Annotated in this window: 94 protein-coding genes, 1 tRNA gene and 1 pseudogene; 47 read left to right on the plus strand and 49 right to left on the minus strand. The window is 59.1% G+C overall.

Features of this window, described 5'->3' with window-relative positions; all coding sequences use genetic code 11:
• Positions 1-185: 185 nt before the first annotated feature.
• The 3 genes from Q0601_RS17480 to Q0601_RS17490 form a co-directional block, all read right to left on the minus strand.
• Positions 186-1,046 (minus strand): asparaginase domain-containing protein, encoded by an 861-nt coding sequence (locus Q0601_RS17480; protein ID WP_305291171.1) that lies wholly within the window; start codon positions 1,044-1,046, stop codon positions 186-188.
• Positions 1,047-1,252: 206 nt separating this feature from the next.
• Positions 1,253-1,600, minus strand: coding sequence for a RidA family protein (locus Q0601_RS17485; protein WP_119751984.1), 348 nt, complete (start codon positions 1,598-1,600; stop codon positions 1,253-1,255).
• Positions 1,601-1,602: 2 nt separating this feature from the next.
• Positions 1,603-2,358 (minus strand): sulfite exporter TauE/SafE family protein, encoded by a 756-nt coding sequence (locus Q0601_RS17490; protein ID WP_305291172.1) that lies wholly within the window; start codon positions 2,356-2,358, stop codon positions 1,603-1,605.
• 251 nt (positions 2,359-2,609) lie between these two features.
• Between Q0601_RS17490 and tig the strand changes: the two genes are divergently transcribed.
• The 5 genes from tig (at position 2,610) to Q0601_RS17515 (ending at position 7,189) form a co-directional block, all read left to right on the plus strand.
• Complete coding sequence (gene tig, locus Q0601_RS17495; RefSeq protein ID WP_305291173.1) at positions 2,610-3,944, plus strand: trigger factor; 1,335 nt, start codon at positions 2,610-2,612, stop codon at positions 3,942-3,944.
• A 215-nt stretch (positions 3,945-4,159) separates the two neighbouring features.
• Positions 4,160-4,582, plus strand: coding sequence for a DUF1489 family protein (locus Q0601_RS17500; protein WP_305291174.1), 423 nt, complete (start codon positions 4,160-4,162; stop codon positions 4,580-4,582).
• A 46-nt stretch (positions 4,583-4,628) separates the two neighbouring features.
• Positions 4,629-4,702, plus strand: a tRNA-Gly gene (locus tag Q0601_RS17505).
• A 225-nt stretch (positions 4,703-4,927) separates the two neighbouring features.
• On the plus strand, positions 4,928-5,119 hold the full coding sequence (locus tag Q0601_RS17510; RefSeq protein WP_305291175.1) for a hypothetical protein: 192 nt from the start codon (positions 4,928-4,930) through the stop codon (positions 5,117-5,119).
• A 276-nt stretch (positions 5,120-5,395) separates the two neighbouring features.
• Positions 5,396-7,189, plus strand: coding sequence for a DUF262 domain-containing protein (locus Q0601_RS17515; protein WP_305291176.1), 1,794 nt, complete (start codon positions 5,396-5,398; stop codon positions 7,187-7,189).
• A 162-nt stretch (positions 7,190-7,351) separates the two neighbouring features.
• On the opposite strand, the gene Q0601_RS17520 is transcribed toward Q0601_RS17515, so the two are convergent.
• The 5 genes from Q0601_RS17520 to Q0601_RS17540 form a co-directional block, all read right to left on the minus strand.
• Entirely contained in the window at positions 7,352-7,654 is a 303-nt protein-coding gene (locus tag Q0601_RS17520; protein WP_305291177.1) for a hypothetical protein, read from the minus strand.
• A 10-nt stretch (positions 7,655-7,664) separates the two neighbouring features.
• A complete protein-coding gene (locus tag Q0601_RS17525) occupies positions 7,665-8,282 on the minus strand; it encodes an SOS response-associated peptidase (RefSeq protein ID WP_305291178.1) in 618 nt (205 codons plus the stop codon).
• A gap of 3 nt (positions 8,283-8,285) precedes the next feature.
• Complete coding sequence (locus Q0601_RS17530; RefSeq protein WP_305291180.1) at positions 8,286-8,534, minus strand: hypothetical protein; 249 nt, start codon at positions 8,532-8,534, stop codon at positions 8,286-8,288.
• A gap of 65 nt (positions 8,535-8,599) precedes the next feature.
• Positions 8,600-8,902, minus strand: coding sequence for a hypothetical protein (locus Q0601_RS17535; RefSeq protein WP_305291181.1), 303 nt, complete (start codon positions 8,900-8,902; stop codon positions 8,600-8,602).
• Entirely contained in the window at positions 8,899-9,240 is a 342-nt protein-coding gene (locus Q0601_RS17540) for a hypothetical protein (protein WP_305291182.1), read from the minus strand. The genes Q0601_RS17535 and Q0601_RS17540 overlap by 4 nt, the downstream gene beginning before the upstream one ends.
• A 560-nt stretch (positions 9,241-9,800) precedes the next feature.
• Between Q0601_RS17540 and Q0601_RS17545 the strand changes: the two genes are divergently transcribed.
• Entirely contained in the window at positions 9,801-10,037 is a 237-nt protein-coding gene (locus Q0601_RS17545) for a hypothetical protein (RefSeq protein WP_305291184.1), read from the plus strand.
• Positions 10,038-10,054: 17 nt separating this feature from the next.
• Here the strand turns inward: Q0601_RS17545 and Q0601_RS17550 are convergent, their stop codons facing one another.
• The 3 genes from Q0601_RS17550 to Q0601_RS17560 form a co-directional block, all read right to left on the minus strand.
• Positions 10,055-10,615, minus strand: a complete 561-nt coding sequence (locus Q0601_RS17550) for a response regulator (RefSeq protein WP_305291186.1) — start codon at positions 10,613-10,615, stop codon at positions 10,055-10,057.
• Between the two features lie 75 nt (positions 10,616-10,690).
• Entirely contained in the window at positions 10,691-11,107 is a 417-nt protein-coding gene (locus Q0601_RS17555; RefSeq protein WP_305291187.1) for a hypothetical protein, read from the minus strand.
• Between the two features lie 3 nt (positions 11,108-11,110).
• Entirely contained in the window at positions 11,111-11,647 is a 537-nt protein-coding gene (locus tag Q0601_RS17560; RefSeq protein ID WP_305291188.1) for a lysozyme, read from the minus strand.
• Positions 11,648-11,861: 214 nt separating this feature from the next.
• Here Q0601_RS17560 and Q0601_RS17565 point away from each other — a divergent pair, with 214 nt between their 5' ends.
• Positions 11,862-12,062, plus strand: a complete 201-nt coding sequence (locus tag Q0601_RS17565) for a CsbD family protein (protein WP_119749777.1) — start codon at positions 11,862-11,864, stop codon at positions 12,060-12,062.
• A 109-nt stretch (positions 12,063-12,171) separates the two neighbouring features.
• Here the strand turns inward: Q0601_RS17565 and Q0601_RS17570 are convergent, their stop codons facing one another.
• Both Q0601_RS17570 and Q0601_RS17575 read right to left on the minus strand, forming a co-directional pair.
• Positions 12,172-12,453, minus strand: coding sequence for a hypothetical protein (locus tag Q0601_RS17570; protein WP_305291189.1), 282 nt, complete (start codon positions 12,451-12,453; stop codon positions 12,172-12,174).
• Positions 12,437-12,721 carry a hypothetical protein gene (locus Q0601_RS17575; RefSeq protein WP_119749773.1) on the minus strand — a complete coding sequence of 95 codons (285 nt, stop codon included), beginning with the start codon at positions 12,719-12,721 and terminating at the stop codon, positions 12,437-12,439. Before Q0601_RS17575 ends, Q0601_RS17570 begins: the two co-directional genes overlap by 17 nt.
• 182 nt (positions 12,722-12,903) lie before the next feature.
• Here Q0601_RS17575 and Q0601_RS17580 point away from each other — a divergent pair, with 182 nt between their 5' ends.
• Entirely contained in the window at positions 12,904-13,542 is a 639-nt protein-coding gene (locus Q0601_RS17580) for a type VI secretion system-associated protein TagO (protein ID WP_305291190.1), read from the plus strand.
• 45 nt (positions 13,543-13,587) lie between these two features.
• Entirely contained in the window at positions 13,588-14,076 is a 489-nt protein-coding gene (locus tag Q0601_RS17585) for a hypothetical protein (protein WP_305291191.1), read from the plus strand.
• Positions 14,077-14,231: 155 nt separating this feature from the next.
• Here the strand turns inward: Q0601_RS17585 and Q0601_RS17590 are convergent, their stop codons facing one another.
• From Q0601_RS17590 to Q0601_RS17675, 18 genes are all read right to left on the minus strand, one after another.
• On the minus strand, positions 14,232-16,970 hold the full coding sequence (locus Q0601_RS17590; protein ID WP_305291192.1) for an SGNH/GDSL hydrolase family protein: 2,739 nt from the start codon (positions 16,968-16,970) through the stop codon (positions 14,232-14,234).
• A gap of 61 nt (positions 16,971-17,031) precedes the next feature.
• Positions 17,032-19,053 carry a phage tail protein gene (locus tag Q0601_RS17595; protein ID WP_305291193.1) on the minus strand — a complete coding sequence of 674 codons (2,022 nt, stop codon included), beginning with the start codon at positions 19,051-19,053 and terminating at the stop codon, positions 17,032-17,034.
• A complete protein-coding gene (locus Q0601_RS17600; RefSeq protein ID WP_305291194.1) occupies positions 19,053-19,385 on the minus strand; it encodes a hypothetical protein in 333 nt (110 codons plus the stop codon). The genes Q0601_RS17595 and Q0601_RS17600 overlap by 1 nt, the downstream gene beginning before the upstream one ends.
• A 50-nt stretch (positions 19,386-19,435) precedes the next feature.
• Positions 19,436-20,041 (minus strand): hypothetical protein, encoded by a 606-nt coding sequence (locus Q0601_RS17605; protein WP_305291195.1) that lies wholly within the window; start codon positions 20,039-20,041, stop codon positions 19,436-19,438.
• Positions 20,041-20,712 (minus strand): hypothetical protein, encoded by a 672-nt coding sequence (locus Q0601_RS17610; RefSeq protein WP_305291196.1) that lies wholly within the window; start codon positions 20,710-20,712, stop codon positions 20,041-20,043. Before Q0601_RS17610 ends, Q0601_RS17605 begins: the two co-directional genes overlap by 1 nt.
• Positions 20,712-22,865: a phage tail tape measure protein gene (locus Q0601_RS17615; protein ID WP_305291197.1), complete on the minus strand. Its 2,154-nt coding sequence runs from the start codon at positions 22,863-22,865 to the stop codon at positions 20,712-20,714. Before Q0601_RS17615 ends, Q0601_RS17610 begins: the two co-directional genes overlap by 1 nt.
• Positions 22,865-23,131 (minus strand): hypothetical protein, encoded by a 267-nt coding sequence (locus Q0601_RS17620; RefSeq protein ID WP_305291198.1) that lies wholly within the window; start codon positions 23,129-23,131, stop codon positions 22,865-22,867. Before Q0601_RS17620 ends, Q0601_RS17615 begins: the two co-directional genes overlap by 1 nt.
• A 26-nt stretch (positions 23,132-23,157) precedes the next feature.
• Positions 23,158-23,505, minus strand: a complete 348-nt coding sequence (locus Q0601_RS17625) for a GTA-gp10 family protein (RefSeq protein WP_305291199.1) — start codon at positions 23,503-23,505, stop codon at positions 23,158-23,160.
• A gap of 2 nt (positions 23,506-23,507) precedes the next feature.
• Positions 23,508-23,990: a phage tail tube protein gene (locus tag Q0601_RS17630; RefSeq protein ID WP_305291200.1), complete on the minus strand. Its 483-nt coding sequence runs from the start codon at positions 23,988-23,990 to the stop codon at positions 23,508-23,510.
• A gap of 61 nt (positions 23,991-24,051) precedes the next feature.
• A complete protein-coding gene (locus Q0601_RS17635; RefSeq protein WP_305291201.1) occupies positions 24,052-24,483 on the minus strand; it encodes a hypothetical protein in 432 nt (143 codons plus the stop codon).
• Position 24,484: 1 nt separating this feature from the next.
• Positions 24,485-24,814, minus strand: coding sequence for a head-tail joining protein (locus Q0601_RS17640; RefSeq protein WP_305291203.1), 330 nt, complete (start codon positions 24,812-24,814; stop codon positions 24,485-24,487).
• The gene (locus Q0601_RS17645) at positions 24,814-25,161 is read right to left on the minus strand and encodes a DUF2190 family protein (RefSeq protein WP_305291204.1); all 348 of its coding nucleotides are present in this window, start codon (positions 25,159-25,161) and stop codon (positions 24,814-24,816) included. Before Q0601_RS17645 ends, Q0601_RS17640 begins: the two co-directional genes overlap by 1 nt.
• Positions 25,162-25,241: 80 nt before the next feature.
• Positions 25,242-27,356: a head maturation protease, ClpP-related gene (locus Q0601_RS17650; RefSeq protein WP_305291205.1), complete on the minus strand. Its 2,115-nt coding sequence runs from the start codon at positions 27,354-27,356 to the stop codon at positions 25,242-25,244.
• The gene (locus Q0601_RS17655) at positions 27,353-28,903 is read right to left on the minus strand and encodes a phage portal protein (protein WP_305291206.1); all 1,551 of its coding nucleotides are present in this window, start codon (positions 28,901-28,903) and stop codon (positions 27,353-27,355) included. The genes Q0601_RS17650 and Q0601_RS17655 overlap by 4 nt, the downstream gene beginning before the upstream one ends.
• Positions 28,904-28,907: 4 nt before the next feature.
• Positions 28,908-29,108, minus strand: a complete 201-nt coding sequence (locus tag Q0601_RS17660; protein ID WP_305291207.1) for a phage head-tail joining protein — start codon at positions 29,106-29,108, stop codon at positions 28,908-28,910.
• Positions 29,105-31,042: a phage terminase large subunit family protein gene (locus Q0601_RS17665; protein ID WP_305291208.1), complete on the minus strand. Its 1,938-nt coding sequence runs from the start codon at positions 31,040-31,042 to the stop codon at positions 29,105-29,107. Before Q0601_RS17665 ends, Q0601_RS17660 begins: the two co-directional genes overlap by 4 nt.
• A 106-nt stretch (positions 31,043-31,148) precedes the next feature.
• Positions 31,149-31,766, minus strand: coding sequence for a hypothetical protein (locus Q0601_RS17670; RefSeq protein ID WP_305291209.1), 618 nt, complete (start codon positions 31,764-31,766; stop codon positions 31,149-31,151).
• 119 nt (positions 31,767-31,885) lie between these two features.
• Positions 31,886-32,608: a hypothetical protein gene (locus Q0601_RS17675; RefSeq protein ID WP_305291210.1), complete on the minus strand. Its 723-nt coding sequence runs from the start codon at positions 32,606-32,608 to the stop codon at positions 31,886-31,888.
• 130 nt (positions 32,609-32,738) lie between these two features.
• Here Q0601_RS17675 and Q0601_RS17680 point away from each other — a divergent pair, with 130 nt between their 5' ends.
• Complete coding sequence (locus tag Q0601_RS17680) at positions 32,739-32,909, plus strand: hypothetical protein (RefSeq protein ID WP_305291211.1); 171 nt, start codon at positions 32,739-32,741, stop codon at positions 32,907-32,909.
• 173 nt (positions 32,910-33,082) lie between these two features.
• Entirely contained in the window at positions 33,083-33,574 is a 492-nt protein-coding gene (locus Q0601_RS17685) for a YciE/YciF ferroxidase family protein (protein ID WP_305291212.1), read from the plus strand.
• A 308-nt stretch (positions 33,575-33,882) separates the two neighbouring features.
• On the opposite strand, the gene Q0601_RS17690 is transcribed toward Q0601_RS17685, so the two are convergent.
• From Q0601_RS17690 to Q0601_RS17730, 9 genes are all read right to left on the minus strand, one after another.
• The gene (locus tag Q0601_RS17690; protein ID WP_305291213.1) at positions 33,883-34,632 is read right to left on the minus strand and encodes a hypothetical protein; all 750 of its coding nucleotides are present in this window, start codon (positions 34,630-34,632) and stop codon (positions 33,883-33,885) included.
• A 620-nt stretch (positions 34,633-35,252) separates the two neighbouring features.
• The gene (locus Q0601_RS17695; RefSeq protein ID WP_305291214.1) at positions 35,253-35,495 is read right to left on the minus strand and encodes a hypothetical protein; all 243 of its coding nucleotides are present in this window, start codon (positions 35,493-35,495) and stop codon (positions 35,253-35,255) included.
• Positions 35,488-37,266 (minus strand): DNA primase family protein, encoded by a 1,779-nt coding sequence (locus Q0601_RS17700; protein ID WP_305291215.1) that lies wholly within the window; start codon positions 37,264-37,266, stop codon positions 35,488-35,490. Before Q0601_RS17700 ends, Q0601_RS17695 begins: the two co-directional genes overlap by 8 nt.
• 37 nt (positions 37,267-37,303) lie before the next feature.
• Positions 37,304-37,486 (minus strand): hypothetical protein, encoded by a 183-nt coding sequence (locus Q0601_RS17705; RefSeq protein WP_305291216.1) that lies wholly within the window; start codon positions 37,484-37,486, stop codon positions 37,304-37,306.
• Complete coding sequence (locus Q0601_RS17710) at positions 37,479-38,600, minus strand: DUF7146 domain-containing protein (RefSeq protein WP_305291217.1); 1,122 nt, start codon at positions 38,598-38,600, stop codon at positions 37,479-37,481. Before Q0601_RS17710 ends, Q0601_RS17705 begins: the two co-directional genes overlap by 8 nt.
• A gap of 31 nt (positions 38,601-38,631) precedes the next feature.
• Positions 38,632-39,636: an SANT/Myb-like DNA-binding domain-containing protein gene (locus tag Q0601_RS17715; RefSeq protein ID WP_305291218.1), complete on the minus strand. Its 1,005-nt coding sequence runs from the start codon at positions 39,634-39,636 to the stop codon at positions 38,632-38,634.
• Positions 39,633-39,923 carry a hypothetical protein gene (locus tag Q0601_RS17720; RefSeq protein WP_305291219.1) on the minus strand — a complete coding sequence of 97 codons (291 nt, stop codon included), beginning with the start codon at positions 39,921-39,923 and terminating at the stop codon, positions 39,633-39,635. The genes Q0601_RS17715 and Q0601_RS17720 overlap by 4 nt, the downstream gene beginning before the upstream one ends.
• A gap of 2 nt (positions 39,924-39,925) precedes the next feature.
• Positions 39,926-40,216: a hypothetical protein gene (locus Q0601_RS17725; RefSeq protein WP_305291221.1), complete on the minus strand. Its 291-nt coding sequence runs from the start codon at positions 40,214-40,216 to the stop codon at positions 39,926-39,928.
• Positions 40,217-40,553: 337 nt separating this feature from the next.
• The gene (locus Q0601_RS17730) at positions 40,554-40,880 is read right to left on the minus strand and encodes a hypothetical protein (protein WP_305291222.1); all 327 of its coding nucleotides are present in this window, start codon (positions 40,878-40,880) and stop codon (positions 40,554-40,556) included.
• Between the two features lie 215 nt (positions 40,881-41,095).
• Here Q0601_RS17730 and Q0601_RS17735 point away from each other — a divergent pair, with 215 nt between their 5' ends.
• The 11 genes from Q0601_RS17735 to Q0601_RS17780 all read left to right on the plus strand — a co-directional run bounded on the left by Q0601_RS17735 (position 41,096) and on the right by Q0601_RS17780 (position 46,575).
• Positions 41,096-41,611: a helix-turn-helix domain-containing protein gene (locus tag Q0601_RS17735; RefSeq protein WP_305291223.1), complete on the plus strand. Its 516-nt coding sequence runs from the start codon at positions 41,096-41,098 to the stop codon at positions 41,609-41,611.
• 662 nt (positions 41,612-42,273) lie between these two features.
• Entirely contained in the window at positions 42,274-42,471 is a 198-nt protein-coding gene (locus Q0601_RS17740; RefSeq protein WP_119745975.1) for a hypothetical protein, read from the plus strand.
• On the plus strand, positions 42,471-42,785 hold the full coding sequence (locus Q0601_RS17745; RefSeq protein WP_305291224.1) for a hypothetical protein: 315 nt from the start codon (positions 42,471-42,473) through the stop codon (positions 42,783-42,785). Before Q0601_RS17740 ends, Q0601_RS17745 begins: the two co-directional genes overlap by 1 nt.
• Complete coding sequence (locus tag Q0601_RS17750) at positions 42,782-43,084, plus strand: hypothetical protein (protein WP_305291225.1); 303 nt, start codon at positions 42,782-42,784, stop codon at positions 43,082-43,084. Before Q0601_RS17745 ends, Q0601_RS17750 begins: the two co-directional genes overlap by 4 nt.
• Positions 43,084-43,545 (plus strand): hypothetical protein, encoded by a 462-nt coding sequence (locus Q0601_RS17755; protein ID WP_305291226.1) that lies wholly within the window; start codon positions 43,084-43,086, stop codon positions 43,543-43,545. The genes Q0601_RS17750 and Q0601_RS17755 overlap by 1 nt, the downstream gene beginning before the upstream one ends.
• Complete coding sequence (locus Q0601_RS17760; protein ID WP_305291228.1) at positions 43,542-43,733, plus strand: hypothetical protein; 192 nt, start codon at positions 43,542-43,544, stop codon at positions 43,731-43,733. Before Q0601_RS17755 ends, Q0601_RS17760 begins: the two co-directional genes overlap by 4 nt.
• Positions 43,730-43,951: a hypothetical protein gene (locus Q0601_RS17765; RefSeq protein WP_305291229.1), complete on the plus strand. Its 222-nt coding sequence runs from the start codon at positions 43,730-43,732 to the stop codon at positions 43,949-43,951. The genes Q0601_RS17760 and Q0601_RS17765 overlap by 4 nt, the downstream gene beginning before the upstream one ends.
• A complete protein-coding gene (locus Q0601_RS17770; RefSeq protein WP_305291231.1) occupies positions 43,948-44,628 on the plus strand; it encodes a hypothetical protein in 681 nt (226 codons plus the stop codon). Before Q0601_RS17765 ends, Q0601_RS17770 begins: the two co-directional genes overlap by 4 nt.
• Positions 44,625-45,338, plus strand: a complete 714-nt coding sequence (locus Q0601_RS17775; protein ID WP_305291232.1) for a hypothetical protein — start codon at positions 44,625-44,627, stop codon at positions 45,336-45,338. The genes Q0601_RS17770 and Q0601_RS17775 overlap by 4 nt, the downstream gene beginning before the upstream one ends.
• A complete protein-coding gene (locus tag Q0601_RS24730; protein ID WP_370656149.1) occupies positions 45,338-45,619 on the plus strand; it encodes a helix-turn-helix domain-containing protein in 282 nt (93 codons plus the stop codon). Before Q0601_RS17775 ends, Q0601_RS24730 begins: the two co-directional genes overlap by 1 nt.
• Positions 45,508-46,575 (plus strand): tyrosine-type recombinase/integrase, encoded by a 1,068-nt coding sequence (locus tag Q0601_RS17780; RefSeq protein ID WP_305291233.1) that lies wholly within the window; start codon positions 45,508-45,510, stop codon positions 46,573-46,575. Before Q0601_RS24730 ends, Q0601_RS17780 begins: the two co-directional genes overlap by 112 nt.
• A gap of 516 nt (positions 46,576-47,091) precedes the next feature.
• Here the strand turns inward: Q0601_RS17780 and Q0601_RS17785 are convergent.
• Positions 47,092-47,331, minus strand: a complete 240-nt coding sequence (locus Q0601_RS17785; protein WP_305291234.1) for a hypothetical protein — start codon at positions 47,329-47,331, stop codon at positions 47,092-47,094.
• Positions 47,332-47,572: 241 nt separating this feature from the next.
• Between Q0601_RS17785 and Q0601_RS17790 the strand changes: the two are divergent.
• From Q0601_RS17790 to speB, 6 genes and pseudogenes are all read left to right on the plus strand, one after another.
• A pseudogene (locus tag Q0601_RS17790) lies at positions 47,573-47,753 on the plus strand (transposase); the annotation flags it as partial.
• Between the two features lie 383 nt (positions 47,754-48,136).
• Positions 48,137-48,526, plus strand: a complete 390-nt coding sequence (locus Q0601_RS17795) for a hypothetical protein (RefSeq protein WP_305291235.1) — start codon at positions 48,137-48,139, stop codon at positions 48,524-48,526.
• A 766-nt stretch (positions 48,527-49,292) separates the two neighbouring features.
• The gene (locus Q0601_RS17800) at positions 49,293-49,883 is read left to right on the plus strand and encodes a GNAT family N-acetyltransferase (protein WP_305291236.1); all 591 of its coding nucleotides are present in this window, start codon (positions 49,293-49,295) and stop codon (positions 49,881-49,883) included.
• A 461-nt stretch (positions 49,884-50,344) separates the two neighbouring features.
• Positions 50,345-51,283, plus strand: coding sequence for an ectoine hydroxylase (gene thpD / locus Q0601_RS17805; RefSeq protein WP_305291237.1), 939 nt, complete (start codon positions 50,345-50,347; stop codon positions 51,281-51,283).
• 365 nt (positions 51,284-51,648) lie between these two features.
• Positions 51,649-52,959 carry an NAD(P)/FAD-dependent oxidoreductase gene (locus tag Q0601_RS17810; protein WP_305291238.1) on the plus strand — a complete coding sequence of 437 codons (1,311 nt, stop codon included), beginning with the start codon at positions 51,649-51,651 and terminating at the stop codon, positions 52,957-52,959.
• A gap of 59 nt (positions 52,960-53,018) precedes the next feature.
• The gene (speB, locus tag Q0601_RS17815) at positions 53,019-53,990 is read left to right on the plus strand and encodes an agmatinase (RefSeq protein WP_305291239.1); all 972 of its coding nucleotides are present in this window, start codon (positions 53,019-53,021) and stop codon (positions 53,988-53,990) included.
• Between the two features lie 235 nt (positions 53,991-54,225).
• Here the strand turns inward: speB and Q0601_RS17820 are convergent, their stop codons facing one another.
• Positions 54,226-55,659 (minus strand): NAD-dependent succinate-semialdehyde dehydrogenase, encoded by a 1,434-nt coding sequence (locus tag Q0601_RS17820; protein ID WP_305291240.1) that lies wholly within the window; start codon positions 55,657-55,659, stop codon positions 54,226-54,228.
• A gap of 249 nt (positions 55,660-55,908) precedes the next feature.
• Here Q0601_RS17820 and Q0601_RS17825 point away from each other — a divergent pair, with 249 nt between their 5' ends.
• The 8 genes from Q0601_RS17825 (at position 55,909) to cobO (ending at position 67,531) form a co-directional block, all read left to right on the plus strand.
• Positions 55,909-56,562, plus strand: coding sequence for a glutathione S-transferase family protein (locus Q0601_RS17825; protein WP_305291241.1), 654 nt, complete (start codon positions 55,909-55,911; stop codon positions 56,560-56,562).
• 123 nt (positions 56,563-56,685) lie between these two features.
• The gene (dnaE, locus tag Q0601_RS17830) at positions 56,686-60,171 is read left to right on the plus strand and encodes a DNA polymerase III subunit alpha (RefSeq protein WP_305291242.1); all 3,486 of its coding nucleotides are present in this window, start codon (positions 56,686-56,688) and stop codon (positions 60,169-60,171) included.
• 238 nt (positions 60,172-60,409) lie between these two features.
• On the plus strand, positions 60,410-62,077 hold the full coding sequence (locus Q0601_RS17835) for a formate--tetrahydrofolate ligase (RefSeq protein WP_305291243.1): 1,668 nt from the start codon (positions 60,410-60,412) through the stop codon (positions 62,075-62,077).
• A 172-nt stretch (positions 62,078-62,249) separates the two neighbouring features.
• Positions 62,250-63,767 (plus strand): 2,3-bisphosphoglycerate-independent phosphoglycerate mutase, encoded by a 1,518-nt coding sequence (gpmI, locus tag Q0601_RS17840; protein WP_305291244.1) that lies wholly within the window; start codon positions 62,250-62,252, stop codon positions 63,765-63,767.
• Positions 63,764-64,942 carry a murein hydrolase activator EnvC family protein gene (locus tag Q0601_RS17845; RefSeq protein WP_305291245.1) on the plus strand — a complete coding sequence of 393 codons (1,179 nt, stop codon included), beginning with the start codon at positions 63,764-63,766 and terminating at the stop codon, positions 64,940-64,942. Before gpmI ends, Q0601_RS17845 begins: the two co-directional genes overlap by 4 nt.
• Positions 64,943-64,958: 16 nt before the next feature.
• On the plus strand, positions 64,959-66,377 hold the full coding sequence (locus tag Q0601_RS17850) for a S41 family peptidase (protein ID WP_305291246.1): 1,419 nt from the start codon (positions 64,959-64,961) through the stop codon (positions 66,375-66,377).
• Positions 66,374-66,874 carry an RNA pyrophosphohydrolase gene (locus Q0601_RS17855; protein ID WP_305291247.1) on the plus strand — a complete coding sequence of 167 codons (501 nt, stop codon included), beginning with the start codon at positions 66,374-66,376 and terminating at the stop codon, positions 66,872-66,874. Before Q0601_RS17850 ends, Q0601_RS17855 begins: the two co-directional genes overlap by 4 nt.
• 27 nt (positions 66,875-66,901) lie before the next feature.
• Complete coding sequence (gene cobO, locus Q0601_RS17860) at positions 66,902-67,531, plus strand: cob(I)yrinic acid a,c-diamide adenosyltransferase (RefSeq protein ID WP_305291248.1); 630 nt, start codon at positions 66,902-66,904, stop codon at positions 67,529-67,531.
• A gap of 247 nt (positions 67,532-67,778) precedes the next feature.
• Here cobO and Q0601_RS17865 read toward each other — a convergent pair whose 3' ends face one another.
• Positions 67,779-69,161, minus strand: coding sequence for an L-serine ammonia-lyase (locus tag Q0601_RS17865; protein ID WP_305291249.1), 1,383 nt, complete (start codon positions 69,159-69,161; stop codon positions 67,779-67,781).
• Between the two features lie 242 nt (positions 69,162-69,403).
• On the opposite strand from Q0601_RS17865, the gene dusB reads away from it, so the two are divergent.
• From dusB to ntrX, 5 genes are all read left to right on the plus strand, one after another.
• Positions 69,404-70,420 (plus strand): tRNA dihydrouridine synthase DusB, encoded by a 1,017-nt coding sequence (gene dusB / locus Q0601_RS17870; protein ID WP_305291250.1) that lies wholly within the window; start codon positions 69,404-69,406, stop codon positions 70,418-70,420.
• A complete protein-coding gene (locus Q0601_RS17875) occupies positions 70,417-71,535 on the plus strand; it encodes a two-component system sensor histidine kinase NtrB (protein WP_305291251.1) in 1,119 nt (372 codons plus the stop codon). Before dusB ends, Q0601_RS17875 begins: the two co-directional genes overlap by 4 nt.
• Before the next feature lie 12 nt (positions 71,536-71,547).
• On the plus strand, positions 71,548-72,960 hold the full coding sequence (locus Q0601_RS17880) for a response regulator (protein WP_305291252.1): 1,413 nt from the start codon (positions 71,548-71,550) through the stop codon (positions 72,958-72,960).
• 84 nt (positions 72,961-73,044) lie between these two features.
• Positions 73,045-75,297, plus strand: a complete 2,253-nt coding sequence (locus Q0601_RS17885; protein ID WP_305291253.1) for a sensor histidine kinase NtrY-like — start codon at positions 73,045-73,047, stop codon at positions 75,295-75,297.
• A complete protein-coding gene (gene ntrX, locus Q0601_RS17890) occupies positions 75,294-76,685 on the plus strand; it encodes a nitrogen assimilation response regulator NtrX (protein WP_305291255.1) in 1,392 nt (463 codons plus the stop codon). The genes Q0601_RS17885 and ntrX overlap by 4 nt, the downstream gene beginning before the upstream one ends.
• Positions 76,686-76,725: 40 nt before the next feature.
• Here the strand turns inward: ntrX and hisH are convergent, their stop codons facing one another.
• From hisH to Q0601_RS17910, 4 genes are read right to left on the minus strand one after another with little or no spacing between them, the layout of a single operon-like run.
• On the minus strand, positions 76,726-77,355 hold the full coding sequence (hisH, locus tag Q0601_RS17895) for an imidazole glycerol phosphate synthase subunit HisH (RefSeq protein WP_305291256.1): 630 nt from the start codon (positions 77,353-77,355) through the stop codon (positions 76,726-76,728).
• Positions 77,355-77,942: an imidazoleglycerol-phosphate dehydratase HisB gene (hisB, locus tag Q0601_RS17900; RefSeq protein ID WP_305291257.1), complete on the minus strand. Its 588-nt coding sequence runs from the start codon at positions 77,940-77,942 to the stop codon at positions 77,355-77,357. The genes hisH and hisB overlap by 1 nt, the downstream gene beginning before the upstream one ends.
• A 45-nt stretch (positions 77,943-77,987) precedes the next feature.
• Positions 77,988-79,334, minus strand: a complete 1,347-nt coding sequence (locus Q0601_RS17905) for a TrkH family potassium uptake protein (RefSeq protein ID WP_370656150.1) — start codon at positions 79,332-79,334, stop codon at positions 77,988-77,990.
• Positions 79,331-79,987 carry a potassium channel family protein gene (locus Q0601_RS17910; protein WP_305291258.1) on the minus strand — a complete coding sequence of 219 codons (657 nt, stop codon included), beginning with the start codon at positions 79,985-79,987 and terminating at the stop codon, positions 79,331-79,333. The genes Q0601_RS17905 and Q0601_RS17910 overlap by 4 nt, the downstream gene beginning before the upstream one ends.
• A gap of 351 nt (positions 79,988-80,338) precedes the next feature.
• On the opposite strand from Q0601_RS17910, the gene Q0601_RS17915 reads away from it, so the two are divergent.
• From Q0601_RS17915 to zapA, 3 genes are all read left to right on the plus strand, one after another.
• Positions 80,339-82,015, plus strand: a complete 1,677-nt coding sequence (locus Q0601_RS17915) for a BCCT family transporter (protein WP_305291259.1) — start codon at positions 80,339-80,341, stop codon at positions 82,013-82,015.
• 106 nt (positions 82,016-82,121) lie between these two features.
• Entirely contained in the window at positions 82,122-82,745 is a 624-nt protein-coding gene (locus Q0601_RS17920; RefSeq protein ID WP_305291260.1) for a hypothetical protein, read from the plus strand.
• A complete protein-coding gene (gene zapA / locus Q0601_RS17925) occupies positions 82,746-83,108 on the plus strand; it encodes a cell division protein ZapA (RefSeq protein ID WP_305291262.1) in 363 nt (120 codons plus the stop codon). It begins immediately after the preceding gene.
• A 64-nt stretch (positions 83,109-83,172) separates the two neighbouring features.
• Here zapA and Q0601_RS17930 read toward each other — a convergent pair whose 3' ends face one another.
• Entirely contained in the window at positions 83,173-83,946 is a 774-nt protein-coding gene (locus Q0601_RS17930; RefSeq protein ID WP_305291263.1) for an alpha/beta fold hydrolase, read from the minus strand.
• Between the two features lie 55 nt (positions 83,947-84,001).
• Between Q0601_RS17930 and Q0601_RS17935 the strand changes: the two genes are divergently transcribed.
• Both Q0601_RS17935 and Q0601_RS17940 read left to right on the plus strand, forming a co-directional pair.
• On the plus strand, positions 84,002-84,400 hold the full coding sequence (locus tag Q0601_RS17935; protein WP_305291264.1) for a hypothetical protein: 399 nt from the start codon (positions 84,002-84,004) through the stop codon (positions 84,398-84,400).
• Positions 84,401-84,493: 93 nt separating this feature from the next.
• Positions 84,494-85,678 carry an MFS transporter gene (locus Q0601_RS17940; RefSeq protein WP_305291265.1) on the plus strand — a complete coding sequence of 395 codons (1,185 nt, stop codon included), beginning with the start codon at positions 84,494-84,496 and terminating at the stop codon, positions 85,676-85,678.
• Here Q0601_RS17940 and Q0601_RS17945 read toward each other — a convergent pair.
• Positions 85,599-86,360, minus strand: coding sequence for a DUF599 domain-containing protein (locus tag Q0601_RS17945; protein ID WP_305291266.1), 762 nt, complete (start codon positions 86,358-86,360; stop codon positions 85,599-85,601). The two genes, Q0601_RS17940 and Q0601_RS17945, sit on opposite strands and share 80 nt — an antisense overlap.
• Positions 86,361-86,938: 578 nt before the next feature.
• Here Q0601_RS17945 and Q0601_RS17950 point away from each other — a divergent pair.
• A complete protein-coding gene (locus Q0601_RS17950) occupies positions 86,939-87,391 on the plus strand; it encodes an Hsp20 family protein (RefSeq protein WP_119747557.1) in 453 nt (150 codons plus the stop codon).
• Positions 87,392-87,516 lie beyond the last annotated feature (125 nt).

The following is an 87,516-nucleotide window of genomic DNA, read 5'->3' on the forward strand; positions in this document are numbered from 1 at the left end:
GCGGGGGGGGGGGGGGGAACCCGGGTTCTGCGCTGCATTCGGAAATGGGAATGGCGCTCTTATGGGGCACCGGGGGTTAGGGCGCCCCGCGCCGGGGGGGGGCGCGGCCCCGGCACCCCCGAGGTATTTGGACAAAGAAGAATGGAGAGGAGGACAGGAAGCGAATCCGGGCGGGCGCGCATGTTCTAGCCGGACATCTCGAACCAAAGCCGGGCAAGCGCGGCCTCGGCGGTTTCGGTGCCGCCATTCTCGACCCCCGTCCGCCAAAGCGATGCCCCTGCCGCGTAGGCGCCCGGTTCCAGCCCGCCATTTTCGCATTGACTGACAGCGCGGATGCGACAGCCCCGTCCGATTGCCTTTGCCAGTACCCTTTGCAATTCGGGATCGGATGAGATGGTTCCAGCGCCGAAGACTCGCAGCACGGCTCCGTCAAGCTGCTCCAGTATCGCGGCCAGAGCTGCGGGGGGAAGCTCGGGGGAGAGGGTCAGAATAGCCAGCCGAAGATCAGCGAAGCGGTGCGGGCGGAATGGGCCGGGCAGGCTGGGCTGATCCGTCGAACGAAAAGCATCCGCGGCATGTGAATCCTGTTTCACCAGACCGGCGGCGGGCAAAAGCTTGCCTGCGAATGCAAGCCAGACCCCTGCCGCTTTCCGCTGCGCCGCCTCAAGCGCGAGTGCGAGATTGGCCTCTGCATCGCCGCCGTGATTCAGGGGCTGCATCGAGCCGCAAAGCACGATGGGCATCCCAATTCCCGCCAGCGCCCGAGAAAGGGCGGCCCCGGTGAATGCCATCGTGTCTGTTCCATGGGTAATCACGACACCGCTGCCGTGAAACCTGGCGATGGCCTCGATCATCCGGTTCCAATGGTCCGGCCCGATTTCAGCACTGTCCACAAGGGGGCGAAAGGCGTGGACGACCGCGTGGGTCGTGTCGGGCAGCAGCTTCTGAACCGCGGTTTCGACCACCCCATCCACCGGAGCCAGACCGGCGGGGCCGGGGACCATGCCGATCGTTCCTCCGGTATGCAGAACCAGTATCTCTGTCATCTCATCCTACCTGCATGTCCCCGACATGATCGCATCTGCCCGAATTCCATCACCGATTGTTCGACGCATATAGCGACCGTCGGACTTTGCGCGGCGGGTCTTCGATGATCTTGATTGCGCATGCCGGAAGAACCAGACATTTCTGAAGCGCAGTGATTATGCGCTTCAGAGGTCATCAGACCCGCCATTCGGTCAGGGCAGGTTCCTCACAGAACCGCAGTGACGATGATTTCGACCCGATAATCCGGCGTCGCCAGCTTTGCTTCGCCCGCTGCCCGTGCGGGAGTATGGCCCTGCGGCACCCAGGCATCCCAGACTGCGTTCATCTCGTTGAAATCGGCCATGTCGGCCAGCCAGATCTGCGCATAGGTGATCCGCGTCTTGTCGGCCCCCGCCTTCTTCAGCAGCGTGTCGATCTGCGCCAGAATCCCCTGGGTCTGCTCGGTCACGGATTTGCCGGGCTGGGATACCTGACCGGCCAGCCATATCGTGCCGTTGGCGACCACTGCCTGTGACATCCGTTGACCGCCTTCGATGCGCTTGATTTCACTCATTTTTATACTCCTTTGATAAGGCGCCAGAAAAATATGGCACTCATGCCGAAACCTACAACAGCGATCAGCAAGCGCAATAGCGGCAAGGGCATGCGTCTTGCGATGGCCGGGCCGGTAAACCCGCCGATGACCGTACCGGCCGCCATGATTGCGGCAGATACCCATAGGATCTTGCCGGCGACAGCAAAAATCGCGAATGCGATGATTGACAGCGCGAAACTGAGCCAGCTTTTCAACCCGTTCATCTGATGCAGATCGGTCATGCCCCACATCGTGAACAGTGCCAGCAGGACGATGCCCAGTCCTCCGTTGAAATAGCCGCCATAGATGGCCACGGGCACCAGGGTTCCCAGACTGAAGGGAGCGACTGCCTGCCGCCAGCGCGAGGCGAACCGCCGCACCGGTCCCGACCAGTAGAATGCCATCGTCGCAAGCAGCAGCAGAAACGGCACCAGCAGCGAGAATGCCTGATTCGAACTGATCAGCAGAAGTCCCGAGCCAGCGGCGCCGCCGGCCACCGTCCAGATCGTGAGTTTGATGAACGGCAGATCGGTCGCCGCGGCGATGTCGCGCCGGAAGCCGATTGCGGCGGTCAGATAACCGGGCAGGGCGGCCACGGTCGAAGTGGCATTGGCGATCACCGGCGGCACACCGGTAAAGACAAGGGCGGGGAACGAGACGAAGGTGCCTCCGCCAGCGACCGCATTCATGATCCCGGCGATGATTCCTGCGATGAACAGCAGGGCGAAATCCAGCATTCGACAATTCCCACGCAGAGCGACGGCGTGAGGAGTCCGTATGGATTCTGTGCCGGGCCGTGATCGTTATCCGGCTGCTCTTGCGCGGAAGTGCCTTGGGATGCAATGGTAAACCGGTCCGGGGTGACGTGGGTAACGTGCGTTGCCTCCCGGACCGCATTTCCCTTGCACAGCCCGGCCACGACGACTAGAAGGGCGGAAATTTTCAGGCCGCCGTCGCGTCGGTGGCCCTTCTTTCTATGAGGATGATGATGCAGGTCAAGGAAACCCTTAACGACGGTCTGAAGCGCGGCTATCAGTTCACGCTGCCCGCAGCAGAGCTGGCAACCACGGTTGACGCGAAGCTGAAAGAGGCGCAGCCCGAGGTCGAGATGAAGGGCTTTCGCAAGGGCAAGGTTCCGCTGGCCATGCTAAAGAAGCAATTTGGTCCCCGCGTCATGGGCGATGCCATGCAGGAAGCGATCGATGGCGCACTGCGCGAGCATCTGGAAAAATCGGGCGATCGTCCCGCTGCGCAGCCGAAAGTCGAAATGGACAATGGCGAGGGCTGGAAAGAGGGTGATGACGTCGTCGTCAACGTCTCGTATGAAGCGCTTCCGGAAATTCCCGAGGTTGATCTGGGCAAGCTGTCGCTTGAGCGCCTGACCGTTCCTGCCGAGGAAGCCGCGATCAACGAAGCGCTGGAAAATCTTGCGAAATCCGCCCAGGATTTCAGCGACCGGGGCAAACGCCGCAAAGCCAAGGACGGCGATCAGGTCGTGATCGACTTCAAGGGCTTTGTCGATGGCGAGGCTTTCGAAGGCGGTGAAGCAGAGGATTACCCGCTGGTTCTGGGCTCGAACAGCTTCATCCCCGGTTTCGAGGATCAGCTTGTCGGTGTGAAAGCCGATGATGAGATCAAGGTCGAGGTCAAATTCCCGGAAGAATACGGTGCCGAACATCTTGCCGGCAAAGACGCTGTCTTTGAATGCAAGGTAAAGGCCGTGAAAGTGCCGCAACCCGCCGAGGTGGATGACGAACTGGCGAAGAAATTCGGCTCTGACGATCTGGAAGCGTTGAAAAAGCAGATCAGTGAGCGTCTGGAACAGGAATATGCCGGTGCTGCCCGGGCTGTTTTGAAGCGGTCTCTGTTGGATCAGCTGGACGAACAGGTGAAGTTTGAATTGCCCGAATCATTGGTCGAAGCCGAGACGGATCAGATTGCGCATCAGTTGTGGCATGAAGAGCATCCCGACGAGCATGGCCACGACCACGGCAAGATCGAAGCTACCGATGAACACAAGAAACTGGCCGAGCGCCGGGTGCGCCTGGGGCTGCTTCTGGCCGAGATCGGACAGAAGGCCGAGGTGACCGTGACCGATCAGGAAATGACGCAGGCCGTGATGCAGGCCGCGCGCCAGTATCCGGGGCAGGAGCGTGCCTTCTTCGAGTTCATTCAGCAAAATCAGGCCGCGCAACAACAATTGCGCGCTCCGATTTTCGAGGACAAGGTGGTCGATCACATCGCCGAGAACGCCAAGGTGACCGAGAAGAAGATCTCGAAGGAAGAGCTGGAAAAAGCAGTCGAGGCGCTGGACCAGCTGTAGTCGGTCGGGCGATAGCCTATTGCGAAAGCCGTGATCCATGCGATCACGGCTTTTTTCGTGAATTTTAACCGGTTGTCGCCAAGCTGCCTGCCCGTTGTTGCCGCATAAGGACTGTATTCGGGATATTGGGGTTGCTTGAGCAGGCAAATTGCTTCGATCGGTAAACCCGTGCTTCGCCGCTTGCCGTCAGGCCATGCGGTAATTATTCTTTAACAATGATCGCGACCATTCACCTGATGAAACTTTGCGTTGGCTCGGAGGGGCCGGATGCCCTGACCCAGTGGCAGCAGATGCGCTATGGCGACGAACCCGCCGTTCATGTTACCCGAATGTGGCCCACGAAAGAACGCGAGCTGCTTGACGGTGGATCGCTTTACTGGGTGTTCAAGGGCGTCATGCTGGCGCGGCAGCGGTTGCTGCGCTTTGAAGAGCGTTTTGGTGAAGACGGTATCCGCCGATGCGCATTGATTCTGGATCGCGATATTGTCCGGGTCAGTGCCGTGCCGCGACGGCCGTTTCAGGGATGGCGTTATCTCAAGGCGGAAGATGCACCGCCCGATCTTCCTGAAGGGCGGCAGTCGGATGACGCTCTGCCTCCGGAAATGGCGGCGGCGCTGGTCCAGATGGGGCTGGTCTGATCCTGTAGCTTGACGTGGCTGCGCACTGCGGATAATCGGACATTATGCGGGTGTAGCTCAATGGTAGAGCAGAAGCTTCCCAAGCTTACGACGAGGGTTCGATTCCCTTCACCCGCTCCAATCGTTTTTTACATAACATTCTGATATCGAACGTATTTTAGATGCTTCCAGCCTGCGGAGGCAGTTTGATTAAGTTGGAACATTTGGCCAACTTTGGACACTTCGGGACTGATAATCCCAGCGAGTCCCGAAGAATCTCCCGAAGGATGTTCCCGATTTCGTCCCGTTTTCTGCTGTGTCATTCGAGTCGTTGCCAATCCGATCGGGGCGGGCCATTACCGCCTCATGAAAGCGACTCACGACGATAAGACATTCACCCTGACCGGACGGTACTGGTCAGGAACATTCCCGATCGATGAGCTGCCCGCGCAACTGGCGTTTTACCGCAGCCAGCGAGAGAAGTTCCCGAAGGCGAAGGGGGCCTATGACGCGACGATCGCGGCGCTGGAGGGATTGGCTAAAGAAATCAGGGCGTGAATGAGCAGTATGCGGACCTTCCGGCCGTTCGCTGCGGGTGTAGCTCGGATCGAGCCGAACGACGCCAATGCGCAGATAGTGACCGTTGCAAAATTCGGGTGACAGCGTCGGGTCAACCGACCATGGCAGTCCAAACCGGACGCTCGTGCCACGCGCAGCGAATGTCCGTAGAGTGTTTATCAAAGCGGGGACGCATAAAACCCGACAAACGAGTTGAAACCAATTCCGTTCCTCGTATGGTTGGTTCGTAACAGGCAGAGTAGGGCGGCGGGGAAATTGGCAGGGGCACAACAGGAACTCATCGTCCGCGGCGAACAGGTAGAGCGGGTATTTATCAACTATCGAGACGACAAGTATGTTGTGAACCGGAGGTATCAGCGAAAGCTGATCTGGACGATTGAGGAGAAGCAGAGCTTCATCGACTCCATTATACGTGGGTTTCCAGTTCCGATCATCTTGCTAGCCGAGCCGCTTGGACGGCAGGACGGCACCCTCGAAATCATCGACGGGATGCAGCGAATGAACGCCATAACCTCCTTCATTGGGAACGACTATGCGGTCTCCGGCGGATATTTTGATCTCAACACTTTCGCGACGACGAAAGACCTTCTTGATCGGGGGGTGATAGAGCAGAAAACCCCTATCCTTGATCGTGAGCGGTGCCTCGCTATTGCGTCCTATCCGGTTCCGCTTTCGATTTACGAGGCCGCCACGGGGGAAGCGGTGGAAGAGGTTTTCCGACGTATCAATTCCGGTGGCCGCCAGCTTTCCCGGCAAGAACTTCGGGCGGCAGGCGCCACGGACGCGTTCGCCGACTGCGTCCGCCAGATCTCGGCTCGCGTCCGCGGAGATACCTCGAACTCGGACCTGCTGTTACTCAGCGAGATGCGCAAGATCAGCATAACCAATCGCGAACTCGAATACGGTATTAGCGCCGACGGAGTGTTTTGGGTAGCGCATGGCGTCCTGACGAAGGACCAGCTTCGGCAAAGTCGCGATGAGGAGATGGTGGCTGACTTGGTCGCGTACATGGTTTCGGACGAACCCGTGCCCTCGCGGACGGAACTATTCGACGATTATTATGGGGCAACTTTCCCAATGACCGCGACGAGCAAAACCCGTTTCGACTCCGTTGATCACGCAATTAGGAAGCGCAGCATAGAACTGGTCGATCTTGACTATCAGCGTGTGCATGACGCTCTTATTCTGCTACTCGGCCAATCTAAAACCACGTTCACAGGGTTGGTTTTCCCGAATGGGAACGGCGGCAATCCGGTGCCACGCTACTTCCAAGCTGTTTTCCTCGCCCTTCACGATCTGATCGTTAGGCGCGGCATGGTCGTGTCCGACAGTGCAGGACTTATCAAGTGCCTCAATGATTGCGGCAAGAACATCGAAATCCAGGACGGTGGCAGATGGGGCGCGGAAAACCGCGGCAAGACGGTCAACTCCGTGATCGGCTGGATCCAAGGCTTTTTCGAGGACGATAAGAACCCTGATCCAGCTAAGGTTCACTGGGTTACAAAGTTTCAGAACCTCCTGACAAACTCGAAGACCGAGCAGGCTGCGTACGACTTTAAGCAGGGTTTCTACACGCTCAGCCCCACCCCCACGTTCGACGAGGGCTCGTTTGACAAGATCATCGAAACCTGTGCCGCCATCGCAAACATCGGCAAAGGACATAAGGGCTACGTTCTCATTGGTGTTGCCGAGAACGCCGCAACGGCGAATAGAGTGCAGGAAGTGTTCGGCGTTAAGCCGCTTAACCATGGCGGCTTCTACGTGACCGGCGTGGAGCACGAAGCTCAGCGGTCCGGGAAGAACCTAGACCAGATGTTCCAAGATATCACTGACCGGATCAGTCGGTCTAAGCTGTCTGAGCCTCTGCGCTCTTACATCAACTCCCATGTGAAGTGCGTCCAGTATTTCGACAAGACGATCTTCGTTTTCGAGGTTCTCGGCCAAGAAAGCCCGTCACACGTTGCCGCGAGATGGCTGGAACGCCAAGGCGCACAAGTTAAGGAAGTAGCCCCCGAACAGATGGGCGCTCTCTTTGACCGTTTTAAGTAACTCGCCAGAAAGCGGTCCGGATCGAATGCCCCTCCCAACTGAACAGTAGCCAAGGGCCGAAATGGGCTCAAAGCGTCAAAATCGGCGATATCGGAGATCGACCGCTACAGGCGATGCACCATGGACAGAAAGGCGGCGTTCCCTCGACCCAAGATACTTCGTCTAGTCTGGCGCCGACCGATCATCAGATTCATGGAACGGGCTCCATTCGTCTTCCACCCATGCCTCGGCGTCATATCCGGCCCCTTCATGCACCACGATCCTTACTGGATCCTTGATCATGCGGGCTCGAGCCTTGGCGTGTTCGATCGCTTCGCCGCGGCTCTCAAAGATCAGGGCATCTGTATCGGCATCTTCATCTGTCGTCGATTCGTCCGCCGCCCAGGACACCATCCAATGGACTGTTTCGCCGCCACCAGGAGAAACTTCCAAGACGAAATAGTTGCTACTTTCTTCATCAGACATTTCAACTTCCTCAAACAGGTTGTTCGATCAGCTTCAGGGTGCCGTCAGGTAGCGGCCTCTGAAGTTCGGCGGCCGATCTGCCGCCCATCCAACTGTCCCATTCTTCTTGTTCGGTCAGGATGACCGGCATTGCCTTTGGGTGAACCGCCTTCACCTCGGCATTCGGTTCGCAGGTCAGAAAGGCATATAGATCGTCGGTGGTCTCGCCTTCCTTTACCTTGCGGACACTGGTCCAGTCCCGGACCTCGATGCCGGCGAAGAACATTGGCTTGTCATCAGAATGGGCAAACCACTGATTGCCTTTCCCCTTGCCGCGCGGCTCCGCGAAACTGGTCAGCGGCACCAGGCAGCGGTGTTCTTTGCCGAGCCAGCGCCGCCAATGGCCGGATGATAGGTTGCGGACATTGGTGACGCCCGGGTCACGTTCGGTTTTCAGGGCGAATTTCGGTGACGGCATTCCCCATCGTGCCTTCACAAGCTCGAAGCCGTCGCCATCGTGCCGGATGATTGCCCCAAGCTGATCCGGATAGACCTCGCCGGGCTGAACGTTTCCGGCGCGATCAGAGATCCGATCGAATACTTTCCGGGCCAGTTCCTGCGAGGTCGTATTGCTATAGAGATTGCACATGCGTCACGCCCTCTCGTTGCGCCAGATCCATTTCTCGATCTTCTTGACTGGGCGGCGCACAGTCAATCCGCTCGCCAGTTCGGCCGCAGAGGGCACATGCCAGGTCATGGCGAGATATTCCCGGCTTCGGCAGCGGGAACAGGGCCACGGTGGATCGTGCGCTTCGTGGAACTGGTCGAGAACCTTCACCAGGTCGGACGCCCAGTAGTGCACGCGGCGGCGGCAACCGCCGCAATACACGGTCATCAGCATCCTGTCCGCCGCACAGTGATAGACCATGCGATTTCGGAATTTATTGGAGGACCGGACGGCGGGCATTAGCTTCGGTGTGGCGAAGTATAGCTTGGAAATATGGTGCCGTCCGCCAGTTTTAGTTCGGGGAACGCGGCAAGAAAATCAACCGCCGGGGCAGGATCACGGAAATAAAAGGCCTCGCGGTCGTTGAATATGGTGTGCCCGCCGGCGGAATGCCAAGCGTAGTTGCCTCTGCCGATATTCTGGTCCAGCCATTGATACATTTCATCGAGCGGCCGGTGCTTCCCGATTTCAGGGAGCGCCACGATAACGCGGACGGGGAACGCGCGATCGTCGATTTTCTTCTGTGGCGTAGATCGTCTCATGCCGCTGCCTCCGCCCGGCGAAGGTAAGGCCCTCGCTGAAATTGCGTGTCCGGCACGATGACATAAGTAGACGGCAAGACGACTCGGCCATTCGCGATCCGTCTGAATATTTCGCCCCGGGCTGCATCGTCATCTGGGTTTTTTGACGACAAGGCATCGCCGACTGCTGCCGCCTCCGGGAATATCTCCATGTGCATGACGCCGCAGTTATCTCGACTACACCACCAGTTGCAGCCGGAGAGCTGCATCAGACGGCCAACCGCGCCGAGCAAGGTCAGGCCGCCAAGAACATCTTCGCCCGGGCAGGAGGCGATGTTGAAAACCGTATATGTGACCATGTTCACACCTCTTGACGAATCAAGACCCAATGAGAACATAAGAGGAACATTTGAGTCAATATTGCGTCCGTGAGTGGTGTCGCGAGGCGCAACGAGCGAGGCGGCATGAAATGGATTGAGGTGAAATGCGAGACTTGCAACCGGCACGGACGATATCGCCGGGACCGATTCTATAAAATTGCCGGGACGGATCATTCGCCCAGCGCACTAACCATGTTTGCGGCGAAAATGGGGTGTGAGAAAGCGATTGAGCAGTGGCGGCAGTTCGATCGTTACAAGAACCTGATCATGCATGATCGATGCGGGATCCAGTATTTCAGGCGAAATGTGTAAGGGCAGGCAGCCGCCGTACCCGGCGCCACCAGAATGGCAGACGCCTCAGTCAATCAATCTCTGGCCGTGGTCCCGCTCGGCCACGCCTCCGGCTTCCCCCCGACAATCGTGCAAGCTTCGCCTAAAGATCGTCCAAGCGTGCGGGTGACCCTGGATATCTTCAAGTGTTTAAGCTTTGCTTCGGAACATCTGCTGGTCATTCCGGTTTCACAATCGGAGGTGCAGCCATGACCAGAGAAAGACCGAAACAGCACAACCCAGCAACTGATCCTGATCGGGAGAACGCCCAGGGCGAGCATGAAGGAGTGCCTCATAACCCCGAAGAGTTCGATACCCAGAACCCGAAAAAGCAAAAAGATATCCAGAAGGCAAAGCCCGTCATTCCGGGTGGTCGCAAGCCCGATACAGCGATGTGTGAACATAAGGACCGACCCGGCGTAGTCGATAAATCCGAAGATTGCTGATCTTCGGGTGTGCCACTTTATTGTAGGTGCCGCCCCTTGGTGGTTGCGATTTCCCCTTTCAGAACGCCCATCAGCATTGCTCGCAAATCCGACTCGGCATTGCCCTGTTCGACCTGTTCAATCGCCGCTATCATCGCCACTTCTACCAGCCGTTCCGCCGATTCTTTATCCTGCATTTTCAGTCTGGCGTATGCCAACATATCCAGGACAATCTCATTGAGACTGACCGACTGTGACGGCGGTCCAGCGTACCTCGAATGCAGATCCCGCAACAATGGCCGCGCCGGACTTGGTTTCGAGAAAACGCACCGTCGATCAAAACGCCGCGGAATTACCCGACGATCATGGCCTGTCAGAAACAAGAACGGACGTTTTTTCCGGCTCATTATGTCGGCGACGGCGAAACTGGTGCCGTCGCTAACCAATACGTCCAGAATGGCTGCGTCAGCAGAGTCAACATGACGCAGTGCTTCTTGTGCATCCGAAAACGGTCCGATGACGTTGTCGCCAAAGCTTGCAATCTCGTCGGATAAGCATTCCGCGAGCAGCGAATTATCTTCTAAAAGTAAAATATCCATAGCTCACCCCCAGACTAAAGGATGAACCTAGTGGTGGAAAAAAGATAGGGAATGACACTGAGGCCGTGAAATTGGCTAAGTTCCGCCGATATGGCCCGTTGCATGTGCCAACGCCTCAGATAGCCGATCTCGCCCTGTTATGGCATCCAGCCGCTCCTGCAGTTTCGCCCGTGCCATCTGTTCCAGCTGCTCCTGCGACGGGCCGAGCTTGCGTATCGCACCTGGAACTGACCGGCGGACATAATCCACAATCTCGCCGGCCGCTCTGTCCGGCACGGCGATCGACGGATGACGCTGCAAGTTATCGATGACCAGGCCGACACCGGTATACAGCGCCCAGTGCAGTGCTTCGCGATGCTTAGCCTCGATGTCGATCCGCCAGCGCTCGGGCAAGCGACGGAAAAACCACGCCAGCACCGCCAGAATCAGCCAAACGGCATAATCCACGATGATTGGTTGCAGAATGTTCTGCATGCTGTCGATGATGCTCATGACTCAACCTCCAATGGCTGCAAGACAGATGCGCTGTTCCGCAGCGCGGCGGTTCACGAGACCCTGCACGGTTTTTCCGCCAGCCTTGTTCCAGCGTGGCAGCTCGTTACAGGCATCGCGCCATCGACCGGCATTGGCGCGCTTCGCCAGCGTCGAGCTGCAAGCCGCACCGGTGCCAACATTGTAGGACCAGGAGATCAGGGCGACCTGCACATCAAGAGGCTGATCGGGCAGGGCGGGGATGCACCGGTTCAGCGGTTCGCGAAACGATGCCAGAGCATCCATCAGCATCTTGCCGCATTCTGCTGAGGTGTAGCGGTCGCCCTGCTTGACGCCTCGCGTCTCGCCATAGCAGACAGTCCAGACCGGCGGGCTGGCAACGCGATCGAGATAGGCTTCCGTGCGCTCGCCCTCCCACGGGCCGACGAATGCGGCAACGGCAGCGAGAACGGCAGCAGCGCCGGTCGTGGTCGCCGCTTTGCGTTCGGACGAAAACAGCGAGGCAATCCACGCCCAGAGCGCGGACAGGAATTGAGGCATGTTGTTCTCCATGATAAAGCCGCCCAGAACCGAAATTCTCGGGCAAGAATTGAATTTTAAAGACAAGGGTTTAGCCGTGTTGTGCCAAGTTTCGCGCGATTTCTTAGGGGAACCTGAACGCGCATGCGGCGTTGATCTTCTGCAATTGCGCACATGTAGAGAGTGGACGCGCGTCCTGTTTGATCAACCGCATTACTGAAAGGAGTAACGCGAGATGAACTGGGACATAATTCAAGGTAAGTGGCAGCAGTTTAAGGGCTCTGTGAAGCAGCAGTGGGGCGATCTCACCGACGATGAGATCGACCAGATTGCAGGAGATCGGGATAAGTTGACCGGGAAACTGCAAGAAAAGTATGGCTGGGCGAAAGAAGACGCCGATCGCCATATCGACGATTTTTTCCGCGACAAGTCATAACAAGCTAATTTACTGGGGCGTTAACGCGCCCCAGTTCAGCTTTCTCCGGCAAACATGGGCTAGGTCCGCGTGTTAAGCGCACTATCTATCCAGCATGACTATTCTTCGATTATACAAACGCCTGCGCGATATGCGTGACGAAGCGATCCGGCGTCCGGCCTACCGGGTTGTCTACACGCACGCCTTGACCGTCGCGCATATGGAGGGCCGGCTGATTGCCGACGACCATCCGTCTTGGGAACGAATCCACATTGCAATCAAAGCTGCGCGTGCCGGCGATCCCGAAGGATTGGATGCGATCGAACGTGAGCTCCTGCGGCTGCAGGAATAGAAACAGGGCGATCTTCGAGACGATTGAACGTCGCGCGAATGGCTCACTGTCCTCGATCAAGCCGAGCCTCGATCTTTCGCAACGCATCGAGGATCAACACCAGTCGCTCATCCTGCCGAGCCGACATCTGCTCGACCGTGCGGATTCTGGTTTCATGCGACTGAGCGGTAGACTGGAGGCGCAGCAACTCTGTATCGAAGTTACTGGCCCGCTCGCTCAAACGGCCACCCCATACGAATAGAGCGGAAGCCATTCCGATCGCAGTAAGGATCGTGCCGACAAGCGATATGATGTTACCGAATGAGATTGTGGCGTCGATTCTCGGCATTGCCGGTTCCTTTCAGGCATGAAAAATCCCGCGCGAGGCGGGAGCGTTGGATTTTCGGAATGAGTCTCAATGAATAACCCGACCAATTGCACTGCTTCTTCGCGATGGAAAACGATTGACCTATAGACATACCGGCGGTTTTTCGCCTACGATTTAGATCGTTATCCGCTGGAGAGTTGAAAGTGCGCCGAATTCTTGCAGTTCCTTTCCTGCTTTTACCCGCCCAGGCGATTTCCCAAGACGTCTCGAAATGCCTCGAAATCCACGATAATTTTGAGCGCTGGTCTTGCTATGATGACACTGCCGGCTACGTGGCACCGGAAAAAGAAACTGCTGAACTTGAAGGCCGAAGCACGCTCGACAACGTAAATGAAAATAATTGGCGGACTCAAACCGAGAAGTCAGAATTCGAGGATACGCAGGATATATACCTATCTGTGCAGTCTGAAGGCACACTCATGTGCAATGATTTCGGACCAAGCCAGAAGGCCAGTCTATGGATCAGATGCTTGGAGAACACCACCGCAATATTTATCGATACGAGTTGCCATCTCGCATCAGGGTTTCATGGGTACGGAAAAGTCGACATTCGTATAGATGAAGAGGATGCCTTTAGCAGAGATTTCAATGCTAGCACCGATAATAGGGCTCTCGGCTTATGGAGTGGCGGTCAATCTATCCCCATTGTGAAGCGATTATTTGGCAAAGATACCCTCCGAATGCGTTTCACCCCGTTCAATAAGTCCCCAGTTTCTGCCGAGTTCAAGATATCCGGCCTAGAGGAAAAGATTGTCTCGCTACGAGAAAGTTGCGGCTGGTGAAAACCCCACTGTTCTCATCCTTCAAGTACATGAAAGAAGAATCCCATGTCAGGAATTTTCGCAATTTTACGAATCATAATCGGGGGCATATTCGGTTTTCTAAGTGCATTCGCCCTATCACCAGCTATAGCCGCATTCACCAACGGCCAGAGTGACGGTTCACCGGCATACGCGATCCTGATAATCGTAGCAATCGGAGTTGCCCTTGGATTTTTCGCCCCGACCATCCGACGATCGTTTGGCAGAGGATTCCTTATTCTCGGGGTTTGCCTATTTGCTCTCCCGGTCTCAACCTTCCTTCTGTCTGGTAGAGTAGCCAATGAAATGATCACAAACGCAAGTGCCGAAGAGCAAGCATTTGCGGCCGCTGGGGCCGGTCTTGCCGGTGTTGCCATCACAGGCGCTGCCGCATTCGTTGGATTCTTCCTCGGTGTCATCGCCATTGTGATTGGCCTTGTTCTGTCGTTAGGGGGCAGGCGCGAGGTAATCATTATTGAGAATCGAAGTGTGCCGCCTCCCATCCGCCGCGATTAATCTCCGAAATTGCGGCGCATGGTTTATCCCAGAACTATTGCGTTTCCTGCGAGGAGGCGGACGATTATGCAATCGACCTCCAATTAGGTGCCCATCGATAGTGCGTTCATCTGGCACCAATTACAGATGGCACTGAAAGCGTAGTGCGCACGAGGCTAAATCGCCGCCGGGTTCGAAACGGACCATGGTCCGGGCCCGTCTGAGAATACAGCTCGCACCATTCCGATATGGCGTCCTGTCTGCGGCGCGGAAAACCTGTGCTGCGTAGCTGACACCGCTTCGGCAGCCGGAATGACCAGGCTGTCAAACTCAACAATTGCCACTTCATACGACACGGCACCTGCTACGGGCGCCCATGACAGAAGCATGTCGCTGCCCGAGGCGCTCCACCCTGTGATCACTGGACCTGATCGCTGATTAAGAACGGTCGTTTCCTGCAAAATTCCGGTCGCGATCACCTCGTGCCCCAGATTGGTCGGATGGATGTTGTCGTCTGATATGACGCCCTGACCCACAGTTATGTTCGAAAACTGAACCTGACCATCAGTATTTGCACCGTCAACCGTGAGCATAAGGTCATAGAACTCCGCTCCTTCCGGAGACGTCCCTTCATTGGTGAATATTTGAACAGACGTGTCCGAAAGCGTGATGTAATCGCCGCTGGTCGTGGAAATTACGGTGTCGGGATTCTCTGAGCTTAGCCAGCGGATTTGAATTCGAGCGCGGCCCGTGGTTCCGCCGAGACGGCGAATATCTGCTGAAATCCACAATTCGCCCTCCGGAACGGGGGATATATTGCCCCCCTGATTGTTAGAAACGGTTGTGAGCGTCCCAACATAGGTTGCTGAACCATCCCCTATATCCCAGACGGCATTGTCTGAAAATGTGGACATGTCGTAGGGAGACCCGTTATCGCGCATGTAATCTCGCATGTGCGCATAGCTGTCGAAATAAAGGGTGCCGAACTCCTCCGCCACCTCACGCGCAGTGGTCACATATTCCTCGAAGCCCGCTCGGGTCTGGCCAGTGAAGCCCTCCGATCCGGTTTTCAAACCAATATCGGTTATATAATGCGGCCCCACGATGAGGATCTGATCGCGCCGGTATCCGTCGCAAAGCAGGCCGACCAGAATCTCTCGGTAATCGTTCTTATAAGCTGCGGCATTGAAAGTGCTCGGAGCCGCGGTGTAGCGGGCATCATTGAAGCCATAGGCAATCAACGCGAAGTCTTTCTTGCTGCCGCCCGTGAAGAGACCGCGAAAACGATCCCGGCCGTTGTTGTTCAGCGGCGCGCCACCTGAGCCATTGCTGTTTTGCAGGACCGTGCCGCCAATGCCATAATTCGTGACTGTCGCTCCCAGCGCAGCAGCAACGCGGTTCAGAAACCGATTTGCAGCGGTCGTGGCATTCGCGCCGACTGTAATGCTGTCACCGATACCGGGCAGGTTTGCCAGCTTGGACGGCAATGCCGATCCGCTCAACAGTGCATTAACGGCCGCTTGCAGGCGCATTTTTTCTACACCGGCAGCATGTTCCATGGTGGAAATCACGCTTTCTGCAAACGCCTCCGGCGAAGTCGAACCGGAGGGGATATAGGTCAGCCCATATGTCCCGGTGTTGATCGTGGCTGCCCGTAAATAGGACACTCCGGCGGGGATGGTAACGGAGGCGGATAGGCTCTGGATCGGCCCGGACCCGGCGGGATCAGCGACCAGACCGTCTGCAACGTAACCCTGATTGGAATCGTAATAGGCGATGGCTGCGCCCTGATCGCGGTTGATGCCGCCGACATATTCGACAACCTGACCCGCTCTGACCGGGATGAAATCGGTATAGGTCCAGCTAGCCGAGGCACTGGCAATCTGCCCGTTCCCGATCGTCAGAAAGCCTTCCGTGTTGGCATTCTCGAAACCGTCGACGGGTGCGCCGACCAGAGATATGGAACTGCGCAGGCCTGCAATCGTGGCTGTTCCGACCGCGCCGGACTGAATGATCCAGTGCCCCGCCTGCTGGCGGACAAGAAGCGCCGCCCCCAGCTCAACATCATCGGCGGTCGCCTGTGCGGTGTTTTTCTCAAGGTAGATCGGCAGGGGGGTATACCCGTTGACCTGTAACGACAGAGCGCCTTCGGCATTATTTGGAACGACAACCAGTGCCTTGGTTCCAGCACCTACCGTCAGTTTCGCGCTCAGCGAAGCGCCTGCCATGTCGGCAGTGATCAGCGTATTCCCATCCGTCACCGTGGCAGCCTGATTGATCAGATGGATAATCCCGGCCTGCGAAAGCGCCGGCCTCTGTTCCGTTCCAACTGCCCCCGAAACGATGCACCAGTTTCCCCCACGACGATCGAGCAGGATGGTCGATCCGGCGGTGACATCATCGGCGGTCAGCTGGCGATCGTTCTGCTCGGTCCTCAAGGGGCGTTCGTCATCACCCACGGTTTGAAGGCTCAAAGCGCCAGATAAGGTGCCCGGCAGAAAAATACGGACAGTTGCACCACCGCCTATCGAAACGCCCTTGGTCGCCAAACTCTCGGGGATTTCAGCAGTAATCTTCGTGGAGCTTTCATCAGGTGCAACAACCGCGGCGATGTTCGACAAAGGAATGACGCCCAGTTGATTATCAACGTCCTGACGGGAAGAAATTTCCGCATTGAGCAGATTCAAATCTGCCTTACCGCCCAACTGGTTGAGGATGTCCTGAAGCGCGTCGGGATCGCCCATGGCCTGGAGGATGGCGATCAGCAGTTCACGCAGGCGAAACTTGGCCGGGTTGTGGATGCCGCTGCGGGGATCGCCGATCGGCAGCGGATGGCCAACGGGCGCATTCGGCTTTCCGTCACCGCTATAGCGCTCAAAATCTCGCAGAACTTCATTGATCAGTGCAACGGACATGTGGCCTCACAGCAAAAAGCCCGCGCAAAGGCGGGCGATTGTCGGGTTGTTTTTCGAGATGTCAGACGGTGACGGTTTCCGGACCGGCTGGCGCTGAGGTTACGGATGACGGATTCAGGGTCACGGCCCAGTAATGATACGTGCCAGACGCGAGCGCCTGATCGGTATAGTTCGCGGGCTGGCCTTCAAGCCCGTCGACCACCGCGATCAGGTCCGCCGTCCCGAAATCATTCACCGTATTTCGGTAGATGCGCGTCCGGTAGAAATCGGCGGCCGGGTTGATCCAGTCCAGATACACATCGCTGCCGGTAATCATGGCCCCGAACTCTGAAGGTGGGGCAGGGGGCGTCGGATTGGCGACGACGGTAACGGTGCCAGCCGAAATCCAGCTTCCCCGACCTTTCCAGCGAAGGCGCACGGTATATTGCTGGCCATCATTCAGAATGCTGGTTTCGGCGCGATATCCGGCGACAAGCATTTCCGACCATCCGGCGGAATTGTCGGACGGCAGCGGGGTTCCCTCGGCCACCTGTGCCCGTAATTCCAGATCGTCCCGATCTGGGTCATTGAGGCGGGCCGCGAGCTTGACCCCTGTCACTCCGGATGAAAGCTGTGTCAGTTCCTGGGTGAGCGTGATGCCCTCCAGCGGCGGCGGCGTGTGGATCGGCTTGCTCATCTCGCTCACACTCGGAGGGATGGACCTCTCCATTGCCGTGGTCCAGGGATAGGGATTCTCGATGCTGGCGATGCCGATTTCGCAGAAACCGTCCGGAATCGAGAAGCTGTGCGAGGTGACTTCGAAGACGCCATCGAGATCGAATTCCGGGGCCTGCACCCGGATGGTGTGAATTCCGTCACCTTTCGGGAATCGGGCCTTCAGGCCAACCAGGTTCGTCCGAATTTTCCCGACCTGGTCACGGCGATCCTTGGCGAACTTGATTGCCATCAGGCGTTGCAGTTGTGATCCGGACGGGCACATTTCCAGATCCAGCTGATCTGCTCGCCGCTCCTGGGTGAGCAGCGCAACCAGATCCTCGATATCGTTCACTGGCGTTGGTTGATATGCATGATCCGGGCTGACGAAAGATCCACCCAATGTGTTGTAGTCGGTAAACGGATCAAAGCCGTCCTGCATCTCGACCGACAGGATGTCTTCGGCGGTGATGGTGACGTCTGGTTCCGACCATGCGCCGCCGAGGATACCGATCTCGCCTTCTGCCGTCTCGTATATTTGCCCGTCGCATGTCGCGAGCATCCGGGCTGTGACATCCTTCAGCGGATCGTCAAGGCTGTAATAGCCGGAGAGCCGATACCGTGGCTCATTGCCGCCCGCCGCCAGAGGAACATCCTGATCGCAGAGCGCCACGAATGCCGCCCAGCTGGCCGAAGACAACCGTGCGGGAAGAATATTCCAGCCATCCGGGTGGGTCAGAAGATCGCGAATGCAGAGGCCAGCATTTTCGCAATAGGTTAGCGGGCCGGCGAGGCTCGGGACCAGTGATCCCTCAATCTCTACCTGAACATTGGTGTGCGGACCCTTCGGGAAGAATTCCTGAAAATCCTCGTCAGCAGGATCACCGAACACGGCATAGAATGTCGCCTGACCCTGCAAACGATGATCATCCGTCCAGAGTGTGGGGAAGGTGTCGATCACCCGCTGATAATCGCCGCCAGCCCCACTTCCGTCTCGAAAGAACAGCTCGGTATAGCGGTTCACCTTGTCCCCGGCATCCAGCGTCACCGGCTCACCATCGACCCAGAAGCCGATCAGGTCATTGACCCGGCCATGATGCGCAACGACGATCTGGTGCAACTGCCCGTTATTGGCCTCGAAGAACGCGCGCTGCCCGCCGAGAAGATTGCGGCCATAAGCCCGCAAACGCGCGGCATCGGTCTGGCTGATCGTGGCCTGCACCTGTTGGCGCGGAATGCTCGGACTGTTCAGGGCGGCTCCAGCCAATGACCAGAGCGCGCCGCGCCCGATAGTGAAGATTGCACTGGTCACCGCAGGCGACAGACCGAAGAGCGAGAACGCGCCTGCGCCGGGAAGAACGAATGCAGTGATCAGCGTGAATACCGCCATTATTTTACCCAGGCCCTTTCCGCCAGGCGATAGCCGAGCCGTGACAAGTCGATCCCTTCCGCACCGGTTGACATCTGGATCAATCGCGCACCCTTATCCGTCGCCCATTTTTCGAAGGTTTTCAGCAGGCGGAGGCCCGAACCATCGGATGCATACCAGCCGAGTTCCGTTGCGATTGGCTCCGGGCTGATGACCGTGCAACGGATGACGCCAGCGATAAATCCGCCCTCCGATACCCATACAGCGCCATCAGGGCTGCTGATGAGTGCTGCGACAGTCTCGGCGGTATGCGCCCGGTTGACGGCCACAGGACCGTTCACGGCGACGGTCAACGCCTCAATCATATCCACCACGCGCAATATGTCGGTGGCGCCCGCCGGCCTTATCCTCGCCATCGGGTCTCGTAATCATTCGCGTAGATCGGCAAGCGTTCCAGCCCCCTGTCACCCGGATAGCGGGATTTCTGATCGGCATCGCTCCAACGACCGCGTGGTGCCGCGTTGCGGCGGAAGAACAATCCTTCGGCTTCAAGGCGGATTGTCCGTTCACTGGGGCCGTTCGCAGACCATGGCATGCGTTGCATCGTGCCACTGAACATTGAAAATGGCGAACCGATTGGCTGACCACGCTGAATCTCCGAGGAATCAATCGAAACATCTTCCATCGCGAAGAGCTGGTCATAAACGGTCACTGCGCGATCCCGAACGCGGGATTTGGCCGCAAGGGTCAGAGCCAGAATTTCAGGTGTCGCGGCGAGCTCGAATGTCACCTGCTCTGCCGAAATAGAATATGACGTCCTGATCGGACTGATACTGATCAGATCGCCAAGCCCTTGCCAGATAAACCCGCCCGCCGGGAGATCGCCATAACCAGACCACCAACGCTTCGGTGCATCGAGGAAATCCATGAAGACAAGGGCAGCCTGGCCGACCCGACCACTGCGCAGGAATTCATCCGGAATGGCAAGAAGATCGTCACGCGCGGCCATCAGATCGCTTCCTCGAAATTACATGTGACGATGGCTCCGATCTCTTTGCTTTCCGGAAACTGACCTTCCGTTTCGGAAACGAACCGCATCCGGCAGACCGGCTTCTCGATCTCAACCCGTGCGCCCGCCGTGACGGTGTCACGCAGCGCCGGCGTAAACATGAGACGATGTGTATTCGCGTCGGGCTGCCAATGTGCCTGTACCCGGTAGAGACGTTCCCCGATGCTGAAATCCTGCCCTGGGCGAATGCCTGTCGTATTGCCAAGGGTGACATCGATCTGCATGGCTCGCAGCGGCGCATTCGCGGCCACAGTCATTCGCTCAACATTCCCGTTCTCGAAGCCGAAATGCTCCCAGCTCTGCGCATGGGCAATGCCGGCTGCGTCACCGAAACCCAGATCATGACCATCACGGTCTTTCGGGCGGAACATTGAAAGCGCAGGAACCAGCGTTGTTCCGACCCGGCCTTCCATCTGGGCGAGAAATGCGCGCCATTCCAGCGAGTCCGCCTCGCCAATAAGCTGAAATGTCGCTGCCGCAACCCAACGGCCGCGCATTGTCGGCACAATGGTTTCTGCGCCACTGATGGAGCGTTGCGGATCGAGAGACATGCCCACGGGATAAAACTGCACCTCTTTGAAGAGTTGCTGATGAGGGAAGGTAACCTGCATTATGGCCGCCACCGCTTGTCGTGGTTGTTCATAACCTCAGGCACCTGCGCCAGAATTGAAGGCGCGGCCTCAGCGATAATCTTTCCCGCCTCGTTTCTGACGATGGCGCCAAGCGCGCCCGTCGAAGGATCCATGGTGATCGCGACATTCAGGCTATCCTGTGCCGCTTTCTCGGCCATCCGCATCGATACGTCATGAGGAATGACCCGCGTGCCTTTCGGCAGATCGACGATTTCACCGCCGCGCTCGTTTATTTCCGCCAGCCCGCCGCTGAAATTTCTCACGCCATTGGCAAAGCCCGGGATCAGGCCGGAGAGAATTCCGCCCGTGGGATTCAACCCGGCACCGCGTAGCGCTCGGGTGAGACCATCGCCGCCAAGGAAATTCGTGAACAGGCTTCCGAGACCAGAAGCGAGCAGGTCCCGCCCGAGTTGCTTCAAAACATCTCCGATGTTTCTGGACTTGGTGATGATGTCTGCCGCGGTATCGCCGAATCTCTTACCGAGCGTTTCGGCATTCTTCGACGCGTCATCAAGTGATTTGCCAAGCTTGTCGACACCGGAGGCCGCATTGCCTGAAGACCGGCCAGCGCCGCCTGCCGCATCTGCAGCACCGTTTAACGCGCCAATATAGGTCTGCGCTGCCCCGGCAGCTGCTGCTGTCCCCTCGGCAACCTTGTTCAACTCGCCGAGCTTCGCGATTGCAGGTCCGAATGCATCTTTGACGACAGCTCCGGCCTCGGCCAGTTTTGCTGCAGCATTGCCCGCAGCAGTAGCGGAGGCATCCAATGCATCATTTCCGGCTTTCGTCGCGGACGCAATCGGTCCGGTTGCGAGTGCATTGGCGGTTTCAACGGCACCGATCGCCTCAAGACCAACCTTGAAGAATGTCAGGAAATCCGCCCAGGCATAGGACAGGTCGGAAATGAAACGTTGGAATTCGGATTTCACCTTCAACCAGACAGCCGAAAGCGCCGGTGGAATGGCTTGCGCGCTGTCCTGGATGCCTTTCCAGACGAGGCCGGCGACTTCACCCAGAAGGGTCATGGCATTGCCGAATCCGCCAGCGGCACCGGCCAGCTCGATGAACTTTCCGACCAGGTAACCGGCTGCAACCACGGCCGCCCCGATCCCGGTCGAGATAAGGGCCGTGCGCAAGCCCTGTAAGGCGACAGACAAAAGCTTTACCGCCGCGCCGGCGCGGGCAGCCGCAAGTGACTGCGCGCCCAGTGCCATGTTCAGGGCAACCATGGACTGCCAGGCAGAAATCATGGATTTGACTGCTGTGACGCCCAGTGCAACCGCATAGCGCGTGGCGAACATGGCCGCGACCACGGCAGCGGTTCCGGCGATGGTACGCATCACGTCTGCAATCGTGTCGGCATGCTGATGAAAGAACATCGCCACTCCGGCGACAGCCGCCGCCATGGCCTTGATCGCCGGAACGGCCTGCGCACCGATGGTGTTCCTCATCCCGTCAACTGCCATGCGCATTTCCGAAACAGCGATCTTGCCTTCGTTCAGCTTGCCGATCATCTCGTTGCTCATGATCGCGCCCATCTTCTCGGCGCGATCGGCATATTCGGCCATGGCCTTGCCGCCGTTTTTCAACAACGGGATCAGCAGGGTGCTGTCGGATGCCATCGCCTCCATATAGAAGGTGAAATCCTGCTGGTTCACATTGGCCTTTTGCAGGCTGGACACGTAGAGCTGCAAGGCATCCGCACCGGACAGGTCCCGGAACATATCGGCGGTGACGCCGACCTTCGGGGCGATCTTCTCGAAGAAATCCGCCATCGGGCCGCCACCGGTCTGGACGAAATCGCCGACCCGATCATTCACATCCTTCAGGATATCGGCCAGTTTCTCCTGCTCGATGCCGACGGTTTTTGCGCCTGCCACCCAACCTTGAAATTGCGCAGGCGTGGTTCCTGCCACCTGCGACAGCCGCTCGACTTCCGCAGCGGCATTCATCGCTGATGCCCCCATGGCCACAGCGGCGCTGCCGAATGATGCAGCCAACCCTGCCGCGATCTTCCCCGCCATCGCGGCGAAGCGCGACAACCGGCTATTGGCCGAACCCATCCCACGCTGGAACTGGGCATCGTTAAGGCCGAGATTGACACGCAGCGCGCCGATGACCGAAGATGCCATTATCTCTTCTTCCTTTCTGCGTAGGCTTGCCAGGCGGACAATTGCGCCTGCCATGTCGTGGCTTTGGACGCGGCCTTTTTCTCCGCCGGGATGAGTTGATTAAGCCGGGGTATCTTTTGGGCGCGCGTCAGTACCGCGGTGAGCCAGGCCACCCAGGCCATTTCTTTCGCTTCGCGATCGAGCCGCTTGTGGGCGCCCCGCATATGGATCTGATAGAGGCGCGGTGTCAGCTGCCAGAAGCGGTCGGGATCGAAACCCGCCGCCACATAATTTTCCAGCAGACCGAGTATTGTTACGCCCGAGCCTTCATCGGGCGCTTGCGGTTTCCCGGTTTCGTCTCCGACTTGTCGGCCTCAGCCGCAATGACGGCAGTCGCACGCTGGATCGCATCGGCATTCTCGCTCAGAATACTGCCTGCCAACTGCAGTGTCATGTCAGGATGCCGCTGGCGCAGCCCGGCCCACATCAGGGCGCGGGTATCCGACGCCGACATATCGCCCTGTTCCATACCCTCAAGTTCGGTCAGGGCGTTCTTACCGGTCTCGCCCTCGAAATCGCACAATGCGTTGAAATCGAGAACCATGGTGAAGGACTGCCCCTGATAGGTCAGCCTGATCTCGCCTTTGAAACCATTCGCCATGATCATCCCTCCTCGCCGGTCGTCACAGGGTCGGTTACCGGGCCCGCCGCCTTGGCGACCTCCGGACCCGGAGTGATCGTCACCGCGCCGGTAACCTGGAATTCAACGGTGGCGGTCATGCGATCATCGACGGGGACACCTTTCGAATAGCCTGAGACCGAGCAGTTGAACGCCACAACCGTGCCATTGGGGTATTCGATCTCTGCACCAACCACGCTGCCTGAGGTGATCAGGGCCTCGATCAGCAGATCGGTGGCTGATCCCGGCACGAAGTTCATCTCACAGGACGCCGTGCCGTTGTCGCTAAGCGCCGGGATGTATTCTCGTTTGCGACCGGGTGATTTGAAGCTTGTCACCTCGACCTGGTCGATCGACGCCTCAGGTGGCGTCACGCTGTAAACCTCGGCCAGCGGTGTGAATTCGGTCGCAGCCGGCGTGGGTTTGATGCGGAACTCTGTATCGTAACCGATCATTGCGTCGCTCATGGAACCCTCCAATGGGTGATGAAGATGGGGAATGTGATGAAGGGCAGATCGTGCCCTTGCATCATGGTGCGGGCGGCAGGGCCGGGATCTTGCGGAAGGAGGTCAGGCGGAAACTCATCACCAGCGTGGCGACATTGCTGTAACCATCGGTATTGGTGACCACAGACAGGTCCTCGAGAAAGCAGCCTTGACGAATTTTAAGAAAGCTGTCCGAGACAATGGCTTCGATCAGTTCGCTGTCATCATCGAGTTGATCTTCAACGTCGTCGTGGCCGAGGCGACGGACAACGACTTGCAGGAGCGTGCGACAGGTGACGGATGGTTTGCCAGGCTGCTCACGGCGTTCCTGCGGCGTCAAGACCCCAAGCACCGGCAGAGTCTGATCATCGATCGAACCGGACCAGACCTTGAGTCTAGTAAAATCTGCGAAACGGCTATGCGCGGTGAGGGCCGCAAGGGCTGTTTGACGGTATGCGGAACGATAATGCGCCATATCAACCACCCGCCGCGATTTGCAATTCACAGATGAAGAAAGCATCCTGCGCCGGTGACCCGGTATTATGGACAACCATCACGCGGAATGAACGGCCATCTGCAACGGTGATCTGATCGCCGCGAGCTACCGTCGGGGCGAGGTTACGTTGCACACGCCAGGACGGCGCCTCAATCCGGGCGATCTGACCATCGGCCCCGTCAACCTCGATCGGGCTTTCGCGGAAGATCGATTGGATTTCGGTTTCAGGGCCATTGGCGGGATGCCAGATGACGGGGGCGCCGAACACATCGGCGAGGATCCCCGTCATGCCGTCAAAGACCGAGGTCATCAGGTCGCAGCTGCCGCTGGTGCCGCGCCATTCAGACGGACCATGCCGGTGGGCGAGGGGTTGGTCGCAACGGCAACCGCAGCACCGATCAGGACATTGCCGGTCGCCGCCGTGGTCGCAAGTCCGGTCGAGGATACATAGATCGCCTGACCTTCAGTCCATGCCTGGGCCGACACCTTGGACAACTCGTGAACCCCCTCAACGGCCAATTCTACCGGAGCACCGGATGCCGCGTCGAACTGCGCGACTCCAACCAGCATTCCAACCTGTACCAGCGCTCCGCTGGTCACCGCACCGGGCGCGGTCAGGGTGACCACATGACCCGGCTGAACGAAATTCTTTGCCATGACTATTTTCCCTTCATGATGCATGAAAGACGAAAGGACGCCTGCGGGCGCCCTTTCGTCATCTGGATGTCGCCGCCCGATCAGGCGCCGGCGTTCTTGAAGCCGCCACGGAAATCGGTAGCGCCACAGCCGAAATCGAGTTCGACCGAATAGGCGACACCCTGCTGTCCGAACGGCTCATCGGTGCGAAGGCGCGGACCTTCTTCGCCCTGCAGATAGCCGTACATGAACACAGGAACCTCCGATGGGTCCGCGAACATGTACCAGGCATTGCCGGTGATATAAGGTGTCGTCGCCGGGTTAAGCTTTCCGACATAGGGGTTGACGTTCGATGCCTGCGCGGCCTGGATAGGAGCCAGAAGCTGCATGGCCTCGAATTCCTTGTCGGGACCAGTCAGCAGGATTCTCGGCTCGACGGCTAGGAAGGATTCACCGGACACGCCCTTGCGCTTCCGCATTGCGGCATATCCGGCCGACACGCCCGCAGGAGTAATTGCGGAGGCCGTTCCCGCCTTGGTTCCATCGGTGGTGTTGAAGACCCGGCGGCCGGTTTCCAGAAGCGTCGGGCCGTCATTGCCCGCGCCCGACAACATCATCGCGAAGAAGGTTGCGTCTTCGAACGCCGCCACCGCGCGCCCGCGGGTGTTGATGATCCTGTCGATGGCAGACAGATCGTCATTCACCATCATCTGGCGCGTGATCCGGAATGCGCGGGCATAGGCGACCAGGGCCACGCTTTCCTTCTTGTCGCTGACGGTGCCGTACTTGATCTCTCCGGATTCTTCGACAGGCAAGAGCGTCGGCCAGTCGCCCACTTGCGCGATCGGATGGGGACGGAAATCGGTGAAGTCAATCCGTTCGGCAATAGCGCGGTAGACCGGTTGCGCAGCGGCATAGGCCGTCGCGAGACGCTTGTTCATGGCGTTCTCGAAGACGGCGGGGAAGTCGCTGGTGGTATGCGACGAAAACGCCATTTCGATTGCGCGCTGCTCACCTCCGCCGCGCGCGACGCGATCGCGACGCCCCATGCCGGCCATCGCCATTTCGGCAAGGGTCATCGACATGTATTCGCGGCCAGGACCACGAACGTCGCCGGTCCGGGACATGCGCGCGACGATCGCTTCTTCAAGGCCCTGCCGGCGCGTTGCACGCTCATCACGGATGATGCGGGCACTGGGACCGCGACCATTGATCTTCACCTTCTTGTCCCCTTTGCTGGTCAGTTCGGCATAAGCCTGTTTCGGCGTCAGGCCGCGATTGACAAAATCGGCCGCGCGATCCGGCGCACCATGAAGTGCGCACATATTGACCACGGCCATGATCTGCGAGGCGCTTGCCTTGGGAGCATCCTCATCTTCTTCTGCCTCAGGATCGTCATCGTTTTCGGCCTCTGGCTGATCACCTTCGGCGCGAGCTTCCGGATCGACCTGATCCTCATCACCCTGCATCTCGGTATCGTCTTCCTCGATCGCCGCGATGTCGTCGTCTTCAGCGACCGCACTGGCCGTCATTTTGGATTTCGGCATAGGTTTCCCTTTCTTGCCACTGGTGAAATTGGGCCCTGCCATCATGGCAAAGACCTCGGAGCGTTGCCGGTCGCGAGACAATCTTCCCGAGACGGCTTTCAGATTGGCAGGTGCGTTTCGATACAGGCCGTAATCGAATGCGGCGGGTTCGATCTGATCGCCGTCATCATCGGATGCGGTCGCAAAGCCCGCATCAACGGCGCCGGGCCCATCGAAATATGTTTCCGATTTCATGATGGCGCGGGCTTCGTCTACGGTGATCCCGGCACGCTTGGCGTAAATCCCGGCATAGGCGGTGGCGATGACCCCAAGACCCTTGGCAGCATGCAGATGGTCTTCCTCGGTACCGCGCCCGTCGATCCACCAACTGGCCGGGTCATGGACCATCATGATCGAGCCGAGAGACATTGTGATGGAGTCGCCCGCCATCGCGATCAAGCTGGCGGCGGAGGCCGCGATGCCCTCGACCACGATATCGACCGGGCCATCATATGCGCGCAGTGCCGTGTAAATTGCCTGACCTTCGGTCGCGATCCCGCCGCCCGAGTTGATCCTGACCGTTAACGGGCCACTCATTCCGGCCAAGGATTCACGCACCGTTTTTGCCGTGAAAAATTCCTCATCCCAGAAAGACGAGCCCACTGTTCCGTAAAGCAGAAGTTCGTTCATCGTATTCTCCTGATCTTGCCTTCGGCTTGCCCGGCGCGCGCGCGTGCCTGCATTTCCTCGATCACCTCTTCGACGCCGATGCCTGCCGAAGTCTGGCGTGACACATCCGCTCGCGGATCGCTGTCGAATGGCAGCTGCAGGCGATCCGCCTCATCACGATCCTGCGCGATTTCCTCCAGCAGCCGTTCGGGATCGATCCCAAGCTGGCGAATGACCTGCTGGCGAGAGGCAAAGCCTGAGCGCACCGCTTCGCGCAGCGCGGAGAACTCGCGCGCGGGATCGACGATGATCTTGCGCGGAGGCACCCAGGACAGGTCGAGGTGATCCCAGATATCTCCAGGCAGACCCGCATCGGCCAATTCTTCTCCATCGACGGACTGCCACGCCTTCACGAACAGCGAGGCCAGCGGCTGCATCATCTGCGGGATCAGCATCAGATGCTGCCAGGCACTGATATTCTGATCCATTTCCAGCCGTCCCATCCGGGCAGAACTGAAATTGACCTGGCTAAGATCGCCAGTCAGAGCCTCGTAGGTCACGCCCATGTCCGCTGCGACCGAACGCAGAAGGTTACGGGTGAACTCGTCATAGCCATCGACGCCGGGAGGTTCGGCGAACCTGACCTCTTCCGCGTCACCCAGATCATAGATCAGCCCCGGGGCCAGTTCCGTGAACTCCGACGCCTTCGACCCGTCGCCCCCGATCCGAAAGGCCGCGAAACAGGCAGATATCTTCTGGCGCATCAACTGCGCATCACCGAAATCGCCCAGGTCCTGAAGTCGCATCATCACTGGGGCGAACCATGTCACGCCGCGATCCTGCCCGGGCCGTTCAAGAAGATAGATATGCCAAACTTCATCCGCCGGGACGCGCTCAGATACGCCCGACCGCGTATGCGGCGACCAGTCAGCCCCTGGATGCTCGGGAAACAGCCAATAGGCCGCACGGCGTCCGGCAGCGTCGAATTCGATCCCTTCGCGGATTTCCGCACCGTCCGCCGTCCAGCCATAGCGTCCGGTATCCAGATAATCCGGCTCAAGGACCTCGATCTGGAATGGTAGCCCGCCCGGCACATCCCCGCTATGCAACCGGATTAGGACTTCCCCGGATTCAACAATGGTCCGCATGGCCAAATGCTGCAAGCCGTACAGGTTCAAACGACCAGCCCGGTCGATCCGACAACTGTCGAGATGCTGCTCGATCCGCTGCAAACCACGCTTGCGGATACGTTTGACCGCCTGTTCGTTCAAATCAGGGTAGGTGCAGGTGACTTTGGGAATGATCCCATCACCCACAACCCCGCCCGCGATTACGGACTGAGCACGCCGCGCGAACGGTGTGTTGCGCACCATGTCGCGACCGAAAGCCGCCATCCGGTCTCGACCGCGCGCAGCACCATCCGCATCCGCGCGTGATGCACGCAGACTGGATGTCCGCCGGCCGACCTTGGCTGCATCGTAATGGGCGGTGATCGCCAGTCGGGCGCGGGCACGGCGAAGCCCCCACTGCGGCGCCACCGCCGCAATGGTCTTGTCGATCAGGTTCATCAGATCACCCTTTCCGGAATGCCGGATATTGCTGGCGTGAAACGGACACGAGGCCGAGATCACGTTCCATCATGGCCTTGATGCGCATCATCTCATCCAGGCTGCGATAGGCGACCTTTTCACCGTTCACTTCGAGGTTGGTGACGCCTTTGGCGATCATCATCACCAGCGTCTGGTATTGCTGGATCGTCCAAGGCGTGGTCACAACCATTTCCCCTTGCGATTGCCGAGCCATCCACCGGGCTGCGGTCTGGTTTCCTGTGCGGCTTCGGCCTCCGGTGACTGTTCCGGTTGCGGTTCCACCGGCATGGCCCGTTCGGACAGCGGCACCACAGGCATCGCCGCATCGAACAGGTCCCCTTGATCTTCTGGCGCGGCCACTCCGCGAGCAGCCTCGAGGACATCCCACTGACCATCGGTCATGGCCGTCCAGCCTTTCTTGCGGGCGGCGGCCTCGGAATAGATCATGGTGTCGAGGCACTCATTGCGACGCGATGGCTCAACCAATTCCCAGCGCGACACCATCACGCCCGAGGGGGCGCGTTTCAACACCCGAACTTCGGAGGTGATCTGGCGGTAATATTCATCGCCCAGATCACGGGCGAAGGAAACGAAACCGCGTTCTTCCGGATCTTCCTTGGCCAGCCACGCGTAAAAATCCGCCTTCATCTGACTGACATTCAGCATCCATCCGCGCTTCTGGCGCTTGATCACCCGACCATTGGCCCGGCGATCTGATTGCGGGCGTAGCGTCGGACCATTGGCCGTGGACGATCCCTTGATCAGGATCACCCGCGTCCAGGGATATTTTTTGGCCCAGTCCCGCACATCCTCGGTAAAGGCCCCCTCATCGACGGCCATCATGTCCAGCGGCAATCGCAGCCCCAGGGTAGTGCGCCATGTCGATTTCAGCAGCGCGTCCAGACCGGCGCGACCTTCGTCATCACCGATATGATGCGGGATGATCCGATGGTCGATCACCCAGCGGCGATAGTTGCGCCCGTAGGCGCAGATTGTCACCTCGATCCTATCCGCCTGACAATCGACCCCGGCGGTCAACAGCACCCCGCATGCCGGAACGATCGAGCGGGCCAGAACCTGCGTTTCCTCGGCATTCTCCGCCCGGTCGCGCAGCTTTTCCCAGTCCGGCCCTTTCGAGGCCTGCTCATATGGCAGACCAAGGACATCGTTCCAGAAGGTCTGCTCGGTTTCTTCCTCGACGCTCTCGCGCGTCTCATCCTCGGTCTTGATACTGGCCTGCACACCGGTCCAGCCCATAACCTGGGCGAATTCAACGGCGATCGATGCCCAGTCCCGCTGCGGCACATACGCCCGCCAAAGGTGAAACCCCGGATGATCGCCACGAGGATTATGCGCGATCCACTTGCCTGCCGCCACCATGGCGGTTTTATGCGCGTGAGTGATGGCCTCGTTGCAGGCTTCACACGTGAAATGCGCGGCATGCAGGTTTTCCGGGTCGATATTCTTGCGGAAATTCTCCCAGGTCAGCGGCGCCATGTTACCGCAATGCGGGCAGGGCACGTGATAGAACATCTGAGTCGAACGGTTGAACGCACGTGTGATCCGACAGGTGCCGGTGATCTGCGGAGTGGAAATCCGGCCGATCTTTGCATCCTCGAAACCCGAAGCGCGGCTGGCGGCCAACTGCTCGGGATCGCCCTTCGGCGTCATCTCGAACTTCGCCACGTCATCCATGATCACGAGGCGGCGTGTCGTGCCAGCGAGATCGTCTGGCGACCCGGCACTGACCACTTTGAGTGAGCCGTCCCGACGCAGGGTTTCCTGATTGGACAGCGTGTCTGTCTGTTCTCCGCGACCTTCGCCGAATACCGCGCGCAGGCTTGGGGCCTGACGACGCATCGGCATCCATTTGTTGCGCACCCATTCCGTTGCGGATGAGGTGGTCGGGTGAACGACCAGACTATCGAGCGGCCCGTATTCATGCCATGCGGCAATTGTCGGGTTCAGGACCGAAATCGTCTTGCCCCATTGGGCACTCCCGCGCAGCGTGACTTCGCGTGCCGGATGCTCAGGGCTAAGTGCCTCGTGGATATCACGCAGAAAAGGAAAACGGTCGATCCGGAAAGGGCCGGGGAAGGGTGATCGTTCATCAAACACAATATTGTCTTCGCACCAGCGGGTAATGTCCGGCGGTGGCGGGGGTGTCATAGCGTTTGCGAGGCCGCGAAGAACCGCAGCCTCGGCAGACGACAGAAACCCCATGTCAGACCTGAGCCCCGGTTTCGGTGTCCGACATCAGTGCGATCGAGGATTCAGCCTGCAACTGTTCCGACCGGCTCGCCCTGTGCGCCCGCCACTGATCCATCATGATCTTGCGCACCTCGCGGAAATCGACGCCAAGCGCATCGGCGACCGCTCGGGCCCCGTCGCGCAATGCCGTTTCAAACTGGGCAACTTCCTGTGCCATAATGCGGGCGGTGTGCCGGGTGACCTCTTCGGCCAGCACCCAGCGGCCTTCGTCACGTTCGTTATCCCGACGCTTGCGGCGGGCATCCTCTTCGGCATTGAGTATGCGGGCCAACTCATAGCGGTCCGGATCATTCGGCGGCAGCGGCGTGTCGGCTTTCTGCGCTCGCGGCGGCGGAGATTCCCCGGCTTCGATGTTGCGCAGCGCCTTGCGGGTCTCAGAGCCATTGCCCATCATCTGGCCGGGATCGAGGCGACGTCCAAGCGCTGCGGAAACCTTCTCGATGTCGAATCTGCGCGAGCGGCCTTCCCCGGTATAGCAGCCTTCCAACTTTCCCTCGCTCACATACTGGCTGATCCGTGCTTTCGAGACATCCAGCTTGGCCGCAAGTTCAGTCGCATTCAGGTTCGACATGTTCCTTTACCATTCCAGTTGTTAAGCCGGTTAAGGCTTTCCAAAGTGTTAAGGGGCACTGAACCATCGGGGCGCGAATAACCCCCGTGCGATCAGGCCTTGGAAGGACCCGTCAAAATTCAGGCGCGGCTGTGCATCCGATCGACCGCGCGCCCGATGGTCCGCCGCAAATGCAAAGGCAAGCGGTCACGCCAGACCTTTTCGGCACCATCGAAGAAGCCCAGGCGCTCATCGTACATCGGCATGGCTCGGGTGAAGTGCATCACTTTCTGGATTGAGCCGTCCGCATTCCGCTTCCAGATGCCGGGCGATAGCTTCGAGCCAGCGCGCGGAACGAAGAAACCAGCGCGCTTCCTGTTTCTACGACGCGACCGCTGCGTTGTGTTTGCCGTGGCATCACGTTGCGCCTGCACAGCCGACAGCGCTTGGTTACGTTCACCAGTAGACCAGTTGCCATAGGCGTTCAGTTTAGCGCCGCCGGCCGGAGTGACTGCACTGATGATTCCATCGTATCCGAGCCGTGCATCCAGCAGGCTTTCCAAGCCGGTCTTCCGTCTCTGACCGCCGAATTCCTGCGTCTTCAGATAATGGCGGCTGCCGAACGATGGCCGTTCCGTCACCTGCGCTTCAAGGTCGCGGGTATGTGCCTTCTTCACCATGAAGGCGTTTTTCGTGAACCGGGTTGGCCGGTCGAATACCTGATCCATTCGGCCCTGGACATGCTTCAGCACATCGATTGCAGTATCATCCAAGGCGAGCTTTGCTGCCCACCGAACATCGCGTTCGGCCAGCTGGCGCATGTTCTTGCGCAGCTGGCGGTCATCAACCATGATTTTGAGCATACATGGTCCTGTCAGGGATGAAGCGGCAAAAGGGCGGAACGCAAACAGTGCAAGTGAGTTTTTGTCTTGCGTGCAATTATTAGGTCGGCGGACAGAACACGCCGAACCAGCCAAGCAAGGGAGAAGCAATATGACGAAAGATGTGGAGCATCTTGACGGTATTCTGCGGCGAGACATCATGACGGCCGTTATTCGAGCGTGCGACGAACTGAAGCTCGAATGCGGCGACGCGAAAGAGCTGGCTGTGCGGGTCGTACAAATCCTTGAAGATTCTGAGTCCCGCGATCGGGAAGCGTCCTGAGAAGTGCCGGGGAGAAGCCAAGCCCAGCCTGATGTCAGGGCGCTACTAGAACGCGAAAACATAGAACACCTGCGAGGGGATGATCCAGGCGGCGCGATTGAAGAGTTGGAACCTCACTTTCAGTTGAACGTTGGTTAGAGCGGTCGAGGGACGCAAAAAGAGGATACATAGTGATGAAAACGTTAGCAGATGCCTTCGAACACACCTTGCAAGATATCTACTGGGCCGAGAATGCCTTGTCCAAAGCGCTGCCTAAGGTATCGAAATCGGTCAACAATGCCGAGTTGAAGGCGGCGATAGATGACCACCTGAAAGAAACCAAGGGCCACATCAAAACGCTGGAAGCCGTGTTCAAGTCTATCGGCAAGAAAGCCGAGGGCGAAAAATGCGATGCGATGGACGGTTTGCTCAAAGAGGCCGATGGGCTGATTGAAGAGGCATCGGGTCATGCGCTCGATGTCGCGTTAATCGGTGCGGCACAGGCAGTCGAACATTACGAGATCGCGCGGTACGGTACGCTTCGGGAATGGGCCAAAGAACTTGGTCATGATGAAGCGCATACACTCCTTACTTCGATACTTGACGAAGAGAAGGCAGCGAATAGCAAGTTGACATCACTCGCTGTCACCGCAGTGAACGATGCCAAGAAGTCGTCGAAAAAGTAGAGCCGCTTGCGAAACCAAGTGCGTCTGCACGGGGTAACTCGGCGGACGCACGCTCCAGATCATGAGCGCGACTAGGGCGCGGATGGAGCTTTAATCGGCTCATCCGGACAGTTCATTTCTGCCATCGAGGAGACGAAAATGAAGGGAATTATCGCTTACCTGTTGGGGATACCCATAGTGTTGATCATACTCCTGTACATCACCGGCGTATTCTGAACCCGAGACGAAGAACGCCCGCGGGGAGGCTGATCCCGGCGGGCGCACTTCTAGATAATAATGATTCTCCTGCCACAGGCGGACCTAAGCCGTCAAGAGCTTTTTTCGGGCCGATAGCCGATCATGCGGTCCAGCGCGGCGCACAGCGCCTCTCGCAGGGCAATCCGGTGCTGCCCTTTGGTTGACCATCCGTGCGCCTTCAGAACGTCAGCCAAATGTTTTTGACTGATGCAAACCATCTCGACCAGAACACTATCATGGATCGGCACTGCCTCGGACTTGCCGCGTTGCGAGGGGCGGACGCGCCTTACCTGCATGGCGACGCCGATGCCGATCCGCCGACGCATCCCGTCGAGTTCCCGGCCAGCCGACAGATAGGCGTCCATGAAATCGCGCTCGCCTGATCCAGCGACCCTGCCATCGATAGATGAACATTTGATTGCACCGGCGGCGCGCCATTCGGTCAGGTCGCGATACCGCCGCCCGATCGCGATCTGACCCGGTGTCAGGGGCCAGCCCTTCTTCGCGCGTTCGGCAGCGGCGATCATCTGATCGAATACATCGGCGGCGCGTACTGCGTGGCGACCAGCGTATCCTGACGGCTGCTTTTCCCACTTGCCCTTGGCGTTCAGTTGCATTGAGGCCGGCATGAATGTCACGAAACCGCCACGCCCTGGCGCGGATGGGATCAGCCATCCACATTCTGCCGGCGGGGTCGCGTCATTCTTTAACTTGGCAATGCGTTGCCGCTCCGCTTCGAGCCGGGAATTGGCGTGCCCATCTCGCACAATCCGGTGCTGATCCGGATATTCCGTTGCTGCTGCGTTGCCTGCATTCAACATTTTGCGCCCCTTGTTCATTTTAATACTATCCCTTGCGTTCGCTTCTTTTTCGTCAGGGAGTTCAGGGAGGAAAGAGAGGTAGAGAGGGAGGATAAAGGGAGGATAGGAAGCCGTAATTATGAGCAGAATTACAGGGAGTTAGGCGGAATCAGGGAGTGTAGGGAGGATAATTCCGAACTACGCATGTGAGAGAAGTACTTCCCATTTGGGCTGCTATTCTCGCGCGCGTGCGCGCATATGCGTAGGTTGCAAATATCCTCCCTACACTCCCTATCTTCCCTAAGCATCCCCCAACCCCTTGATTTTAAACGTCACGGCCCCGCGCCCCTTTGCTTCCCTATCCTCCCCGCAGGGAGGTGTTATCTCCCTGATCGAAGACAACGAGAGAGGGGTGCGGGGAGTCGAACAGGACCGATCGAAGGCTGGCCAATGGTCGCGACACGCTTCTGCGCAAGTTCTGCGGACGATTTCGGCGGCAGTAAGCGGCAGGTAGCCGAGGCCGCCGCATTGGTTGCAAGGTATGTCGGTCCGGAATATCGGCGCGGTGTCCTGCGCGTTGCGCCGCAGTTCGCAACTGGGGCAGGGGTCGTGATTTCCGTGCAGATATGGCGTGGGCCCAGTCATGGAACGATCTCCATCCGCGCGCATTTCACGCGATAGCCGCGAGCGAACCAGTGCTGGACATGTTGACTGAAGTCTTGCGGGCTGGTTCCCCTGAAGTGATGGCGCCGCCAAGCTTCAGCCTCGGTTCGACCGAAGGAATTGGGTGCGAGCATCGCCCAGATTTTGTCGTGATGTTCTTTATCCCATGGTGAAAGGGGCGGAACGATGACGAAACCATCAATTATTATGGGTTCAGCCATTCTTCTTCCCCCGGAACTCGACGCGGCCGTCGCTGCCTTTGGGTAGATCGGTGTTGAATGTGTCGGTGAACGTGATGCCGTCATAGCGCATCACGCCGCTGGATTTTCGGTCGGTAAAGCCCTTGCCGGTCGATGGACTCCGCCACGTTCGGGACTTCTCTTTCAGTCGCCTTGCAATGGTCTTGTCGGTCCACTGGCCTTCGCCGCGCTGGTCGAGCCAGAAGTTGAAGGCCTGGACAAGGTCGCGGGTCGGGATGCTATGTGTCTGATCGCCAGTGACAAGGCAGGCAGAGTTGAGGAACAGCCCGACAGGGTCGGATTCCTCCCGGTATTCCTTGGTCGCGTCCAGCACGGCGGAAGGCTCCTGAAGCCCACCTTCGAGATAGGACAGCAATCCATCGATCATCCAATTGAGGATGCCTGAGCGCTCGGCCCAAAGCTTCTCGCCCAGGTTGGGGTCGCGCTGCTCTTTCGGTATCTGGACGTCGAACGGGACCAAGAGCACCCGTCGCCATATACCGTCATCGAGGCCGCGAATATCGGGCTTGTGGTTGCCGCTGATGGTCAACTTGAAGACGGGTTTCGTCTCGACGAAATCGCTATGCAGCGCGCGGATCAGCATCGGCTCACCGCCGGTAAGTTCCTTGATGATGGCTTCTTGTAGCTTCGCGCCTTCCTCCGGCTCCGATGCGCGCACGAAACGCGCCGCCATAATCGGGATCAGGTCAGGCGTGGCATCGCCCCCGCCTCGCCGGTTCTGGCCGGTCAAGGATTCTATTTTGGCGGTACTGGCGTAATCGCCCATGATCCGGGCAATCAGGTCCACCAGGACGGATTTTCCGTTTCCGCCGCCACCATGGAAGAAGCAAAGCTTCTGCTCGCCTGTGAGCGCGGTCATAGATAAGCCGAACCAGCGTTGCAGGAAATCCCGCATCTCGGCAGAGGGATGAATCTGGGCGAGGAAGGAATGGAACAGAGGTGCTTTCGCGTTGGGATCGTACTCGACCGGCATCTGCTTGGTGATCAGGTGGTCGCGATCATGTTCAAGGCACTCGATATCGGCAGTTCTGCTGAACCCTTCTTCCGGGCCGCCAGAAACGCGGAATCGTAATACGCCGGTGGCGCAGTTCACATCGAGAGGCGCGGCATCGAGTGCATCGAGCGGCCGCGCCAGCTCTACGGTCGCCTCGGTCATTGCAGCTTGGATCCGGGTCGTATTGCCCGAGGTTCGGGCGAATCCGCGATGATCCTTGCGCTTGCTGTTCAGGATTTTCTCAATCCCCTCGAGGCGCGAAAGCGTTCCGCTCAGCGCATTCCGTTCATCGCGCGCTTGCTCGGCATCGTCGCCGCCCAGAGCGATTGTCGCATCCAGATCCTTGGCCCGTTGCCGAACGGTTCGCGCCTCCGACAGAACCTGCATCTGCCATTCTTCCAGAACGACATACGGGATTTCCTGTTCGATCAAGCCACAGAGCTTCTGGGCATGACGGCGCGCAAGAATTGCATCAGGGTCCTTTTGCCAACGGGAACCGGACCAGACAAACCAGCCAACGCGCGGCACCCACATGACGTCATCGCCGAAATGTCGAACATAACGCCGACCATTGCCGTAATCGTTCAGCGGGAAGGTCGCACAATCACGGGGAGCATCGTAGATTTCGTCATCAGGGGGTACGGGGGAACCGCCGTCAGGAGGTAAGCCGGAACCATCAAAGTCCGATGCCGGAGCCTCGATTCCCTCTGGAAGGTCAACTTCCTCCTGATCGGTCATCGCAGCTCGGACCTTGTTAATACCTTCTGTCATCGGCTCATACTTCCTGAAACGGTTTGAGCGCGGCATGCAGCCGAGCTGCGGCGCCCCAATCAAACTCTGCGCGATGGTGCATGCCGAGATCGGCAGCATGGTCACCGGCATAGACAAGCCGCTGATGGGCTTCGCGCGCGGCGCGGATCAGCGTGGTGATGTCTTCGGAATTCGGCAGATCAGGCATCGCGGTTCACCTCCTCGGAGGTTGTGGTGCCACCGCTCAAAAGCAGGTCGTTCATGTCGATGCCGTCGCCAGGATGAACAATACCGGCAGTCAGGCCAGGGCGCGTTGCCATAGCGCGTCGAAGGCCGGACAAGAGCTTCGCGCGGGTCAACCTCGGCTCGCTGTCGCCATCCTGAACGAATATAAGACGCTGAACCCATTGTGGCGGAATGAATGCGTCATGATCGGACATGTCCGGAATGCCCGCGTATTTCAGCCCTTTTCCGAGCTTTCGTTGCCCGGACATGTTGCCGAGATCGACGCCAGCCCAATAGGCGGCACCGGTCTCAATGGCCTTTGCGGCCAGACCGGAAAGAGTTGTCTCTATCCCCTCGGCCATCACGAGAATGGAGGCATCGCGTGGCGTGTAGAGTCGGATCGCGCCACCTTTTTTCGAGCCGTAAACTTTTTTGGCCGAAACGATCTCGCCATCTTTGAATGGATGCGGAACTACGGGCTTACCCTTGGCCTGGTCGAGGTCGATCCACGTCCGATGGACCCCGCAGAATTTGCCGTCAGGACCGGCGATTTCCGCCAGCATTGCAGGGCCTTCATGAACTGTCTTGAACTCGCGCGACCGATTGGGATCGGGAACGACCAGACGTGCGTCAGGCTCAAAGCGAAAACATCGCGGCAATTTTGCACCCGAACGAGGCGGAATCCCTCGCCGCGCAAGGTAATCGACGACAAGCGTATCGTCTGCCGGCTGTCCGCGCTGCCAGATTTTCCACGCCAGAGCGATCGCGTCGGCTCTGTGTTTTGCGGCTTCGGCATCGCGCTTGCGTTGATTCTCCTGGGCGCGTCTGCGTTGTTCAGCGAGCTGTGCCGGCGTTAATTCCTGCCGTGGGCCAATGAGCCATTCCAATGCGGCTGGAAAATCCATGCCGAGCGCGAGCTGAACGAGCGCGATCTGATCGCCTTTGGCTCCGCAAACCCGGCAGTTGAATATCTGTTTCTGCAGGTTGATCCCGAAACGATCCTTGCCGCCACATGACGGGCATGGCCCGACCAGCTCGCCGCTGGTCCTGACCAAACCCGCGATCTGGAGCCGATCAACCAATTCGGCCATCGGCATCGCATGGGCAGCATCGATGCGGGGATCGACGTCAACCATGTGCACCCTCGACGCATTTCACAAGGTGCCGAGCGGCCGCGAGAACATCCTGCTGGCCGTCGATCGTTGGTGTGCCGTGATGATTAACGACATCAGTGGTCAGCATGGCACGCCAGCGCTTGTTGACATCATCCGGGCGGCATCCAAGTTCATCGGCGATGACCGTGGTTTTCTTTCCTTCCATCAGTCCTTCGATGATATCGAGATCGTCGATCGGCGCGAAATCATCATTCAGATTCGCGAGATGCATAACCAGCGCACGCTGCCGGATGGTTAGGTGAGAGAGGTCGCCGATATCGGAAACCCGGGTAGTGTCACGCACGATCAGCGGAGCGGGCGTGATCGGCTTTGGATCGCTTTGGGGTTTTGGCGTCTCCGCAACCGGCTCCGGCATGGGGGAAGAATCCTTTTGATCGGTAACCGCGCCAGCCTTTTTCAGCCTGAGATACCGCTGTTCGGCACTTCGCGAGGTCCGGTCCAGCTCCGCTGCAATCGCCCCCCAGGTCATGCCGGCCATTTTCAAGCGGATCAGTTGTTCGTCATCCTGCTCGGACCAAGTGCGACCGAAGGCACATGCACTGGGTTTCGTGGCTTTCAACTTCTGGATTCGGGCGCGAACTGCGGTTCCGCTCCGATCGATCTGCTTTGCCATGGCTGCGATCGTGCAGCCGGCACGCTTCATCTGAATCAGCTTGTCATCCTGCTTTTCGGTCCAGGCATCCTTGCGCTGTTGAGCGGGCGGGGTGTCCGGTTGCGAAATCACGGTTTCCGGTTGCGATTCCGGCGGCTCCGGTTGCACGTCCGGCGCTTCCGCTGACGGGGGTGCCGGCTCGACAGGTTTCAGAATTTCGGTCAACAACATGTCTGACTGCCGAACCCGGGCAATCTCGCCTGCAACATATTCGGCGAGATCGATCAGATCACCTCGGTCAAAAGAATATTGCGGACAGCGCTCGTTCAGCCCGCGCAACAAGTTAATTTCAATCGACAGTGTCATTTTCCCTCCTTTGCCGCGTCCCAATGCACGGCCATGCACATCCGGTCGAATTCGTTCATTGCCAACTGGATCGGGTAGATGATCCCGCTATGCGGTCCGAGGTTGTCGGAGATCCGCTGCACTTCGCGGACCAGCGGTTGCAGCTGTGGATATGCGGAAGATCGTTCCGCACAAGTGCTGAGGATCCGCACCATCATCTCGTGGTTTTCTGGTTCCGCTCCGGCATGTGGGCGGGTCATGATTTCCAACCCGTGGATCATCGCCCGATCGTAGTGGGACAGCTTCATGGTCAGCCCTCGATATCTGCGCGACGACTATAAGATGGCCAGCTTGAGCGCCGGATTGCGCCCCAGAGCTGACAGCCTGCATCGCGCAAAAGTTCTGGATCGCGGCGGGAACGCGGAAATCGCCCGGCGAAATCATCCAGCTCGATCGTCAGTGGATCAGATTCCGGAAAGGAGCCGTGAACCGCGCAGAGGGCAGCCGACAGCATTGCCTGATCGGTTTCGCCCTGGGCGGCTTTCATGGCCAGTTCCAGTGCGATCATCTGAGCACTTATGCGATTGCGGTCGGTTGCCATCTTCTTCTCCTAACTCCGCCCTGCCGCCATGGGAGAGGGGGATTGGCGGCAGGGCAGTCGCGCCGCCGGGGGTGAATGCGGCGATGCGGAACTCGAATAAAAAGGGCAGGGCGGCGAGCAGTGCGCCCTGCCAGTCATCGATGTCGAACAGGCGATGTCGGCACCGAAGAAAACTTGTGCCCCGCCGCCAAAAGGCAGCTCTCGGCCGGGCCAGCCGCAGGTTCCACGGTCCCGGTGAATAGCCCGCCCGAAGCGGCCGGAACCGTGGCGAGTGGACGAACAGGTACTGCGACCCAACCGCTCCCCCGCCCCGGGCAACCTGAAAGCCCGAAAGTCATTATCGTTTCCGCATGGTTTCCGCGTAACGCGGCAGGGTCTCGATCGCGTAATCGACATGCTGGCCGTAAGGTGCGTTGAACCCATCGAACCAGTTGCACGCCGTCTGGAAGGTCACGCCGAAATGGACGGCGCAGGTTTCACGGTTCGGAAAGCTCGCGATCATCAGCAGTGACCAGCGGCGCAGGAAATCCACCCGATCAGGGTGATGGTGAATATGCGCACGCCGAGCCGCGGCGGGATTGCGGCCGCGACCCTCGAACGGATTGGCATGGGACATTTGACGCAAGCGCGTGTCAGGCTGCGTCCGAATCTTTGGACTGTTCATTGGAGGTCTCGCTTTGGTTGGAGGATTTACTTGCTTCTTGAGCCTGCAGTTTCGATTTGACCTGCGGAAAGAAGTGCTCCGGGGTTAAGGGAAGCCCAAGGCGTAACGCCTCGGAAAGTAGGACTTGCTGAACTTCAGCTGGAATCAGACCGCCGGTGCCGCCTCGATGGACCGGGTAGGTCCAACGGCGAACACGTGAAACGGAGCGGCCAGTCATGCCGGAGACAGCAATCGGGCCGCCACAAATTTCGATGATTGTATGTGCAGGTTCCAACATGACGATAGAAGATGCGATTATCGCACCAAATGTCAATCAGAAATGTTTCGATAATCGGAAATATACAGCGGGTGCGAAATCCGCAACAAATCCAGCCATGGAAAAAATCGACCGCAACTGGATCAAGGCACGGCTGATAAAGATGGGGCGAGGCTCGCAGGCGCGTCTCGCAGAGCACCTCGGCATTTCGACGAACAAGATGTCGAAGATCATGAGTGGGACCAGGGAAATCCAGCAGGATGAAATCCCCAAGGTCTTATCGTTTTTTAATGCGCGGATTGTCACCGCTGACGACTACGACCAGTCTCTCGAGGAGATTCTTCGCGGGGCAAGCCGGCTGAATAATGACGGAAAACGGCTTCTACGAAGGCAATTGAAAGAGATACTTCAAACCCCATCTCTTGTTCAGCCATCCGAAGGCACTCTGCCAGACGAATCGCCTGATTCGGATTGAGCATCGCAACCGAACGTTCGATATCCGCCTCTAAGTGGCAGGAATTGTCTGGCAAATCCCCTCCCATGTGCCCCTCATGTATGAGAACATATCATGAACTTTAGGCGGTAATCTGCCGTACGCGCAACCCGTCCTTCGGAAAATTCATACCGATTTCGGAACCGTTTGAGGTCCGGAAGTGATATTTAGTGCGATTATCGCATTTTATTTCTTGAACTATTGATGCGATTATCGCACATTAATCTCTATCGCAACCCGATGGAGACCGTCGCAATGTCAGAATCTGTTACTGCAGGAATCATCACCAAGCTTCTACAAATTGCTGTAGACGCCCCTCATGAGAGTTCTGTTCGTCGAGACGCAACCTGGGCAGCAGCCCATGCAATGGATGCGACCGATCGGAGCGATAGCAAAAATCGGAGCGTAGACGTTACGGCACTGAGTGACGTGCTGAGCGAAATCCATTCTGCCATCCGCTCTGATCCTGCCAACCCTGCGATCAGTCATGCGGCAACTCGGATCGAAGCCACCTTTAAGTCCTATCCTTGGCGGCGTGGGGAATAGCCAGCCGCGCCTGCACAGTGCGGCTGGCATCTTCTACCTGACCGCAAATTCCACAACCGCGCAACCGTAGGGATGCGCGACAAGTTTGGAGATACACCATGTCATTTCTTCCTGACGACGCCCTTGCCCGGCATCCGATCTATGATCAGGTCCGGCAAGTCTTGACCAATCCCCAACTGGCGGAAGCTGCCGGACCTGTTGCCCGCGGGTTTGCCTGGTTCATCTGGGCCAACTCTCGCGGCGTCAAAATCTCACAGCGCAATATTCCGATCATCGGCAATAAGGGGAGGCGGTGATGGCTGATCCAATCGTCACCCGCCACCTCGGCAGCAGCAGCTGGCAGGGACCGAAGAGCGAAGCGCCCAACTGGTCGCTGCCGATCGACCTGCCTGCCTGTGATGATCAGGAGGGGCCAATCAGCGTTTTTGATGCGTATGACGATCCTGCTGCCACTGTCCGTAAGCTTGACGCCTATGAGGAAGGACTACGCGACGGTTGGGATTTGGCGCTCGAATCACCCCAGCTGTTCCCGCGCGATCTGATTTATGTCGTGATCGGCGCGGTCGGAACCGCGATCGGCGGCTTGATTGCGCTTTGGGGGTTCAGATGACCCACAGCAAAGCAGTCGAAGACGTGCTGGCCGAGCGCCGCCGGCAGATCGAGGCGGAAGGCTGGACGCCCGAGCATGACGACGGGCACGAGAATGGTGACCTGTCCCGTGCGGCCGCCTGTTACGCCCTTACAGCGGCCCGGTATCCTCACGATGATGTCGCCTTCCTGCGGTTCTGGCCGTGGCAGGGCGAATGGTGGAAGCCCACGACACCGCGCCGGGACCTGGTTAAGGCTGGCGCACTGATCTTGGCCGAGCTAGAGCGAATGGACCGCGCCGCCGAGAAAGGCGCTGCGTGATGGCGCTTCCCTATTCATCCTCGACGGCCGGCCAAGCCCGCGAAAAGGAAATTCGCGACACGCTCCGCAGTGCTGGCGCATCCGCTGTCGGTTTCATGGTCGATGGCGATGCGGATCAGATCATTGCACAGTTCCGCCTGCATGGGCGTGAAGTAACGATCCCCGTCCGCGTTGGCGCCTATGCCGAGGCGTGGTTCCGCGAGAACAAAAAAGGCCCACGGACCAAAGAGGCCGATCATGCTACCAAGGGCCGGAAGGTCGCAGAAAGCGCTGCCTGGGCGATCATGGCTGACTGGATCAAAGCGCAGGCTGCGATGATGGCAGCTGGGTTCCTCAATACCGATACCGCGTTCCTGCCTCATATCCATTTGCCGGACGGCAGGCGGGTGGGGGACGCCATCACTTCTACCGATGGGCCCCTGCGATTGCCGCCGCCGGAAGTGAAAGGCGGTGACGCATGACCGATCGCCCCACCTTCCCCCCCGAGCAGCTGCGCGCGGCATACGATCGATACGCTCAGTCTAGGTGGCCATCTGATGCGCATCGGCAAGCGGCGGCGATGGATTTGCTTGGGCCTCATGCCGACGACGACGCGATCGAGCGGCTGGCAGCTGAGATCGGGCGGGCGGTTGAGGAAGTGCATAAATGACCTCGCAATCTTTCGCCACCGCCAGAATCGCAGAGCGTATCCGGATGATTGAGGAAGCTCTGAAAAAGGTCCTCGATCGAGGGCCAGAAATGTCAGTCGAACCTTTTGCAGCTGGCGAAGCTATGCATCTTTGGGTGATCGCGACCCCATATGACGACAGCCGCACCGGCTATTCGCTTCACACGATCGCCCGGGAATTGGAGGTGCTGTTGCCATGACGCCGCTCCGCATCCTTATCGGCTGCGAAACCTCCGGCGTGATGCGCCGCGCCTTCGCCGCACGCGGTCATGATGTCTGGTCATGCGATGTTCTTCCCGCCGAGGATGGCAGTAACCGGCATATACGCGGAAATGTGCGTGATTATCTCGATGATGGCTGGGATATGTTGGCTGTAATGCATCCGCCCTGCACGCGACTTTGCCGATCTGGACGTCGCTGGATGTCCGGGCCGGGGAAATGGACACCACCAAAGCAACTGCCACGCGGGCGCAGCTGGGACAGCATGAAAGCAGAGTTTGAGGAAGGCGTTGCTTTGTTCGTCGCCTGTTGGCGCGCACCGATCGAGCGCGTGGCGATCGAGAACCCCGAAATGAACGATCTCGCCCGCGATCGCATGCCTATTGATCTACCTGCGCCCCAGATGGTGCAGCCGTTTTGGTTCGGTGAACGAGCCTACAAGGCAACCGGTTTCTACCTGCGCGGTCTGCCGCAATTGTCACCGACCGATAAGCTGCCCGAGCCTGAGCGCGGCAGTGACGATTGGAAGAGCTGGAACGCCGTTCACCGGGCCCCGCCCGGGCCGGATCGCTGGAAGTTACGCAGTCGCACCTATGAAGGGATCGCGGAGGCCTGCGCCGATCAGTGGGGCGGATATGCGATGGAGGCAGCGGCATGACGCGGGCCCCATCCACGAAACCCCTGTTCCGCGCCATCAGCGGCAAGGCTTCACGATCGGCCGCCGCATCCTCGATGTTTGACGATCTGCCGGAGCAACGCCGCCCGCAGGCGGACATACGGCGCGACGATGATTTCTATCCCACCGGTCAGCCCGAGGCGATCCGCGCCTTGATAGCCTATGACGGCGAGCGCATCCGCGAATCCGGCATCGTTTGGGAACCGGCATGCGGGGATGGCGCCATGGTCCGGGAGATCCGCGCGATGGGCATCGGTTGCCTTGCCTCTGATTTGATCGATCGAGGCTGCCCCAACAGCTGGGTCGCCAATTATTATAATTACACAGGCAGCCCAGCTCGCGCGATCATCACCAACCCGCCTTATTGCGAGATCAATGCCCGCGACGGTAAAGGCCGATGGTTGCGCCACACGTTGAATATGAAGGCCTGGGACTATCTCGCACTGCTGTTGTCCTGGGATTGGCCGGCGGCGCGCGCGAATGGCCTGGGCGAACTACTGGACACACACCCATTCAGCCATTGCTATCTGATGCGCTGGAAGCTGGATTTCACCGGGGAGGGCAGCCCGCCCCAGCGTAATGCCTGGTTCGTCTGGGATAAGCGCGATCCGCGTGGCCGCACGCATCCACGGCAATACCCCGATTTCCGGTGGATGGACCGCATCGATGCAAGGCAGGAGGTGATGTTCTGATGGCAGGAGCTTTGCTGACCCCAGATGAAGCTGCGGACATGCTGCGCGTATCGACCAAAACGCTACAACGGTTGCGGGGCAGGGGGCTTCCGTATGTAATGATCACGAATCAGACGATCCGATATCGCCCCGACGATCTGGAGAATTTCATCGAAGGACGAATTCAGCAATGCCGTACCGCTCGAAAAACTCGCGCTTCTGGCACTACGACTTCCAAATCAGGGGTCGTCGATTTCACGGCAGTTGCGGAACGGACGATTACGAGGAAGCCAAAGCGGTAGAAGCTGCCGAACGGGTGAAGGCCCGCGGCTCGTCTGACATCACCAAGAAATTCACGATTTCGCAAGCTATCGGCACTTATTGGGCTGACGTGTGCCAACATCAAAGCAGCGCGCGAACCGCCCTCAGCCAAGGCGCAATGATCCTGTCGGTCATAGATCCCGAGCTCCGAATCGAGAACATGACGAATGCCGAGATTATGAAATTTGTGGCGAAGCGTCGGGCTGTCGTGTCGAATGCGACAGTGAACCGGCAGCTGCAATTTCTTGGCCGTGCGCTTCGCCACATGCATCGAGTGCATGGCGCGATAGTTCCCGACCTTGATCTGAAGCGCGCCGAAACGGCCGAGCCGGAAGAGCGTGTGCGCGAACTATCTCCAGACGAGCAGAAGCGGTTATTCAAACACCTGCGAACAGACCTGCATCCACTCGTGCAATTTGCCTTAATGACCGGGGCCCGCCTCTCGACGATATGCGAGCTGCGGTGGAGAGACATTGATCATGATAATCGGCGAATGACCTTCCGCCTGAAATTCGCAAAAACGATGCGCTTCCCGCTGAGCCGTGAAATAGCTGCCCTGCTATCCACCTTGCCAAAATCAAAGCTGCCGGAGGATAGACGATTCGTTTTCACCTACGAGGACCAGCGCAGCAAAGATCGCCACCGGCGCAAAATCACTGCCTCCGGCGGTGGTTTGATGGAGGATTTCCGCGATGCGCTAGAACTCGCCGAGATCGAGGATTTCCGCTTTCACGACTTGCGCCACACCTTCGCCACCCGGATGTTGCGCGAGACGGGAAACCTCAAGCTGGTGAGCCGTCTCATTGGACATAGCAAGGTCGAAACGACTGCGCGATACGCACATGTTCTGGATGACGATATGGCGAATGCACTGGAAGGGTTCAGCAGTTTCAGAAATGGCAAGTCCCGAACTATTTCCCGAAGAAATTTAAAATAGCTTGATTTTCTTGCGAAAATTTTGAGGGCCGCAAGCTTCCCAAGCTTACGACGAGGGTTCGATTCCCTTCACCCGCTCCAATCATTTTTTACATAACATTCTGATCCGATATGGTTTTCAAGCTACGCTGCGTTGTGGCGGTAATGTGATTAGCTCGGAACATTTGGCCAGTTTGGGATACTTTGGGACTGATAACCTCAACGAGTCCCAAAGAATGTTCCCGATTCTGTCCCGTCATCCGAGTTGTCGCCAATCCGACCAAGGCATGCCATTACCGCCGTGTAAAAACGGCACATGACAGCGCAATCATTCTGATCGGTAAGCAATGGACGGGCACCTATCCAGTCGCAGAGCTGTCCAGACGGCTGGCGTTCTATCGCGGCCAGCGAACAAAGTTCGTGAAAACGAAAGTCACCTGTGATGCGACGATCGAGGCGCCGGAAAAGCTGTCAGCAGAGATCAGCCGATGAAAAAGCCCCGCCGAAGCGGGGCTATCAGGTTGTGCGAGAATGCGCTTCAAAAGCTGCCATTTCGAGCAGCGAATATATTCGAGCCTGAGAATATAGTCTCAGTACCGGTGGAGATTTCTGGCTCTGGCTGTTGGGGTTTCTGTGCCGAGGCAAGCCTATCGTTGAGTTCATTGGCTTCGGCGGTAAGTTCTGCGATTTCTTTTCGCAGACGCGCTATATCTTCGCGCTTAACGGCCATTCTGATTTTCACTTGACGAAGACGATTTCTATCTCTTTGGATCGTCATGCTTTGAATTCCTTGCCTGATTAGCGATGGGATCGAGTGACTACAAAAGACGATAACGGTCAAATAACGCTTATGCGCACCGGTGATAATCCGCTCAATCATCGAGTGGCACTTCAATCTATGGGCACGGATCACGCATTCAATCATGAGGGCGGATACCCGATACAGCATGCGGCAGCGGCATCCGCCGCAGTAAAGGGTTATCAGCATCCTGCCGGTTGGACAGTGATAGATGCTACGGCCCCGGAAGAAGCTCAAGAAGCCGGCCAGATACAACAGGCGTCTATACCGAAAGCGCTACCGTATCGAGCGCCTTCGGCCGGCTGAAAGACTGGCGCGGCATCACGACACGATACAAACGATGTGGCGACATCTTCCTCAACGCCATCATCCTCGCCGCAATCATGATCTTCTGGATCTGAAGTTTATTGGGATGGACCCTAGTTCCCGCTAAGCCGGAGCTGGTTGAGATAAACGAATGAGTGTGTGATGCTCATCTGCCGCCGCCTTACCTGACGCCACCAATATGGCAGAACCGGGCACGCATTCAGGGCGCGCCCGAACGCTGTAATGCCTCCGCCAACCGAACGCGCCCGGTACGGCCCATCCTGTCATCGCCTATGAATTGCGAGGGCGGAAAAGGGGGGGATGCGGGGCGATATATGGCGGTGGAAAGCGGAGTTCCGCGACAATGCAGGGTTGTCTGGGAAAAAATTTGACTCCGTGCTCCTAGCAAGAGAGGCTTTAATCACTCAATTCCAAAAATTGGGTATTATGTAAATGAATCAACAAGAGGTATGAACCAATGCTTGGCGGACTTCTTTCACCTGTAGGTGGAATTCTCGGCTCCCTCTTCGGCGGTGTCTCGTCAGTTTATGATGGTGCTCAGGACGTTGTTGAAGGACTGGTTCCCGGATCGATGGACGGTAAGACGTTAACAGGAAATCTTTTGAATGACGGTGGTGTGGGTGGCGATTTGCTCACTAACCTTAGTGAAGTTGATGTGACGGGTGCCATTTCCGACACCTATGCCAATCTGATTGGCCCAGGTGGCGCTGTGAATGATTTGGCAAATGGCGGTGGACTCGGCATCGAGGGATTGCTGGGGAACACACTTGGTCTGGCAGACGGCATCCTGGGCAGCGCTGATGGCCTGACCGATGATCTGCCGATCGCGGATGGTTCACTCCTTTAAGACCTTCTAGATGAGTGTTTCGCTTGGATAATTAAAAGGCCCGGGCGGGATTTGTGCCCGGGCCTTCTTCGTTGTAGACACAATTACGACAGCAGGCATCTGCACTTGATCCTCTTGCTTGCGAATGACCCCGGGCAGCGATAAATGACCGCACGCATCATATCGAATCATGATGCTGAGATGCGCGGGGGAGGTTTCAAGCATTGATCCCCCGCCATCTGCAGTCCTGGTTACTGCGCGCCCGCCTTCTATAGGACCCTGCTAAGCGCATCTACCTTCGATAAGCGTCCTTCGCCTGAGATCACACGTGACCAGCCCCGAAGGCGCTCGACCAACGCTCATACCTTCGCCACCGGGATGTTGTGCGAGACAGGAAACCTAAGCTGGTGAGCCGTCTCATTGGGCAGGTCACAAGGTCGAAACAACTGTGCGCTATGCACAGGTTCTGGATGATGATATGGCGAATGCGTTGGAAGGATTCAGCGGTTTCAGAAATGGCAAGCCCCGAACCATTATCCGAAGAAATACAAAATAGCCTGATTTTCACGCGAAAATTTGGAACGCCAAAAGCTTGCGACAAGGGTTCGTTCCCCTTCATCCGCTTTCGGATTTCCTGGAACTGTTTGCATGACTTTCAATCGTTTCCGGTCGCCTGCCACCTGCGGTGCTGCTCAGAGCCCCGGGGTATTTGAGTGAAAAAAGAGGCGAAGGGAATGCGATCGGGCGCGACGGGGAATCAAGCCGCAATGCAGGGGAGATAACAGTAATGACTTTCGAAGCGGTCAGCCTGTCGGGTCGGTATGCCGAACTTATTCCTCTGGAGCATCAGCACCATGACGCTTTGGTAGATGCGGTGAAGGATGGTCAGCTCTGGCGCCTGTGGTACACCAATATTCCCGATCCTGAGGCCATGGCGGCAGAGATCGATCGTCGCCTGACGCTTCAGAAGGCGGGTACGATGCTGCCGTTTACGGTTATCGAGCGGGCGACAGGACAGGTGGCAGGAATGACCACCTATATGAATATCGATGCCAAAACGCCGCGCCTGGAAATCGGATCCACCTGGTACGCAAGCCGCGTCCAGCGGACTCCATTGAACACGGAAGCGAAACTTCTGCTGCTGTCGCATGCTTTCGATGTGCTGGGCTGTATTGCGGTGGAGTTTCGGACGCATTTCATGAATCACCAAAGCCGCCGCGCCATCGAACGGCTAGGCGCAAAACTCGACGGCATTCTGCGGCAACATATGCGGTTGGGTGATGGCACCCTTCGCGACACCTGCGTATATAGTATCATCGCCTCGGAATGGCCGACTGTGCGGGCCGCGTTGAACTGGAATCTCGAAAAAACACGCTGATTTCAGGGATTTCCTGCGTCATGCATATCTTGCCGAAATAATATTTCCTTTGCTGGGCATGCTTTGACCGGGCCTGCGCAATGTCCCGGTCTGGCAGGCGCTTTTACTGCCGCGGGATTCGATCATAAGCAAGAATCGACTGATGGCGGTTGCTTTCGGTGCCCTGGCGCATAAGTTGAAGCCATCGTCTCGGTCCCCCAGTTTATCTGCCGCAAGGGTGGATAACCAAAGCGCAGCTTGGCCGTGGGATTGCGAGACGGCGCGGGCTTTGGAAGGCAACCCGACCACAGGGTTTGTTCTGGTGCCATTGGGCCTGATCGGTACATGGCATGCCGTTCCCCTTCCTTTGCCAGATGGCCCATGCGGTCAAGACGCATCGTGAGCCCGTGTTCGAGATCTGCGTTCCCGGCATGCTATCGCCGGATCGTGGAAGCAGGAACTTTAACAAGAAGGATATTATCATGAACGTCGTGCACCCAGCGAAGCGATTCACGGGGCAGGACAGCTACCCGACGCGCCTGCCCGATAAAGAGCGAATCATTGCAAGGCAGGATCCCGTCATCTGGTCCGCGTGGTCGGAAGATGCTCCGATCAGTCTTGAAGAGACCCGGCACTATGAAGAGAAAGGCTATCTGGTCCGCCGCGATATCTTCACAGCAGAGGAAATCCGCAAGCTGATCGACGCTTCGGCCAATATTCGTGCCGACGCCTCGGATATTCGTTCCGAGGATTTGGTTACCGAACCCGGTACGAATGCTGTCCGGACGGTCTTTCGCCTGGACGATCACAGCCGGATATTCGCGCGGCTGGCCCGCGATGCCCGGCTGGCGGATATCGCACGCTTTCTTCTGGGCGATGAGGTCTATCTGCATCAGAGCCGCCTGAATTACAAACCCGGCTTCACGGGCAAGGAGTTCTACTGGCATTCGGATTTCGAGACATGGCATGCCGAGGATGGGATGCCGCGAATGCGGGCCGTATCGGCATCGGTCCTGCTGACAGACAATTCGCAGTTGAACGGCCCGTTGATGCTGATCCCGGGATCGCACCGCAAATTCATCGCCTGCGCGGGGGAAACGCCACAGGACAATCACAAGTCCAGCCTGATGAGACAGGAGATCGGCGTGCCCTCGACCGGATTGCTGGAAAAGATGGCCGATGAGGCGGGTCTGGATGCTGCGACCGGGCTGGCCGGGACGGTCATCTTTTTCGAATGCAATACGATGCATGCCTCGAACGGGAATGTGACCCCGTTCCCGCGCTCGAATGCGTTTTTTGTTTATAATGCCGTGTCGAACGCCGTCGATGCGCCATTCGCGGCATCGCAACCGCGCCCGGATTTCCTGGCCAATCGCGGAGTTGCCAAGGCGCTGGATATCGTGACCGGCAGCTTTGCCTGAACAATGACAAGCCTGCGATGCGCTTTCCCGCGCGTGCGGGACTGGGCTCGATCTGGGCACGGTTCAGCTGATCAAGTATCTTATCGGACGGGTTTCCAGCCTATCCGCTGCCAGGCGGATAGGCATTTCACCTGCTCTCCCGCATTGGGCGGGATCTGAAGGGAAAGCCATTCTCCGATCTTGGCGAACGGGTTGCGTGATGTTGCATTTCTGCCAATGGATTACGGATTGCCACAGATATTCCGGCACCCGAAGTCTTTCCGGTTGCGTTAACCCGTTCATTGGCGTGCTGGTCGTGGAAACCGGATATGTTTCGGTTATCATCAGACCGAATGCGCGTATCAATTCTACCCGGAGGCTGTGCGATGAACGCAATGACGCACCCCTATGCAGGCGATGGCAGCCATGTCGAAAGCTATTACGCCGCCTCGGCCAATCCATCCCCGCCTCGGCCCGAACTGACCGGCGGCAATGAGATCGATATCTGCGTTATTGGTGCTGGTTACAGCGGCTTGTCCACGGGACTTCATCTTGTCGAAAAGGGCTATAAGGTCGCCATTATCGAAGGCGCGCGGGTCGGCTGGGGGGCGTCGGGACGCAATGGTGGCCAGATCGTCAACGGGCTGAATGCCAGCCTGCAGACCATCCGGAAACGCTACGGGCAGGACACCGCGGCCTTTGTCGCCGGACTGGTGCAGGAAGGCGGCGAGATCATCCGCGAGCGGGTCAGGACATATGGCATAGATTGCGATCTGAAGGATCTGAATATCTTTGCCGGCCTGACAAGCGCTCATATGCGGGAACTGGAAGACAGGATGAAGCTGTGGGCCAGCTATGGAATCCGCAACCAGCAGATGCTGGACAAGGATCAGCTGCGTGAACATGTGAATTCCGATCTCTATGAGGGCGGATTGATCGATTATACCGGCGGGCATATGCATCCGCTCAATCTCGCATTGGGGGAAGCGGCGGCATTCGAGAAGCTCGGCGGCACCATCTTCGAGATGTCACCCGCGATTCATGTCGATACGCAGGCGGTCAGACCGGTGATCACGACACCTAAAGGGGTGATGACCTGTAATACTCTGGTGCTGTGCGGCAATGCCTATCTTGGCCATGTCGTGCCGACACTGACATCGCGGATCATGCCGGTTTCGACGCAGGTCATGGCGACCGAGCCGCTTGGCGGTGATCGCGCCCATTCGCTGATCCCGCAGGATGCCTGTGTCGAGGATATCCGTTATATCCTTGATTATTATCGCCTCTCGGGCGACAAGCGTCTGCTTTTCGGGGGCGGGACGGTCTACGGCGGCTCTGATCCCCGCGATATTCAGGTGAAGCTGCGGCCGAATATGCTGAAAGTCTTTCCGCAACTGAAAGATGTCAGGATCGATTACGCCTGGAGTGGAAATTTCGCGTTGTCCTTCAGCCGCGTTCCACAAATGGGGCGGATCGGCGATAGCATATATTTCGCGCATGGCTATTCCGGGCATGGCGTCACCGGATCGCATACATTCGGGCGCATCCTGTCCGAGGCCATTGACGGCGATCGCAGCCGCTTCGATGTGTTCGCCAAGGTGCCCTGGTACCCGTTCCCCGGCGGGCGCATGTTCCGCGTTCCCTATTCGGTGGTCGGATCGTGGTGGTATGCATTGCGTGACAGGCTGGGAATCTGACATTCCACCAATAGCTGTCATTCGCGCGAACGGGTCGCGCATCAACAGGAGCAGAAAGCATGCCGGATAAGGGTGATCAGGCGTTTCGGCGCAAGGATACGACCAGGGGGCGCTGGCACGAGATGACATATGGCGGCGCGCTGAGTTTCCTGCGCCGCAATTACAGCCGTGATCTTTCCGGTGTCGATGTCGCCGTGACCGGAGTGCCCTATGACAATGCCGTCACCTTCCGGCCCGGTTGCCGGTTGGGACCGCAAGCCATCAGGGCAGCCTCGGTTCAACTGGCCGAGTTGAAGGCGTTTCCCTATGGTTTCGATCCGTTCGAAACCCTGTCAGTGGTGGATTACGGCGATGCGCATCTTGATCCGCATCACCCGGAAACGGTCATTCCGGATATCGAGGCACATGCGGATCATATCCTGCAGGCGGGTGCGCGGATGCTGACGCTGGGCGGGGATCACTCGATTGCCTATCCGCTTCTTCGGGCGCATGCGAAGAAACACGGGCCGGTAGCCCTGCTTCAGTTCGATGCCCATTGCGACACATGGGAGGATGACGGGAAGCAATATGATCATGGCACAATGTTCCTGCGTGCCGCGCGCGAGGGCATCATCGATACGGGGAAATCCACGCAGGTAGGTTTGCGGACCTTCAATGACGCGGATTTCGGCTTCGAGATCCTGACAAGCCCGTGGATACATCGCAATGGTATCGACGCCGCCGTCAAGGTGGCGCGGGAACGCGCCGGAGATGCCCCGGTTTATATCTCGTTTGACGTGGACGGCATGGATCCGGCATTCGCACCCGGAACGGGAACGCCGGTGCCCGGAGGGCTTGCTTCGTGGCAGGCGCTTGAATTCATTCGCGGGCTGGACGGTTTGAATCTGGTGGGCATGGACGTGGTTGAAGTCTCACCGCCCTTTGATCATTCCGAAATCACTGCGATTGCCGCTGCGACCGTGGCGCATGACTGGCTCTGCCTTCTGGCCAAAGCGAAGGGTGCCGCGGTCGTGGAGACGGGCAGGATCTGAGGCGCGAACAGTTCAGCTATATCCCCACGCGGAACCAAGGACCGCAGGCCCGCCGCGCAACGCCCGGCCGCCGCACCGGACGGGCACTGTACGGCTCTGACGGGCTGCAATGACCGTCGGTGTCTCATGTGAAGCCCGAAACACTTCAAGGCCGAGATAATCTCATATCCCCGAATCCATGCTTTCGGGGTGAAACAGGGGCAATTGTTTCCAGATGCCCCTGCCTCTGTTGATTTCAGTCTAGCCGGGTGACGAAACGCGTATCCAGATAGGCTTCGATCGCGTCCGAGCCGCCCTCGGTTCCGATCCCCGAATCGCCGATTCCGCCGAATGGCACCTCGGGCAGGGCAAGCCCGATATGGTTCATCGTCAGCATGCCTGCCCGAACCTCTTGCTCCAGACGATGCGCGGTGGCGGCAGAGGAGGTGAAGGCATAAGAGGCAAGGCCGAAGGGCAGGCGGTTCGCCTCGGCCAGCGCGGCATCGACCGTATCGAACCGGTTGATGACGGCGACCGGGCCAAATGGCTCTTCGTTCATGATCGCGGCACTGGTGGGAACATCGGCCAGCACCGTCGGCTCGAAGAACCAGCCCTGATTGCCGATCCGCTTGCCGCCGGTCGTCATGCGGGCGCCTTTGGAGATGGCGTCCTCGATCATCCGTTGCAGCGCCGGGATGCGGCGTTCATTCGCCAGCGGCCCCATCTCGGTTTCCGGATCCGAGCCGGCACCGACCTTGATCGCTTTAGCGGCTTCGGTGAAGCCGTCGACGAAACGATCGGCAACGCCGTCCTGTACAAGAAAGCGGGTGGGCGATACGCAGACCTGCCCGGCATTGCGAAATTTCGTCGCAGCCATTGTCGAGATCGCCCTGTCGATATCGGCATCCTCGAAAATCAGCACCGGCGCGTGACCGCCCAGCTCCATCGTGGCTTTTTTCATATGGGCGCCGGCCAGCGAGGCAAGCTGTTTGCCCACCGGGGTCGAACCGGTAAACGATATCTTGCGAATGATCGGATGCGGGATGAGATATCCCGAGATCTCGGCCGGATCGCCATAAACCAGATTGACCACGCCATCCGGAACGCCCGCATCGGCAAAGCAGCGGATCAGTTCGGCCGGAGAGGCCGGGGTTTCCTCGGGAGCCTTGACGATGATCGAACAACCGGCGGCCAGCGCGGCGGAAAGTTTGCGCACGACCTGATTGATCGGGAAATTCCATGGCGTGAAGGCGGCGACCGGACCCACGGGCTGTTTGATGGTGATCTGGGTGACGCCACCCTGCCGGGCGGGGATCACCTGCCCATAGGTGCGGCGCGCTTCTTCCGCGAACCAGTCGATCGTATCCGCGCCACCAAGAACCTCGAGTCTGGATTGACCAAGCGGCTTGCCCTGTTCGGCGGTCATGATCGCGGCGATTGCATCGCTGCGCTCGCGCAGCAACTCGGCGGCGCGGCGCATCAGCTTGTAGCGGTCGAACGCGCCGGTTCCCGCCCAGCCCGGAAACGCGCCCGCAGCCGCCTCGAGCGCGGCATCGAGATCCGGGATACCGGCATGGGCGACACGGCCGATCTCTTCTTCCGTCGCCGGGTCGAGAACCGGGATCGTCCGGCCGTCCTGCGCTGCACGCCAGGTGCCTCCGATGAAAAGCTGAGTGTCGGGATAAGTCATGTAATGTCCTTTCAGGTGGGGCGGCATGAAATCTACACTGTCCGGTCGTTCCTAGCGGCATGGATTCCTGCACCGGTCATGCGGGCGTAGTCGGATCATATCGGAGCGAAGATCGCAAGGCAGGATCCGCGAGATGTGAGACTGCCAAGGCATCGTGATTGTGCAGGTGATCGGTATTGGCAGCGAACCCTTTCTGATCGGATCAGCTTGGCATATCATTTATTCAGGCATGACAAGAGGACACGGTATATGACCGATCACGTGTGTCTGCACGGCTATCGATACAGCGTATATAACCGGATCGCCCGCCTCACATTGCTTCGGAAGCGGGTTTCTCATGATCTGGTTGAGGTTGATCCGTTCTCTGAATTGCCTGTGGATTATATGGCGCTGCATCCGTTTGGACGCGTGCCGGTTCTGATCCATAACGGATTTGCAATTTACGAGACGGCAGCGATTACCCGCTATATTGACAGGGCATTCCCGGGTGACGCGCTGCAACCGGAAGCCCCGAAGATATTGACGCGGATGGATCAGGTCATTTCCGTCATTGACAACTACTGTTACTGGCCAATGGTCAGGCAGGTATTTTCACACCGGATTTTCCGTCCAATCACCGGCGAGCCCGCTTGCCGGAATGAGATTGCGCAGGGAATGAAAAGTTCAGGGCGGGCCCTTGCCGCGTTGGAACGCATCGCGCTGGAAGGGCATGTTCTGAACGGAAAGAGCATGACGCTTGCTGATCTTCATCTTGCGCCGATGATTGACTATTTCACCCGTGCCGAAGAGGGGCGGGAGGCGCTATCTGACTTTCCAGGGCTGAGTAACTGGTGGAAAGAGATTTCCGTGATCCCGGAATTGTCGGAGTCCGAGCCGGACCTTTCCGCGCTTCTTTCAGGTTAGATGGTGGCTTAGCCCTATATCGCCCAACTTTGATCTTCCACGCAGTCGCGTGCCATATGATCCGCGCCGGTTTTGTCCTTCTGGCAATTGCACTGGCCGGGCGGCTTGCGATACTGTTCCCGCATGCGCTCCAAATCTCCCCGATTCATTCATCTTCGCACCCATTCCGAGCATTCGCTGCTTGAAGGCGCGATTCCCGTCGGCAAGCTTCCGGCGCTGGCCGCCGATGCCGGTATGCCGGCCGTAGCGCTGACCGATACCGATGCCATGTTCGCTGCGCTTGAATTCAGCGTGAAGGCAATGGACAAGGGGGTTCAGCCGATCATCGGCTGCCAGATCACGTTGCAGGCGGATGAGACGGGTCCGGTTGTTCTTCTGGCGCAGAATCATCCGGGCTGGCTGAATCTCATGGCGCTGTCGTCATGTCTTTATCTGCGCGAAGGCAATGCCCGGGCACATGTTACGCTGGACGAGCTATGCGAACGCAGCGAAGGGCTGATCTGTCTGACCGGCGGGGCAACGGGACCTTTGGGCAAGCTGATTGCGCTGGGGCAGGGCGACAAGGCCGCGGCGCTGGCTGATCGTCTGGCCGGTGCATTCCCGACTCGGCTTTATGTTGAATTGCAACGCCATCCCGGTGAGAATGGCGGTCTGATGGAGGCCGAGGCAGCATCGGAGGCGGGGCTGATCTCGCTGGCCTATGCCAAGGAATTGCCGCTGGTCGCGACAAATGACGTCTATTTCCCCAAGCCGGGCATGTACGAGGCCCATGACGCGCTGATCTGTATCGCCGAAAAGGCCTATGTCGATCAGTCGCAGCCGCGCCGTCGCCTGACGCCACAGCATTACTTCAAATCGCCCGAGGAAATGGCCGTACTATTCGCGGATCTTCCCGAAGCGATTGAAAACACGGTCGAGATCGCACGCCGCTGCGCCTTTGCGGTCGCCAGACACAAGCCGATTCTACCGCGCTTCGCCGATGACGAGGTCGAGGAATTGCGCCGTCAGGCCCGTGCGGGACTGGAGGCGCGGCTGAAGGTGATACCGCATGCCGTCTCGGTCGAGGATTATCACGAGCGGCTGGAATTCGAACTGGGCATCATCGAACAGATGGGTTTCCCCGGATATTTCCTGATCGTGGCCGATTTCATCAAATGGGCCAAGGATCATGATATTCCCGTCGGCCCGGGACGGGGATCGGGCGCAGGTTCGCTGGTGGCCTATGCCTTGACGATCACCGATCTGGATCCGCTGCGTTACAATCTGCTGTTCGAGCGGTTTCTGAATCCCGAACGTGTCTCGATGCCGGATTTCGACATCGATTTCTGCATGGATCGCCGCGAAGAGGTGATTCATTACGTACAAGGGAAATATGGTCGCGAGAAGGTGGGCCAGATCATCACCTTCGGCGCCCTGCTGTCCAAGGCAGCGGTGCGTGATGTGGGGCGGGTGCTGCAACTGCCCTATGGACAGGTGGACCGGCTGTCGAAGCTGATCCCGGTCGAAGGGGTCAAGCCCGTCAGCGTCACCAAGGCCCGTGCGGAAGAACCCCGCCTGCGCGAGGCTGCCCGTGAAGAGGTCGTCGCGCGTCTTCTGGATTATGCCGAACAGATAGAGGGGCTTTACCGCAATGCCTCGACCCACGCCGCGGGGGTGGTGATCGGTGACCGGCCGCTGGATCGGCTGGTGCCGCTTTATCGCGATCCGGGCTCGGATATGCCCGCTACCCAGTTCAATATGAAATGGGTCGAGCAGGCTGGGCTGGTGAAATTCGACTTTCTGGGTCTTAAGACCCTGACCGTCATTCAGAATGCGGTCGATCTCATTAATGGCGATCCGGTCAATGGCAGCGGGCGGCCTTTGCATGTCGGCGCGGATGGCGCGCAGCTTTACGATCCGCCTGCCGGGGCGGAAAATCAGATGAACCTGATCCCGCTGGACGACAAGCGGACCTATGATCTGTTCGCGAGCGCGCGCACCGTCGCCGTGTTCCAGGTGGAAAGCAGCGGCATGATGGATGCCCTGCGGCGGATGCGCCCAACCTGTATCGAGGATATCGTGGCTCTTGTGGCGCTTTATCGTCCCGGCCCGATGGAGAATATTCCCACTTATTGCGAAGTGAAGAACGGCCAGCGCGAGCTTCAGTCGATCCATCCGCTGATCGATCACATCCTTGAAGAGACGCAGGGCATTATCGTCTATCAGGAACAGGTGATGCAGATTGCGCAGGTCATGGCGGGCTACAGCCTTGGCGGTGCCGACCTGCTGCGCCGCGCCATGGGCAAGAAGATCGCCGCCGAGATGGCGAAAGAGCGGCCCAAATTCATCAAGGGCTCGATCGCCAATGGCGTGGATGAAAAGAAGGCAGGAGAAGTTTTTGACCTGCTTGAAAAATTCGCCAATTACGGCTTTAACAAATCGCATGCCGCCGCCTATGCGGTGGTCAGCTATCAGACCGCGTGGCTGAAGGCCAATCACCCGGTCGAGTTCATGGCGGCGGTGATGAACTGCGACAGCCATCTGACCGACAAGCTGGCCGTCTACAAGCGCGAATGCGATCGTATGGGGATCGAGATCGTGCCGCCCTGCGTGAACCGCTCTGCGCCGCTGTTCACCGTGAAGGAGGGGCGGATTCATTATGCGCTTGGGGCGCTCAAAGGTGTGGGTGTCGATGCGATGCGGCTGATCGAAGAGGGGCGGGAGGACCGGCCTTTTACTGATCTGCATGATTTCGCGCGTCGCGTCGATATGCGCCGGGTGGGCAAGCGCCCGCTTGAAATGCTTGTGCGGGCCGGGGCATTCGATGTCCTGGACGAGAATCGGGCGCGCGTTCTGAAATCGCTGGATGGGCTGGTCGCGTGGTCTGCCGCCGTGCAGGAACAGGCGGCCTCGGCTCAATCCTCGTTATTTGGCGGGGGCGAGGATCTTCCGCCTCCACGCCCGCCTGTCGCGCAGATCTGGCTGCCCGCCGAAAAACTTGGGGAAGAACATCGCGCCGTGGGTTTTTACCTTTCAGGCCATCCGCTGGACGATTACCTGCCCGCGCTTCGCCGCAAAAAGGTGCAGACTCTGGCCGAAATCGTGGCCGATTCCGAAGGCGGCCCGCTGGTCACGCAAATTGCCGGTACGGTCGCGGCGCGGCAGGAACGGAAATCCGCCAAGGGAACGCAATATGCCTTTGTCACCCTGTCCGATCCGACCGGGCTTTACGAGGTGACGGTGTTTTCCGATCTGCTGAACGCTGCCCGCGACCGGTTGGAGCCGGGAGAGAATGTCGTCCTGCAAGTCAAGGTCGAGCCCTCGGGCGAGCAGGTGAAGATGCTGGCCAATGCGGTCACATCGCTTGAGGATGCGGTTGCCGATGCCGGGGCGGGCTCGTTGGCGGTTGAGTTGCAGGGAGAGGACACGGTGCCGCGTCTGGTCGAGATTCTGGGCCGGATCAGGACCGAGATCACCGCCCCTATGCGCAGCCGTGGCCCGATATTGCTGCGCCTGCGCGAGGGTGACGACCTGATCGAGATCGAGGTGACGAATGACGCGCCGCTGACGACGCCGGTCCGGCAGGCATTGCGCGCGGTGCCGGGCGTTCTGGACGTGACCGAGCAATAGGGCCGCGATCATTCCCGCATGGTCGGCGGCTCATTTGCGCGGGCGTCCGTCTTCTGCCACTGCGGGGACAGGGTGCCCGATATGGGCCTGGGAGCTTTCCTGACGATCGGATTTCCTTATTTGGTAGGTCATCCCTGCGGATGATTGCGCAGATATGGGATAACGTGCCAAGCTGTAGGCTGACCATGTGCCGAGGCCAGGGGGTGGTATTTGTTTCGGCCAAACCTATGAGAGACGCATGACATCCGATATTCGCATCGCACGCGCGGCCAATAAGAAACCCATTACCGAGATCGCCGCCATGCTGGGGCTTGAGGTCGGGGATATCCTGCCCTACGGCCACGACAAGGCAAAGATCACCCATGACGCCATGGCGCGGCTGTCTGATCGCTCGGCAGGTCGGCTGATTCTGGTGACTGCCATCAATCCCACCCCGGCGGGTGAGGGCAAGACGACAACCACCGTCGGGCTTGGCGATGCGTTGAACCGGATCGGCAAGCGTGCCACGATCTGCATCCGCGAGGCCAGTCTTGGCCCCAATTTCGGCATGAAGGGCGGCGCGGCCGGCGGCGGCTATGCTCAGATCGTGCCGATGGAGGATATGAACCTTCATTTCACCGGCGATTTCCATGCGATTACCTCGGCCCATAATCTGCTGGCCGCGATGATCGACAATCATGTCCATTGGGGCAATGAGCTGCAAATCGACACCCGCAGGATCACCTGGAGGCGGGTGATGGATATGAATGACCGGGCGCTGCGCGATCTGGCGCAGGGGCTTGGCGGTGTGTCGAACGGGTTTCCGCGGCAAAGCGGTTTCGACATTACCGTGGCCTCTGAAGTCATGGCGATCCTGTGTTTGTCCAGCGACCTCGCCGATCTGCAAGAGCGGCTGGGCAGGATTGTGATCGGCTATACATGGGAGCGTCAGCCGGTGACGGCCCGCGATCTTGGTGCGGATGGGGCGATGACCGTGCTGCTGAAAGACGCGTTTCAGCCGAATCTCGTTCAGACGCTGGAAAACAATCCGGCTTTCGTGCATGGCGGACCCTTCGCCAATATCGCGCATGGCTGCAACAGCCTTGTTGCGACGCGAACGGCCCTGCGGCTTTCGGATTACGTCGTGACCGAGGCAGGGTTCGGCGCCGATCTGGGGGCCGAGAAGTTTCTGGATATCAAATGCCGCCTGGGCGGGCTGTCTCCCTCAGCGACCGTTCTGGTCGCCACGATTCGGGCATTGAAAATGAATGGCGGCATCGCCAAGGCGGATCTGGGCAGTGAAGACCCGGAGGCCGTGACGCGCGGCTGTGCGAATCTGGGCCGCCATATCGAGAATCTGCGCGGTTTCGGCCTGCCGGTTCTGGTGGCTCTGAACCATTTCGACGGCGACACCGAAACCGAGATCGCGGCGCTGAAGGATTATTGCGCACAGCACGGCGTCAAGGTGGCCATTGCGCGTCACTGGGCGGAAGGTGGCGCAGGGGCCGAGGATCTTGCCCGAGAAGTTGTCGAACTGGTTGAGAGCGGGGCAGATTTTCATACCACCTATCCTGATGCCATGCCTTTGTGGCAAAAGATCGAGACGATCTGTACGCGCATCTACCGCGCCTCCCATGCCGAGGCGGCGCCGTCCGTGCGTGAACAGCTCGAGCAATGGGAACGGGCCGGCTACGGCGATTTTCCGGTCTGTATCGCCAAGACCCAATATTCATTCTCGACCGATCCGACATTGCGCGGAGCGCCCGAGGGCCATGTCATTCCGGTCCGTGAGGTCCGGCTGAATGCGGGCGCCGGTTTTGTCGTTGCGATTTGCGGTGAAATCATGACCATGCCGGGCTTGCCCCGCCGGCCTGCGGCGGAAAGCATCCGGCTTGACGGTGATGGGCAAATCGAGGGGCTTTTCTGACCGCAATCCCGCGGCCGACCAATGCCCGGCCATGCCCGGATATCGGCGCATGTTTGCGAAAGCACGAATATGTCAGGCCCATTCCGCCATTTCCGGCCATATCAGCCGGCGGTGGATGGTTGCCGCTACGCCTGCGCAGGCGTAACAAGGCGGAAACCATGACGAGGCCGATATGACCAAACCCGTGATCCTGTGCATTCTCGATGGCTGGGGAATTTCCGACCGACCCGGGCAGAGCGCGCCTGATCAGGCCGAGACGCCGAATTTCGATCGTCTGATGCGGGATTGCCCGAATGCGACCCTGACGACTTTCGGGCCGGATGTGGGGTTGCCTTCGGGGCAGATGGGCAATTCCGAGGTGGGCCATACCAATATCGGCGCGGGCAGGGTCGTTGCCATGGATCTGGGGCAGATCGATCTGGCGATCGAGGACGGAAGTTTTCAGCGGAACCGGGCGTTGGGCGATTTCATCGCGCGGATGAAGGAAACCGGGGGCACTGCTCATCTGATGGGACTTGTCTCGGATGGCGGGGTGCATGGTCATATCTCTCATATTCTTGCCGCGACCAGGGCGATCACCGATGCAGATGTTCCGGTGGTGATCCATGCCGTCACCGATGGGCGGGACGTTGCGCCGCAATCTGCGGAAATCTTCATGCGCGAATTACAGCAAAGCCTGCCGGAAAGAGCGCGGATCGGCACGGTGACAGGCCGCTATTATGCAATGGACCGCGATAACCGCTGGGACCGGATCGAACGCGCCTATCGCGCCATCGTAGCGGGGCAAGGCGAGGCGGCAGCGACTGCGGCGCAGGCGATTGCGGTTGCATATGCACGGGGCGAAACGGATGAATTCATCCAGCCTTTTGCAATAGACGGTTATAACGGGGCCCTGGACGCGGACGGGTTCTTCTGCCTTAATTTCAGGGCTGACAGGGCGCGGGAAATCCTGTCCGCGCTTGGCGATCCGCTATTTTCGGGATTCGAGCGTCATGACCGGCCCGATTGGGCTGCTTTTCTGGGGATGGTGGATTACAGCGAGCGTCATAACACCTTCATGACAACCGCTTATCCCAAGCGACAGGTGGTCAATACCCTTGGTGCCTGGATCGCCCGGAAGGGATTGCGGCAATTCCGGCTGGCCGAAACCGAGAAATACCCACATGTGACGTTTTTCCTTAACGGTGGTAAGGAAACACCGGAACCCGGCGAGGATCGCTTTATGCCGCAAAGTCCCAAGGTCGCGACCTATGATCTGGCGCCCGAGATGGCGGCGGATGAGGTTAGCGACAAGCTGGTCGAGGTGATCGGGGAAGGTTACGATCTGATCGTGGTGAATTACGCGAATCCCGATATGGTTGGGCATACCGGCAATCTCAACGCGGCCCGGCGTGCCTGTGAAGCGGTCGATAAGGGGCTGGGCCGGATGCTTGAGGCATTGGATGCCGCTGGCGGTGCGGCGGTCATCTGCGCCGATCACGGCAATTGCGAAACGATGATCGATCCGGAAACCGGCGGCCCGCATACCGCGCATACGCTTAATCCGGTGCCGGTCATCGTCTATAACGGGCCTGTATCGGCGCGATTGCATGATGGCAGGCTGGCCGATCTGGCGCCGACCGTGCTTCATCTCATGGGCGTGGATCAGCCCGCCGAGATGACCGGAAAAAGCCTGCTGGATCTCAAATGAAGCGGATCGGCCGTCTGATATATATCTGCGGAATTCTTGCGCTTCCGGCAGTTGGAACCGCGGCCGCCACCCCTGCCGATCAGGCCGTGGCCGAAGCGGAAGCGGCCGCGACTCAGCTTCGGGACGCCATGGGCAAACTGAGTCAGGCGGTCACTGCGGACGATCAGGTCGTGGCGCTGACCGAAGTCATCAGCGGCTATGAAAAGGGGCTGTCGTCACTGCGCGACGGGCTGCGTCAGGCCAGTGCGCGCGAGGCCGAACTTCGTGCGCAGTTCGAGGCGCAGCGTGACCGGCTGGCGCGGGTTCTGGGCGCGATGACATCGCTTCAGCAATCGCCCGAAACCGCGCTTTTGCTGCATCCCGACGGCGCATTGTCAAGTGCGCGGGCAGGGATGATCCTGTCCGATGTGACGCCCGGGCTGCGATCCGAGGCCGAGCGGTTGCAGGCGAAACTGGACGAAATCGCCACGGTGCGGGAATTGCAGTCCGGAGCCGCCGAGATGCTGGGAAGCGGCCTTGCTTCGGTCCAGGAGGCCCGGCGGCTTCTTGCCAGTGCGGTGACCGACCGTTCCACGATGCCGGTGCGCTTCGCGGATGAACCCGAGGAGGTTCAGAAACTGCTGGATGCCGCCCAAAGCCTTGACGATTTCGCCGCGGGCGTCAGTGCGCTGGAAAACGATATCGGTGCGCCGATGGACGATTTCGAAGGCGCGCAGGGCAGTTTGCAACTGCCTGTGGTCGGCTCGGTCAAGCGTCCCTACAATGAGCCCGACGCCGCAGGGGTCAGGCGTCCCGGCTGGGTGATCGCGACGCCGCCCGCGGCATTGGTGACGACTCCGTGGCCCGCGACGATCCGGTATCGCGGACCTTTGCTCGATTACGGCAATGTGATGATTGTAGAACCCGCAAAAGATTATCTTCTGATATTTGCTGGATTGTCGCAGGTCTTTGGCGAAGTCGGCGATGTCTTGCGCGAAGGCGATCCCGTCGGGCTGATGGGCGGCTCAGAGGCGCCGGCGCAGGAATTCGGGACGCAATTCGTTGCGAACGCCGCGCAAGGAGGTGATGCAGGACGGACGGAAACCCTGTATCTGGAATTGCGCAAGGGAACGGAAACACTGGACCCGGCGGACTGGTTCGTATTGAATCCGGTTGTCGATCCAGGGCAGAACTGAGGCAGGAAAGGCCATCATGAAACACTACCTTATCGCAGGTCTTGGCGGCGTTCTGGCCGGAGCTTTGATCACAACGCAATTCGCGGGACCGCTTGTCGCTCAGGAGACGGGCAGGAACAGCTCGATTTACGAGCAACTCGAACTTTTTGGAAATGTGTTCGAACGGGTGCGTTCCGATTATGTCGAGGTGCCGGAGGACAAGAAGCTGATCGAGGCGGCCATCAACGGAATGCTGACCTCTCTGGATCCGCACAGTTCTTTCCTGTCCGCGAATGATTACGAGGACATGCAGACCCAGACCCGGGGCAGCTTCGGCGGGCTGGGGATCGAGGTCAGCATGGAGGATGGGCTGATCAAGGTCGTCTCGCCCATCGACGATACGCCCGCCGCGCAAGCGGGGGTGAAATCCGGCGATTTCATTACCCATGTGGACGGTGAGTCGCTGATGGGGCTTACCCTGGACGAGGCCGTTGACACGATGCGCGGCCCGGTGGGAAGCGAGTTGACCATCACCATCCTGCGGGAGGGCGAGAATGAGCCCTTCGATGTCAAGATCACCCGCGACACGATCAAGCTGACCGTGGTCAAGACCCGGATCGAAGGGCATGCGATCATCCTGCGGGTTTCGACCTTCAATGACGAAACATATGACACGCTGAAGGCGGAAATCGAAAAGGCCGTGGAAGAGGCGGGCGGCATCGAGAAGGTCACCGGCTTCGTGCTGGATCTGCGCAACAATCCGGGTGGCCTGCTCAATCAGGCGATCAGCGTGTCGGATGCGTTCCTGAATGCCGGCGAGATCGTCTCGACTCGTGGGCGCAAGCCTGAAGAGAGCGAGAGATGGAATGCCGAAGAGGGCGATCTGGCGGAAGGCAAGCCGATGGTCGTGCTTATCAATGGCGGCTCGGCCAGTGCTTCCGAGATCGTCACCGGCGCGCTCAAGGATCATCGCCGCGCCATTGTCGTGGGCGAGAAAACATTCGGCAAGGGCTCGGTCCAGACGGTAATGCCAGTCACCTCGGAAAGCGCGATCCGGCTGACGACGGCCCTGTATTACACCCCGTCGGGACGCTCGATTCAATCTCTGGGCATTCAACCCGACATTATCGTGGCGCAGCCGAAACCCGCTCCGGAAGAGGAGGAGGGGGACGAGCCGCGCACCAATTCGAGTTTCAACCGCTCGGAAGCCGATCTTCGCGGTGCGCTGAACAACGACTCGATCAGCGACGATGAACGCAAGCAGATGGAAGAAGAAGCCGCCGAGGTCGAGGCGACCGCCAAGCTGCGCGAAGAGGATTATCAGCTTGCCTATGCGGTTGATGTGCTCAAGGGACTTGCGGCGGTGAATTTCAATGCGTCCCAGATCCCTGCCGACACGACTCCGGCAGTGACCGGCGAGGGTTCGGTGGATAACGAAGGGGCGGCCAACGAATGACCGGCGCTTCCGGACCGGAGGACCTGCCTTATCGGCCCTGCGCCGGGGTGGTGCTGCTTAATCGGGAAGGGTTGGTCTTCGCGGGTCAGCGTATCGACCGGCCCGATGCGTGGCAGATGCCTCAGGGCGGGATCGACAAGGGCGAAACACCGGCGCAGGCGGCGTTGCGGGAACTGACCGAGGAAACCGGGATCCCTGCCGACCGGGTGGAAGTGTTGGCCGAGACTCCTGACTGGGTCTATTACGATCTGCCCGCGGAACTTCTGGGCAAGGTCTGGAAAGGAAAATATCGCGGGCAGAGGCAGAAATGGTTTCTGCTGCGTTTTCTGGGCGAAGATGCCGATATTGATATCAGGACTGATCACCCGGAATTCGATCGCTGGTGCTGGATGGAAGCGGATGATCTGATTGCGCATATCGTGCCTTTCAAACAGGATGTTTATCGTCAGGTCTTCGCTGCCTTCCGCGATCCGCTGACAAAAAGCGGCGCTGCCTGACACCCCCCGTTCTCGAAGGATGAATCCTTGACCGATAGCCGTGACGTCACTGAAGAGGAACAGGCCCGCCATGCGCAGAAAATGGCGAAGATCAAGGCTGCGCGGGATCGGATGATGGCGGGCAAGACCGGTGAAAAGGGCTTGGTGATCGTCCATACAGGGCCGGGCAAGGGCAAATCCAGTTCCGGCTTCGGAATGATCATGCGCTGCATCGGACACGAGATGCCCTGCGCGGTGGTGCAGTTCATCAAGGGAAGCTGGGACACCGGAGAACGGCGGATATTGACTACGCATTTTTCCGAACTCTGCCAGTTTCACGTCATGGGCGAAGGGTTCACATGGGAAACGCAAGACAAGCGCCGCGATATAGAGGCCGCGGGCGCGGCATGGCGCCGGGCGCAGGAGCTGATCCGCGATCCGGCGATTCGCATGGTGCTGCTGGATGAGATCAATATCGCCTTCCGCAATGGCTACCTGGACCCGGCAGAGGTCGTTTCGTTTCTTGCGGATGAAAAGCCGCCCATGACCCATGTCGTGCTGACCGGACGCAATGCGCCGCCTGTTCTGATCGAGGCGGCGGATCTGGTCAGCGAAATTACGGTGATCAAACACCCCTTCCGCGAGGGGATCAAGGCTCAGCCCGGCGTCGAGTTCTGATCCCGGGGGGCTGACGGCTTGGATGATGCCGCCGCCTTTGTCCGTGGATTTCAAGCCAGTTCCGTGATGACGGTGGCTTCGTGCAGATGTTCGGACCAGAGCCTGTTACATTGAATCGGCAACGCCGGTTATTCACCTCCCGCGATGGCCGGAGGTGCTGCCCCCGGACCCTCGGGATATTTGAGTGAAGAAGCAAAGGGAGGGAAGGCGAGGCCGGGCAGGTATGGCATGCTCTGATCGCGTGGAATCAGCAATTCGGCACATTGACGGCCAGCCCACCCAGCGAGGTTTCCTTGTATTTCTCGCTCATATCCTCACCGGTCTGACGCATGGTTTCGATGGCGGAATCCAGTGGCACCAGATGGCTGCCATCCCCGCGCAGGGCCAGACTGGCCGCACTGACCGCCTTGATTGCCCCCAATCCGTTACGCTCGATGCATGGGACCTGCACCAGCCCTTTCACCGGATCGCAAGTCATGCCCAGATGATGTTCGAGCGCGATTTCGGCGGCATTCTCGATCTGGTGGGGCGTGGCTCCCAGCACGGCGGCCAGACCTGCCGCCGCCATAGCAGCGGCGCTGCCGACTTCGGCCTGGCAGCCGCATTCCGCCCCCGAGATCGAGGCGTTATGCTTGACCAGCCCGCCGATAGCGGCGGCGGTCAGCAGGAAATCCGGCAAATCGCGCTCGCTTGCGCCCGGCACATGATCCAGCCAGTAGCGGATCACGGCAGGCACCACCCCGGCGGCGCCATTGGTGGGGGCCGTGACGACCTGTCCGCCCGCCGCATTTTCTTCATTCACGGCCATGGCATAGGTGGACATCCAGTCATTGATGACATGTGGCGCAGTCAGATTCATGCCTCGCTCGGCCATCAGCTTCTCATGTATCCCGCGCGCGCGCCTGCGGACATGCAGCCCGCCCGGCAGGATGCCCTCGGTGCTTAGCCCACGCTCCATGCAATCGCGCATGACCTGCCAGATCCGCATCAGACCCTGACGCAATTCGGACTCGCTGCGGAAACTCAGCTCATTGGCGCGCTTCATTGCGGCTATGGATTTTCCCGACCGTTCTGCCATGTCCAGCATTTCTGAGGCATTGGCGAAAGGATAGGGAACTCTGGCTACCGCATCACTGCGGTCTTCGTTGCCTTTGCGGGCCAGCTCCTGATCGGTCAGCACGAAGCCGCCGCCGATCGAGTAATAGACCTGATGAAAAATCACATCGCCCTGCGCGTCTGTGGCCGACAGCGTCATGCCATTAGCATGACCGGGCAGGGGATTCTCGAAATCGAAGCAGAGGTCCCGTTCGGGGTCGAACTGCAATTCGCCCAGTCCGTCAACGATCAGTACGCGCTTTTCGCGATTGGCTGCCAGTACTGTTTCGGCGGCATCGGCATCCATCGTCTCGGGGACGAAACCGGCCAGCCCAAGGATCGTCGCCCGGTCGGTCGCATGTCCCTTGCCTGTGAAGGCGAGGCTGCCATGCAGGCTTGCCCGCAGCCCATGCGGCTGGAATGGGCTGTTCCGCAATGCTTCGAGGAACCGCGCACCGGCCACCATTGGGCCCATGGTATGCGACGAAGACGGGCCAACGCCGATTTTGAACAGATCGAATACCGACAAGAACATGAATCGCCTTTCATTCCCGCCTGATGCGGATTGAACGCCATGTAATCAGCCCGCGCGCCAAAGCTCCATGCCGGATGCGACGGACTGGCATGCGAATTGCGACATGGCGTCGGAAACCTTCTGCCTATATTGTAAGCAGTGAGCGTGAAATTTAAGCAACGCCTCGCATCCTCGATATGGGAAGGCCGAGGCTGCGGGGCAAGCACTTGCGGCGAGCCCGTGGCGGGACGAAGGAACAGGATATGCAATCACCCGATCCGATCATTCTTGGCGAAACGCGACTGGGCATGCCTGTCTTTCTGGCGCCGATGGCCGGAATCACCGATCTTCCGTTTCGCCGTATCGTGGCGCGGTTCGGGGCGGGTTTGCTGGTCAGTGAGATGGTCGCTTCTACCGAAATGGTGACGCCGCGCCCCTCGACGCGGGCGGCGGTACGGGCAAAGGCATTGACCGAAGGGGGCCTGCCCGTATCGGTACAGATCGCAGGGCGCGAGGCCGCAGCCATGGCCGAGACCGCGCGGATCGTTCAGGGAATGGGCGCGCGAATCATCGATATCAATATGGGCTGTCCGGCCAAGAAGGTGACAGGCGGGTTGTCGGGGGCGGCCCTGATGCGTGATCTTGACCACGCGCTTGGGCTGATCGACGCCGTGGTGGCGGCGGTTTCCGTTCCGGTGACCCTGAAGATGCGGCTGGGTTGGGATGACAGTAGCCTGAATGCTGCCGAACTTGCGCGGCGTGCGGCGGATGCCGGGATACGGATGCTGACCGTGCACGGCCGAACCCGGGCGCAGTTCTACAAGGGTTGCGCGGATTGGACGAAAATTGCAGCGGTTGCGAATATCCCGAACCGTCCGCCACTGGTCGCGAATGGCGATGTGGTCTGCGCGGCATCCGCGCGGGCGGCGTTGGCGGCCTCAAGGGCGGATGCGGTCATGGTCGGGCGCGGTGCACAGGGCGCGCCCTGGCGGCTGGCGCAGATCGCGCATCAGCTTTGGAATGCGCCCGCCCCCAGGATTCCACGCGGCGCGGCGTTGGCAGAACTGGTCGAAGAACACTATGAAAACATGCTTGATTTCTACGGGTCCGAATTGGGGCTGCGGGTCGCCCGCAAACATCTGGGCTGGTATGCCGAGGCGAACAATGCCCCTCTTCGCGCTGAAATGCTGCGCGCGCCCAGCGCCCCTGAAACCATCGCCCTGATCCGCCGCGCCTTCGCCGACGCGCCGGGGCAGGCGGCGGAACGGGTTGCGGCATGACAAGTGCCCGCTCGGTCGATTTCCGCCAGGCGGTTCCCGGTCCGGGCTGGATGCAATTGCCGATGCCGGCGCTGATCATTGACCGGCAGGGGCGCGTGGCAGAGATGAACGACGCCGCCGAGATATGGCTGAACATGTCGCGCAATTCAACGCTGGGCAAACCGCTGGACGGTGATGGCATGATCGCGCGGTTGCGTATCCGGCCGTCGCTGCAACCGCTGTTCAACCGGGTGATCGCAAGCGATGATGTGCTGCATCAGCCTGGCGTGCATTTTGAAATAGGCGACCGGGCGGGTGGACATGAAACGCGACCCGCCTCGGTCCATGCCGGACCGGTAGAGGGGTTTCCGGGCGCGATTTCGATCCTGATCGTGCCCGAGGGTGGCAGCGGGATGCAGTATCAAAGCCGCGCCGTCCGCTCTGCCGCCAGAAGCGCCATCGGCATGGCCGAAATGCTGGCGCATGAGATCAAGAACCCGCTGGCCGGGATCAGGGGCGCTGCGCAGCTCATGGCGATAAACGCCTCGCCCGAGGATCGTGAAATGGCCGAACTGATCGTCAGCGAATCCCGGCGGATCGTTACGCTGCTCGAACAGGTCGAGCGTTTCGGGGATACCTCGCCCCCGGATCTTCAACCGGTGAATATCCATGATGTGCTTGAAAAGGTCCGGCATTCGGCGCGGGTCGGTTTTGCAAGAAAGGCGCATATCGTTGCGGATTACGATCCCTCACTGCCCCTTGCGCTTGCCGATGCGGATCAACTCATGCAGGTCTGCCTGAATCTCGTCCGAAACGCCGCTGAGGCATTCGGCAAGGGGCAGGGAGGTACCATCCGGCTGCGCAGCTCTTATGATCATGTGCTGCGCCTGCCGCCCGAGGACGCGTGGCCCCAGGGCCGGGCCCTGCCGCTCCAGATCGAGATCGAAGATGATGGCCCGGGCCTGCCCGAAGCCATCGCCGAGCAGGTGTTCGAACCATTCGTATCCGGGCGCGAGAATGGCACCGGGCTGGGTCTGGCACTGGTCAGCAAGATCGTGACCGATCACGGCGCATTGATCCGGGTGGACAGCAGGCCCGGACGCACGTTGTTTCGCATTTCACTTCCCAAGGCATAAGGACCAGACCTCATGGACGGAACCGTTCTGATCGCCGATGACGACCGCACAATCCGCACGGTGCTGACGCAGGCATTGACGCGGGCGGGTTGCCGGGTACACGCGACCGGCAGTCTCTCGCAATTGTCGAAATGGGTCGAGGAAGGTCGCGGCGATCTGGTGATTACCGATGTGATGATGCCGGATGGCAACGGGATCGATCTGATCCCCCGGATCCGCGGGCAGCGGCCCGATCTGCCCGTTATCGTTATCTCGGCGCAGAATACGATCGTCACGGCGATCCGGGCAACCGAAGCGGCGGCTTTTGAATATTTGCCCAAACCCTTCGATCTGCCGGATCTGATGACCAAGGCCGGTCAGGCATTGTCCCGCAGGCCGCGAAAATCCGATCCAGCACTTGAAAGCCCGTCGCCGCGCGAAGGTGCCGATCCGGCCATGCCTCTGATTGGCCATGCGCCTGCCATGCAGGCATTGTTCCGCATGGTTGCGCGAGTGCTGAACGCGGATCTGCCGGTGCTGATCGCCGGAGAGCCCGGCACCGGGAAATCGATCATTGCCCGCAGTTTCCACGATCTTTCAGACCGCAGCGGCAACGATCATGCCGTTCTGACCCCTGCGGACGCGGGTGAGGATACCTTTGGCCGCATCATCGAAAAAACCCGTGGCGGTACGATCATCATAGAAAACCCGTCCTCTTTCGATCAAGCGGGGCAGGCGCGGTTGATCGGCCTGATCGAAACGCTGGAGGCTGGGGCAGAGCGTGCAAATTTGCCACGGTTGATCAGTACGGCAGGCGCGGATCCGCAACGTGAAATGTTGGCGGGCAGTTTGCGCTCGGATCTCTATTACCGGCTTGCCGGCGTCACGATTTCGGTTCCGCCCCTGCGCGCCCGGGTGGACGATATCCTGCCGCTGGCCGATCATTTGCTTGCCCGCGCTGCCGTGCAGGGTTTGCCGGAACGAAAACTGTCGGAGGCGGCGGCGGGAATCCTGCGGGTATATTCCTTCCCCGGAAATGTGCGCGAACTCGAAAACCTGATGCGCCGTCTTGCACTCACGGCATCGGGCCCCGAGGTTTCGGCGGATGAGCTGCGCGAAGCGCTGGATCAGCCGCGCGGCCATGATGCTGCGGTTGCGCCGGACGCGGGTACAGGTGGGATTTCGGTGACCAGCGCGCCGCTTTCCGACATGGTCGAGGCACATCTGCGCCGCTATTTCGACCTGCATGGCGGTGAATTGCCGCCTCCTGGCCTTTACGAACGCATATTGCACGAATTCGAACGGCCGCTGCTTGAGGTCGCATTGGATGCGACGGGGGGAAATCAGCTTAAATGTGCCGATCTTCTTGGGATTAATCGCAATACGCTGCGCAAGAAGCTGACAGATCTAAATATCGAGGTGACACGCCGCCGCAAACTGATGTAAAACCGCCACATGAAGTGGTGCCTGAGTCACGGCGCTGCAACAGTCAAGCCGCGATAGACGGCTAGCGGAGGTTAGGGCGGGTCCGTGTCCGGGCTGAGTTGGGATAGTTTGGCGCAAATCCGGCTTGGCCGGCAGTGGCGCGGCGTTGTATTCTGGAGCCTGCTGACTGCTGGTGGCCTGTTGATGCTGGCGACGCTGGCGGTTCTGGGGCCGATCAATATCGATGCGCAAGGGCAGTCCCTTCGCACGGTCTTGCTGCTTGATCTGTTTTATCTGATCATCCTGATTGTCGTCGTGATCGCCCGGATGGCGCGGTTGATTACGGCCCGGCGCCATTCCGGCAATGCGGGCGCGCGGCTGCATCGAAGACTTGTGCTTGTGTTTGCCGGTCTGGCGCTTGTCCCGACGGTTCTGGTCGCGTTATTCGCAGGCTTTCTTGTCAATATCGGGCTTGAAGGATGGTTCTCGGAGCGGGTGCAGCAGGTGGTTACCAATTCCCAGGCGGCCGCCGAAGCCTATCAGGAAGAACATCGCCGGGATCTGACCGAGGACGCCCATGCTCTGGCAGGTGTATTGGTGCAGGCGGGGCGCGCCAATCCGCTGATTGACGATGGCGAGATGCGGCAGCTTCTGGTGCAGGGGCAATCGCTGATCCAGCGCGGTCTGCGCGAGGCTTATATCATCGATGGTTCGGGCGAGATCCGTTCGCGTGGCGAACGCAGTTATCAGTTCTGGTACGAGGCGCCGGGCAGCGAACAGCTTGACGAGGCCCAGTCCGATGGGCTGGTCCTGATCGAAGACTGGGAGAATAACGAGTTCCGGGCGCTTGTCGCCTTGCCGCCGCTGGCGGATCGCTATCTCTATGTGACCCGCGATGTCGATGGCAATCTGCTGGGGCTTCTTGACGAGACCCGCGCCACGGTCGGCGACTACCGGCAATTGAAAGAGACGCGCGGTCAAGTGCTGTTCGAATTTTCTCTGGTCTATCTTGGTTTCGCATTGCTGTTGGTTGCGGCTGCGGTCTGGATGGGCCTGTGGTTCGCAAGCCGTCTGTCGCGCCCGATCGGCCTTCTGGCGGATGCAAGTGAACAGGTTGGTCGCGGCAATCTGGATCTTCAGGTGCCCGAACTGGATACCGGGGACGAGATTCAGATACTTGGGCAAAGCTTCAACCGTATGACACGGCAACTCAAGACGCAGCGCGAAGAGCTGGTGGAAAGCTATCGCGCTTCGGACGAACAGCGGCGGCTATTCGACAATGTGCTGAGTTCGGTGACATCCGGGGTTATTGGGCTTGATCCGCAGGGGGGGATCGATTTCCTGAACCGTTCGACCATCCGCCTTCTGGGCCTTGATCCGCAGCGTGACATCAACGCTTTGCTTTCGACGGCGGTGCCGGAATTTGCACCACTGTTCCAGCGTCTTTCCGGCTCTGTCGCCGAAACCTTGCAGGACGAGGTGCGCCTGACACGCGACGGGCAGCTGCAAAGCCTTCTGGTGCGGATGGCGGTTCGGCGTGCGGGGGATGGCGGGCTTGAAGGCTTCGTGGTGGCTTTCGACGACGTGACCGAACTGGTCAGTGCCCAGCGGATGGCCGCATGGGGCGACGTCGCGCGGCGCGTGGCCCATGAGATCAAGAATCCCCTGACCCCCATTCAGCTTTCGGCCGAACGTTTGCGGCGCAAACTGACTCCGCTTGCCGATCCCGAGGAAAAGGCTGCGTTGGATCAATATGTCGATGTCATCATCCGCCAGACCAACGATTTGCGCCGGATCGTCGATGAGTTCAGCCGCTTTGCCCGGATGCCGGAGCCGGACCGCAGCGAAGTCGATCTTGCGGCGCTGTTGCGTGAAGCCGTGCTGCTTCAACAGGATGCGCTGCAAGGGGCAATCGAAGCGAGTATCCCGGAAGAGCCGGTCGTCGTGGACTGTGACCGGGGCATGCTGAGCCAGGCATTCACGAACTTGCTTAAGAATGCAGGGGAAGCCGTTGAAGAACGGGCAGAATCTTCTCCTGACGGCTGGCATCCGCGGGTTGCCGTCACGATGAAGACGGGTTCGGATTTCGTCACGATCCGCATCATCGACAACGGGCCCGGTCTGCCCGCGGACCGGTCGCGTCTGTTCGAGCCCTATGTGACGTTGAAATCGCAGGGAACCGGACTGGGATTGCCGATCGTCAAGAAAATCGTCGAGGAACATGGCGGCAGCCTTGCCCTGACGGATGCTCCGGATCGTGACGGCGCCATGGCCGAGATCCGGCTTCCGCGAGAGCGGAACCCGATACGTGGCAAGCAACGTAAACCCAAAGAGAAAGACGAGGCAGGTGTGATATGAGCGATATTCTGATCGTCGATGACGAGCGCGACATCCGCGAACTGATCGCCGATATTCTGAAGGATGAAGGCTTCGCGACCCGGACGGCCGCGAATTCCGATGAGGCGGTCGCGGCGCTGAATGACGGGGAACCCGCGCTGATGATCCTTGATATCTGGCTGAAAGACAGCCGGATGGACGGGATCGACATTCTCAAACAGGTCAAGCGCGACAATCCCGACGTTCCGGTGATCATCATTTCGGGCCACGGCAATATCGAGATCGCGGTCGCCGCCATCAGGCAGGGCGCCTATGATTTCATCGAGAAACCGTTCAATATCGACCAACTCATGGTAGTCATCAATCGCGCGATGGAAACCAGCCGTTTGCGGCGCGAGAACAGTTCCCTCAAACGCGGGGACAGCCGTCCGACCGAGATGATCGGTCATTCCGTTGCCTTCAAGCGGCTGCGCGACAATCTGGACAAGGTAGCCAAGTCGAACGGCCGTGTCATGCTGGCAGGAGAGCCGGGAACCGGCAAGGAACTCGCCGCGCGTTATATCCACGCCAATTCCCCTCGCGAAACCGCCTCCTTCATCACGGTCTCATGCGCCGCGATTGAACCCGAGCGCATGGAAGAGGTGTTGTTCGGTCGTGAAAGCCCCGAACGCGGAGTCGAGCCGGGGCTGCTGGAACAGGCGCATGGCGGGGTGATCTATTTCGATGAGGTCGGGGATATGCCCCTTGGGACCCAGCCCAAGATCCTGCGCGTCCTGACCGAGCAGCAATTCACCCGCGCGGGCGGCTCGGACAAGGTGCGGGTGGATCTGCGGGTGATTTCTTCGACCAATCGTGACCTGCCGGCCGAAATCGCGGCTGGCCGTTTCCGGCAGGAGCTTTACGACCGCCTGAACGTGGTTCCGCTTGCCGTCCCCTCGCTTGCAGAGCGGCGCGAGGATATCGGGCCGCTGGCATTGCATTTCATCGAGCAGTTTCAGAAGCATCAGGGATTGGTTGCCCGGGAATTGCCGGATGAAACCATCGCCGCGCTTCAAGCCATGCGCTGGCCGGGCAATATCCGCCAGTTGCGCAATGTGATCGAGCGCGTCCTGATCCTTGCCGAGGAAACCGGATCGATCAAGCCGTCCGAGCTTGAGCCGCAAGGGGCCACGCCCGACAACAGCGATGCCCTGAGCCTTGGTCCGCAGGTGATCGCCATGGCACTGCGCGAAGCGCGCGAGATGTTCGAACGCGAATATCTGCTTGCCCAGATCAATCGCTTCGGCGGCAATATCAGCCGCACAGCGCAGTTCGTCGGGATGGAGCGCAGCGCGCTGCACCGCAAGCTGAAGTCCCTTGGCGTTGTCGGCGGCGTTCGCAACGATGAAGAGATGATCGGCGGAAAGTAATGCGGAGGCGGCAGCTTTCGCGGCTGGATCCGGGCCGGTCTTACGGGGTCCACCGCAGGAAATTGGCGATCAGGCGCAGGCCGATCTTTTGTGATTTCTCGGGGTGGAACTGAGTGCCGACGATATTGTCGCGACCAACCACCGCCGTAACCGCGCCGCCATAGTCGACATGGGCCAGAAGATGCCGGGGCTCGGCCACGCGGAATTGCCAGCCATGCACGAAATAGGCGTGATCGCCCGTGCTGATACCCTCAAGTACCGGGTGCGGTCGGTCGACCACCAGATCGTTCCAGCCCATATGAGGCACCTTAAGCCCCGGTGCATTGATCGCTTCCACCTCTCCGCCGATCCAGTCCAGCCCCGGCGTTTCCCGATATTCGTAACCACGGGTTGCCAGCATCTGCATGCCGACACAAATTCCCATGAAGGGAATGCCACGCCCAAGAACGGCTTCGCGCAAGGCTTCAGCCATGCCATCGACCTCGCCCAGTGCCGTGCGACATGCGGGAAAGGCCCCGTCGCCGGGCAGAACGATCCGGTCGGCCCGGGCTGCGATGTCCGGATCCGAGGTCACGATCACCTCGGCGCCCGCATCGCGGCCCATAAGCTGAAACGCCTTGGCCGCCGAATGCAGATTGCCGCTGTCGTAATCGATCAGGGCAACCCGCATCACAACGCGCCCTTGGTGGAAGGCAGTGCGTCCGACATGCGGGGATCAGGCTCGACCGCTTCGCGCAGGGCGCGGGCAACCGCCTTGAAGCTGGCTTCGGCGATATGGTGACTGTTGATCCCATGCAGCCGGTCGATATGCAGGGTGATGCCGCCATGCGTGGACAGGGCCTGAAAAAACTCTCGCACCAGTTCGCAATCGAATGTGCCGATCTTCGGACTGGGAAAATCAACATTCCAGATCAGATATGGCCGTCCTGACAAATCCAGCGCGGCTCGCAGAAGCGCGTCATCCATGGCCAGATGAAAGCTGCCATACCGCCGGATCCCGATCTTGTCCCCAAGTGCCCGCACCAAGGCCTGCCCGATGGCGATACCCGTATCCTCGACGGTGTGATGATCGTCGATATGCAGGTCGCCATCCGCACGGATCGTCAGATCGATCAGCGAGTGGCGCGATAGCTGGTCCAGCATGTGATCGAAGAATCCCACACCGGTCCGGTTGTCATATTGGCCGGTGCCGTCGAGATTCAGCGTGACCTCGATTTTCGTCTCGGCGGTCTTGCGGGTGATCGTGGCCTTGCGCATGGAGTTCCCTTTCATATCGGGGCGCTTATAGGACGGGCGCGGCCATCAGCCAAGATGCACCTGACCTTCCGGATAGCGGACGCGGGGTGTCACCCGCGCGGCAAGGAAGAAGCCAAGCGTCAGAGGTCCGACCCGTCCCAGAAACATTATCATGATGATGATTGTCCGGCCTAATCCATCCAGTTCTGATGTATACCCGCGTGACAGGCCGGCATTTCCGAAGGCCGAGACAACCTCGAAACCGATCGCCAGAAAATCACCATCCTGGGTGGCCAGCATCAGGAATGTTGCGGAAAACACCAGAACGACGGCAATGGCGATCAGCGCCATGACCTTCAGCACCTCTTCCAGCCCGATCGAGCGCCCGAAGGCCCAGATTTCGGTCCGGCGGCGGAAGAAAGCCAGCGTTGCCAGCAGCATGACCACAAGTGTCGTGACCTTGATACCTCCGGCCGTCGAGGTCGATCCGCCACCGATCACCATCAATGCCATGTAAAGAAGCGAGGTCGACTCATGCAACGCGCCGGTATCGATGGTGACAAAACCCGAGCTTCTCGGCGTCACTCCGTGAAACCATGCCAATGTCATACGCGCCGCAACGCTGTCATAGGCTCCAAGCGTGTGCGGATTGTTCCATTCCAGAAGGGCGGTCAATCCTACGCCCACCACGATCAGCGCGGCGCTTCCAACCAGCATCAGCCGCGTATGCAGCGACCAGCCGTGCCAGAATCTTTGGTGGAAGATATCCGAGATGACGACATAGCCGATGCCTCCGGTGATGAAGAGCAGGGGGATCACGCTGTTCACTACGGGGTCGGTCGCATATGCTGTCAGCCCTTGCGGAAAGGTCGAGAATCCCGCGTTGTTGAAAGCCGAGATCGAATGAAAGATCGCATGCCACAGCCCCGGTCCCAGTCCGGTGCTGGGAACGAAGGCCAAGCATAGCAGTAACGCACCGGCAATCTCTGCCAACAGCACGACACGGAATATCGTTTTTACGAGCTGGATCAGCCGCTTGTAGGAAGTCTGTTTCAGATCCTCGCGCAGATAGGTGTGATGGGTGATGCCCAGCGGGACACCCAAAGCGGTCAGGACCAGCACGGCGAAGGTCATCAGCCCCAGCCCGCCAAGCTGTATCAGCAGCAGGATCACCAGATGACCCCAGAATGTCAGCATTTCCGCAGTATTGATCACTGCCAGTCCGGTCACGGTGACCGCCGAGGTCGAGGTGAACAGCGCATCGCTGATACTGATCGCCTCATGTGTCATGAATGGTAATTTCAGGGCCGCCGCGCCCAGAAAGATCAGCGTCATATAGGAAATGGCCAGCACGGCGGGCGGAGGTGTCCGTCCAAGCCAGGATTGCACAGCCCGGCGCAGGCGAGGCGTCACAGCTGGTCGCCGAATTGCGTCAGCTCCGCCCGTTTGCCCAGCAGCAGCAGCCGGTCATTGGTCAGCAGCCCCGGATCCTCCCCGTGCAGATCGACATATTCGGTGCCACGCATGATGCCCAATGCGGTAATCCCCTCGCCGAACGGCAGCTCCGAAAGCTTCCCGCCTTCCCGCCTTTCGGGGATCAGCAGATTGACCACCGAGAAACCGTTGCCCAGATTGATGTAATCCTGCACCGCCGGGTTGTTCAGCATTTGCGCGGTATGCTGTCCCATCTCGGTTTCAGGCAGAACGACCCGGTCCGCGCCGATCTTCGAAAGAATGCGGTGATGGGTGCGGTTCAGCGCCTTGGCCCAGACCGTTTCTACCCCGATCAGACGGAGATTCATGGTGGCAATAATGCTGCTTTCCAGATCGTTGCCGATCGAGACCAGCCCGACATCATATTGCCCCGCCCCGGCTTCTCGTAGTGCGCCTTCGTCCGTGGCGTCCAGAATAACGACATTCGAAAGCTGTTCGGCCAGCGTCGCGACCCGTTGGTGATCCTTGTCGATGCCCAGAACCCGGTTTCCGAATCGCGCCAGCTCGGTTGCGACCACACCGCCGAAAGAGCCAAGGCCGACTACGACGAAAGTTCTGTTTTGTTTGCCCATCGGGTCCCCGACCGAATGTCAAATGCCTTGCATTCTGGATCTGCGCTGCAAGAAAGGTCAAGACGAAGCGGGGTAGAGTCGCTTCTGCCGTCTAACATGTCGTTATTTTGGCTTTTTTTGCAGCCCCTGGGTCATTGTGATACGAATGTGAATAGTGAGTGAGCGTTGTGTGAGGTTTTCCGATCGATAGCAACGCTGAATCGACCCGATCGACACATAATGAGAAAGGGACGCATGTCAGATCAAACTCCAAACCCGCCCGGTAAGGACCCTAAAAAGGGACATAAAGGCCGCCCCGGCGATGAGCGGCGAGAACGCGAAGTTCTGAGCGGTCGCCACGAACCGGAGCCAATGCCCGATACTGGCCAAGAGGCTATGCCAGCGCCGGAAGGGCCGACCGAGATCATCAAGACATCATTTCAGGTCGGACAGGATAATATCGAGGGTGAAGCACCGTTTCCGTTCGATATTCATAATCCGGTCTTTGTGATTTCCGCAGGCGCGGTTGTTCTCTTTACGGCCATTACGATCATCCTGCAATTTGCTACATCCGTTCCGCCGATAGACGGCGCGGAGCAGGTAAGTGGCGTGCAGGTGGCATTCGAAGGAGTGCGCGATTGGGTAACATCGACTTTTGACTGGTTCTTCCTGATTGCAGGCAACATCTTTGTGTTGCTTTGCCTTGGGCTGATCGTGACGCCTCTGGGCAAGGTCCGCCTGGGCGGGCCCGAAGCAACGCCAGACTTCACGATGATCGGCTGGTTCTCGATGCTTTTTGCTGCCGGTATGGGCATCGGCCTGATGTTTTATGGCGTCAGCGAACCGCTGGGGCATTTCCAGGCCGCCTTCACTGGCCCGGTCGTGGAAAACGGCGTGCGGACGGATTGGGCGCCTCTTGGCGGCGCCGCCGGGGACGAGGCTGCCGCGCGGAGTCTGGGTATGGCGGCGACGATCTTCCATTGGGGGCTTCATCCCTGGGCGATCTATGCTGTGGTGGCGCTGTCGCTTGCGCTGTTTGCCTATAACAAGGGCCTGCCCTTGACGCTGCGCTCGGTATTCCATCCGTTGCTTGGGGAGTCCGTCTGGGGCTGGCCGGGGCATATTATCGATGTAATGGCAGTGCTGGCGACCCTGTTCGGTCTTGCGACTTCGCTGGGTATCGGGGCCGAGCAGGCAGCGGCCGGGTTCGCGTTTCTTGGCATGTTTGAAGCAAGCGATACCGCTAAGGTGGTTCTGATTGTAGCGATTACCGCCGTGGCAACCATGTCGGTGGTCCTTGGCGTCGAAAAAGGTGTCAAGCGCCTGTCCGAGCTGAATATGGGTTTGGCGGTAATACTGTTGTTCTTCATCATCCTGGTCGGACCAACCGGCGAGATTATCGGCGGTTTCTTCAGCAGCCTGGGTGCTTATGCAAAGGAAATCGTGCCACTGTCGAATCCGTTCGGGCGCGATGACGACAATTTCCGCCATGGCTGGACGGCGTTTTACTGGGCATGGTGGATCAGCTGGTCTCCCTTTGTCGGCATGTTTATCGCCCGCGTGTCGCGTGGCCGCACCGTGCGCGAATTCCTGATCGCCGTGCTGATCGTGCCGATGCTGATCTCGGTTCTGTGGATGACTGCGCTTGGCGGCACCGCGATTACCAAGACGATCGAAGGGATTAGCACCATCGGCGACGCGGCGCTGGAAATCCAGTTATTCGAGATGCTGCTGCATCTGCCGCTGACCACCATCACCAGTGCGGTGGGGATCATTCTGGTCATCGTATTCTTCGTGACCTCGTCCGATTCCGGTTCATTGGTGATCGATACGATCTCGGCGGGTGGCAAAGTCAATGCGCCGGTTCCGCAGCGGATTTTCTGGTGCACGATCGAGGGTGTCGTGGCGCTTGCCTTGTTGTTGGGCGGCGGTCTGGGCGCCTTGCAGGCGATGGCGGTTTCGACCGGCTTGCCCTTTACGCTGGTGCTGCTTGGCGCAAGCTGGGCGACGGTCAAAGGGCTGCTTGCAGAGCGGCGAGAACTTGCCTGAATTTACCTTCTTAGAGATCGGAACGGGCGGGATTTTCCTGCCCGTTCTTGTTTTATTGTCTTATGGGTGCGAAAACCGGGAATAACGATTCCGAAGGACTGCCAAGATGAGCGATATTGCCGCCAGTGAACGCCGCCTCAGCGCTGCACTCGACCGGATGGATCAGCTTCTGGATTCGAGCGTTTTTCCGGGGGAAAGAACCGGAGCTGTCATCCCGGATCCGGATATTAGCCAAGAACTCGCAGCGGTAAGGGCAGAGAATGCGCAACTCCGCGCCGAGATCGACGAATTGCGCCGGGCAGGAGAATCCGTCGCTGCCACAACTTCCGAGGCCGCGGTTGACGAACGTCTCGCAGACGCGGGCGAGCAGGCGGCCCGGCTTGCAGCGGCGAATGACGATCTGGCTGCGGCCAACCAGGCCCTGATCGAGACTGTCTCGGGGCAGGGCGATGCGGATGCGGTTACCTCGATCCGGCAGGCTTTGGAGGCCGAACTGGAAGCGTTGCGTGCGGCGCGTGCTGCCGAGATTTCCAACCTTGGTGATATCATCATGGAACTTGAAAGGCTGCTGCCCGATGATGATGGGGTATCGGCATCCGGTGGGCACACGGAAGGGGATGCGGATCGGACCGGGGCGGGCGGTGCTGCCGAGAATCGGCAGGGTGTCTTTTCCGCGGTTTACGATGATGCATCCAATGACGGTGACGATACCGGGCAGGAGGACAAGTAAATGGCGGAAGTGGAATTCACGATTGGCCACAAGGAATACCAGCTTCGCGCTCAGGATGGCGAAGAACGGTTGCTTGAACGGGCTGCCGCGGTGCTGGATAACGAAGCGCGGCAAATCCTCGAGCAAGCGGGGCGTATGCCGGAACCGCGCCTTCTGCTGCTTGCTGGTCTGATGCTGGCGGACCGTTTCGTATCGCTGGAAGCCCGGGCGGAGAAGGCCGAACGCCTTGCCAACCGGCTGCAATCCAATCCGGCGCGGGTTGAGGTGCCGGTCATTCCCGCAGATCTGAAGGAAGCGATGGCCGAACTTGCCGCTCGCGCCGAATCCCTGGCCGAGCGGCTGGAGGAGCAGCGGGCGGGCTGATATCCTTCATCTGCCTTCGTCACCGGACATCCGATGTGATGGCCACTGACCGGAGACGGCCGCGTTAACCCTTGCCCAGAAATGCCGCCAATGTTTCGGCGACCGCTTCGGGTGCATCCGCATGCATCCAGTGTCCCGCATGTTTGATGCGCAGTAATCGGGCCTGCGGGAAATAGCTGCGGATCGCGGCCTCGCCCGCATCATCCACGTAATCAGACTCGGCTCCGTTCATGAACAGGGCCGGGCCGTCGAAACTGCCTTTCGGCAGATCCTCGGGCCAGCCGGTCGCCCGGTCCATGTCGTCCCGCAGGGCCGGCAGGTTCAATTGCCATCGCGGCGGATCGGATTTCAGATCGAGCGATTGCAAAAGAAACGCGCGCAATCCGTCACTATGGATATGCTCGGCCAGTCTGCGGTCGGCTTCGCTGCGGCGATCCACGCCGTTCAGATCGATGGCTTCCATCGCATCGATCAGATGGGTCTGGCTATGGTCATAGGTTACTGGCGCGATATCCATTACCACCAGTTTGCGGATCAGCTCGGGACGGGTCAGGGCCAGCATCATGGCGGCCTTGCCGCCCATCGAATGCCCGGCCAGATCGGCGCGTCCGCCCTGTGCCTCGATCACCTCGGCCAGATCACCCGCCATCGCGGCATAGCTGTGATCGGGAGTGTGGGGGCTGTCGCCGTGATTGCGCTGATCAACAAGGATGACCCTGCGATGTTCGCTGAGCCGGCGAGCGATCGCGCCGAGATTCCGCCCTCGTCCGAACAGACCATGCACCAGCAATATCGGCAGGCCCTGATCCTGCCCGGAAACGGTGAAATGCAGCTTCATATCTGTGATCCTAAGATGTCTGGCGCGTCCTTGCCATCCCGTTTATGACATTGCCATGAGCCGGAATGCACATTCAATCGATGATGTCCGTGAAATGAGCCACGAGATCGCGCGCCTGATGGCCGAGCGACTTGGCGGGATACGGCGGGGTGAAATGCCGGACATGCAGGTGATGCTGCGCCGCCGGGGCGGGTCTCTGCCGCGGAAACAGCGGCGGGCGGCAAGAGTTCTGGCCGAGGCGGAATTGCATAGCGCGCAACCGAAGATCGCCCGTCAGATGGATCTGAACGCCATTAGCCGGGCTTACAATTCCCTGACCGATTATCTGTTGCCTTTGGGCGGGATGAGCCGCTGGCGCAATCGGCTCCTGAATTTTGCTGCCTCTGTGACCCTTGGCCTGATCGTAGTCGCTGCGGTTGTGATCTGGCTTCTGGTCGAACGCGGATATCTTTGATCTGCAATTCCTGCAATGCAGCCTTGTCTGTGATATGCCTTGCCAATGCTGCGGCGCAGCATGATTGTGGCGCCGAAGCAGAAAGGATGCTCGATGAGTGATTCGCAGAATTTGCGGCCTGCCATTCTGGCCCTCGCATTGGGCTCGTTTGCGATCGGTACCTCTGAATTTGCGGCGATGGGGCTATTGCCGTATTTCGCCGCCGATCTTGGAGCGACCGAGCCTCAGGCCGGACATGTCATCAGTGCCTATGCGCTGGGTGTGGTGGTCGGTGCGCCGCTGACCTCGATCCTTGGGGCCAGGCTGCCACGCCGGCGCTATCTTGCGGTACTGATGGCATTTTACGGAGTGATGAACCTGCTGGCTGCGGTCCTGCCCGGGCTGGCAGTCCTGACCGGCACGCGGTTTCTGGCCGGGTTACCGCATGGCGGTTTCCTGGGCGTGGCGATGCTTTATGCGGCAGATGCTCTGCCGCGCGAACATCGGGCAAGGGGAGCCGCGCAGATTATTCTGGGGCTGACCGTCGCAAATATCGCCGGCGTGCCGCTGGCCGGGGCTTTGGGGCAGGGGATCGGCTGGCGCTGGGGATTTGCGCTGCCTGGGCTGCTTGCCTTGATCTCTGCCTGGACGATCCTGCGGCTGGCGCCCCGCGTGGGCGGAAATCCCGATGCACGACCCCTGGATGAGTTGCAGGCGCTGCGCAATCCGCGGGTGCTTTGGCTGCTGGCGGTAGGGGCTATCGGTTTCGGCGGGTTGTTTGCGGTCTATGCATTCCTGACGGCGGCGATGCTGGCGACGACGGATGCGCCGGGATGGGCGATTCCTTTGGCGCTTGCGGCCTTTGGGATGGGCGGCACGCTTGGTACCTGGGCAGTCGGTCTGATCACCGAGCGGCTGGGCCATATCCGCACGGCTTATATCAGCCTTGCCACCATGGGCGTGACGCAGGCTTTCGCGGCAATGGTAGTCGGAGATTGGGTGCTGATGATCCTTTCCTCTTTCCTTCTGGCGGCGGGCTCGGGACTGGTCATCCCCTTGCAGACCCGGTTGATGGATGTGGCAGGATCCGCGCAAAGCATGGCCGCCGCCATGAATCATGCGGCATTCAACGCCGCCAATGCCCTGGGCCCGTTTCTGGCGGGCGCGGCGCTTGCCGCCGGATGGGGCTGGCGATCCCCGGGACTGGTCGGGATTGCGCTTACGGCTGCGGGGGCGGTGGTGTTGACGCTGGCGGTCTGGCAGGATCGGGCAACTGCGGCACCGGAAGGCTGCGCATGATGACCCGGCGCGAATTCGAGGCGAACTCGCGCCGCCAGGTCACGTAGAACACGATGATTGTCGCCGCAATCAGAGCCCATGCCCCGCCAAGCCACGCCAACCCTCCAAGCGCGAAATAGACGCTGCGCAACCCGGCATTGAAACTGCGGGCGGCGGTGATATTCAGTTCTGCTGCCTGAGAGGCGCGTTCACGCGCCATCGGATGATCGATCTCATTCGGAACCGCCGCCATCATGATCGCGCAATAGCCGAATAATCGGTGGGACCAGACGAATTTCAGAAATGCGTTCACCACGAAAAACATCGGTACAAGCAGCTTGAACTCCCACAAAAGCGTATTGCCCTGTTCGAGTTCCAGCCCCTGAACGATGCTGCGCAGCCGGTCGGTATTGCCGATCAGGGCTAAAGTGCCGCCGATCGCGATCATGCAGGCCGAGGCGAAAAATGCCGTGCCGTCGCGCAGGCTGGACAGGATATTGCCGTCGAAGATGCGCGGGTCACGGGTGACAAAATGCTTCATCCATTCGCGGCGATAACGCATCATCAGCACCGAGACCGAGGGCTTTCCGGCGGGAGGGCTCTCGATGATCCAGCCCACGCCAAGCCATGCCGTGAAGAACAGCAGAACGGCCACAAGATCCGGTATGGTCAGGTTATTGGCAAAGGGAATATCCGTGAGCATGCTTGGGTCCAGAATTGCGATTAATCGTGCCTGCCGGATGTCTTGCCGATCCGGGTGTTCACTATATCACGGGTATAACGCCTATCGGAGTGCCGTTTATTCTGCATTCGATCGGAACTGTCCTGTTCGGTTTCCATGCTATCCGCCGTGATCCCTGTCACGCCCAGATGACAGGGAATCTTGAAGCGCCGGTTCTTCTCGGCCCTCCGTTGCGACCACGAGTTCAGCCAGCGCCGAAATCCGTGCATGCCATACCTCGCCATGTCGGTCCCCGTTATCCGCGCCAGACATCCGGACCGCAATATCCTTGTGTTGAAGCCGCGCGATCTGGCATTGCGCGATGGACCATATGAGTTTCCTGCCTGTGATTGTCCTGGAATACCGGGCAGGGACAGGCTGCCATCAAAGCCCGATGCGGGAAACGGGTCAAGATGATGGGAAAACTTTGTACAAGGCCTTGAAACCGCCGAATCCATCACCAGATTTTTGCCATCCGCGGCCGGAATGGCGCGGGTAAACCGCCCGCCCGGTCACCGGGGGGCAATCGATATAGCATCGCTTATGAAAGGATGTGACTGATGCGTAATCTTGACCTGGCTCCGCTTTATCGTGCCACCGTGGGGTTTGACCGCTTGGCCGATGTCATGGATCGTGCGCTTACCGCCGATCTGGCTGCGCCAACTTATCCCCCTTATAATATTGAGAAAACCGGTGATGACAATTACCGTATCTCGGTCGCTGTGGCCGGATTCAGTGCCGATGACCTGAGTGTCGAACTTCGTGACGGCGCTGTGATCGTTTCGGCGAAGAAAGCTACCGAGGACGAAGACCGCAACTATTTGCATCGCGGGATCGCCACCCGCGCTTTCGAGCGCAAATTTACCCTTGCCGATCATGTTCGTGTCGATGGCGCCAGCCATGTCGATGGCATGCTGCATATCGACCTCGTGCGCGAGATTCCCGAGGCGCTGAAACCTCGCCGGATCGAGATCGCCAAATCGGCCCCCAAGGTCGAGAAGCTGGACGCCTGATCGGTGTTTCGCGAAGGGGGGGGGGGGGGGGGGGGGGGGGGGGGGGGGGGGGGGGGGGGGGGGGGGGGGGGGGGGGGGGGGGGGGGGGGGGGGGGGGGGGGGGGGGGGGGGGGGGGGGGGGGGGG

Origin of the sequence: Paracoccus wurundjeri, assembly GCF_030678915.1 — a bacterium.
In the GTDB taxonomy this organism is placed as follows: Bacteria; Pseudomonadota; Alphaproteobacteria; order Rhodobacterales; family Rhodobacteraceae; genus Paracoccus; species Paracoccus onubensis_A.

Coding starts and splice junctions, on each gene's coding strand:
- Q0601_RS17480 (WP_305291171.1), bottom strand. CDS start 1,046: ATGACAGAGATACTGGTTCTGCATACCGGAGGAACGATCGGCATGGTC.
- Q0601_RS17485 (WP_119751984.1), bottom strand. CDS start 1,600: ATGAGTGAAATCAAGCGCATCGAAGGCGGTCAACGGATGTCACAGGCA.
- Q0601_RS17490 (WP_305291172.1), bottom strand. CDS start 2,358: ATGCTGGATTTCGCCCTGCTGTTCATCGCAGGAATCATCGCCGGGATC.
- tig (WP_305291173.1), top strand. CDS start 2,610: ATGCAGGTCAAGGAAACCCTTAACGACGGTCTGAAGCGCGGCTATCAG.
- Q0601_RS17500 (WP_305291174.1), top strand. CDS start 4,160: ATGATCGCGACCATTCACCTGATGAAACTTTGCGTTGGCTCGGAGGGG.
- Q0601_RS17510 (WP_305291175.1), top strand. CDS start 4,928: ATGAAAGCGACTCACGACGATAAGACATTCACCCTGACCGGACGGTAC.
- Q0601_RS17520 (WP_305291177.1), bottom strand. CDS start 7,654: ATGTCTGATGAAGAAAGTAGCAACTATTTCGTCTTGGAAGTTTCTCCT.
- Q0601_RS17525 (WP_305291178.1), bottom strand. CDS start 8,282: ATGTGCAATCTCTATAGCAATACGACCTCGCAGGAACTGGCCCGGAAA.
- Q0601_RS17530 (WP_305291180.1), bottom strand. CDS start 8,534: ATGCTGATGACCGTGTATTGCGGCGGTTGCCGCCGCCGCGTGCACTAC.
- Q0601_RS17535 (WP_305291181.1), bottom strand. CDS start 8,902: ATGAGACGATCTACGCCACAGAAGAAAATCGACGATCGCGCGTTCCCC.
- Q0601_RS17540 (WP_305291182.1), bottom strand. CDS start 9,240: ATGGTCACATATACGGTTTTCAACATCGCCTCCTGCCCGGGCGAAGAT.
- Q0601_RS17545 (WP_305291184.1), top strand. CDS start 9,801: ATGACCAGAGAAAGACCGAAACAGCACAACCCAGCAACTGATCCTGAT.
- Q0601_RS17550 (WP_305291186.1), bottom strand. CDS start 10,615: ATGGATATTTTACTTTTAGAAGATAATTCGCTGCTCGCGGAATGCTTA.
- Q0601_RS17555 (WP_305291187.1), bottom strand. CDS start 11,107: ATGAGCATCATCGACAGCATGCAGAACATTCTGCAACCAATCATCGTG.
- Q0601_RS17560 (WP_305291188.1), bottom strand. CDS start 11,647: ATGCCTCAATTCCTGTCCGCGCTCTGGGCGTGGATTGCCTCGCTGTTT.
- Q0601_RS17565 (WP_119749777.1), top strand. CDS start 11,862: ATGAACTGGGACATAATTCAAGGTAAGTGGCAGCAGTTTAAGGGCTCT.
- Q0601_RS17575 (WP_119749773.1), bottom strand. CDS start 12,721: ATGCCGAGAATCGACGCCACAATCTCATTCGGTAACATCATATCGCTT.
- Q0601_RS17585 (WP_305291191.1), top strand. CDS start 13,588: ATGTCAGGAATTTTCGCAATTTTACGAATCATAATCGGGGGCATATTC.
- Q0601_RS17590 (WP_305291192.1), bottom strand. CDS start 16,970: ATGTCCGTTGCACTGATCAATGAAGTTCTGCGAGATTTTGAGCGCTAT.
- Q0601_RS17595 (WP_305291193.1), bottom strand. CDS start 19,053: ATGGCGGTATTCACGCTGATCACTGCATTCGTTCTTCCCGGCGCAGGC.
- Q0601_RS17605 (WP_305291195.1), bottom strand. CDS start 20,041: ATGGCCGCGCGTGACGATCTTCTTGCCATTCCGGATGAATTCCTGCGC.
- Q0601_RS17610 (WP_305291196.1), bottom strand. CDS start 20,712: ATGCAGGTTACCTTCCCTCATCAGCAACTCTTCAAAGAGGTGCAGTTT.
- Q0601_RS17615 (WP_305291197.1), bottom strand. CDS start 22,865: ATGGCATCTTCGGTCATCGGCGCGCTGCGTGTCAATCTCGGCCTTAAC.
- Q0601_RS17625 (WP_305291199.1), bottom strand. CDS start 23,505: ATGGCGAATGGTTTCAAAGGCGAGATCAGGCTGACCTATCAGGGGCAG.
- Q0601_RS17630 (WP_305291200.1), bottom strand. CDS start 23,990: ATGAGCGACGCAATGATCGGTTACGATACAGAGTTCCGCATCAAACCC.
- Q0601_RS17635 (WP_305291201.1), bottom strand. CDS start 24,483: ATGGCGCATTATCGTTCCGCATACCGTCAAACAGCCCTTGCGGCCCTC.
- Q0601_RS17640 (WP_305291203.1), bottom strand. CDS start 24,814: ATGACCTCGGTCTTTGACGGCATGACGGGGATCCTCGCCGATGTGTTC.
- Q0601_RS17645 (WP_305291204.1), bottom strand. CDS start 25,161: ATGGCAAAGAATTTCGTTCAGCCGGGTCATGTGGTCACCCTGACCGCG.
- Q0601_RS17650 (WP_305291205.1), bottom strand. CDS start 27,356: ATGAACGAACTTCTGCTTTACGGAACAGTGGGCTCGTCTTTCTGGGAT.
- Q0601_RS17655 (WP_305291206.1), bottom strand. CDS start 28,903: ATGAACCTGATCGACAAGACCATTGCGGCGGTGGCGCCGCAGTGGGGG.
- Q0601_RS17670 (WP_305291209.1), bottom strand. CDS start 31,766: ATGTCGAACCTGAATGCGACTGAACTTGCGGCCAAGCTGGATGTCTCG.
- Q0601_RS17675 (WP_305291210.1), bottom strand. CDS start 32,608: ATGCTCAAAATCATGGTTGATGACCGCCAGCTGCGCAAGAACATGCGC.
- Q0601_RS17680 (WP_305291211.1), top strand. CDS start 32,739: ATGACGAAAGATGTGGAGCATCTTGACGGTATTCTGCGGCGAGACATC.
- Q0601_RS17685 (WP_305291212.1), top strand. CDS start 33,083: ATGAAAACGTTAGCAGATGCCTTCGAACACACCTTGCAAGATATCTAC.
- Q0601_RS17690 (WP_305291213.1), bottom strand. CDS start 34,632: ATGTTGAATGCAGGCAACGCAGCAGCAACGGAATATCCGGATCAGCAC.
- Q0601_RS17695 (WP_305291214.1), bottom strand. CDS start 35,495: ATGGCTGAACCCATAATAATTGATGGTTTCGTCATCGTTCCGCCCCTT.
- Q0601_RS17700 (WP_305291215.1), bottom strand. CDS start 37,266: ATGACCGATCAGGAGGAAGTTGACCTTCCAGAGGGAATCGAGGCTCCG.
- Q0601_RS17705 (WP_305291216.1), bottom strand. CDS start 37,486: ATGCCTGATCTGCCGAATTCCGAAGACATCACCACGCTGATCCGCGCC.
- Q0601_RS17710 (WP_305291217.1), bottom strand. CDS start 38,600: ATGCCGATGGCCGAATTGGTTGATCGGCTCCAGATCGCGGGTTTGGTC.
- Q0601_RS17715 (WP_305291218.1), bottom strand. CDS start 39,636: ATGACACTGTCGATTGAAATTAACTTGTTGCGCGGGCTGAACGAGCGC.
- Q0601_RS17720 (WP_305291219.1), bottom strand. CDS start 39,923: ATGAAGCTGTCCCACTACGATCGGGCGATGATCCACGGGTTGGAAATC.
- Q0601_RS17725 (WP_305291221.1), bottom strand. CDS start 40,216: ATGGCAACCGACCGCAATCGCATAAGTGCTCAGATGATCGCACTGGAA.
- Q0601_RS17730 (WP_305291222.1), bottom strand. CDS start 40,880: ATGAACAGTCCAAAGATTCGGACGCAGCCTGACACGCGCTTGCGTCAA.
- Q0601_RS17735 (WP_305291223.1), top strand. CDS start 41,096: ATGCCGGAGACAGCAATCGGGCCGCCACAAATTTCGATGATTGTATGT.
- Q0601_RS17740 (WP_119745975.1), top strand. CDS start 42,274: ATGTCATTTCTTCCTGACGACGCCCTTGCCCGGCATCCGATCTATGAT.
- Q0601_RS17745 (WP_305291224.1), top strand. CDS start 42,471: ATGGCTGATCCAATCGTCACCCGCCACCTCGGCAGCAGCAGCTGGCAG.
- Q0601_RS17750 (WP_305291225.1), top strand. CDS start 42,782: ATGACCCACAGCAAAGCAGTCGAAGACGTGCTGGCCGAGCGCCGCCGG.
- Q0601_RS17755 (WP_305291226.1), top strand. CDS start 43,084: ATGGCGCTTCCCTATTCATCCTCGACGGCCGGCCAAGCCCGCGAAAAG.
- Q0601_RS17760 (WP_305291228.1), top strand. CDS start 43,542: ATGACCGATCGCCCCACCTTCCCCCCCGAGCAGCTGCGCGCGGCATAC.
- Q0601_RS17765 (WP_305291229.1), top strand. CDS start 43,730: ATGACCTCGCAATCTTTCGCCACCGCCAGAATCGCAGAGCGTATCCGG.
- Q0601_RS17770 (WP_305291231.1), top strand. CDS start 43,948: ATGACGCCGCTCCGCATCCTTATCGGCTGCGAAACCTCCGGCGTGATG.
- Q0601_RS17775 (WP_305291232.1), top strand. CDS start 44,625: ATGACGCGGGCCCCATCCACGAAACCCCTGTTCCGCGCCATCAGCGGC.
- Q0601_RS24730 (WP_370656149.1), top strand. CDS start 45,338: ATGGCAGGAGCTTTGCTGACCCCAGATGAAGCTGCGGACATGCTGCGC.
- Q0601_RS17780 (WP_305291233.1), top strand. CDS start 45,508: ATGCCGTACCGCTCGAAAAACTCGCGCTTCTGGCACTACGACTTCCAA.
- Q0601_RS17785 (WP_305291234.1), bottom strand. CDS start 47,331: ATGACGATCCAAAGAGATAGAAATCGTCTTCGTCAAGTGAAAATCAGA.
- Q0601_RS17795 (WP_305291235.1), top strand. CDS start 48,137: ATGCTTGGCGGACTTCTTTCACCTGTAGGTGGAATTCTCGGCTCCCTC.
- Q0601_RS17800 (WP_305291236.1), top strand. CDS start 49,293: ATGACTTTCGAAGCGGTCAGCCTGTCGGGTCGGTATGCCGAACTTATT.
- thpD (WP_305291237.1), top strand. CDS start 50,345: ATGAACGTCGTGCACCCAGCGAAGCGATTCACGGGGCAGGACAGCTAC.
- Q0601_RS17810 (WP_305291238.1), top strand. CDS start 51,649: ATGAACGCAATGACGCACCCCTATGCAGGCGATGGCAGCCATGTCGAA.
- speB (WP_305291239.1), top strand. CDS start 53,019: ATGCCGGATAAGGGTGATCAGGCGTTTCGGCGCAAGGATACGACCAGG.
- Q0601_RS17820 (WP_305291240.1), bottom strand. CDS start 55,659: ATGACTTATCCCGACACTCAGCTTTTCATCGGAGGCACCTGGCGTGCA.
- Q0601_RS17825 (WP_305291241.1), top strand. CDS start 55,909: ATGACCGATCACGTGTGTCTGCACGGCTATCGATACAGCGTATATAAC.
- dnaE (WP_305291242.1), top strand. CDS start 56,686: ATGCGCTCCAAATCTCCCCGATTCATTCATCTTCGCACCCATTCCGAG.
- Q0601_RS17835 (WP_305291243.1), top strand. CDS start 60,410: ATGACATCCGATATTCGCATCGCACGCGCGGCCAATAAGAAACCCATT.
- gpmI (WP_305291244.1), top strand. CDS start 62,250: ATGACCAAACCCGTGATCCTGTGCATTCTCGATGGCTGGGGAATTTCC.
- Q0601_RS17845 (WP_305291245.1), top strand. CDS start 63,764: ATGAAGCGGATCGGCCGTCTGATATATATCTGCGGAATTCTTGCGCTT.
- Q0601_RS17850 (WP_305291246.1), top strand. CDS start 64,959: ATGAAACACTACCTTATCGCAGGTCTTGGCGGCGTTCTGGCCGGAGCT.
- Q0601_RS17855 (WP_305291247.1), top strand. CDS start 66,374: ATGACCGGCGCTTCCGGACCGGAGGACCTGCCTTATCGGCCCTGCGCC.
- Q0601_RS17865 (WP_305291249.1), bottom strand. CDS start 69,161: ATGTTCTTGTCGGTATTCGATCTGTTCAAAATCGGCGTTGGCCCGTCT.
- dusB (WP_305291250.1), top strand. CDS start 69,404: ATGCAATCACCCGATCCGATCATTCTTGGCGAAACGCGACTGGGCATG.
- Q0601_RS17875 (WP_305291251.1), top strand. CDS start 70,417: ATGACAAGTGCCCGCTCGGTCGATTTCCGCCAGGCGGTTCCCGGTCCG.
- Q0601_RS17880 (WP_305291252.1), top strand. CDS start 71,548: ATGGACGGAACCGTTCTGATCGCCGATGACGACCGCACAATCCGCACG.
- ntrX (WP_305291255.1), top strand. CDS start 75,294: ATGAGCGATATTCTGATCGTCGATGACGAGCGCGACATCCGCGAACTG.
- hisH (WP_305291256.1), bottom strand. CDS start 77,355: ATGCGGGTTGCCCTGATCGATTACGACAGCGGCAATCTGCATTCGGCG.
- hisB (WP_305291257.1), bottom strand. CDS start 77,942: ATGCGCAAGGCCACGATCACCCGCAAGACCGCCGAGACGAAAATCGAG.
- Q0601_RS17910 (WP_305291258.1), bottom strand. CDS start 79,987: ATGGGCAAACAAAACAGAACTTTCGTCGTAGTCGGCCTTGGCTCTTTC.
- Q0601_RS17915 (WP_305291259.1), top strand. CDS start 80,339: ATGCCCGATACTGGCCAAGAGGCTATGCCAGCGCCGGAAGGGCCGACC.
- Q0601_RS17920 (WP_305291260.1), top strand. CDS start 82,122: ATGAGCGATATTGCCGCCAGTGAACGCCGCCTCAGCGCTGCACTCGAC.
- zapA (WP_305291262.1), top strand. CDS start 82,746: ATGGCGGAAGTGGAATTCACGATTGGCCACAAGGAATACCAGCTTCGC.
- Q0601_RS17930 (WP_305291263.1), bottom strand. CDS start 83,946: ATGAAGCTGCATTTCACCGTTTCCGGGCAGGATCAGGGCCTGCCGATA.
- Q0601_RS17935 (WP_305291264.1), top strand. CDS start 84,002: ATGAGCCGGAATGCACATTCAATCGATGATGTCCGTGAAATGAGCCAC.
- Q0601_RS17940 (WP_305291265.1), top strand. CDS start 84,494: ATGAGTGATTCGCAGAATTTGCGGCCTGCCATTCTGGCCCTCGCATTG.
- Q0601_RS17945 (WP_305291266.1), bottom strand. CDS start 86,360: ATGCTCACGGATATTCCCTTTGCCAATAACCTGACCATACCGGATCTT.
- Q0601_RS17950 (WP_119747557.1), top strand. CDS start 86,939: ATGCGTAATCTTGACCTGGCTCCGCTTTATCGTGCCACCGTGGGGTTT.